The 115,343-nt window shown below is 39.0% G+C and carries 69 protein-coding genes and 3 pseudogenes (1 of these 72 only partly in view); 30 read left to right on the top strand and 42 right to left on the bottom strand.

Annotated elements, in window-relative coordinates; translation table 11 throughout:
- Positions 1-461: 461 nt before the first annotated feature.
- The 9 genes and pseudogenes from EJF25_RS00855 to EJF25_RS00820 form a co-directional block, all read left to right on the top strand.
- Positions 462-1,285 (top strand): annotated as a pseudogene (locus EJF25_RS00855) (RHS repeat domain-containing protein); the annotation flags it as partial.
- A 573-nt stretch (positions 1,286-1,858) separates the two neighbouring features.
- Entirely contained in the window at positions 1,859-3,901 is a 2,043-nt protein-coding gene (locus EJF25_RS00850) for a discoidin domain-containing protein (RefSeq protein ID WP_125039637.1), read from the top strand.
- A gap of 202 nt (positions 3,902-4,103) precedes the next feature.
- Positions 4,104-5,135 carry a Holliday junction branch migration DNA helicase RuvB gene (gene ruvB, locus EJF25_RS00845; RefSeq protein ID WP_125039636.1) on the top strand — a complete coding sequence of 344 codons (1,032 nt, stop codon included), beginning with the start codon at positions 4,104-4,106 and terminating at the stop codon, positions 5,133-5,135.
- Positions 5,136-5,170: 35 nt separating this feature from the next.
- Positions 5,171-5,953, top strand: a complete 783-nt coding sequence (locus tag EJF25_RS00840; RefSeq protein WP_125039635.1) for a carboxylesterase family protein — start codon at positions 5,171-5,173, stop codon at positions 5,951-5,953.
- A 32-nt stretch (positions 5,954-5,985) separates the two neighbouring features.
- A complete protein-coding gene (locus EJF25_RS00835; protein ID WP_125039634.1) occupies positions 5,986-7,431 on the top strand; it encodes a lipopolysaccharide biosynthesis protein in 1,446 nt (481 codons plus the stop codon).
- Between the two features lie 2 nt (positions 7,432-7,433).
- On the top strand, positions 7,434-8,789 hold the full coding sequence (locus EJF25_RS00830) for a TIGR00341 family protein (protein WP_125039633.1): 1,356 nt from the start codon (positions 7,434-7,436) through the stop codon (positions 8,787-8,789).
- Between the two features lie 108 nt (positions 8,790-8,897).
- Positions 8,898-9,023 (top strand): hypothetical protein, encoded by a 126-nt coding sequence (locus tag EJF25_RS26075; protein ID WP_262707183.1) that lies wholly within the window; start codon positions 8,898-8,900, stop codon positions 9,021-9,023.
- A complete protein-coding gene (locus EJF25_RS00825) occupies positions 9,020-11,161 on the top strand; it encodes a S46 family peptidase (RefSeq protein WP_125039632.1) in 2,142 nt (713 codons plus the stop codon). The genes EJF25_RS26075 and EJF25_RS00825 overlap by 4 nt, the downstream gene beginning before the upstream one ends.
- A 267-nt stretch (positions 11,162-11,428) precedes the next feature.
- Entirely contained in the window at positions 11,429-13,633 is a 2,205-nt protein-coding gene (locus EJF25_RS00820; RefSeq protein ID WP_200832845.1) for a S41 family peptidase, read from the top strand.
- Positions 13,634-13,731: 98 nt separating this feature from the next.
- Here the strand turns inward: EJF25_RS00820 and EJF25_RS00815 are convergent, their stop codons facing one another.
- Positions 13,732-15,498, bottom strand: a complete 1,767-nt coding sequence (locus EJF25_RS00815) for a glycoside hydrolase family 2 protein (RefSeq protein WP_125039630.1) — start codon at positions 15,496-15,498, stop codon at positions 13,732-13,734.
- 270 nt (positions 15,499-15,768) lie between these two features.
- Between EJF25_RS00815 and EJF25_RS00810 the strand changes: the two genes are divergently transcribed.
- Positions 15,769-20,028 (top strand): glycoside hydrolase family 2 TIM barrel-domain containing protein, encoded by a 4,260-nt coding sequence (locus EJF25_RS00810; protein WP_125039629.1) that lies wholly within the window; start codon positions 15,769-15,771, stop codon positions 20,026-20,028.
- Between the two features lie 432 nt (positions 20,029-20,460).
- Here the strand turns inward: EJF25_RS00810 and EJF25_RS00805 are convergent.
- From EJF25_RS00805 to EJF25_RS00760, 10 genes and pseudogenes are all read right to left on the bottom strand, one after another.
- A pseudogene (locus tag EJF25_RS00805) lies at positions 20,461-20,727 on the bottom strand (transposase); the annotation flags it as partial.
- Between the two features lies 1 nt (position 20,728).
- Entirely contained in the window at positions 20,729-22,420 is a 1,692-nt protein-coding gene (locus tag EJF25_RS00800; RefSeq protein WP_125039627.1) for a GxGYxYP domain-containing protein, read from the bottom strand.
- A 205-nt stretch (positions 22,421-22,625) separates the two neighbouring features.
- Complete coding sequence (locus tag EJF25_RS00795) at positions 22,626-25,793, bottom strand: alpha-mannosidase (protein WP_125039626.1); 3,168 nt, start codon at positions 25,791-25,793, stop codon at positions 22,626-22,628.
- Between the two features lie 35 nt (positions 25,794-25,828).
- On the bottom strand, positions 25,829-28,150 hold the full coding sequence (locus EJF25_RS00790; RefSeq protein WP_125039902.1) for a glycoside hydrolase family 3 N-terminal domain-containing protein: 2,322 nt from the start codon (positions 28,148-28,150) through the stop codon (positions 25,829-25,831).
- A gap of 81 nt (positions 28,151-28,231) precedes the next feature.
- Positions 28,232-29,179, bottom strand: a complete 948-nt coding sequence (locus EJF25_RS00785) for a BT_3987 domain-containing protein (protein ID WP_160119351.1) — start codon at positions 29,177-29,179, stop codon at positions 28,232-28,234.
- Between the two features lie 17 nt (positions 29,180-29,196).
- Positions 29,197-31,176 carry a RagB/SusD family nutrient uptake outer membrane protein gene (locus EJF25_RS00780; RefSeq protein ID WP_125039624.1) on the bottom strand — a complete coding sequence of 660 codons (1,980 nt, stop codon included), beginning with the start codon at positions 31,174-31,176 and terminating at the stop codon, positions 29,197-29,199.
- 13 nt (positions 31,177-31,189) lie between these two features.
- On the bottom strand, positions 31,190-34,315 hold the full coding sequence (locus EJF25_RS00775; RefSeq protein ID WP_125039623.1) for a SusC/RagA family TonB-linked outer membrane protein: 3,126 nt from the start codon (positions 34,313-34,315) through the stop codon (positions 31,190-31,192).
- A 24-nt stretch (positions 34,316-34,339) separates the two neighbouring features.
- Positions 34,340-35,713: an IPT/TIG domain-containing protein gene (locus EJF25_RS00770; protein WP_125039622.1), complete on the bottom strand. Its 1,374-nt coding sequence runs from the start codon at positions 35,711-35,713 to the stop codon at positions 34,340-34,342.
- A 298-nt stretch (positions 35,714-36,011) separates the two neighbouring features.
- Positions 36,012-37,847, bottom strand: a complete 1,836-nt coding sequence (locus EJF25_RS00765) for a GxGYxYP domain-containing protein (protein WP_125039621.1) — start codon at positions 37,845-37,847, stop codon at positions 36,012-36,014.
- Between the two features lie 24 nt (positions 37,848-37,871).
- The gene (locus tag EJF25_RS00760) at positions 37,872-40,034 is read right to left on the bottom strand and encodes a GH92 family glycosyl hydrolase (protein ID WP_125039620.1); all 2,163 of its coding nucleotides are present in this window, start codon (positions 40,032-40,034) and stop codon (positions 37,872-37,874) included.
- A gap of 230 nt (positions 40,035-40,264) precedes the next feature.
- Between EJF25_RS00760 and EJF25_RS00755 the strand changes: the two genes are divergently transcribed.
- Both EJF25_RS00755 and EJF25_RS26425 read left to right on the top strand, forming a co-directional pair.
- A complete protein-coding gene (locus EJF25_RS00755) occupies positions 40,265-42,796 on the top strand; it encodes a Kelch repeat-containing protein (protein ID WP_125039619.1) in 2,532 nt (843 codons plus the stop codon).
- Between the two features lie 79 nt (positions 42,797-42,875).
- Positions 42,876-43,090 (top strand): annotated as a pseudogene (locus EJF25_RS26425) (transposase); the annotation flags it as partial.
- A gap of 192 nt (positions 43,091-43,282) precedes the next feature.
- Here EJF25_RS26425 and EJF25_RS00745 read toward each other — a convergent pair.
- Positions 43,283-44,404 (bottom strand): glycoside hydrolase family 43 protein, encoded by a 1,122-nt coding sequence (locus EJF25_RS00745; protein WP_125039618.1) that lies wholly within the window; start codon positions 44,402-44,404, stop codon positions 43,283-43,285.
- A gap of 344 nt (positions 44,405-44,748) precedes the next feature.
- Here EJF25_RS00745 and EJF25_RS00740 point away from each other — a divergent pair, with 344 nt between their 5' ends.
- Positions 44,749-46,068 carry a Gfo/Idh/MocA family protein gene (locus EJF25_RS00740; protein ID WP_125039617.1) on the top strand — a complete coding sequence of 440 codons (1,320 nt, stop codon included), beginning with the start codon at positions 44,749-44,751 and terminating at the stop codon, positions 46,066-46,068.
- An 85-nt stretch (positions 46,069-46,153) separates the two neighbouring features.
- On the opposite strand, the gene EJF25_RS00735 is transcribed toward EJF25_RS00740, so the two are convergent.
- From EJF25_RS00735 to EJF25_RS00725, 3 genes are all read right to left on the bottom strand, one after another.
- Positions 46,154-48,106, bottom strand: coding sequence for a glycoside hydrolase family 97 protein (locus tag EJF25_RS00735; RefSeq protein WP_125039616.1), 1,953 nt, complete (start codon positions 48,104-48,106; stop codon positions 46,154-46,156).
- Positions 48,107-48,556: 450 nt separating this feature from the next.
- On the bottom strand, positions 48,557-50,596 hold the full coding sequence (locus EJF25_RS00730; protein WP_370685676.1) for a beta-L-arabinofuranosidase domain-containing protein: 2,040 nt from the start codon (positions 50,594-50,596) through the stop codon (positions 48,557-48,559).
- A gap of 130 nt (positions 50,597-50,726) precedes the next feature.
- A complete protein-coding gene (locus EJF25_RS00725; RefSeq protein ID WP_125039615.1) occupies positions 50,727-51,914 on the bottom strand; it encodes a glycoside hydrolase family 76 protein in 1,188 nt (395 codons plus the stop codon).
- Between the two features lie 278 nt (positions 51,915-52,192).
- On the opposite strand from EJF25_RS00725, the gene EJF25_RS00720 reads away from it, so the two are divergent.
- Positions 52,193-56,284, top strand: a complete 4,092-nt coding sequence (locus EJF25_RS00720) for a hybrid sensor histidine kinase/response regulator transcription factor (protein WP_125039614.1) — start codon at positions 52,193-52,195, stop codon at positions 56,282-56,284.
- Positions 56,285-56,547: 263 nt separating this feature from the next.
- Here the strand turns inward: EJF25_RS00720 and EJF25_RS00715 are convergent, their stop codons facing one another.
- Together EJF25_RS00715 and EJF25_RS00710 are read right to left on the bottom strand one after the other, a co-directional pair.
- Entirely contained in the window at positions 56,548-58,470 is a 1,923-nt protein-coding gene (locus tag EJF25_RS00715) for a DEAD/DEAH box helicase (protein ID WP_125039613.1), read from the bottom strand.
- 106 nt (positions 58,471-58,576) lie between these two features.
- Positions 58,577-59,650, bottom strand: a complete 1,074-nt coding sequence (locus EJF25_RS00710) for a tyrosine-protein phosphatase (RefSeq protein ID WP_125039612.1) — start codon at positions 59,648-59,650, stop codon at positions 58,577-58,579.
- A 341-nt stretch (positions 59,651-59,991) separates the two neighbouring features.
- On the opposite strand from EJF25_RS00710, the gene EJF25_RS00705 reads away from it, so the two are divergent.
- Complete coding sequence (locus tag EJF25_RS00705) at positions 59,992-60,576, top strand: hypothetical protein (protein ID WP_125039611.1); 585 nt, start codon at positions 59,992-59,994, stop codon at positions 60,574-60,576.
- 64 nt (positions 60,577-60,640) lie between these two features.
- On the top strand, positions 60,641-62,404 hold the full coding sequence (locus EJF25_RS00700) for a hypothetical protein (RefSeq protein ID WP_125039610.1): 1,764 nt from the start codon (positions 60,641-60,643) through the stop codon (positions 62,402-62,404).
- Between the two features lie 586 nt (positions 62,405-62,990).
- Here the strand turns inward: EJF25_RS00700 and EJF25_RS00695 are convergent.
- The 4 genes from EJF25_RS00695 to EJF25_RS00680 all read right to left on the bottom strand — a co-directional run bounded on the left by EJF25_RS00695 (position 62,991) and on the right by EJF25_RS00680 (position 69,234).
- Positions 62,991-67,004: a helix-turn-helix domain-containing protein gene (locus tag EJF25_RS00695; RefSeq protein ID WP_125039609.1), complete on the bottom strand. Its 4,014-nt coding sequence runs from the start codon at positions 67,002-67,004 to the stop codon at positions 62,991-62,993.
- Between the two features lie 138 nt (positions 67,005-67,142).
- Positions 67,143-68,063 carry a carbohydrate kinase family protein gene (locus EJF25_RS00690; protein WP_125039608.1) on the bottom strand — a complete coding sequence of 307 codons (921 nt, stop codon included), beginning with the start codon at positions 68,061-68,063 and terminating at the stop codon, positions 67,143-67,145.
- Positions 68,051-68,656, bottom strand: coding sequence for an SIS domain-containing protein (locus tag EJF25_RS00685; RefSeq protein ID WP_125039607.1), 606 nt, complete (start codon positions 68,654-68,656; stop codon positions 68,051-68,053). The genes EJF25_RS00690 and EJF25_RS00685 overlap by 13 nt, the downstream gene beginning before the upstream one ends.
- A 44-nt stretch (positions 68,657-68,700) precedes the next feature.
- Entirely contained in the window at positions 68,701-69,234 is a 534-nt protein-coding gene (locus tag EJF25_RS00680; RefSeq protein WP_125039606.1) for an LOG family protein, read from the bottom strand.
- A gap of 105 nt (positions 69,235-69,339) precedes the next feature.
- Here EJF25_RS00680 and EJF25_RS00675 point away from each other — a divergent pair, with 105 nt between their 5' ends.
- Both EJF25_RS00675 and EJF25_RS00670 read left to right on the top strand, forming a co-directional pair.
- The gene (locus tag EJF25_RS00675) at positions 69,340-70,560 is read left to right on the top strand and encodes a M16 family metallopeptidase (RefSeq protein WP_125039605.1); all 1,221 of its coding nucleotides are present in this window, start codon (positions 69,340-69,342) and stop codon (positions 70,558-70,560) included.
- 82 nt (positions 70,561-70,642) lie between these two features.
- Entirely contained in the window at positions 70,643-71,740 is a 1,098-nt protein-coding gene (locus EJF25_RS00670; protein WP_125039604.1) for an SGNH/GDSL hydrolase family protein, read from the top strand.
- A 274-nt stretch (positions 71,741-72,014) separates the two neighbouring features.
- On the opposite strand, the gene EJF25_RS00665 is transcribed toward EJF25_RS00670, so the two are convergent.
- The 5 genes from EJF25_RS00665 to dapB are packed head-to-tail and all read right to left on the bottom strand — an operon-like array spanning position 72,015 to position 78,006.
- Entirely contained in the window at positions 72,015-72,638 is a 624-nt protein-coding gene (locus tag EJF25_RS00665) for a WbqC family protein (protein ID WP_125039603.1), read from the bottom strand.
- Between the two features lies 1 nt (position 72,639).
- Positions 72,640-74,751, bottom strand: coding sequence for a C10 family peptidase (locus EJF25_RS00660; RefSeq protein WP_125039602.1), 2,112 nt, complete (start codon positions 74,749-74,751; stop codon positions 72,640-72,642).
- A gap of 35 nt (positions 74,752-74,786) precedes the next feature.
- The gene (gene lepB / locus EJF25_RS00655) at positions 74,787-75,728 is read right to left on the bottom strand and encodes a signal peptidase I (protein WP_125039601.1); all 942 of its coding nucleotides are present in this window, start codon (positions 75,726-75,728) and stop codon (positions 74,787-74,789) included.
- Complete coding sequence (gene lepB / locus EJF25_RS00650) at positions 75,716-77,206, bottom strand: signal peptidase I (RefSeq protein ID WP_125039600.1); 1,491 nt, start codon at positions 77,204-77,206, stop codon at positions 75,716-75,718. Before lepB (EJF25_RS00650) ends, lepB (EJF25_RS00655) begins: the two co-directional genes overlap by 13 nt.
- Positions 77,207-77,241: 35 nt before the next feature.
- A complete protein-coding gene (gene dapB, locus EJF25_RS00645; RefSeq protein ID WP_125039599.1) occupies positions 77,242-78,006 on the bottom strand; it encodes a 4-hydroxy-tetrahydrodipicolinate reductase in 765 nt (254 codons plus the stop codon).
- Positions 78,007-78,089: 83 nt separating this feature from the next.
- On the opposite strand from dapB, the gene EJF25_RS00640 reads away from it, so the two are divergent.
- Both EJF25_RS00640 and EJF25_RS00635 read left to right on the top strand, forming a co-directional pair.
- Positions 78,090-79,373, top strand: a complete 1,284-nt coding sequence (locus EJF25_RS00640) for a DUF2851 family protein (protein ID WP_125039598.1) — start codon at positions 78,090-78,092, stop codon at positions 79,371-79,373.
- 78 nt (positions 79,374-79,451) lie between these two features.
- Complete coding sequence (locus tag EJF25_RS00635; protein ID WP_125039597.1) at positions 79,452-80,015, top strand: DUF4348 domain-containing protein; 564 nt, start codon at positions 79,452-79,454, stop codon at positions 80,013-80,015.
- Positions 80,016-80,331: 316 nt separating this feature from the next.
- Here the strand turns inward: EJF25_RS00635 and EJF25_RS00630 are convergent, their stop codons facing one another.
- Positions 80,332-81,045 carry a LexA family transcriptional regulator gene (locus EJF25_RS00630; protein ID WP_125039596.1) on the bottom strand — a complete coding sequence of 238 codons (714 nt, stop codon included), beginning with the start codon at positions 81,043-81,045 and terminating at the stop codon, positions 80,332-80,334.
- Between the two features lie 370 nt (positions 81,046-81,415).
- Here EJF25_RS00630 and EJF25_RS00625 point away from each other — a divergent pair, with 370 nt between their 5' ends.
- From EJF25_RS00625 to EJF25_RS00610, 4 genes are all read left to right on the top strand, one after another.
- Positions 81,416-81,760, top strand: coding sequence for a hypothetical protein (locus EJF25_RS00625; RefSeq protein ID WP_125039595.1), 345 nt, complete (start codon positions 81,416-81,418; stop codon positions 81,758-81,760).
- Between the two features lie 99 nt (positions 81,761-81,859).
- Positions 81,860-82,042: a hypothetical protein gene (locus EJF25_RS00620; protein WP_125039594.1), complete on the top strand. Its 183-nt coding sequence runs from the start codon at positions 81,860-81,862 to the stop codon at positions 82,040-82,042.
- A gap of 393 nt (positions 82,043-82,435) precedes the next feature.
- Positions 82,436-82,648: a hypothetical protein gene (locus tag EJF25_RS24685; protein WP_148098080.1), complete on the top strand. Its 213-nt coding sequence runs from the start codon at positions 82,436-82,438 to the stop codon at positions 82,646-82,648.
- 135 nt (positions 82,649-82,783) lie between these two features.
- Positions 82,784-83,239, top strand: coding sequence for a hypothetical protein (locus EJF25_RS00610; RefSeq protein ID WP_125039592.1), 456 nt, complete (start codon positions 82,784-82,786; stop codon positions 83,237-83,239).
- Between the two features lie 854 nt (positions 83,240-84,093).
- On the opposite strand, the gene EJF25_RS00605 is transcribed toward EJF25_RS00610, so the two are convergent.
- Positions 84,094-86,100 (bottom strand): hypothetical protein, encoded by a 2,007-nt coding sequence (locus tag EJF25_RS00605; protein ID WP_125039591.1) that lies wholly within the window; start codon positions 86,098-86,100, stop codon positions 84,094-84,096.
- A gap of 107 nt (positions 86,101-86,207) precedes the next feature.
- Positions 86,208-87,434: a DcaP family trimeric outer membrane transporter gene (locus tag EJF25_RS00600; RefSeq protein WP_125039590.1), complete on the bottom strand. Its 1,227-nt coding sequence runs from the start codon at positions 87,432-87,434 to the stop codon at positions 86,208-86,210.
- Positions 87,435-87,537: 103 nt separating this feature from the next.
- Between EJF25_RS00600 and EJF25_RS00590 the strand changes: the two genes are divergently transcribed.
- The gene (locus EJF25_RS00590; protein ID WP_005807145.1) at positions 87,538-88,446 is read left to right on the top strand and encodes an IS1595-like element ISBbi1 family transposase; all 909 of its coding nucleotides are present in this window, start codon (positions 87,538-87,540) and stop codon (positions 88,444-88,446) included.
- A 223-nt stretch (positions 88,447-88,669) separates the two neighbouring features.
- On the opposite strand, the gene EJF25_RS00585 is transcribed toward EJF25_RS00590, so the two are convergent.
- On the bottom strand, positions 88,670-89,614 hold the full coding sequence (locus tag EJF25_RS00585) for a tRNA-dihydrouridine synthase family protein (protein ID WP_125039588.1): 945 nt from the start codon (positions 89,612-89,614) through the stop codon (positions 88,670-88,672).
- Between the two features lie 216 nt (positions 89,615-89,830).
- Here EJF25_RS00585 and EJF25_RS00580 point away from each other — a divergent pair, with 216 nt between their 5' ends.
- Complete coding sequence (locus EJF25_RS00580; protein ID WP_125039587.1) at positions 89,831-90,478, top strand: carbohydrate-binding family 9-like protein; 648 nt, start codon at positions 89,831-89,833, stop codon at positions 90,476-90,478.
- A 741-nt stretch (positions 90,479-91,219) separates the two neighbouring features.
- On the opposite strand, the gene lpxA is transcribed toward EJF25_RS00580, so the two are convergent.
- The 5 genes from lpxA to lacZ all read right to left on the bottom strand — a co-directional run bounded on the left by lpxA (position 91,220) and on the right by lacZ (position 101,111).
- Positions 91,220-91,990, bottom strand: a complete 771-nt coding sequence (lpxA, locus tag EJF25_RS00575) for an acyl-ACP--UDP-N-acetylglucosamine O-acyltransferase (protein WP_125039586.1) — start codon at positions 91,988-91,990, stop codon at positions 91,220-91,222.
- An 18-nt stretch (positions 91,991-92,008) separates the two neighbouring features.
- The gene (locus EJF25_RS00570; protein WP_125039585.1) at positions 92,009-93,400 is read right to left on the bottom strand and encodes a TolC family protein; all 1,392 of its coding nucleotides are present in this window, start codon (positions 93,398-93,400) and stop codon (positions 92,009-92,011) included.
- An 11-nt stretch (positions 93,401-93,411) separates the two neighbouring features.
- Positions 93,412-96,633: an efflux RND transporter permease subunit gene (locus EJF25_RS00565; protein ID WP_125039584.1), complete on the bottom strand. Its 3,222-nt coding sequence runs from the start codon at positions 96,631-96,633 to the stop codon at positions 93,412-93,414.
- A gap of 16 nt (positions 96,634-96,649) precedes the next feature.
- Positions 96,650-97,819, bottom strand: coding sequence for an efflux RND transporter periplasmic adaptor subunit (locus EJF25_RS00560; RefSeq protein ID WP_125039583.1), 1,170 nt, complete (start codon positions 97,817-97,819; stop codon positions 96,650-96,652).
- A gap of 184 nt (positions 97,820-98,003) precedes the next feature.
- On the bottom strand, positions 98,004-101,111 hold the full coding sequence (gene lacZ / locus EJF25_RS00555; protein ID WP_125039582.1) for a beta-galactosidase, LacZ type: 3,108 nt from the start codon (positions 101,109-101,111) through the stop codon (positions 98,004-98,006).
- A 362-nt stretch (positions 101,112-101,473) separates the two neighbouring features.
- Here lacZ and EJF25_RS00550 point away from each other — a divergent pair, with 362 nt between their 5' ends.
- Entirely contained in the window at positions 101,474-103,378 is a 1,905-nt protein-coding gene (locus EJF25_RS00550; protein WP_125039581.1) for an Ig-like domain-containing protein, read from the top strand.
- Positions 103,329-104,201, top strand: a complete 873-nt coding sequence (locus EJF25_RS00545) for a DUF3108 domain-containing protein (RefSeq protein WP_200832844.1) — start codon at positions 103,329-103,331, stop codon at positions 104,199-104,201. Before EJF25_RS00550 ends, EJF25_RS00545 begins: the two co-directional genes overlap by 50 nt.
- 7 nt (positions 104,202-104,208) lie before the next feature.
- Here EJF25_RS00545 and EJF25_RS00540 read toward each other — a convergent pair whose 3' ends face one another.
- Positions 104,209-104,613, bottom strand: coding sequence for a PaaI family thioesterase (locus EJF25_RS00540; protein WP_077152632.1), 405 nt, complete (start codon positions 104,611-104,613; stop codon positions 104,209-104,211).
- A gap of 200 nt (positions 104,614-104,813) precedes the next feature.
- On the opposite strand from EJF25_RS00540, the gene susR reads away from it, so the two are divergent.
- Entirely contained in the window at positions 104,814-106,472 is a 1,659-nt protein-coding gene (susR, locus tag EJF25_RS00535) for a SusR family glycan utilization regulator (protein WP_235016660.1), read from the top strand.
- A gap of 76 nt (positions 106,473-106,548) precedes the next feature.
- Here susR and EJF25_RS00530 read toward each other — a convergent pair whose 3' ends face one another.
- The 4 genes from EJF25_RS00530 to EJF25_RS00515 form a co-directional block, all read right to left on the bottom strand.
- Positions 106,549-107,310: a 3-keto-disaccharide hydrolase gene (locus EJF25_RS00530; RefSeq protein ID WP_125039580.1), complete on the bottom strand. Its 762-nt coding sequence runs from the start codon at positions 107,308-107,310 to the stop codon at positions 106,549-106,551.
- A 30-nt stretch (positions 107,311-107,340) separates the two neighbouring features.
- Positions 107,341-108,219, bottom strand: coding sequence for a 3-keto-disaccharide hydrolase (locus tag EJF25_RS00525; protein ID WP_125039579.1), 879 nt, complete (start codon positions 108,217-108,219; stop codon positions 107,341-107,343).
- A 110-nt stretch (positions 108,220-108,329) separates the two neighbouring features.
- Complete coding sequence (locus EJF25_RS00520; protein WP_025074661.1) at positions 108,330-109,808, bottom strand: glycoside 3-dehydrogenase; 1,479 nt, start codon at positions 109,806-109,808, stop codon at positions 108,330-108,332.
- A gap of 36 nt (positions 109,809-109,844) precedes the next feature.
- The gene (locus EJF25_RS00515; protein WP_125039578.1) at positions 109,845-110,924 is read right to left on the bottom strand and encodes a disaccharide 3-dehydrogenase; all 1,080 of its coding nucleotides are present in this window, start codon (positions 110,922-110,924) and stop codon (positions 109,845-109,847) included.
- A gap of 1,645 nt (positions 110,925-112,569) precedes the next feature.
- Here EJF25_RS00515 and EJF25_RS00510 point away from each other — a divergent pair.
- The gene (locus tag EJF25_RS00510) at positions 112,570-113,547 is read left to right on the top strand and encodes a family 43 glycosylhydrolase (protein ID WP_125039577.1); all 978 of its coding nucleotides are present in this window, start codon (positions 112,570-112,572) and stop codon (positions 113,545-113,547) included.
- Between the two features lie 141 nt (positions 113,548-113,688).
- Here EJF25_RS00510 and cysS read toward each other — a convergent pair whose 3' ends face one another.
- Together cysS and EJF25_RS00500 are read right to left on the bottom strand one after the other, a co-directional pair.
- Positions 113,689-115,170 (bottom strand): cysteine--tRNA ligase, encoded by a 1,482-nt coding sequence (gene cysS / locus EJF25_RS00505; RefSeq protein ID WP_125039576.1) that lies wholly within the window; start codon positions 115,168-115,170, stop codon positions 113,689-113,691.
- Positions 115,171-115,316: 146 nt separating this feature from the next.
- Positions 115,317-115,343, bottom strand: the final stretch of a protein-coding gene (locus tag EJF25_RS00500; RefSeq protein WP_125039575.1) for a Cof-type HAD-IIB family hydrolase. Its footprint extends 780 nt past the window's final position; the window shows 27 of its 807 coding nt (coding positions 781-807); its start codon lies beyond the right edge, outside the window; it ends in the stop codon at positions 115,317-115,319.

Here is a 115,343-nt window from a genome sequence, read left to right as displayed (position 1 = left end):
TGATATAGGTTTAATTTATATCAGGGTATTTTATATATTGGAATGTTTACCAACTCCTACCTGTTCAATACAGCGAGAATCCTGTGCCAACTTCTTTCCTTACTAACCAGAACCGACAAGGACTGGCGTATTACCTGACCTTCTACCCTAAATTGAGCACGTATCTATTCCCTTTCTGCAAACAGCCTTACCTACCGTCAGGACTATGCGACAGGTACTCTCGACTGTACGCAGACTACTGACGAGGACGGGCACATCACCCTGGAATTCAAGGAACGTGCTACAGGCAAAGTTCTCCTTTTACGTGCAATGGACGGGGAGATGATGCTAGATACCTATTACGTTTATGACAACTACGAGAATCTAGGGTTGGTATTGCCTCCGGCGGCTTCGGACTTGCTGGCTTCGACCACTACATCCGCTTCATAGACCGAGACCGCGGCGGCATCCAAAAGTATGCTTACCTCTACAAATATGACAGGCTTTCTAGGTTGAAGGATGCTCTCTACGGGGAAGATGCTACGCTTGCCTCTAATACGAATCGATTCAATGAGCAGATTACCGCTTATGACAAGATGGGAAATATTTGGGGTTTGAAGCGTTACGGGCAGACGGATGCAAACAGCTACGGGATGATTGATAATCTGACTTTGACGTATAATGGCAATCAGTTGCAGGCGGTAAAGGACATTGCCACAAGTTCGGTTTATGGTAATGGAACAGAATTCAAAGACAATTCCAATCAGACGGTGGAGTATACCTATGATAAGAATGGAAATCTGACTAAAGATTTAAACAAGAATATTAGTAGTATTGGGTATAATTTTTTAAATTTGCCTAATCAGGTAATCTTTACGGGTGGTAATATATTGAATATGAATATGCTGCTGACGGCACGAAGCTTCGTACGGTACATAAGACTGGTGTTACTACCTTAATGACGGATTATTGTGGAAATGCGATCTATGAGAACGGGGTGTTGAAGATGTTGCTCAATGATGCGGGTTATGCCAGTTTCCCGGATAGGAAAGTTCATTTTTATCTGAAGGATCATCAGGGTAATACTCGTGTGGTAGCAGATAAGGATGGCAATGTGAAGGAGACGAATGCTTATTATCCTTTTGGTGGTACTTTTACATCAACCAATAGTGTTCAGCCTTACAAGTATAATGGTAAGGAGTTGGATATGAAGAATGGACTCGGTTGGTATGATTATGGTGCTAGACATTATGATGCGGCGATAGGGAGGTGGCATGTAGTGGATTCTGTTAATGAATCAAATTATATCAATCTATAAATAATCCAATTCTATAAACTGATATAATGGGATGTAGTATAGTGTAAATAAGTGATGTATAATGGATCGATTTTAATTCATAATATGATGTTATACAGTTAGATAAAGTTATAGAAATTGTTAGGATATTATTGACCAGAGTGAGTATTCATATTGTTATAATTTTAGTATTGGAAACGTGGAGGAATTGTCTGTAAAAAAGGTTTAATAGAAGAGGATGAAGTTTTGCTTGGTATCGTCATTGCTAGTAGATTAGCTCAATTAAATATTATTGAAGTAGGAATGGTAAAAAGCAATTGGGAATTTTTCATTTGTTGAAAAAGGAGTAGAATTTATAATGAAACAGCCCTCTAGACTCAAGTATGTTCTTTATCAAGTTATTGGTGGCAAAAATGTAAAGGGCAGGAAAATATTATAAGATTAGTATTCTCACTTTTTTGAGTTTCGGTGTTTAAAACAATTTGTATTCTTTGGAGATTCTTGATATTTTCTTTATATTTGTAAAATATATGCATTAAATACGGATAAAACCGATTGTTAACTATTAATGGGAAAAAGAAAATGAAAATTACTATGAAGAGGGAAGGCTTTCGGAAAACCTTTCTGCAGCGATCGTTGAGAGTAATGGGGATAGGAGCGATATGCTTCTCGTTTGTTATGTCATTAGGAGCTTGTTCTGATGACGATGATGGCAAAAAGGAAGCGGAGCCTGAAGTAAACGGGGCAAGTGTACGCATAGGGAACACGAGTCGTAATATGCCAGCTTCGGGTACTGTTTATGCTCAGTATGGCGACTCGCCCACAGGATCGGACATCGCCAAACTTGTAGACAACAATGTGAATACCTGTTACCAGACAGATCATGCTAATTTCTACGTGATGTATAAAGCTGACAAGGATTTGCTCCTCAACTGCTACACGGTGTGTGCGAGCAGCGGTCCGTCTACCAACGATCCGAAGGCGTGGACGCTCAAAGGCTCTAACGATAATGCCAAATGGACCACACTTGACGAACAAACCGGACAGACATTCGGTGACAGAAAAGAGGTGAAAGAAATCTTGTTTGAGAATGAAGCAAAATACCGCTATTATAAACTAGAGGTAGCGGGAAACAATGGTGGTAGTGCCACACAAATTGCCGAATGGACTTTAAAATACAAAAATGTCTCTTTGCATCCAGACGAACCGCACTCGGTGGAAATTGATAAATTCTTCACCAATATGCCTACTGTCGGTACGCTTACTGCACAATATTCAGACTATCCGGAAGGCCAGTGGGTGCGTAATATAGCAGATGGAGATAACAGAACTCACTATACAACTTCACACACCCATTTCTATCTTTTGTGGGAAGGTGATAGAAGTACGGTTGTCAAATACTATTCGCTGACATCTTCGGAGGATGACCCCAAGAATACGCCTTCCGCATGGAAACTGTACGCTTCGAATGACAAAACCACCTGGAGCATGATTGACCAACGAATGGATCAGAATTTCGGTGACAGGCTCAAGGATAAAATCTACGTATTCAATAACAAAGAGGCTTACCAATATTACAAACTCGACATAGAAGCAAACAATGGAGGAGACTGTACGCAGATAGCCGAATGGACCTTAAAGGACGTGCCCGACATTGACGACCTGATGGGACTGGCGGATGGATATTCAGGAAGCGATCTGACCCCAATGGGTGGACACTATGCCAACCGACATGTGGCTACTGCTGAAGATCGCAAATGGTTACTCAATCCGGAAAACGAATCGGACGAGCTTTATGCATGGGACGGACATTGGAAAGAATTCCCCGTAACTCTTTATCCCTATGGAAAACCTCTCCCGGCCGATGCGAACCAACATGGTATTGGTAACTGCTCGCTCGTAGCTGCACTTGCTTCGATGGCTTATATCTATCCCGACTTCATAAAAAGTCTGATTCAAGACAATGGTGACAAAACATATACCGTATCCATGTTCGACCCGCAAGGTAAACCTATTAAAGTTTGTGTGTCCTCAAAATTCTTGGCAGGTCAAAGCGAAGAGATGTTCTGCTGTACTGGAAAGGACAACAAAGCCACATGGGCAACCGTACTTGAAAAAGCGATCATGAAGTGGAACTATATCTTTAATGTAAATAAAAACACAGGAGGAATAGGAAGCGAACACGTGCCACCGTTGTTTACGGGAGATGGTTACAGTTTCGGTTTTGCTCCTGGAAGACTTACTGCATGGCAGTTGCAACGTGCTGTGATGACTTCTTTGATGGAAGGAAAGCTTGTGATAGGTGGATTCAACAAGGGAGATTTGGTGGCTCCTGACGGAAGTGGAAAGACTGTCACCGCACACGCATGGACGCTGATGTTCTCTGCAGATCCTTCCGCGCTGTTCGGTATGCGTAATCCTTGGGGACTCTGCTATGATGCAAATGGCAAACGTGATGGTGTGCTGAATGTTTTTGAAGGTCAGATGCCATCCACTATTGACTTGCGCATCATCAACCCGGGTATTGCCGCAAATTCTAAGGAAGGTGGTGTATTTGAGCCTTATTACCCGCCCAATTATGCTCCTCAAGAGGTGAGAATAACTCCGGTTTCTCGGACAAAGTAATTTTCTTCTCGGGATAGGATCTGTCGGTATAATAAGAAAATATTCTCTCGTATATCTGCGGAACTTACTTAGCAAAGGTTACCTGACAAAACGAATTGGTGGATATTCCAATCTGTTTTGTCAGGTAACCTCTTTTTTCCTCTCTCTTGTGCGATATGTAAACGCAAATTTCTATCTTTGTCATCCATATTGAGACTTAGAAATGGAACAAGAAGATTTTGATATACGCAATCATCAGCTTACTTCGAAGGAACGTGACTTTGAGAATGCGCTTCGCCCGTTGAATTTCGAGGATTTTAGCGGTCAGGATAAGGTGGTGGAAAACCTTCGCATTTTTGTGAAGGCAGCACGTCTGCGTGGAGAGGCACTGGACCATGTTCTTTTGCATGGACCTCCCGGATTGGGAAAAACAACACTTTCAAACATTATTGCCAACGAGCTGAGAGTCGGTTTTAAAGTAACTTCCGGTCCGGTACTTGATAAACCGGGTGATTTGGCGGGAGTGCTGACCAGCCTTGAACCGAATGATGTGCTATTTATTGATGAAATCCATCGTCTTTCACCGGTGGTAGAGGAGTATTTATACTCTGCTATGGAAGATTACCGTATTGATATTATGATTGATAAGGGACCTTCGGCACGTAGCATTCAGATTGATTTAAGCCCTTTCACGTTGGTTGGAGCAACTACGCGTAGTGGATTGCTGACAGCACCACTTCGTGCCCGTTTTGGTATTAACCTGCATTTGGAATATTATGACGATGATATTTTGAGTAATATTATACGTCGTTCTGCTTCTATACTGGATGTACCTTGTTCGGTACCTGCTGCATCCGAAATTGCTTCCCGAAGTCGTGGAACGCCTCGTATTGCTAATGCTTTACTTCGTCGGGTACGTGACTTTGCACAAGTGAAAGGTTCCGGTTCTATCGATACGGAGATTGCTCAATATGCACTCGAAGCATTGAATATTGATAAATACGGATTGGACGAGATCGATAACAAGATACTTTGTACAATCATCGATAAATTCAATGGAGGACCTGTTGGATTGACTACTATTGCTACGGCTTTAGGAGAAGATGCGGGTACTATCGAAGAAGTATATGAACCATTCCTTATCAAAGAAGGTTTTATGAAACGGACTCCCCGTGGGCGTGAAGTAACAGAACTGGCTTATAAACATTTGGGAAGAAGTCTTTATAATAGCCAGAAGACGCTGTTTAATGATTGATATTGACTTTTTGAGAATATTTTAAATTGTATATTATGAAACAATGGACTGCTTTCATCGCTTTTTTCTTTTTGAGTATCTCTTTATCGGCTCAACAGAGATATGGAAAAGAACTATATGAAAAAGAAGTATTTGTCTCCACTCAGGGAGATTCTTTACTTTATCGGTTACTTCGTCCCGAAGCGGTGAAACCGGGCAAAAAATTTCCGTTGGTGCTGTTCCTTCATGGTGCAGGTGAAAGAGGAAATGATAATGAAAGACAATTGACTCATGGAGGACAGATGTTTTTAAATCCGGTGAATAGGGAAAAACATCCGGCTTTCGTACTAATTCCACAATGCCCGCAGGGTAAGTATTGGGGATATGTGGAACGTCCTAAATCTTTTACTCCTTCCAATATGCCTGTTGGACAAGAGATGAATCCGATATTTCGTGCGGTTAAAGAATTATTAGATTCTTATCTAAACATGCCGGAAATTGATAAAAAGAGAATTTATATCGTAGGTCTTTCGATGGGGGCAATGGGAACATTCGATATGATTTCCCGCTATCCGGAGATTTTTACTGCCGCTATTCCTATTTGTGGTACGGTGAATCCGGACCGTTTATCGGCAGCAAAGGATATCAAGTTCCGTATTTTCCATGGGGATGCTGATGATGTGGTGACGGTAGAAGGTTCTCGTGATGCATATAAAGCATTGAAAGCTGCCGGGGCAGATGTGGAATATATTGAGTTTCCCGGTTGTGGCCATAATAGCTGGGACTCAGCATTCAACTATCCCGGATTTATGGACTGGCTGTTCAAACAAAAGAAATAACGAACATTTATCGACACTAATCATTAGTAAACATGGCTGGACTTAAGTCATTGGTAAAGGATACTGCGTTGTATGGAATTAGTAGTATCATAGGCCGCTTTTTAAATTATTTGTTAGTACCTATCTATGCAGCAGCAATGTCTACTGCTTCAGGTGGATATGGGATAATAACAGAGGTATATGCTTGGACAGCCTTGTTAATGGTTATTCTCACGTATGGTATGGAGACTACATTCTTCCGTTTTGTGAATAAAGGGACGGAAGAACCGGAAAAAGTATATTCTACAGTGCTCATTATGGTGGGAAGTACATCGCTGCTTTTTGCTATATGTTGTATGCTGTTTCTTCATCCCATAGCAGTTGCATTGGGGTATGCCGATCACCCTTGGTATGTTGGTACGATGTTGTTGGTAGTTGCAATGGATGCCTTTCAATGTATTCCTTTCGCTTATCTTCGTTATAAGAAACGTCCGATTAAATTCGTTGCTTTGAAGATGTTCTTTATTGTGCTCAACATCGCATTAAATCTGATTTATTACTTGATAATAGGAGGTAGTAATGTATTTTATGCTTTTCTCTTCAATTTGATATGTACATCTATAGTAATGATATTGCTTATTCCCGATTTGAAATTTAGAGGAGGATTCGATAAAATCCTAGCAAAAAGAATGCTGAATTATTCTTATCCGATTCTTATTCTGGGAGTGGCAGGTATTTTGAATCAGGTGGCTGACAAGATTATGTTCCGGCATATCTATCCGGATCCGGTTGGGGCGAAAACACAATTATCTATCTATAGTGCATGTAGCAAGATTGCTATGATTATGGCAATGCTTACCCAAGCTTTCCGTTATGCTTATGAACCGTTTGTGTTCGGTGAAAGCAGAGATAAAGACAATAAAGTGATCTATGCAAAAGCCATGAAATATTTTATTATTTTTACGCTGTTGGCATTTCTAGCTGTGATGTTCTATTTGGATTTATTAAAATACATCTTAAAGCCTGATTATTGGGGTGGTTTGAAAGTCGTACCGATTGTGATGGCTGCCGAAATCTTTATGGGTGTTTTCTTTAATCTTTCTTTCTGGTACAAGCTGATTGACGAAACCAAGTGGGGAGCTTATTTCTCATTTACAGGATGTGCGGTATTAGTGCTAATCAATATTGTATTTATACCGAAATACGGTTTTATGGCTTGTGCGTGGGGTGGCTTTGCTGGTTATGCAGTAGCTATGCTTCTCTCTTATTTTGTAGGACAAAAGAAATATCCGATCGCTTATGATTTGCGTGGAATTGCTTTGTATGTAGGTCTGGCTTTAGTGTTGTATGCTGCCGGTGAATGGGTACCTATTTCCAATATTGTGTTACTTCTGGCTTTCCGTACATTGCTTCTTTTGTTGTTTGTAGCATATATTATCAAGACGGATTTGCCATTAAATCAAATACCTGTTATTAATCGATTTATAAAGAAGAAATAACTATGAAAACGGATGAACGTAATAAATTTGCAATTAAGTCGTTCTTAAAGAATTATTTAGACTTAAAGAAGGACAAGGATAATGAGTTGGAAACAGTGGATTCTATTCGTAAAGGAGTAGAGTTTAAAGGAGCTAACTTATGGATTCTTATTTTTGCCATATTTATGGCGTCTTTGGGATTGAACGTCAATTCTACTGCTGTGATTATTGGTGCCATGTTGATATCACCACTCATGGGACCTATCATGGGAGTCGGATTATCTGTCGGCTTGAATGATTTCGAGTTGATGAAGCGTTCTTTGAAAAGTTTCCTGATTACGACTGCGTTTAGTGTAACCACTGCTACTGTTTTCTTTATTCTGGCACCAATCGCCGGTTCACAGTCGGAGTTGCTTGCACGTACTTCACCTACGATATATGACGTATTTATCGCTCTTTTCGGTGGATTAGCGGGAGTTGTTGCTCTTTCTACCAAGGAAAAAGGGAATGTGATTCCGGGAGTTGCTATTGCTACTGCATTGATGCCGCCACTTTGTACAGCCGGATATGGACTGGCAACAGGTAATCTGATTTACTTTTTAGGAGCCTTTTATCTTTATTTTATTAACTCTGTTTTTATTAGTCTTGCTACATATATTGGCGTACGACTCATGCACTTTCAACGGAAAGAATTTGTTGATAAGACTCGTGAGAAAACAGTTCGTAAGTATATTGTTCTGATTGTTATTCTGACGATGTGCCCGGCTGTGTATTTGACGTTTGGTATAATCAAAAGTACTTTGTATGAGGCAGCAGCTAATCGCTTCATTAATGAGCAGTTGAATTTTGAAAACACACAAGTGCTTGATAAGAAAATCAATTATGAACATAAAGAGATTCGTGTTGTTTTAATTGGTCCTGAAATACCGGATGCTTCAATTGCTATTGCCCGTAATAAATTGGAGGCATATCAATTGAAGAATTCGAAACTGATAGTCTTGCAAGGTATGAATAATGAGGCGGTAGATGTTTCTTCTATTCGTGCCATGGTTATGGAAGACTTTTATAAGAATAGTGAAGAGCGCCTTCAAGAACAACAGAAGAAGATTGCTAAATTGGAGACGAGTCTTGAACAATATAAAGAGTATGATTCGATGAGCCGTACATTGGTTCCGGAATTGAAAGTTCTGTATCCTTCTATCACGTCGCTTTCTATCTCTCATTCACTTGAAACGCGGATTGATTCAATGAAAACAGATACAGTGACATTGGCTGTCTTGCAATTCTCGAAACATCCTTCGGAGACTGAGAAAGAGAAAATCAGTGCTTGGCTAAAGGCTAGGGTAAAAGCCAAGAAATTAAGGTTAATTACGGAGTAAAGGGCATGAACTCGAAAGGCTATAACTAGTTTGGTCAAAGGCTGATGTATCGAGATTGTGTGAGTGAATAAAATAATATAAAAGCATATCATCTAATTAATTTATAGTATGATAGCATCCGTCATTCTGAACGAAGTGAAGAATCTCTTCTCTCTGTATAATGCAAAGAAGGGATACCTCTCCGGACTCTCCATGACAGATAGTAATAAGATAATAAAGCATTGGTACTTATGAGACTTAAACTATTTGTAATTGTAATTCTTTCTATTTGTTTGCAGAGCGTATCTGCTGACGAAGGAATGTGGTTGCTTGGAAACCTTCAGAAAAACAAGCAGGCAAAACGGGTAATGAAAGAACTTGGTCTGAAAATGCCTGTAAGTAAATTATATGACCCCAAGAAACCTTGTTTGGCGGATGCAGTAGTCAGCTTTGGAGGCTTTTGCTCGGGAGTAGTAGTCTCTGAAGACGGGCTTGTGTTTACTAATCACCATTGCGGATTCAGTAGCATTCAGCAGCATTCTTCTGTTGAACACGATTACCTGAAAGATGGATTCGTGGCACATAATCTTCAGGAGGAATTACCCAATCCGGAGTTATATGTGCGTTTTCTGCTTCGTACGGAGGATGTCACCAAGCGGGTACTTGCTGCAACTAAAGATGCAAATACGGAGAGTGAACGCAAGGTGGCTGTCGATTCAATGATGGTTGTCATTAGTGATGAAGTCTCAAAGAATGATTCTACTCTGACGGGGGTTGTCGATGCATATTATGCAGGAAACGAGTTCTGGCTTTCTGTCTATCGTGATTTTAATGATGTTCGTTTAGTTTTTGCACCGCCATCTTCTGTAGGAAAGTTTGGTTGGGATACGGACAATTGGATGTGGCCACGTCATACAGGCGATTTCAGCGTTTTTCGTATCTATGCCAATAAAGAGAATGGTCCGGCAGATTATTCTCCGGAAAACGTTCCCTATCGTCCGGAATATGTGGCTCCGATTTCTTTGGATGGATACAAAGAAGGCTCTTTCTGTATGACACTTGGTTATCCGGGAAGTACGGAACGTTACCTTTCTTCCTATGGTATCGAAGAGATGATGAATGGAATGAATCAGGCAATGATTGATGTGCGTGGAGTAAAACAGGCTATTTGGAAACGGGAAATGGACCGTCGTCCGGATATTCGGATTAAATATGCTTCAAAGTACGATGAAAGCTCCAATTATTGGAAGAATAGCATTGGTACTAATAAAGCAATTCGGCATTTAAAAGTATTAGAGAAGAAACGGGAAGCGGAAGTGGCACTTCGGGATTGGATTCAGGCACATCCCGCAGAAAGGGAGAAGTTACTTCGCCTGTTTTCGAATCTGGAGTTAGGCTATAGTCAGCGTCGTGAAACGAATCGTGCTCTGGCTTTTTTCGGGGAGTCATTTATCAATGGTCCTGAACTGGTTCAGATTGCATTGGAAATTTTGAACTTCGACTTTGAAGGTGAAGAGAAGCAGGTACTTAGTCGGATGAAGAAATTATTGGAGAAATATGATAATCTCGATTTATCTATCGATAAAGAGGTCTTTGCCGCAATGTTAAAAGAATATCAAACTAAGGTCGATAAAAAGTACTTGCCAGCTATGTATGCGCAGATAGATACGCTGTATCATGGAAATATACAGACTTATGTAGATTCTCTGTATGCTACCTCGCAGGTAACTACTCCCAAAGGTTTGAAGCGTTTCTTAGAGAAGGATACTACTTATAATCTGATTGAAGATCCGGCTATTGCTTTGAGTATCGACTTAATCGTGAAATATTATGAGATGAATCAGAGTATTTCCGATGCTTCCGAACAGATAGAAGAAGGTGAACGTTTATTCAATGCTGCTATGCGTCGCATGTATGCTGACCGTAACTTCTATCCGGATGCAAATTCTACGATGAGACTTAGCTTTGGATCTGTTGCCGGTTATTCTCCTTTTGATGGTGCTACTTACGACTATTATACTACAGTGAAAGGTATTTTCGAGAAGGTAAGAGAGCATGCTGGAGATATAGATTTTGCTATTCAGCCAGAGTTACTGTCTTTGTTTTCTTCCGGGGATTTCGGCCGTTATGCCAATGAGAAAGGTGATATGAGTGTTTGCTTTATCTCCAATAATGATATAACAGGAGGAAATTCCGGTAGTGCTATGTTTAATGCCAAAGGAGAATTGCTCGGTTTGGCTTTTGATGGCAATTGGGAAGCAATGAGCAGTGATATTGTATTCGAACCTGAATTGCAACGTTGTATTGGTGTGGATATTCGTTATGTACTTTTCATTATAGAGAAATATGGAAAGGCTGCCAATCTCATTGGAGAACTCAAAATAGATCGATAAAAAGGCTGTTTTTTATAGATCTTATAGGGGGTATTTGAACGTTGTATCAGAATATTGATTAGCTTATCATTCTGTCATTCAGAATTGTTATTACTTTAGGAGAGTGAAAAAATCTATATAGTTGATAAATCATCTGGATTTCCTCATTTTGAGTTGCAATAGAATGAATATGCTATATTATGAACAGATATTGTCTTTGATTTTATTTCTTTTTTCTCATCTTTGTCATGTGTAGGTCTTTAAATTGATTACAAAACTATTATACATATGAAAACCAGATTATTTAGCCTATTGCTATTTGCGCTGATTGCTTTTAATCTATGCGCACAGTCTGATCAGGGTAAAAAGGGGCTCCTGACTTTTGAGAAGACACGTATCATCTCTTTCAATCCTATGCAGGGAATGCCCAACATGGCTTGGTATAGTGAGAATAAGAATGTTCGGGTGGATACTGATGTCCGTTTTAATAATGAATCGTCATTATTTCTTTCGTCTACCAACGAAAATATGGCGGATGTACTTTTCTACATGATAAATCGGGATATTATAGGAAAAACAATTGTTTTTAAAGGCAAATATAAATACCAGCAGGCGAATCAGGCAAAAGCCCGTTTTTCCATCAAACTGGATACTCATTATCGGAAAGTAGAGAAACAGACCGTTGATGTGGTATGTAACGGAGATCAGGAATGGACAGATTTCTGTGTGGAAATGCCATTCGAACGTTCTGATAAATTTTTCCTTCAGATACTTTGTGAAGGAGAGGTAAAATTTTGGGTAAATGATTGCCAGGTATTAGTAGACGGTCAATCCTTAGATATCATCAAAAATTCGGATAAAAAAGTGGATAAGGATCTGGAATTTGTAGGAAATTCTGGAATATTAATTGGTGAAGTTAATCAGCAGACTTTGGAAAATCTGGAAGTATTGGGTAAAGTCTGGGGATTTCTCAAGTATTTTCATCCGCAAGTAGTAATTGGTAAGTATAACTGGGATTTTGAACTTTTTAGAGTGATGCCTGAGATAGCTGCTGCAAAAAACCAAAAAGAAAGAAATTCACTTTTGAGCAAATGGTTGGATAAGTACGGTGAAATCAAGGAAACTGAGGACTACGCTGTGAAAGATTCCAGTTTGTATCATCGTTTTGCCCAATTGGCTTGGTTGGAAGACCCGGCTCTTTTTGATAAGGCACTGTCTAAGAAACTGGTGAAAATCAAGAATGCAAAACGTAATTGCGTACTCAACTATTATCTTCCCATATTGACCGGAAAAGAGGAGGTCGAGTTTGCTAGAGATAAACCCTATCCCGGAATCGGTTGGGAGGATCAGGGCTATCGCATTCTTACAGTTTACAGGCTTTGGAATGCGATCCAATATGGTTATCCTTACACGAATTTAACGGATCATAAATGGGATACACTTCTGGCACAGTATCTCCCTGAATTTATAAATGCCCCTTCAGAAAAAGACCTGGATTATTCCATACGGAAGTTGTCTGCCGAAATTAATGATTCGCATGGAAATCTCGAGTTTCCTAATAATGAGCTTCGTTTATATGGGCTTCCGGTAGAGCTGACTCAGACAAAGGATGGAAATCTCGTAGTGCAATCTACTATGGTGCAGGGACTTGACAGGGGAATGGTCATACTGGCTGTGAACGATAAACCTATTTCGGAAATTGTGGAGAGCTACCGTTCTACCATTCCTTCTTCCAATGAAAGAGGATTGTTGAGGAATACTTCCTTCCGATTATTGGCTACAACAGAGAGTGAGCTAAAAATCAAAGTAGGGTATCAAGGTCAGTCTCATGAATGTGTGATCCCAATGCAAGCCTTTATCCGAGTAGAACCTGAAGGCAGAAAGAGACCGGTAGATTATGGATTGAATGCAAAAGATATTCTTTATATCAATGCTGGAGAAACAAGCATGAAGGAGGTGGAACAGATGATGAAGACTCGCCTTAATGCCAAAGGGCTTATATTGGATATGCGTAAGTATCCAACTTGGGAGATAAAGGGAATGCTTGAGAAGTACCTTTATCCTAAGTTAACTCCCTATGTGTGGTTTACAATGAATTCGAAAAAGTATCCGGGTAATTTCTTTCTAGATATATATGGAGATGTTGGTACTACTCAAGGGAATCCCGATTATTTCAAGGGTAAAATTGCAATTCTGGTAAATGAAATGACTCAAAGTCAAGGAGAGCTAACATCGATTGCTTTTCGGAGAGCACCGCACAGTGCAGTTATAGGTACACAAACTGCCGGAGCAAACGGCCACATCGGTTATTTGTATCTGCCTCGCGGGATAAAGTTTAACTATACAATGGCTGGTGTATTCTATCCGGATTGGAAATTGAATCAGAGAGTTGGAGTGAGTATTGATATTCCGGTGGGGCAAACAGTGGAAGATGTGGAAGCTGGAGAGGATATGTGGATCAAGAAAGGGATTGAATACATTGAGAGTGAGTAAGTAGGAATCTGTTAATTTCTAAAATTATCAACTCGGCAACAAAGATCCGAATAGGATTATGTTGCCGGGTTCATTTGTATGCTAGGAATGAGTTAGGTTTATTTTTTCTTTGTCGGTCTACTTGGGATTTTTTCAAAGATAGATTTGACTCGTTCAACGTTTAGTTTGGGTTCACGATTATAGTTGTAGATACCATTCTTTTCCTGTTCGATATCAGTAAGCTGAGTGTAACAAAATCCGGTAATATTTCCAGAAGTCTGAATTGCATCGACTAGCTTTTCCAGACACTCATAGATATCATCTTCGTTGGTAAACATACCTCCATGCCCCCATGTACCTTTGGCGCTTTCTGATGTTTCCCAAACAAGACCACCAAATTCACCAATGAAAAGGGGCTGATTGGTATATTCTGCTTTATTTTTATCCGGTTTCAGTTTTAATGCGAAGCGCGTTACGTCTGACTCATAGTTCATGATACTCCAGATATCAGTAACGCAGTGGAAACTTGTAAGATCATTGAATGGTCGGCTAGGATCAATGGCTTTAGTTATCTTTTGTGTATCAAATATTAGTCGTATGAATGTAGGTGTAATTCTACTAAATAGAGTGAAGGGAGACCAGGTGATTATGGAAGGGTGATTCCGATCCCGTTCAAGGATTTCCGCCCATTCACTGAGGAAATTCCGTGATGCAACCTCGTTATTAGGATCCATTCCGCCGTTAGGAGATTCTACCCAAGTGATAAATCCAAGTTTGTCTGCCCAATAATGGAATCGTTCTTCGAAAATCTTTTGGTGTAGACGTGCACCATTAAAGCCGGCGGCTTTACCTAATAGAATATCATTTTTTAGGGCCTCGTCGGTGGGCGCAGTCCAAATTCCGTCGGGATAATATCCTTGATTCATAACCAAACGCTGGAAATAAGGCTCATTGTTTAAGTAAAATTGTCCGTTAGCTGTGTGAACTTTGCGCATGCCTACGTATGATTTTACTTCGTCGATAACCTGTCCTTTAGCATCTTTTATACGGTAGGTGATACCGTACAAATGAGGAGTTTCGGGACTCCAAAGTTTCATTTTTTTTATAGGTAGAGTCAGATCGCTACCATTAGCACATTGGGATATTTGTTGAGCGACTTTTCTCTGACCGTCATATAACGTAACTTCCAGTGTCTGACCATCGGATATTTGATAGAATTGTGGAGTGATTGTCAATTGTTTATTGTCGATGTTTGGAGAAGTGATTGCTGATTCCAATCCATAGGTAGAGACAGCTTCCATCCATACAGTCTGCCAGATACCGGTAACGCGGGTGTAAAAACATGCAAAAGAAGATTTTTCCAGAGATTGTTTGCCACATGCCTGAAGTCCTGACCTTGGATTGTCGGACGCAGCTACCACAAGATTATAGGTTTGTCCTGGTTTGGTTATCTGAGTTAAGTCTATTGAAAATGGGGTACTTCCACCATAATGGAAACCGACCATACGTCCATCCAGATAGATTTCTGCAACATAATCAACAGCACCGAAATGGAGTAAAATCTTCTTGTTCTCCCAATCTGTCGGTATGGTCAGAGATCGTTGATACCATATTCTTTTTATAAAATCCGTGTGGTTAACCCCCGATAGCTTACTTTCCGGGCAGAAAGGGACAGTAATTGTACCGCTGAGGCTCTTTGACGTTGGCAGGTTGCGCTTGTTCCCTGTATTGTCGGAATCGAGCTCATATGTCCAGGTTCCGTTTAAATTAACCCAAGTACTTCTTTCGAACTGTGGGCGCGGATATTCCGATCGGGGAATATCATTGGTTGCTTTAGCTACAAAAGAAAGTAGTAAGCCAACTAGAATAAGATGTGCTTTTCTCATGTTTAGTAAATTTTGTTTTTTGTAATATTTAAAGATGTTAGTTGATTACAAAGTTAAGAATTAATAAAGGAGAAAAAGAAATAAACTATTCAAATAAGGACATTATCTGTTCATTATAGCAATAAACCGGTTATATTTTAAAGCGTATATATCATAAATATTATAAATTCATTATTAAAGCCGAAAAAAAACACTACATTTGTAAGCGAATGAAACTCTGGAAAACATGAACCATGGAGAAACATTAAAACTAAATAACCAATCAATTTTATGAAACGACAAATCATGAACAGTGCATTGATTGCATTTCTGACTTTGCCTTTATCTGTTGTAGCACAGAATACCGATAAGCCGGAATGGAACAATGAGTATGTGTCGGGAGTGAATAAAGAGGTGGCTTGTCAGATAGCTATTCCTTTTGCTAACGAACAACAAGCGATGGATTTAACCATTGAAGAATCTCCTTATTACAAAACATTGAACGGCACATGGAAATTCCATTGGGTAGCCGATCCTAAAGACAGACCACAGGATTTTTACCGGTCGGAGTATGATGTTAGCGGGTGGGATGATATCAAAGTACCTGCCCCTTGGCAGATCGAAGCGATACGTCACAATAAAAAATGGGACAAACCGCTGTATTGTAATGTTATCTATCCTTTCTGTGATTGGCGTAAGGTAGAGTGGCCTAACGTTATTCAACCTCGTCCTTCTGATTATACATTTGCTACCATGCCTAATCCGGTTGGTAGTTATCGTCGGGAGTTTACCTTACCGGATTCTTGGAAGGGACGTGATATTTTCATCCGTTTTAATGGGGTAGAAGCTGGATTCTATATCTGGGTGAATGGCAAGAAAGTCGGCTATTCGGAAGACAGCTATCTGCCTGCAGAGTTTAATTTGACTCCTTATTTGAAGAATGGTAAAAATATACTTGCTGTTGAGGTTTATCGTTTTACAGATGGTAGTTTCTTGGAGTGTCAGGACTTCTGGCGTTTTAGTGGCATCTTTAGAGATGTCTTTTTGTGGTCAGCACCGAAGACCCAGATCAGAGACTTCTTTTTCACAACCGATCTGGACAAAGAATTTAAAAATGCCATTGTTAATCTGGACGTAGAAATTACTGGCAAGAAGAGTAATGATGAGATTCAGGTTAAACTGATGGATCTGAATGGAAAAGAAATTGCCAAGCAGACTACACGTGCTCAAATCGGAACCAATCATATTGAATTTGAGGTGATGAATCCGTTGAAATGGACGGCTGAAACTCCTAATCTGTATAACTTAGCTATCTCTTTGATCCGGAAAGGTAAAACAACGGATATTCGTAATGTGAAGGTAGGCTTCCGCAAAATAGAATTTACTAGTGATGGTCAGATGTTGATCAACGGTAAAACAACTTTGTTTAAGGGAGTTGATAGACATGACCATAGTTCTGAAAACGGACGTACTGTTTCTAAGGAAGAGATGGAGAAAGATGTGCAGTTAATGAAATCCTTCAATGTAAATGCCGTACGTACTTCTCATTATCCGAACAATCCTTATTTCTATGATTTGTGTGACAGATATGGTATTTATGTGCTTGCAGAAGCAAACGTGGAATGTCATGGTTTGATGGCTTTATCTCATGAACCTTCTTGGAAGAAGTCTTTTACAGAGCGTAGTGAGAATATGGTGAGACGTTACAGAAATCATCCTTCTGTTATGATGTGGTCTTTGGGAAATGAGTCCGGTAACGGTATCAACTTTAAGTCAGCAGAAGAAGCTGTTAAGAAGTTGGATAAAACACGTCCTACTCATTATGAAGGAAATAGTTCTTTCTGTGATGTGACCAGTAATATGTATCCCAGTGTAGAATGGCTGGAGAATGTAGGAAAAGAGCGTTTGGAAAAATCACAGAAGGGTGAGGCTGTGAAACCTCATGTAGTTTGTGAATATGCTCATGCAATGGGTAATTCGATGGGTAATTTCAGAGAGTATTGGGAGACATACGAACGTTATCCGGCTTTGATTGGTGGCTTTATCTGGGACTGGGTAGATCAGAGTATCAAAGTACCTACTCCTGATGGTACCGGTTATTATATGGCTGTTGGTGGCGATTTCGGTGACAAACCTAATGACGGTAATTTCTGTACGAACGGTGTTATATTCTCCGACCGTACTTATGCACCGAAAGCTTTGGAAGTTAAAAAGATACATCAACCGGTGAAAGTTGAGGCTTTGGGAGATGGTAAGTATAAAATTACCAATAAAAGATTCCATACAGGTCTGGATGATTTATATGGAAGGTATGAAATAATGGAAGATGGTAAAGTCCTTTCATCGGGAAATCTGGAAGAGTTGCAGTTAGATGCACAAGGAAGCAAAGTTATTACTATTGCTGATCCGGTCTTAACGAAAGTTCCCGGAGCCGAATACTTCATTAAGTTCAGTTTCTGTCAGAAGAAAGATACCGACTGGGAAAAAGCAGGATATGAAGTGGCGTCCGAACAAATAAAAATAGCGGATAGTGAGAAACCTGTTTTCAAGGCAGGAAATGGGGCAATCAGTTGTACGGAGACAGAAAAAGGTTATCTCGTAAAAGGTGAACGTTTCGAAGCTACTTTCTCAAAAGAAGAAGGAACCGTATCTTCTTATGTATTGGATGGGGTGCCTTTGATAAGCAAAGGGCTGGAACTGAACGTTTTCCGTGCACCTACGGATAATGATAAACAAGTAGATGGAGACTGGCAACGCAAAGGACTGTATAATATGTCTTTAGAGCCTGGTCAGTGGGAAATGCGTCAAGAAGACGGTAAGGTGATTCTGGCAATAAAGAATATCTATAAAGGTAAATCAGGCTTTGATTTCCAGACAACGATTGAGTATACTGTAGCTGCGGATGGTTCTATTCTGGTGAATAGTACGATTATTCCTGCCATGAATGGAGAAACCATTCCTCGTGTGGGTTATCGTTTGGAATTGCCGGAAGGCTTCGAACGGATGCGTTGGTTTGGTTGTGGCCCATTTGAAAATTATGTAGACCGTAAGGATGCTTCTTATGTAGGTATCTATGATGATCAGGTATCCAACAAGTGGTTGAATTATATCAGATCACAGGAAATGGGTAATCATGAAGATGTACGTTGGATTTCTATAACGAATCCGAATGGAGTAGGTTTTGTATTTGTTGCCGGAGATAAGATGTCGGCTACTGCTTTGCATGTAAGAGCGCAAGATATGGTTGATCCTAACGATCTTAGAAAGCTGTATCATCGGTATGAAGTGCCTGTAAGAAAAGAAACAATTCTTTGTTTGGATGCAGCAACCCGTCCGTTGGGTAATGCCAGTTGCGGTCCCGGCCCGATGAGAAAGTATGAACTTTTCTCTCAGCCAACTGTATTCAGCTTTATGATGTTGCCTTTGGAAAGAAGTTATTTAAAAGACGAATTGGCTAAAAAAGCACGTGTACGGATGCCGGTGTCTATGCCTGTTCTGATTGAGCGGGGCAATGATGGTTACCTGAATCTGAAGACAAGTACACCGGGAGCTAAGATTTATTATAGCCTGAACGGAGAAAAGTATAAGGAATATACAGGAGCTATCGAATTAATCTCCGGTGGTAAGGTACAAGCGTATGCCGTTTCAGAGAATCTGGGCAAAAGTATGGTTACATCTGCTGAATTTCCGATTTATGTGGATCGCTCTGGCTGGAAGATTGTTTCTGTCAGCAGTGAAAACAAGGGAGAAGAAGCGAAAAATGCAATTGATGGAGATCCGAATACGATCTGGCATACCCGTTGGAGTGAAAATGAAGCCAAGCATCCGCATGAGATCATTGTAGATATGGCTTCCTTGCTCGAGATAGATCAATTCATTTATCAGCCACGCAATTCAGAGAATGGTCGTATCAAGGACTATGAACTTTATTTCAGTACAGATGGTAAGACTTGGGAGAATAAGATCAAAGGTGCTTTTGAGAACTCTTCTTCGTCACAAATTGTACGATTGGAGAAGCCTATTGTTGCACGTTATTTCAAGTTGATTGCTTTATCCGAATTGTTTGGCAGAAACTGGGCTTCGGCTGCCGAATTAAATGTTAATGTTACTAAAAACCTGTCAGGAGTAACCGGAAGCAAGCAGCGGGTAATATATGTAGATAGCGATGCAGACGATAGTATGAAATTGGCTGCTGACGGCAATATCAATACTTATTGGCATACGGTCCACAACCAGTTCTATCTGGCTCCTTATCCTCATGAAATACAAATGCACCTGTCTAAGGAGATGAAGGTAAAAGGTATTAAATATACGCCTCGCCAGGATTCATCGGAAGGACGGATAGCCAAATATGAAATATATGTGAGTCGTGACGGAAAAGAGTGGGGGAAAGCAGTTGCTTCAGGTACTTTTACCGACTCTAAAGATACACAGAAAGTTGAGTTTACTCCGCGTTCTGTAAAGTACGTGAAACTTCAGGCTTTGTCAGCTTGCTCTAAAGACGATAAACGGGCTGCTGTAGCAGAATTAGAAATTCTGGTAGAAGAGTAACAACCTATTTATTAGTCGTGTCCATATATGCCCAGCGTGGTGAGTATATAGCTCCACCGTGCTGGGCATATATATTTGCCACGTTGATTATTAATACCTGAGAATCAGGATGCTAATACCTTATAATCTAGTTAAATACCTTTCATTTTTCTGATGCATAACAAATGAAAACTTGAGGTTTTCATCTTCTTAAAATAAACAACTGATTAACATGAATTTTATTTGATAGGTTAAGCTTGCGCTAGTTTCATTTTGTCAATGAAAAAATTAAATTCTATCAATTATGAGGAGAACAGTTTTTTTAGTTGTACATGCTGTTACTATAGTAAGTGCAGTTTGTGTGAAGAAAAGCATGAAGGGTATTCGCTTAACAGACTTGGGACTAAGTGAAATTTCGGTATTTGCTCTTAAAATATAAATCTCTTAAATAATTTAACGTGAGTTCGATATAAACTCAAAAAATAGTAGTTGCCCATCATTGGAAAAATTAAGTTCAATGGCGGGTTTCTTTTCAAAGAAACAATATGCCGATATACTCTCCAATAAATTGGAAATGAGGATATTGAGCGAATCCTGCCTGGAATACTCAATCTGTACAATATTCTTCAATTCGTTATTGACTGTCTTAATCGAGGCTCTTTTTCTAAGCAGTATTTTATGTGCTATACTCATCAGAGAATTCTTCACGTTATTTAGTTTTCTAGTGGCGGGCACGTATCCGCCACAGTAATTCATTCATAGACACATTTTTCACCTGAGGAGACAATAAATGATTGGAAGCCTTACTTGCATTATATCCTTTGATGGGTAAGTCAGTGGCATTTGCAGTATTACTAAAATCCGACCAAGCATGTATGATGGTCCATGATAATGGATTTTTTTTCTCTTTCTGCTTTGCTGCTTTTGCTGCATCCCGGTTGATTAGGGAAGCTACATAATCCGGACCTCCGCATAACGGATTATGGAATAACCCCGACCAGATAGAGAATTTGGCGGTTACTATCGGAATCTCGATGTTCTCTTTGTTCTTCACCCAAACGATGTCACCACCCATATTATAAGGATTGTATTGGATAGCTATCATTCCTGTCATCCCTTCTATCTCCCTGGCATAGATTTCATAGGCCTGACGTGCTTCTTTACTGAAAACGTCTTTGCAAATGAATCCGAATATTTTAATATTCAATTTTTGGAAGTGCCAGTTTATACGTCGGGCGAATTCGGTAAGAAGTTCTACACGATTGGGACGGTTCTTGGCAAATTCATCAGGATACTGATACCCACCGCCATATTCAATCACACTTGAGTTATCTTTCTTCATCGACACAAAGCGGTTCCAGGTAGAAATACTGATTATTGACAGATTCACCGGGCAGAGTGTCCATGATACAGGAGAACGGTTCTTATCTTTGTTTCCATAATATACAGGACTGTCGAGGAATTCTCCCATGGTCCATTGCATATTATCTCCATCGCTGATGACAAACGAATGAAAAGCAGAAGAATCTTTGAGGTTTATTTCATTAATACTTTTTTCATGTATGGGTAAAGGTTCCATTTTATCAGAAGCAGCCATGATTACAAGAAGATTGTGACACCAGTTGGAGGCTGTGTTGTAATGTCCCCAGCGAGTAATAGCTCCTGTATATTCATCTTCATTTCCACAATTCCAACCTAATATAGGTGACAATGGAGTTACCCATTCTAAGATTTGTTCTGAAAAATGTCCGGTGTCATAATACAGCATCAGTTTTTGGGCGATAGCAATGTCGCGGCAATTACTGACTTTAGGGTCGATACTTAGAGCGGAATTTCTGTTTAGCTGATCTTTGCATTGGGCGAAACATGTTTCCGGTGATTCGTTGCGTACGTCTTTCAGTTGTTTTAATCCGGTTTCCTTGATTCGTTCCTCTAAAGTTTCGTCTACGAGTATGCCTTGTAAAAGTCCCGCATATACAGTTGCTACATTGGAGGAGTAATTGATTCCTTCCCTTCGTGAATAGTTGTCCCCTTTCGAGGTGTCAGTTTTATAAAGTACATATCCTTTTACAATCTTTTTCTTCTTTAGATAGTGTAATAGTTCCCATACATTCATACGGGTAGGTTGAGTTATATTCAGGCTTGTTAGTGAACTTTTTAGAATTGCATCATATGAGGTATTATTAAATTCAATCCAAACCATTTCATTAAACCTGCCATTATTAACTGCTTGTCCGCATAAACCGGACAAAGATTCCAGAAGCATACTTTCTGCTTGGTTAAGATTTTGCCTATTACATATGATGATCTTTTGAGGTGCTTTCTGTATAGGCCAACCGTGTCTGCCATTGTAAGCAGATAGTGTAATAGAGAGAAGTAAACAAATGAATGTTAATGGTAGCTTGGTTTTCATGATTGAGAGGTTTGGAAAGTTATTTTCACTTTATAATTCAACTTTTGCAAGTGCTTTTCTGAGGCTTCGGAGGGCTATTGATTACTTGTTTGTAGGGTATTAATAGCTAATTAAGTAGACTATTAATAGCCTACAGATTGTTTATTAATACTCTGGAAGCAGGTCTGTTTATACCTAAAAAGCCACTTGCAAAAGTTTAGTTTCTTTATTTTTTAGTTTCTAATGGTAATGCGCGCATTTCATTGGCGGCACTAACATCATCCAAATAATTGTCAGACAATGTAATGGCAAATACAGCGATATTATCATCCTTTGGGAGTATGAGAGTTTGGGCTTCTTTTGGAAGTTCGATGCCAAACTTATACATATATGTATAGATGTAAGTATCATTGCCTTTCTCTGTATGACGGTGTGAACCAATGTATGCAGGTGTGGCATTGCGGATATAACCGTCGCTTATTCCCTTGTGCCCCCATTGTCCATAGAACCCTGAATAATAAGGGACCTCGAATTCATACGATTGGTCGCCGACAATGAATGTCGCCTGACGATCTTTGTCAGTCGAAGTAGCCAGAATATAGAGTTTCTTTCCTGCGGCCTCTTTAGGTAATTGAATAGTGTCTCCTTTACATTTGAGAACATTTTTAGTTTCGTGCTTACCAATATTGAAAGGAATATTGTCACAAGTCACTTGATTACCGATCAATTCAGCGGCAAAACTGTTTCCTTTCTTATCAAAAGAAACCGTATAGCCGAAGTTCTCAGGTGTGAAAGCCTTACTGTTAAATGCTAATTGGATAGGAATATTCTGTATAGGAGTTGCTTTCACATTTCCTTTCTTCAGGCGGACAGCGAATGTTCTTGGTTGGTAGGAAGCCATATTGAAACAGAGTTTATTGTCGTGGATGGTGGCTTTGCCTATCTTCTCCTCGATACCATTTGTTTCATAAGCTGATTCAATAGTGGCGGGGAAAGTTACTTCTACGTTTTGTGCCGTTTTCCCTTGCATTTCATAAAAGCGGATCATGTACATATCGCTTTCCTCACCTTTTTTTAGTGAACGGATTACTACTTGCGGTGTATTCACTTTTGCGAAAGAATATTCGCGTCCTAGTGCACCTTTGTGCTTCGGGGTATTAAATACAGCTAGGCGGCTGTTCAATGATTCTGCCAAATGGCTGATACCCGCTTGTAACGGTTCATTCTGATGGCCTACGATAGAATAAGTAAACGTATGGTGCCCGAAATCCTGCTGTTCCTGATATTTATATCTGTCTTTGCTGGTAGGAGCATGGAATAAAGTAAGACGTAATGTATTGTCATTCGGTTTGTCCCATCCATATTTACAGTCATTAAGGATGGCTACCCCATAACTGTTATCGGGAGCAGTAATATCTGCCCACTGCTGGGCATATACTTCATAAGCAGTATTGGTATTATTTTTACGTTTTACCGTTCCAATACCCAGATCGTAAACAGCTTCCTGATTTCTTATGTTCATAGGGAACTCTGCTTTCAACACAGCATCTTTTGTAGACCAATCTACTTCGTTGATGATATCAATACGTTCATCATTTGCTCCTTCGCTTATGCGAATGTATTGTACGAATTTGGAAGTGTTGTAGCTGCGTTCTACGCGAAGAGCTGCATATGATGGTCCTTGTTCTGCAATACTGATTTTCGCCTCTCCGGAAATTTCGGTTCCCGGTTTGTCAATGACTTTCTTTTGAATTTCCCACGCTGGCCATTCTGTTGATTCATTTTCCAAAAAGAGTGCCAGTCGGAATGCTTTACCCGGTTCAACTAATTGTTGATCAGTACGTTTATCTATAATCGAAGTAATGTCGCCATTAGCGTTCAGAGTCAGTTTGTAGACGCTGTTTTCCAATGTATTCTGAGTTGCTTTCAATGAAGAACGTTTGCTCTTCTTTCCAAAACGGACATCGTAAACAGAACAGCTGAGAGGGGCCAAGGAAGCACTGAAAGCAATGTGTGCTTTCCCGTCTTTCCAATCGACGAGTTGTGCAAGAACTTCTTTTCCGTTAGCGTCGAACACTTGTACTCCCGCAGGTTTCTTCGGGGAGTCAATATAGGCTTCTGCCAGCTCTTTTCGTTGTGCTGCCATTGCATTATAAACGATAATAGCGTTTCCTTTTACTCTTGTATCCATACACGAAGCTAGCGAGCCTACTCCCGTACGAATGATATCATTAAATTGTGTTTGTGAAATTAACTCGTCGTTCCATGAGTATGTATAAGCTTTCGGCAGACTGGTCCCTGTAAGATCATCGTGGAATTGATGCCAGATAAATCTGCGCCATGCGTCTGTTAACGTATTTGCGGGATATGTTATTCCGTCAATGTAGTCTGCCATTACAGATACTTTTTCTGCCGCGTCACCTAACTGTTCGTTACGGCGGTTATAGAGTTTCATAGCGGCTTGCGAGGTATAACATCCTGTGGCATGTATATCCATTAGCAATTCTCCGTCATATACGGGGAGTTCGGGATGCTTGTCGAAAGGTAGATAGTCCTTGTATAATTGGTCGGAAGTAGCGCTGATGATTTCAACTTCTCCTTCTCCTTTGACTCCTTTTTCAATGGAGATAGCCGAATTGATATTGGCGGAACCACCACGATCACCTGTGCCATAGTAACGGTAAATTGTATGGTTGGTACTACTTTTAGCCGTATTTTTCAGGTCATTATCTTTACTGATGTCTCCTCCATCCCATTCGTGGACATAATTCTTTCCGTTCAAGGCTGCCATGATGCGCGAACCGTCTACACCTTGCCATAATCCTATGTTAAATGGCATCTTAGACTTGCCGTGCATGTTATTGTGTCTCCATTGCAGTTTTTGCGTGGAGAAACCGATGAGACCGCAATGAGCTGCAACTGTTGGCAATGTATAACTGAATCCGAAACAGTCAGGTAAGAAGATATCGGTGGATTTGAGACCAAATTCTTTTTTATAGAATTGTTGTCCTAACAGGATATTGCGGAAGAATGATTCCGGTGACGGTATATTCGTGTCGTTTGCGTCCCACGAGCTGCCGGATACGTGCCAACGTCCTTCTTTAATATACTTTTTCACCAACTCATATTCCATAGGATAATATTCCTTGATCCAATTATACTTTACCCCTCCTTCGAAATTAAATACATAATTAGGGTAGTGTTTGAATAAATAGAAGTTGCGTACCAATGTGTGTCTGAGATATTCGTTGATGGTAGTCTGTACATCCCAGTTCCATTGAGTATCCAGATGGGCATTCGACACGATATACGCTTTATACTTCTTTTGAGCGTGCGCCGGATTAAGTCCGGTCACAGCCAGAAGTAAAGCTAAAAGAATGATTCTTTTCTTCATGTGTTTCAGATTGTTTCTTTGTTTATTATATTGATTTACCTATTGATTTTGAACTTACCTTCCAGTTTGATATCCTTTGAAGAGGCACCGACCATTACTTTAAACGTTCCGGGCTCTACCTGAAACTTCATGTTCTTATCCCAGATAGCGAGATCTTGCGGACGTAACGTGAATGTTATTTCTTTCTCCTCACCCGGTTGCAACGTTATACGCTCGAATCCTCTGAGTACTTTCACATACGTTGTCACACTGCTGACTTCGTCTCTTAGATAAAGTTGCACAACTTCGTCACCGGCTCTTTTTCCTGTATTCTTCACCGTACAACTCACTTTCACGTCTCCCAATACTCCCTGTTGTTCTGGGGATATCTTGAGGTTACTGTATCCGAAAGTCGTGTAGCTCAGCCCATGTCCGAATGGGAATAACGCACCGGTCACCGATGTTCCGCAACCGCTATCCGAACCCGGTTTGAAAGGGAAAGCAAAAGGTATTTGTCCCACTGATTTCGGAAAAGTTACGGATAACCTGCCTCCCGGATTGTTATCTCCAAAAATAGTTTCTGCAACTGCCTGACCACAAAATTCCCCCGGGAACCAGGCATGAAGGATAGCGGGTACATATTTCTTTGCATAATTAATGCTGGAAGCACGACCGTCGATCATGACCAATATAACCGGTTTGCCCAATTGGCATATGGCTTTCAACAGTTCTTCCTGTCTACCTGGCAAGTTAAGGCTGGTACGGGACCGTTCTTCACGTACCGTTACTTCGCTGCCTCCCAGTACCATGATCACCACTTCAGCTTTCTTTGCTGCGGCAATAGCCTCATCCATCATCTGTTGTTCTTTCGGTGTTATATCAAAAGGAAGAACTTCACTTTCCGGGAAATTCGGATCTACAATCTCACATCCTTTTTTATAGATGACCTTAGCTCCTGGCAAAGCTTCCTTAATTCCTTTATAAACAGTCTTGATAGGAGCATTGGCAGGTCCGTAACGGCAGATAAGCTCTTTCTGCTCATCTGCGTTGGGACCGATCACCGCAACAGATTTCAATGTTTTCTGAAGAGGCAATAAGTTATCCTGATTTTTTAAAAGTACAATAGATTGACGGGCCGCTTCGAGTGATACAGTCTGGTGTTCTTTACTATGTACTACCTTCTCCGCCAGTTTGCCGTCTCCTCGGTAAGGATTATCGAATAAACCTAACCAGAACTTGACATATAGAATTTCGCTTACACGTTGGTCGATGGTAGCCTGGGATACTTTACCCTTCCCGATAGCACTTCGCAAAGGTTTGATAAAGCCTGCAGGAGAACTGAAATTGGTGCGAACATTTAAACCCGCATTGACTGATTGCACAACGGCTTCTTCGGCATTCTCGGCTACATTATGTTTGCCGGAAATGAATTCCACCGCATCACTGTCGGAAACAACGTATCCTTTGAATCCCCATTCGTGACGTAATATCTCGGTAAGAAACCGGTGGCTGCCTGTGATTGGCTCACCGTCGTAATCATTGTAAGAACTCATCACTCCTAATGCTCCTGCCTCTTGAAAAGCTACCCGGAAAGGTTCGAGATAGAGTGTGCGCATTTCACGTGGGGCTACGTGCGGATCGGTACGAGTACCACCATCACGTCCCCCTACGGGGATACTGTATACGGCAAAGTGCTTGGGAGTAGCTACCAATCTATGTTTCTGCAAACTCTCAATCATCTGTTTACCTAACTGACCTACCAGATAAGGATCTTCCCCGTAGCATTCTACTGCTCGTCCCCAACGGGGATCTTGTGCTACGTCCAGAATGGGCGAATATATATTGGTATATCCCAGGACAGTAGCTTCCGTTGCTTCCACCTCACCAATACGAGCAATCAATTCTTTGTTCCAGGTGCTTCCCTGACCACATTGGGCAGGGAAGAAAGTGGCTTTTTCGTGACAAACTCCACGGATACCTTCATTTGTGAAGTCTACCGGTATTCCCAACCGGGTTTCCTCTACAAACCATCGTTGGATATCGTGTTTGGCTTTTACGTGTTTGGCATACGGAAATGCGTACTCTGAGCCGAATTTCCCCAATCCGTTATGTTCCTCATCTATATTACCAATACCGTCTTTCCATATTTCCGATTTCCATTTATCAGTAGGTAATGCATCGGCAAGTACACGCCCGGAGCCATAGAGAGTGGCCATCTGGCAAGTTTTCTCATCCATGTTCATTTGGCTTAGCAGGTCTTTGACGCGTGCTTCAATGGGTGCTGACGGATCTTCATATACATCCATCCGACCGTTCTTGTTGAAGTCAATCCAACCTTTGTGGTAGATGCCATCTTTTGAATCGGCCTGAGTAATCATTGGGACAGCCAGCAGACAACTTAGTAATGTTAGTTTCAGTTGTATTTTCATTCTTCTTTTTTTAATGATATTAGAATTAAATTATTCTTTATCTACTACAACGTTTGGATACTCACTTCTCAACACATTTCTTATCAGTGTGTGTGTGCCTTCAAAAACCAGTTTACGGTTGTCTAACGGGTTTTTATATTTATACTGCAGATCCAATATACTGGTCTCTATATAATAACGGGTATCTGTAGCGTGATTCTCATACTTTCTGGTAATGGTAGCTTTGACTGGTTCCAGTCCCAGTTTACCACTTGGATCTGTTATAGTGATCTTTTCATTTTCATTGAAGGATACATTCAAAATGTACTTTTTATAAGTTGCCGGATCGGTTTCGGAAGTTACATTTCCGGCATACATGAAGCAAGAATTTTGTGATATAGCATACAATATGGCGGCACCTGTAGCTGTGTTTTGCCCTGTTGCTTCGATTGTCATTTTGCCATTACCGGAGTATGTTCCGCTGAATTTGTTCGTAAACTTGATGTTGGCCAGGAGTTTACTGTACTTGCCCGGACCTATCAGCTCTCCTGTAGAAGAAGATATTTTGATAGGCAGTACATAATTCTCATAGATATTTTCAATTTGGTTTAAATCTATATGTATACGTGCTGTAGTCTTGAACTCTCCGGCAGGGATTGTGTAAGATTCTTTATCGAAAGTGTAACAGTTGGTTGGCAGTTCCGGGAAATACATTTCAGTCTGAAACTTATACCGGTCGAAATTATACGCTTCCAATGTGTCAGGATCATTAGTGAGAGAGATTACGATATCCTTATTATTAACCGAAGTCCCGTTTACACCCATATCAAGTAAAAGTACACCGGTGTTATCATCCTGGATTTTCACTTCACATTCTTTCCAGCCATTCTGATTCAGATAAGAATACTTTTGAAATAATTCATCCTTTAATTCGTCTTGGCAAGAGGTGCCTCCTATTGTGATAAGGAATAAGAGTGCTATATTGATTAACTTTTTCATATCTATTATTTTTAAGATTACCATTCAGGATTTTGAGTTAAGTTTACATTACGCTTCAATTCCGCTTGTGGGAAAGGGAACAGATACATCTTACGTAAGAATACCTTCTGAATATAGCTGACGGGAGTCGGGATATAATATTCCTGGCGAACATCATTCGCCATTGTTACGTCTATATCACATCCCATCAAAGGTCCGGTTTCTTCTACGTCCGCATCTTTCCATCTCCGAAGATCGAAGTAGCGGAAGCTGTTTTCAGTGAACAACTCGATGTGACGTTCTCTTTTCAAAGCAACTCTGAAATTAGCAGGATCATTATATGTAGCGTCGTCAAAATCAGGCAATCCTGCACGCATTCTGATTGGTTTCATCGAATTCCTTATTTTAGTCACGTCGCGAGTAATCTGTACTTCCTGATCATTATAAGTTGTGATGGTATATGTTTTTCCACTGGTCAATTCATTCAGGGCTTCTGCATGAATTAGCAAAATCTCAGCATAACGCATTGTAGGTTCAGTCTTAGAGGTACAGTAACCGCCTTCGGACCACGAATCTTCTTTATTCGTATATTTTTTCAATCCGATACCCGTTAGTGGAAGGTGTGTTTTATAGCCTTCTTTGCCATTAAACTCATCCTGGTAATACCAGCATTGATAATTTTTTTCTGCTATTTTTGAGGTGCTTTCACAATCCCAGATAGCTCCGTTAAAGGCTATGCTAGCATAAAAACGTGGTTCGCGTCTACCATACATTTTAGATACATTAGGTCCCATGAAAAGAGCACCGACTCCCATTTCCGGTTCTTTGGCAGTAACAGTAAATCCTTCTTTAATGTAATAATCGCCAGCTTCGTCTATTGTTTTTCCATTATCCATATAATAAGTGTCCACCATCTTTTGAGTCACGGCCAATCTATTATCTCCTCCGGAAGTTCTCGGCATACTTTTTTTGTTCCAACGCTCTTGTATTCCATAGCCACTATAAACTCCTGTTCTGGTAAAGATCAGTTCCGGATTTTTAGAACCACGGATTGTTCCGTCGAAGATATATTTATACGAAGAATAAGGATCTACATTTTGCCAGCCGTTGGGGAAATCGAGGTGTGAATACTCCGGATGTTCAGGAGGAGTAACGCTATATGGATTTTTTGCGTCAGGGGCTACCACATGTAATTCGTATTTATTCAAATTGATCACATCCTCAGCAGCAGCGGCAGCACGTGCCCATTTAGATTCGTCATATTCTTGATTGTACAGTACAGTACCATCCAAATTCCGAATATTATAGAAGTCCTTATTACCATTCGACATGGGACTAGCGGCAAATAATAAGACTCTTGCACGCAATGCTAAAGCTGCTCCTTTGGTGGGGCGTCCAAAATTATTCTGCGCGCGTGACGATAGTAAAGTGCGTGCAGCCATCGCCAGATCACGATCTATAAAGTCGATAACCTCATCAAATTTAGCACGAGGTAACGAAAGCTCTTCATAGGAAAGACTCACATCCAAACCTGATTCAGGTATTAATGGCACCGGACCATAGGTTTGAATTAAACTAAAATAAGCAAAAGAGCGCAAGAAACGGGCTTGCCCCTGCATGTCCGAAATTTCTTCGAGTGTTAGTTCTTTACATTCCGGTACTTTCTCTATAAAAGTAGATGCTTTACGGATACACTCATAACATCTTCTTAGATGTTTATCAAAATCTCCATGAGGAAAATTATTGGCAGAGTAATTACATTGCTGTAAACTCTTTCCATCAGGATGCACCAAATCATCGCTTGCCCATTGAAACATGGAGCCATAAGGGGATAGATCAGCTTCACATAAATAGTCATAGTTATTAGCCAACCATCCTTCTACATATACCTTTTTCGAAAAAGCGGAATCGACCGATAGCATGTCGTAGAAGTATTTATCTACATCAAGAAAATCTGCGCATGAGTGAAACGATAACGTTGCACAAGCAATGCTTATAAATAGTATTATTTTTCTCATAAAAACGTGTTTTTTAGAAATCAAATTTAACATAACATGTGAAGTTTCTATTGATCGGATAAGCGGAACCATTACGTTCTTGAGCTTTACTTTCTGTTTCTGGATCCCATAATTTAAATGGGCTCCATGTGTACAAGTTTTCACCGATAAAACCTACTTGCATATTACTTATAAAAAACTTACGTGTAAAAGCAGGAGGTACAGTATAACTGATCTCAATGTTCTTCAAACGAATATAACGTCCGTCCTGCAACCAGAATGTCGAGTTTTGTCTATTGTTTTCGTTTGCTCCAAAAGTCAAACGCGGCCAAGAGGCATTAGGGTTCTCTGTGGCGGGATCTCCTGAAACATCTCTGGATATCCAGCGGTTAGCATCTGCTACTAATTGTAAAACATTTCCTTTTGTACCATCATTGAATGGATGAATTCCATTACCTGTCATGTAGAAATCGGATTTACCGCTTCCTTGAAATAATATGCTTATGTCGAAATTCTTCCAATTAGCACTGATTCCTGCTCCATATTGAATGCCGGGATATGTTTTATACCCCAATGGAACTTTGTCGTCACCGTTAATTTTGCCATCACCATTTACATCTTTGTATTTGATATCACCAGGCAATACCTCTTTGCCTCCAAATTCTTGAACGGGACTACTACGAATATCTTCTACATCTTTGAAAAGTCCCAATGCTATATAGCCACGTGTTTGGTTGGACCTGAATCCTCTATCCATTTTATACCACAATTCATTTGCTGCTTCGTCTTTATCAATAATCTCTGTATTCTGGTAAGTCATATTACCACGTATGGTGAATTTCACCTGGCCAATTTTCTCTGTCAATGACGCGTTCCAGTCAAAACCTTTAGACTGCATTTTACCTACGTTGGCCATTGGAACTTTATCTGCTAAACCTGTGGTTTCCGGCATATGGTTACGTGTCATAAAGATATCGTCTCGTTTATCCTTGTAAAAATCAATCGATCCTTGGAATTTACCATTGAATAAATTCATATCAATTCCTAGATTGTATTTTTTGGCCACTTCCCAAGTTAGATTAGGCGTACCGATAGTACCATTACGATAGCCTGTTATGAAGTTTGTTCCAAATTCTCCGAAATTATAACCACCATTTACATTCACTAATCCTATATATGGAAAACGACGTCCACCAATTACATCATTACCTACTTCCCCATAGGAAGCCCGGATTTTTAGCATCTCTATCCAGGGAGCAATCTTTTTCACAAAAGGTTCTTCCGAAATAACCCATCCAGCAGAGAATGCCGGAAAGAAACCAAATTGTTTTCCCTTTTCAAAGTTCTCAGATCCGGTATATCCCCAGTTGGTTTCTACCAAATAACGATCCAGATAGGCATAGGTAAAGCGTCCTGAATAAGCCAAGTTACGTTTTGGAATAGAAGCAATAATATCTTCACCGAGATTCGTATCCGATAGTTCTTGCATATATACCATCGCAAATGCACCAAAACGGTGTTGCTCATTAAACAAACGAGAATAATTCAAATATGCTTCCGTGTAATAACGCTTATTCCCCGATGTCGAAGAGTTTTGTGTCATCAACGAAAGATCTCTTACTTTTCGTAGAACAAGATTCCCACTGGCATCACGCGTCCTGTCCGCCTCCCATAATTCAGGGGTTTTGACACGATTAACTTCATTTCCATTAAATGTATCAAATGCAAATGTTCCCTTAAATTTTAATCCTTTTGTAATAAAGTCCAGATCCTGTTCTAAGCTGATATTGGTCTCCATTTTATTCTGCCAGATAGTTTTATATCCGGTTTTTGTCATATAGTATTCCGGTGTCTGAGTACCACCTATAGATGGTTCTTGCCCGGTAGAATAGCGTCTGGGAATAGTAAGTGCGGATAAACTGGAAAAAGCTTCCCATATATTCTCACCTTTACTTCCCGGTTGCGTACGATTTATTAAATAGCCACCAATTCCAATTTTTACAAGTGTCGATTTTGTAACATTCATATTTACGTTGGCTCGGTAATTGAAGCGCTCGTACGTGGTGTTTGTATTATACTTATTCTCGGTGCTTTTACTTTTGTAGATACCTGCTTGATTAGTATATCCTAATGAAACGAAGTAGGTTACATTGGTACCACCACCACTCATATTAATATTGGCCATGTATCTGGGTGATGTTTTTTTCAGCATCAGATCTCTCCAGTTTACGTTCGGATATAGATCCGGGTCCATGTTATTGGCAATAATATCTAATTCCTCCCTTGTGTAACGAGGTAGTTCGTATCTTCCGACCGTTGCTTCATTTGCTAGGTTGGCATAAGTTAATGCGTCTACATAGTCGGGCATCTTTCCTCTGAAGTCTATACCGCCTTGTACTTTTGCACTGATTTTCACTTTACCGGCCATACCCTGCTTGGTAGTAACCAACACAACACCGTTTGCACCGCGCTGTCCGTAAATGGCGGTAGCCGAAGCATCTTTTAATACAGAAAAGGTTTCGATATCTTCTACTGGGATCTCATTAAAACTTCTTTCCACTCCATCTACCAGTACTAAAGCACCTTGATTGGCTCCGAACGTACTGATACCACGAATCCAGAACTCAGACATATCGGCTCCGGGTTCACCACTGCTTTGTACAGCGATAATACCCGGGACAACACCTGCCAGTGAGTTGGTGATATTGGAACCCGGTGATTTCAACTGTGACACATCAATGGTCGTATATGCACCTGTCAGTGTTTTCTTCTGCTGGCTACCACTTGCGGTAACTACTACTTCGTCGATGGTTTGATTATCTTCTTTCAGGATGACAATTACTTCTTTTTTATTTTTTATACGTGTAACGGGTAATTCTTGAGTTGTATAACCAATATAAGAAATAACCAATACATCATATTCCCCAACTTTGATTTTGAACTTTCCATCCAAGTTAGTAGTTATACCTAGTCCCGGTTGATTTTTAGCAACGATAGTAGCTCCGATAACCGGATTCCCTGTTTCATCCTTTACGATTCCTTCTATTTCTTGTGAAGAATTTTCTTTCTGTAATTGTTGTGCTTGTAGTTCTGTCGGTATGCTCCACAATGTGACCACAAGAAGAAACAACATACATAGTTGTTTTATATAATTGTTCATAATTCTTTGATTTTGAGTTTCATGTTATTCGATTACGACCTTTCTGATACAATGATTTCCGCGGTCGGCCACATATAAGGTATTTCTGTGGAATGTCAGAGCTTCCGGTTCGAAGAATTTGGCCTTATCCGGCAGTCCGTCAGCATGTCCGCTTTCACGGGGCTTCCCGGCATACAGGGACACAGTTCCTTTCGGAGTTATTTTGCGTATACAATGATTAAACTTATCGGGTATTAGCAGGTTACCTTCTGGGTCCAGACATGGACTACTTGGCGAATTGAAGCGGGCTGCCAGACCTTCACCATTTTCGTAGCCTGATGTAGACCATTCACCTGCGAAAGGTTCTGGAGTGCCGAATGTATGAGTAGCTGCGTCGTAAGATACTTTGTAGATACAATGTTTGCCACGTAACACTAAATAAAGGATATCTCCTTCCTTATTAAATAATAAGCGCATATCCATAGCGTTATAGCTACCTCTTACATTAAACATTTTTTCGTATCCGTTTGGAGCGTTTTTGTTGTACTTATAAACGGCTCCTTCATCGTTATGGTCAAAGAATAATTCTCCTGTTTTAGGATGTATAGCAACTGAAGCGGTACTAGATTTAGGAAAATTGATCAATGCTTTAACATTGACAAAGTTAGCTTCCCGGGTAGAATACATCACAGACACATCATTTCTTACATCAGCCGAATTCCAACGGTTCGCCATAAATAACGTATCTTGAGTGCTATTGAACGCAAAACCATTACAAGATTGGTAAGGACCGGAACTATTATATACGAGCGTTTCCACTTCTCCGTTAGATGCTTTTCGAAGCGCTCCGTTTTTACTTTGTCCACGACCTTCATCCGACCAATAAATCGTACCGTCTTTATCAGTAATTATTTGCCACGGGCGGCGTAAAAGGGCTACTGTGTACGCTCCATCAAGACGCTCGTCAGCTGCTTGTTTTCCGGGTGTACCAATCAATGTGGATACATTACTCTTGAACATATATTTGAATTCTCTATCGGAAGTGTATTCCACTTCTTCTTCTCCTTTTCTAATATATAAGCGAACATATCCCGTATCGGCCCGAGCAGGTACTACAGCATACAAAATATTATCATTGACTCTTACTACCTTTGCTTTTAATTGATTTACTGTCACTCGTACATAGTTGGTGTCCGTACCAAAATTGCTCCCTTTGATGATTAGCTTAGTTCCTAATCCTCCACTGTCTGGATAGAAAGTTTCAAAGGTTGATTCTACATCCGCTTTAGGCGGGTAAAAAAATTCTGAATTACTCTTTATCTCATTATTGTCACAGCAAATAACGAAGAAAGAGAACAGCACCATGTATATCGGAAGCACTGCTTTTACTTTACCACTGTTTAATTTAAAATTTTCCATAATTTTTAGATTGTGATTATTAGTAAGATTAATATCTCATTAACTAATAGCATCTATTTTAAAAATGCTATAATGCTTTTCTCGGAGGTGATTTAATATTGTTTTTCATATTTAAATACTAGAAGGTTTTATCGAATTTATTTCATTTAATTTAGTGACGAATTAAACTAAACTCTATTAATAGAATGATTAATCTTGGGTTAATTAATCGGATAAACTTATTAATCCTTTTACTTTTCAGCCCGATTAATCCAATTTTCTATTTTTTGTATACAATCTATTGTTCTCGTACACGAAGCTATTTATACATTCCCAACAATTTGCTTGTTTGCTCTTTATTATGTTTCATTCTCATTCTCCAAATAAATTCTTGCAGGCTGACACATTTAAAGTTGGCCGGCAATCTTCGTTGACACATGGCAGCTGCACCTGCACCTGAGACATTTCCTTTAGCAGTTTCTCCTACCTCATCATCCGAGTTACTTATATCTGCAAATGAGCTCCAGGCATGAATATCTATCAGACTGAAATCTGGTTGCTCTTTTTTGAGTAAATTCGCTACATAAGCTGGAGTTCCTTGTCCACCTGAGTTATTCTTTCCGAAATTCCAAATTGTATACCTGACTGTAATTACGGGAATCTCTATCCCATCATTATTGGTATACCAATAAGTTTCACCATGACCTCCATTATAAGGTACATACTGCACCACAATAATTCCTTCCAGCCAATTATTTGCTTTAATGAAAGTTTTATAAGCATTTTGAGCTTTTTCTGATTTTGCATCATTGGTGAATAATCCAAGTACTTTGACACGATGTTGGCGCATGTGTGCCGATACTTTATTTGCTAAAATATTCAGTTCTTTTTGAGTATCTTTTCCGTTGGCGCTGGCAAAGTCATCTATATAAATGTATCCGCCACCACAGTTTTCTACTAAAGTATTTTCAACACCTTGATGATCGACGATGTTTTTGTAAACGGGAGGAGCAATCATACTTAAGTTAGTTGAGGGTATTCCAAATGACAACTTTACATTTTTTGCCTGACTGTGCTTGAACCAATCGTTATACCAAATGTGGAAAACCCATTGTACATTATCCCCATCCGACAGATAATAACTAATATATTTGTTAGTATCATTTTCCGGATAAATTCTATTGGCAGGATTTATCACATTGACAAGCAGGTCTTTTTGATTTTGAGAATAATTGAGTGAGGTAAGGGACATATTCATGTAGTAATTGCAAGGTACCATTAAATGTCCTTTCTCGCTGATTTTCTGGACAAATGAGTGCTCATCCAAATCTTCCCAGCCATATATTGGCGAACAAGGTGCCAACCAATCTAATACATCGTCCAATAGCTCCCAATTATGGCCTTTGTCATTTCTGATGTTTAGGACGAACAGCCTGTTTACAATGGCAAAATCTTTCATGTCATTGGTTAAAGACCCCATCAGTACCAAAGATTTGTTGTTACACTTATCTTTAAATTCTTTCCAGGCATCTTTGGTTGTTTTCTTCCTTGCATCATAAACCATTCTTAATCCCAGCTCATCATACACAGCTTTATCACGAATATCCACTATGATAGCACTGTGTACATGGGAAGCAACAGCTGCAACGGGTGAACTTTCGGGATTCTTCGTTACGTCTGTCAATACATACCCTTTTATTAATTGGGAGAAAACACCGGATTTCAGCAAAGCAATCCCATCAAGTTTTGATATTTCTTTGGAGCCTTGTTTCTTTAAATCCTCTTTGCATAGGGTATAAGAATAGCGATTGTTAGGATCTTCAAGCCAAATAGCATCATCCACCTCTTTGTTTTCAACTGCTCGGTTCACAATGCCAGCTAAAGATTGGCACATATTTGTATAAGGCAGTCCTTTTCTTAGTTCCGGATAATTCTTATCGGTTTCTGTATTGCCCATTGGACAAACATAATACCCTTTTGGAATAACTTTAGATTCCAACGACCAGAATTGCCCGCAATTATTTGATTCATCTATTTTTGCAAAATAATCGGATTTGGATTTTGCGGAATCGCTTCCTGCATGTCCCTCTATTTTGGAGTCTTTACAACCGGAAGATACCATTAGAAGAATCAAATAAAATAAATACTTTTTCATTGGATTTGATTTTAAAGTTACTATTTATAATCCCCATTTTATATTCGCTTTTTCACTTGTTTTGTATTTGATGAATGCTCCATTTTGTATTTCAGTCCAGTCGATCCATGTCTTTTTTGCTTTCTTTCCATTGATTTCCATACTGTGGATATACGGTTTGGACATACTTCCTCCTTCTATTTTCAGTTTTCCTTTGGGAAGGTGTAAGGTGATATTCTTGAAATAAGGTGTACTGACACTGAACCCTGCCACTCCAGGTATCATCGGATATAGTCCGATAGAGGCGAATACATACCATGACCCCATTGATCCACAATCATCATTGCCGGGTAAACCATTTGGTAGTGAGGTGTACATTTCATTTAGGATTCTGTGTACCGTTTCGGATGTTTTGTAGGGACGCTCTGTCCAGTTATATATCCAGGGAACCTGGAAATCCGGTTCGTTGCCGGCTGCATAATAATGGTCGTCATAGCCGGCATCCAAACGTACAAACAAACTATCCAGACGCTGAGACGCTGCTTTCTTACCTCCAATTGTATCAATCAATGTTTCCAAATCATAAGGTACCATCCAAAAATAGTTCTCTTTGGTTGCTTCACGCCAATCGTGGTCGGGATTTTTCCAACTCAAGTCATGATTATGTCGTGAACGCAACCATTTGGTAGAAGGGTCGTATAGATTTTTCCAATTTAATGAACGTTTCATGAAAAAGGATGCGTCATGATCGTTTCTTATTGCTTGCAAAGCAAATTGGCCGATGGCATAATCTGCTGATGTATATTCAAGACATAAGGAAGCATTTTCTATTCCTTTAGTTAAGTAATTAGATAATCCCGGGCGTACTTCTACATTTTGTGAATAGGTACCGGGTATGCAGGCGCCACGTTTCATGTGTTTGAAAGCTGTTTGAGTATCGAAATTCTGTCCTCCGAAAGCATAGGTATTAGCAATGATGATAGGCATGGGGTCGCCGTGCATCACCCCGGTTTCTATATTGGCAGCAATCCATCGTCCATAACCTCCTGCTTGTTCAGCGAAATCTATGGCAGATTGCATCATGTCGGAGGTCTCTTTGGGATAAAACATAGCTAAAAGTTGGCATTGTGTACGATAGGTATCCCAACCGCTAAAAGTAGTGTAATATTCTCTTCCGGGTTGTACTTTATGAACTGCAAAATCGGCACCGATATATTCACCGTTCACATCATTGAATATATTGGGATGGATCAATGTATGATACCAATGTGTATAAAACTGGGTTAGTTTATCTTTATTGTCCGAATTCACTTCTATTTTGCTCAAATGTTTGTTCCATTCATTACGCGTATCTGACAATACCTGTTGGTAGTTGCGTTTATTATTATCTAACCGTAGGTTTTCTTTGGCATTTTCGATGGATACGTAAGAAATGGCTACTTTGTATTCTATTATATTCCCTTTTGTGGCGTCAAAAGTAAAATATCCTCCGGATTTAGCTCCACCGATCTGATCTCGGTCCTTTTTTAAATTATCTCCTTTCCAAGTCCCAAATTCTTTCGCTTCATGGTCAAATTCAGCGGCAAAAAATATACGATAATCAGTCTTGTATCCACAAAAATCACCTCCTTCGGCGTACCCTTCACAAGAAGAAGGGGATGTGATTTTTATAAAAGCGTTGGAAAGTTCTGTAGAACTGACTCCGGAGCCGACTAATACAGTACCTTCTTTATTGTCAGTAGGAAAAATGAATTGAGTGATTCCGCTGCGTTTGGAAGTAGTAATGTTACAGACGACTCCGTCTTTCATTAGAAGGGAAAGGCAACCTGCTGTGGATTCTTTGACGGATTTATAAGGTGGGTAGTCGTTCATATCTTTAGGAGATTTTGTTAATTGTCCACTGATGGGAAGTATAGGGAAATTACCCATATGTGCACATCCGGATCCGGACATTTGATTGACAACGATCCCTTTCTGGGGCGAAAAGAATGAAGGGGTGAGTTGTATCATTCCGAAGGGGTAACTGGCACCTATATAAGTGTATCCACAACTTAGTCCGTTGCCTTCACTTCCGATACGAGTGTCTACTAAATGTGCATAGTTTGTACTCTGTTGTTTCTGCTCTGTAGTTTGAGCATTGCTGTTTTCACAAATAAATATCAATAAGAAAAGTACTGGTAAGAAAATGAGTAAGTGGTTTCTTTTCATTGCAATGATTTTTTAGATTAATTCGTGGCAAAGAAACGTAACTGCTATTAATAGGGGGATTAAATTCGGGTTAATTAATTGCGGATTTTCTTTAATTCTATCATTATAAATTCTATCTTTGTCTCAAAGTAAGTCCTAATATTATGGCTGTCAACACAAAATATAAGTTTTTATTTATTCAACTGATAATACTACTAATTGCAATTCCTCATTTAAACGCTCAGGGTTTAATGTTCTATGGAAATAAATTACCTATTGAGCAACGGACTTCTTACACTCTTTTTGATAAGGATAAACTGCCAGTCTTTTCCGATTATGTTGATATTGAATTTGATCTGAAAATATCTCAAAGCGATACATTCGGTTATTTGCTTCATTTGATTGATCCTGAAAACCATGATGCTTATAGTTTGACCTATACTTCTGTGAATAATGAGACAAGTATTTTTAAGTTCAATACAGAGGGAAAAAAGAACCACATTGCTATTACCATGCCTAATGATTCGATTATATCGCACTGGCTGAGGGTGAAACTGCATATAGATTTTTTGTCAGGAAGAAGCAGAATGGCGATAGGCAGTCAGAGTACTAATGGCGATATCGGACTTGTGACGCAGTTGCAGCATGTACAACCTATGTTTATTTTCGGACGAAGAGAACATCTAGTAGATGTTCCGGCTTTTTCGATCAGGAAATTGAGAGTGTCGGATAAAGCGGAGGATTATAGTTTTCTGTTGAATGAAAGTAAAGGGAGTCTTGTGCATGACAGTAAAGGTAAAATAAGAGGAACGGTGATAAATCCCTATTGGTTAATTAATGATTCTTATCATTGGAAACGAGTGGCAACATTTAATTCGTCCATATCTATGGGAGCCAAATTTAATGTTGAAGCACAAGAAATACAGTTTATCACTCCAGACTCTTTCTTCACTTACCAGGTAGATACAAAGAGATCTTTGAAAAGACCTTATGCCAATGAAATGCCGGTAAAAATGCAGTTGGGTACGAACTATATCAATGGAGCAACCGGAAACATCTGTGCTTATGAAATCAATAACTTGCCGATAGGAAGTATTACGATGGCTTCTTTAGATCAATCAACTCTTATGTGGCAACCGTTAGGCAAAGCATTTACCAAGGTTCAGTTACATCATCATAATGGCTTTTGGGATAAACACAATAATCGTTATTTGGTATTCGGTGGGTTCGGTAACAGATTGTATAGCAATAGATTTCTAACGTATAATGCATCGGAGGACAGATGGGATACGCTTCACTTTGAAGGAGATAATATAGCACCGCGTTTTTACTCCTCAATGGTATCTTCCGGAAAAGGGAACTATCTGTATATTTATGGAGGAGTTGGTAATGAGTCCGGTGATCAGAGTATCGGTCATGATTATTATAATGATTTATATGGAGTAGATCTGGAGCGACGGACTATTGAGAAATATTGGAGTCATCCGATCGAAGAAAAAAGAGTGCCGTCCGAACAAATGATTTTATCAGAAGACGAGAAATCATTGTATACCATTCGTTATGCTGAATATATTAAATCTACTTATTTGGAGCTGTACCGGATATCAGTAGAAAATGGTGATATGGAACAATTGGGTGACTCTATCCCTTTCATTTCCGGTTCCATTAAGTCTACAGTTTCATTGTTTCATAATCCGGTACTAAATGAGTTCTATTGTGTGACTCAGGAAGTAGATGAATACGCTAAGCAGGTAAAAGCAGTAGTTTATACGTTGGCGGCTCCTCCTGTCGGTAGTGCCGAAATGGAATATTATTCTATGGAAAAGGGTAGTATAGGGTCTTTGAAATGGTTTCTCTCCTCTTTAGCATTGTTGGTACTACTTCTTGGGGGGATAGTATTTATATATGTTCTCCGAAAAAAGAAAGGAACTAGGGACAGTAATAATAAAACTATCACTGATGTTTCATCAGATATTTATTTCCCAAATAGCATAAAGAGAGATGAAGAAGATATTTCTGGTTCGGCAAGTATAAGTCCGCTAGTCAAGCGGCAAGCAGAATGTAATAAGATCTATGTGTATGGCCGATTCACGATTTATGGTAGGACCGGACGTGACATTACTTATCTATTTAGCAAGAAACTGAAATACATCTTTTTATATATCTTGTTAGATAGTACGGGAAAAGGAGAAGGTGTTAATTCTTCTTCGTTAAATGAGATTTTCTGGCCTGATAAGTCGGAAGACAAGGCAAAGAATCTGAAAGGTGTGACTATTAGTAATCTTCGTAAGGCATTGTCGGAGTTGGATGGTATCAAACTTGTCTATGAGAGAGGTATTTTCAAAATCTCAATAGATACAGATATCTGTTACTGTGATTACTTCAGTTTGCATAATCATTTAGCTACACATCCACAGTCTTGTGGGGCTTTCCTGAATATATGGGAAAGAGGGCGGTTGCTGGAAAACGAGGAGTATTCTTTGTATGACAAATACAAACAGTGTTCGGAAGATATAATTTTCTCTTTGTTGCCTAGGGATCTGCCTATATATTATCAACGGAATGAGTATTCTTATGTGTTGCGAATTTGTTTCATTATTTTGCGAAGAGATCCTCTCAATGAAACAGCTTTGTCATATTGCATACGTTCTTATAAGAAATTGAATGATTTTGCAAATCTTTCTAAGATCTATTCCATATTTATTATTGAATACCGTAAAAGTATGGGAGAAGATTATAAAAAAACTATAGAAGAATTGCTACAAGAAAAAAAGAAAGTATAGTTTATATCAGAGAAAAGACTTATAACTTCCAAACTTACAAATTCATTTCAATCGTCTCACAGAACCCTTCCACAGCCTTAAATTACTGCTTAGAGAAAGAGCCTTGATTGAGACGGTCAATGACGAGTTGAAGAATATTGCACAGATTGACATTTTAGACACTGTTCGTTCAATAACTTCATTGTCAATTAATTGGAGGCTATAGCAGCATATTGTTTCTTTGAAAAGAAATCCGCCATTGAACTTAATTTTGTCTATGACGGACGACTTACTGTTTTTTTGAGTTTATATTGAACTTACGTTATTTAAATGATTTTCCCGGAATTGCATCATAAAATATTATCTCCTTCAATATACGAGAGATGGTCTATCTCAATATTATGGAAGGATATTGCCATCAAAGAGTGATCTTCTCAAAATAAAGTTTGATGGAATTGGAGCAATTCCGGGGAATTCTATTGTTGGGTTAAAACAGGATTAAGTGTTTTATTCTGGTGCAGTGGTAGGACCCTCAACATACAGTCGTCCATTTTCATCCACACCCATTTTGTCGATAAAGACTACGCGCTCATTTCCTGTTTTTTCCGTACGGCCATGATAAACGCAATACATCTGTTTACCATCTTTCGACCAGGTAGCACTGTTGTGTCCGGTACCTGTCACAATACCGCCTTTTTCTATGTTCTTTTCCAACACCGGGTTATCAGGCGATTTGATAAATGGGCCGAGTGGGTTCTTGGAGGTAGCATAACCTACTGCATAATTCTTTCCCCCGAAATAATTAGCCGAATACATCATATAGTAAGTGTCCCCTTTCTTAAAGGTATAAGGACCTTCCGACCAACGCCGATTTACCTCTCCGGTAGTTACGGAACGGCTTTCCCATTCGGATTGCTTATCATCCAATTTTAGCGGTGGACGGAGCAACAGGATCGGTTCACCAATTACCTCTGTTAAATCAGGTTTTACCTCAATACCATAAATCCAGCTTTCTTCTATTTCATCAAATTTGCCTTCTTTTTTGGCCTGTTCTGCAATTTCACTTTCTACCGGGTTCTTATAGCAGCAACGGGAATAATACAGGAAGGTACGCCCATCTTCGGTATCTATCAGATTACCATCAATTGCAGGATAACCCGGGTCGAACAGAGGAGCTGAAGAAAGCTCTTTAAAGGGACCAGTTGGCTTGTCGGCTACAGCTACTCCAATACGGAAATTCTCCAATTCTTTTGTTGGGTTTACTTTCCAGTCTGCACTGAACAGCATATAAAACTTACCATTTCGTTCATATACTTCTGGTGCCCAAAAGTTGGCTACTGCCCATGAACCTTCGATGTTACCCCGGTAAACCTGTCCTTCATCCTTCCAGTTCACCAAATCAGGCGAGGAATATACACTAAAGCCATCTACAGCTCCACCGCCGGTTCCATACATATAATACATACCGTCTGAAGCCAATAATACATAAGGATCTCCAAACTTTACCGGTAGTGGATTTATGGATACTGTCGGTTGGGATTGATTTTCTTTTACCTTCGTCACGCAAGAAGAAAGCAGTAAGCTTGACAGAGCAAATGCCCAGATTGCGAATCTATTAACCTTTCTCATCTTTATTTCTCTAAGTTATATTGTTTATATTTAGTAAAGAGCTTTATTACTTTATAGTCGGAAAATGTTCAAAAGTAATAATTTAATCTCTTTTATGCTAATAATTCAACGAATTCTATCATCCGAAGGGTAGAACAGGTACACGTGTTTGGATTCTTGAATAGATGTACTGACAATCGTTTTGGATGAGTGCTAGACATAATCCAATAGCAGTGAAAACAATAAATTCTTTTCGGTTATTTCATAAAAAGAGATCTATTTATACGTATTCTAAAAAAAACATATAACTTTAGACCAATTTCTAATTATTCTTATTTTTAACCTTAAAAAAATTAGTAGGTAACATGAACTCTAAAATGACTCGAAAAGACTTCTTGCGATTATCAGCAATTGGACTTTCTTCTTTAATTGCACCTTGGTCGGCATCTGCTGCCCCAGTTCCGGTTCCGGGAAAATCTAAAAAAACTGAGGCTAACGATAAAATTAATATCGGTTTCATCGGTTTGGGACAACAGGCTATTCATCTCATGGCAGGTTTCATTACTATCCCTGAGGTACGTATTGTGGCTGGTTGTGATGTTTATGACATCAAACGTGACCGTTTCCAAAACCGCGTGACTAAGTATTATGCGGATAAAGGTATTAAGAACAAGCTGGACATGTATATCCACTATGAGGAACTGCTTGCCCGCAAGGACATTGACGCTGTAGTTATTGCAAGTCCCGACCACCAACATGCATTAATGGCAATTGCTGCTTGTCGTGCAGGGAAAGATATATATATCGAAAAACCGCTTACATTCACCATCTACGAAGGACAACAATTGGTTAAAGCTGTCCGTGAAAATGCCCGAATCTTGCAAGTGGGTAGTATGCAACGTTCCATGAACGAATTCATCCATGCCGCCAACGTTGCGCGCGAAGGACTGTTGGGTAAAATATCACTTATGAAAGCTCATGTGGGAGATGGACCTAAACCATACGATCTACCGAAGCAAGATGTTCCGCAAGGACTTGATTGGGACTTATGGCTTGGTCCTTTGGATACAAAATGGCATTACAACCATGAATTGAACCCATTGCTCAATGAAAATGGAGGTGATGAATGCTGGGGAGCATGGCGTTGGTATCAAGGAATGGGTGGTGGTTATACTACTGACTGGGGAGCACATATGTTTGATATCGGTCAATGGGCTATTGGAAAAGATGGCTCTGGTCCAGTGGAGATTCTTCCACCATCGGCAAGTCCTTATGACTGTCTTACTTTCCGTTATGACAACGGTATTGAGATGACACAACAAAAGTTTGACGGTGGTAAACAAGGAATCAAGATTATCGGTGAAAACGGTTGGATTCAAGTGTGTCGTGGTGAGTTCCTAGCTTCTTCTCCTGAATTCATGCCTAAAAAAGTCGATGAAAAGGCTGTTTATGAAACCAATGTACCGCATTATCAAATCTTCATCGATTGCATTCGTTCACGTCGTGATCCGAATGTTCCTGTTGAAGTGGGACATAGTTCTTGCACAGTATGTACATTGGGTAACATTGCCTATGAGCTCAATAGACCTCTACAATGGAATCCTATCGTACAGAAATTTGTAAACGATCCGGAAGCGACAAAGAAGCTTCATTACGACTATCGTAAACCATACACTTTGGAATAATACTTTCGAAGCAAAACAAAAAAACTACGGCAATACATATTACCGTAGTTTTTTTATCATCTATAGTGATCAAATACCAAATGATTTATTCCAAAACAGCTGCAAATCCTCCGTTTCTAGCCATTTTAACAGAAATTTTCTGTCCTTTCTTAACGTCTGAAGAATTAACCCGGTAATCCATTGCCTGACGTCCTGCATTGACACCGTCCTCAAATGAAGTAAGACGATAAGTCTTATTATCTTTCAGGAAATCAAGGTTAATTTCAAACTGTCTTTCATTTTCTTTATTATTGGTCATTCCACCGATGTACCATTTTTCTCCTTTACGTTTGGCTACAATTACGTATTCACCTACTTTAGCATCCAGCGCAACTGTTTCATCCCAAGTAACAGGAACTTGAGTAATGAAACGTGTACAATCTTCATTGCGATAGTATAAAGTAGGGTTATCTGCCAACATCTGCAATCCACTTTCGAAAATAACAAACAGAGCCATCTGGTAAGCACGTGTACCGATACTTGCTGAGTTTGGACGTTCGGAACGGTAAATATTTGGTTGCATACTGATCATAGCTCCCGGGGTGTAGTCCATGGGGCCTACTGCGTTTCTCATGAAAGGCAGATAAACACTATTATCCGGTACACAACCACCCATTTGTTCCATACCTCTCACTCCTTCGTAGGATAACACGTTCGGATATTTATATTCCAAACCGGCAGGTTTGAATGAGCCATGGAAATCAACAAATAAATGATGTTTGGCAGCCTCTTGAGCAACTCGTTCGTAAAAGTTCACCATCCACTGGTCGCTACGGTCCATAAAGTCAATTTTCACTCCTTTTACTCCCCATTCATTGAATGTTTTAAATAGATCGAAGTTCTTCTCTACTACCAACCATGTCAGCCATAGAACAATACCTACATTCTTTTCTTTTCCGTAACGAATCAATTCATGAAGGTCTACATCCGGATTAGGAGTATAAGGGTCACGAGTACTTTTTGCCCAACCCTCATCCATAATAATATAAGGAATACCGAATTTAGATGCAAAGTCAATAAAGTATTTGTATGTTTCCAGGTTACAACCTGCTTTAAATGTCACATCCTGTCCATAAGGAGTAGCTCCGTTCCACCATTCCCAGCTTACTTGTCCCGGTTTGATCCATGACACATCCTGCAACTGGTTTTTGGTAGCCAATTTATAGGTCATTGTATTTTCTAATATCTGCTTATCATCCTTTGTAATCACAAAATAACGCCATGGAAAATTTCTTTGACCTTTAGTCTTTGCGATATAATCTGCTTCTTTCAGGATTTTGAGACTACGGTCTCCATCGTCACCGAATTCAAGGGGTACTTTAGGGAAAGCAGAAGCTACACCGTTATTCCCTGTACTTTGCAAGAACATACAAGGATAATCCGATAAGTCGGATTCACTGATCAAAATCTTGTATGATTTCTTTGTATCAATGAGTATTGGAAGCACAGATCTTTTGTCTGAAGGTTGCCATGATGTGCTCGTAACGTGTGTGTAAGGCTCTTCATAAGCAGTCTTATATCCTCCCGGTTGTTGTAAGTGTAACAAATAATCTGCAGGGAATTGCAATGAAAAATCTTCTCCGAATACTTCGATATCTCCCTTCTGTCGAGTGATGAAACGATAAGCGATTCCATCGTTGAATGCGCGGAACTCTACGGAATAGTTGCCTTTGAAATTAAGCAAAAGTTGGTTGTATTCGTTGTTTACAGATGAATACTTTAACGGTACTATAGGAGTCAATTCTTCTTTAATACTAGCTCGTTTCTGTCCTGCTAGCTTAGGTTGCTCTCCTAAAGTTTGGTTTTTCAGCTTAAGCTTTAGTGAATTGTCTTTCAATAAAACCTCATTATTACAAGATACATCATAATAGATTTTATCGGCAAGACGAATGGATACTTTGATATCTCCATTGGGAGAATCCAGTTCCACGCTTTTTTGTGCCTGTGCACTTAATGATAAGTAACAAGCGAATAAGGATAAAAGGAAATACTTTTTCATTTTTGTTAGATTGTTATGGTGTAATATTCAATGTTTGATGTTTTGGGTTGCAACATTTGCAAATATAAGTATTTTAATTTTGCATATTATTCTCCATTTCTAAAAAATAACTCTTGAAGTAATAAAATTCATCACTTCGAATTTTTCAGCATTGCTCATTATATCCTATTTCTCAAAAAGAGCTTATCCTTTTACAAATGACATTCCTCCAAAGAATCCCTATACCAAAACCTCTTGCCATGATTGTTTTTACATTTTAATTGTTATGTGAGAATGCTCTCTATTTATGCGCAGGCAAAAAGATATCGGAAATATTTTGTAATAAGTTAATAGCTTTATCAGCGTTGCGGGCATAAAATTTTTCCACCTCTATTAATGAATAGAATAACAACTCAGAAAAGTTCCGGATGAGTTTTATTTTTCATCCGGGCCCACTCTTCTATATCTTTTTTATTTTCCTACGATAGGAAATTCTGAAATTCTAAGTGTTGTACATCCATAAGGAATCAATGTAATCTCCTTTTCAGTCCCTTCAGCACCACTACAGAAGGAGAATGGTTGAGGACCAGCCATTTCATTATAAAGTTGCCAGGTCGGTATAATTCTCGCTTTCATTTTAATTTCAATAGGTGCATTCTCTGTATTCCAGGGAAATTCTGATTTTTGTTTAGCCGGATCTATATTTATCTTGGCAACCTCATTTACTTTATTACGGTCAAAGCTAATAAGTCCATAATTCCACGGTTCTGATGAAGTTACCTGATAATAATAAGGACCGTACCAAGGCTCGTTAAATTCCTTTTTCTCCCATTTTTCTTCCATCTTAAGTGCATAAACCAATGGACCTCTTTCTATTGCTACAGCATTTTCATACCAAGTACTGGTTGAAATATCCATTGGGAGATGTAGGTCGATTCGGTCTTCTTTGGCCCACGTACGATTGATGATTACCATCTTTCCTCCTTCAGTAGATTGGTCCGGTTTTCCATTGATACATATCTCTGCTTTTTTACACCATTTGGGTATACGCAAATAGAGAGGAAAAGTAGTCTTTTTTTTCTTGTTTTTTATCTCTTGTATGGTAAAACTTATTTTATCATCCATTGGATAATAGGTATCTTCACTGATAGTCACTACACAATCATCACCCACTTTAGCGGTTACTTCAGAAGGAGAATAAGCCATCACTGCAAGTCCATTATCCGGAGTAGCATACCATAAGTTTTGTGTAAACTTGGGCCATCCTTGGTGCATATTAGAGGCGCAACATGGATATCCGGTCAATATTCCGAAAGTCAGGTCTGTCCCTCCATGTTCCTGATCGAAATTTCTTCGGTGGCGGCTTATCATTACTTGATTGGCTTGTTGGAAGTATTGCTTAGTCATGAAATCGTCTGATACCTGTGTTGGCAGAGCGTTAAAAGCAATCCTTTCCAGATGGTCCGCAAAGTCAATATCACCGGTAATTTCCATCATCTTCTCCAAAGAATACATCAACTCAACAGCAGAACATAATTCAGAACCCTGAGTAGGACAATTACCATGGAGTGCTTCATCTCCACCGTACATCCCTTGTGGTTGTCCATGGAATTGACGGATATCTTTAAAAGCTTCTTTTACAGTATTAATATATTTCTTGTCCGGTTCTTGCTGGTAGTAGATAATCGGTTCCTTGATTCCTTGAGCCAGATTCACACAATGAATAGTATTTATTCTTTTCAAGTCCCCCCGTTGCACCATATCTACAAAGCTGAAACTTTGGCTGTGGATTAACTTGCCTAAGTCTAATAAGAATGGTTCTCCTGTGAGATTGTATAACCAATATACAGCTTGTAGATTATCACAAGCACGAAATTCTGCCCAGAAACTCCAGTGCCCCAAACGTTTTTCTGGTAATGTCTTTAATTGATATTGGAAATAACGGCTCATAAATGAGAGTATCCGTTGGTCATTGGTAGCAGAATAATATTGTTGTAGAATCTTCAGAACTACCATTCTAGGCCACCAGTCGTGAGAATTGTCACGTTGGAGACCCGGTTCTCCGGGATAATCTTTCTCCGGTCCGAAAAATCCATTTTCACGTTGGCTTTTCAATGCCCATTCTACCCAAGGTTGTACTTTGTTTTTTAGTTCCTGATCATTCAGGATGTAGGCTAATGGGAGAAGTCCGTCAATCCAATAAGGCCCCCTTTCCCATTGGTCTCCGTCTCCTCCCAGCCATCCATTGCGACTTCCCATAACTTGTGGATAAAGTTCATCCATACGCCCTGTTGCCCCATTCTTTTGGCGTATTAGCATTTCTTGTAACCATCCTTTGGCTTTAATGCTTCCCAATGGAAGTTCAATAAAAGCCTTACGTTGTAGAGGGTAGCGATTATTTATGTAGTGATTGTGTTGTTGTCGAGGTTGAAGTTCACTACTCCATAAGTTGGAGTAGCAAACAACACTCATAAATAGGAAAAACAATCTTAATACCTTATCCGTAATCATAATCTATTCTTTTTAATTTGTTATCCTCTATTTTTTCTATATTAAGATAATCATATAAATTTATTTATTGATAATAGGCAATCATCCTAACCTACCTTATTCTCATAATTAAAGTCTATTGGCTCATTTCTTATTTAATAGCGGCAAGACGTCCGTACATTTCTACTATAGCTGCTTGTGTCAATAACCATTTTTTGTCATCTTTGTTATTACCGCTTAAGTCCGTGTTGAATAAGCCTTTCTCGTCCCGGGCATTCTCCCAAGCATAAGATAAGCTTTTGTTAAAATCATCGATATAGGTTTTATTATTATCTGTATTGTATAGTTCGATAAATCCTCTAAGCATAACAGCAGTAAACCATATATCTCCTTTCTTTATCATTTTAAAAGGCGCTCCTGTAGAAGGAATAAAGTCTGTGAAGAAATAGTTATGACATGCTTTAGCTATATTTTGAGCATCTTTTAAATAAGTGGGATTTTGTGTTAATTGATATAATAAGGCTGCTGATTGCATCATTTGACCGCTGTTGTAAGCAAATTTAGCTTTTCCTATTTTACCGTCAAGGCGTACATTATCATAATAAAGATAATCTGTTGAATCTTGCAGATTCTTTTGTGTCCATTCGTATAACTCTTTACCTTTCTTAAAATAGGCACTGTCATTAGTTGCTTTGAATAGTTTTAATGCATAAACAGATCCGGGTGCATTAGAGCAAGTATTTTTAGATCCCTTCTTTTGCTCACACCAATAGATACCTCCACCCAGTAAACTATCTGTTCCACTTTCAATGAATTCCCATATTAATTTGGCTTTATCCAGATATTTGGGATCTTTAGTAACTTGATAAGTATCAGTAAAATCAATGCCTAGCCAGATATTATCATCGTAAAAGCGATCTGAAGTAGGAGCAGTCCGTATATAAGATGCATATGCATTTGGAGTCCGTTCGGTATCAAAATATTCTTCTAATCCCGGTAATACCTGATTCTCCAATAACTTTAAGTATTTCTTATCTTGGGTGGTCTCCAATAAGGCATTAACTGCTGAAAACGTACCCGAGTAAGGCCATAAATAAGAATATTGATTAGGTATATTTGCTTGCTCTTCCGACGCTAAATAGGTCACTTTATGATTTTCGTTGAAAGGATAGTTTTCACGAAGTAAGCAAGTATTGGTTGCACTATAATTTTGATAAAGAGAATCCAGTGTTTGCTGAGCTCTCTCCAAATTTAAATTAGGCTCTGCTTGTTTTGTTGAGACGCAACTGGCGAGTGATGCTACACATACAACGTTTAATAAAAGACACAGTGATTTCATATTGTATTGATAATTATATTAAATTCAAAGTTTAATCTCAGACGACGGTGCAAAGTTATCGTAATTTGATAAAAAAGCATATACGAAGCTGTGACATTTATGTTTGTTGTTGCTTAAATGGCGTCAGAATATATATATATGTCCTAAATACGTACTCCTGTTGAGCCAAAAAGGAGACATTACAGGTGATTTTTCTGCATAGGCTTTGGAGTTTTTCCTTATTTTACATATCTTTCCGACAAATTGGACATCACGTTTTTAAATTAGGAAACCACTTCATGAAGAAACACAACTATAGGATAAAAAAGAGATTTTTTTTTAATACTACTTTGTTGCAAATTATTTCTCTCCTTTTGATCGCTCCGAAGGCAGATGCTTCATATACGTTACGACAATTCTCAAGTAAGAACGGATTGTCTAACAGTGCTATTCTTTCCATGTGCCAAGATAGTCATGGAGTGATATGGATCGGTTCTTGTGATGGATTGAACGTTTATGATGGTAATTATCTGGGATTATATAAATCTGCTAACTTAAATAATCGTCTTTCCGGCAATCTAATAGATAGAGTGATGGAAGGCGAAGAAGATGTAATGTGGATACAGACAAATTATGGTCTGGACCGTTTTGACACTCGTCATCAAACGATACAGAGTTTTAAACAGTTCAAGGACATAAACTTTATGGATAAAAGTCCGGATGGTGATTATTTTATTATTAAAGATGATGGCTATATATACTATTATTATCCGGGAGCCAAAGATTTTCAGAGACTTAATGTTGAGAAGATCAATTTTGAGAAAGTTCAACAGTTGAAAATTGATAGCTCTGGCATTCTTTGGGTGTTCTCTTCGGGCAATGATAACCGGAGTTATATGATAGAGAAAAATGGAGATCAGGTTTCTTTAATACCTTGCAACTATTTTAATCATCCTGAGCCCATATTATGGGCTTTTGTGGAAGATGGGATGCTTTATTTTATAGATAATACTTATTCGCTTTATGAATGTGAATTGCGTAACCGCAGGATATATTATGTGGCAGACTTAGAAGAAGAAATACATCGCCGGGGAGAAGTCTCCTCTATCATTAAACAAAAAAATGATTTCTTCATCGGCTTTAAAAATAGCGGATTGATTCGATTGGAGTATTTATCGAATTCGAAGTCAAAGTATGCGATACATCCTATCAATATTCAGTCAGGTATTTTTTGTCTGATGAAGGATCGGTTTCAGGATATTATCTGGGTAGGAACCGACGGACAAGGGATTTATATGTGTTTCACTAATGAATTTTCCATTCAAAATGTACTTCTGAATGCGCCTGAATATCGGGTAAATAATCCGGTACGCTCTTTGTTTCTGGATCAGGAGAAATCTTTATGGGTTGGAACAAAAGGTGATGGAATTTTAAAAATGATGAATTTTAATCAGGATGGAAAAACAACATCGCAAGTAGAGAGGTTTTCAACTGCTAATAGCTCTTTAGCGCATAATTCTATTTATAGTTTTGCTTCAAGCCGGTGGAATCGTTTGTGGATTGGTACGGAGAACGGGCTTAATTATTACTCGTATCCCGAAAAAAAAATAAAAGAATTCCCGGTGTGGGCAGATGATAGGACTGTGAAATATGTCCATTCCATTCTGGAGACCAATGATAGTACATTGTGGATTGCTACAGTTGGGGAAGGGATTGTTAAAATAATACTGGATACTTCCAGCTACGGATTTAAGGTGAAATCTGCCAAGCGTTTTGTTTTGGATGGTGGGAAAAGAGCTTCGAACTATTTTTTTGTTTCTTTCCAGGAAAACGATTCGACTATTTGGTTTGGTAACCGGGGATATGGTGCTTATAAAATGAATACGCATACCTGTCAATTGACACCTTGCCGCATTGACGATGTAGTGAAGAACCAGATGGTAAATGATATTTTTGCTATTTATAAAAATGATGAAGGATATTGGTTCGGTACGAGTTTTGGTCTAGCGAGGTTACATCAGGGGGAATATCGGGTGTATAATCAAATGGATGGTTTTCCGAATAATACGATTCATGGTATTTTGGAGGGTAGAGAAAATAATCTTTGGTTGAGTACCAATCAAGGGATGGCGAGGTTCAATGTACGAGATAATACTGTACAGACATATCGTCGGCAAAGTGGTTTGGAAGTGACAGAATTTAGCGACGGGGCTTTCTTCAAAGATCAATATACAGGCACCTTATTTTTTGGTGGAACCAATGGATTTATTACAATTACTGAGAACGAGCGTACTTCTGAAGAATATATGCCTGCATTATATTTCAACCGCTTGTCTATTTTTGGTAAAGAATATAACATATACGACTTCTTGAAAGGAGATAAACAGGAGACATTGGTACTGGACTATAGCCAGAACTTCTTTAATCTTTCCTTCCTTGCTGTCGATCATATTAATGGAAATAACTATACATATTCCTATAAAATAGATGAGTTAAGTGATAGCTGGATTGATAATGGACTTTCAACTAGGGCTGTTTTCTCTAATTTATCTCCGGGAGAATATACTTTGTTGGTGAAATATCGGAGCAATATTACAGGAAAAGAGAGTCAGCCATATTCACTGATTATTCGGATTATTCCTCCTTGGTATATGACTATCTATGCTTATATTGTTTATTTCATTCTTTTTAGTGCACTTGCGACCGGTTGTATTTGGCTTGTAGTAAATCGCTATCGCATGAAGCGTAATGTGATGATTGAACAAATGAACCAGCAACAACGTGAAGAGCTGTATGAGTCGAAATTACGATTCTTTACTAATATCACTCACGAGTTCTGTACTCCACTGACATTGATTAGCGGACCTTGTGAGAAAATCCTTTCTTATAGTAAAGTAGACGGTTACATTCATAAATATGCTTCCATGATTCAGCAAAATGCATTGAAGTTGAATGCACTGATATTGGAATTGATCGAGTTCCGGCGTTTGGAGACGGGTAATAAGCAACTTAATATTAAGCATATTCCCGTTACGGAACAGGTGCGTACCATTGCTGGATCGTTTGGGGAATTGGTTGAAAGTCGGAGTATAAACTATCGTTTACAACTAGAAGAAGGTGTAAATTGGAATACTGATATTAGTTGCTTGAGTAAGATTGTGAGTAATCTGATTTCTAATGCATTCAAATATACTCCGGAGCGTGGTTCTATCGCGGTTGAACTATTTGTAAGCGAAGAACAACTTTATTTTCGTATTTCCAATACTGGGAAAGGTATAGAAAAGGCTGATCTTACTAAGATTTTCGACCGTTATAAGATTCTGGATAACTTTGAGGAGCAAAATAAGAATGGCATTTCTCCGAGAAATGGGTTAGGATTGGCAATCTGTCATAGTATGGTGACTTTGCTGAACGGACAGATCCATGTATCCAGTATACCGAATGAAGTAACAACTTTTGAGGTAATATTACCTATGTTGGAAGTAACTGCCGAAGTTGAGGAAGAGAATTTGGCAGAAGAACCGGTTCTTCCTTCTGACGAACAGATAATAGAGCTTCAGAATACTTCATCTGAATATGATAAGAACAAACAAACCATTATGATTATAGATGATGATCCTTCTATGTTGTGGTTTGTAACAGAGATTTTCGTCAGAAAATACAATGTTGTTCCTTTGTATAATGCAGATGAGGCCTTGAAACAATTGACTCTCCAGTTGCCGGACTTGATTATCTCCGATGTAATGATGCCTGGAATGGATGGAATGTCGTTTGCTAAGAAATTAAAATCGGATAAACAGCTAAATCGTATTCCTTTGATTCTCTTGTCGGCACTTAATAATATCGACGAGCAGACGCGAGGTATCGAATCAGGTGCTGAGGCTTATATTACAAAACCTTTTAATGTAGAATACCTAGAAAAGGTAGTGAAAAGGCTTATGCAGCGTGAAGAAGATCTGAAAGAATATTATAGTTCAGTATTAAGTGCTTTTGAATTGAATGATGGTCATTTCTTGCATAAAGAAGATAAGGCTTTCTTTGAAAAGATGATGCAGAATATCGACAGCCATGTCCAAGATTCAGAATTATCGGTAGAACTACTTAGTAACTCTTTGGGATATAGTACGCGGCAATTCTATCGGCGATTAAAGAATATCACTGACAAGACTCCTGCTGATATTATCCGGGAATACCGTCTGACTATTGTAGAGCGTCTGTTGCTTACTACACAGCTTTCTATTGAAGAATTTATGGATAAAACCGGATTTACAAATAGAGGAACATTTTATAAGGTGTTTGCTCAGAAGTTTGAGATGACTCCTAAGCAGTATAGAAATCAGAAGAGGAAAGATATTCAGGCTATTTCAGAAGAAGAGTCGATGAATACGTAAAATATCTAAATTGGAGATTGTAAATTTGTAGTGTGGTGGTAGCCAATTTTGTTAGATAAAATAAATCTTATCAGTGAAAAGGACTTCTAAGGTTTGTTAGAGACAAAAGCATAGTTTATGTATCAAGATTTAGATTTCTTTCAGTAGGACATAAAAAAAGAACTTTCTGTAGCTTTACTTAGTTATATTCATTGATAAACGATAAAGACAGAAAGTTCTTTCTATTTTTCTAATACCGGATTCCTCAGTTGTTCACCGATATTTTATTTTTTAGGTTTTCTACGTGCCCATCCCTCTTCACTGAAATCGGGCTCTTCATCTTTGAAGAACTGTTTCCAGTCATCCTTCTTTTGGGGTCCGCGTGCATCGGAATAACCACGAACTTCTCGACTTGGCTTTTCTTTCTTTGCACCACCTCTGGCCGGTGAGGAATCTTTGGCTTTTCTATCTTTATTCTCGTTGCGTGAAGAAGTACGTTCCTCACCTTTACCGTATCGTTTACCTCCCTTATAATCGCTGGAACGACCGTTACTTTCCCGCCCTTTTCCATTCTCATCACCTGCTACTTCTACGACAACTTTACGTCCGTTTCGTTTCACACCATTCAGTGCTTTTAAAACGTTGTTTGCTTCTTTTTCCGGGACTTCAAAGAAAGAAAAGTTCTGCATCAAGTCAATACGTCCTAGTTCGATACGTCCGCGTGTGTTGCTGTTTAGCAGGCTGATAAGTTCATTAGGGAAGAAATTATCAGTTTTACCCATGTTGATGAATAAACGAGTGAAACCGGGAGCTCCTTTTCGGTTTCTCTTCTCAGCATTACCTTCTCTGCCATTCCTATCTCTGCGTTCACGACTGTCAGAAGGTTGTTCTATTTCTGCACGTCCGCGATAATACTCAGAGAAGCGGTTAAACTCATGTGATACCATTCGTTTGATCAAATCCTCTTTGCTCAACCATTCCAGTTTACGGTAAATTTCCGGCATGAAATCCGCAATATCATCTTCGTTTACCTTCACCTTTTCCAAGTCATCGATTACTTTAATCAATTGTTTCTGGCAAATTTCCGAAGCAGTCGGCATTTCTCCAGTGATGAATTTTTTGCCGATGATACGTTCTATTTCACGCATTTTCCCTTTCTCGCGAAGGTTGATGATAGCGATGGAAGTTCCTGTTTTACCGGCACGTCCTGTACGTCCGCTACGGTGAGTATAACTTTCCGTATCATCTGGTAGACCATAGTTGATGACGTGCGTTAGATCATCTACATCCAATCCACGGGCAGCTACATCGGTAGCAACCAATAATTGCAAGTTACGAATACGGAATTTCTGCATTACTGCATCCCGTTGCGCTTGTGACAGTTCTCCATGCAGTGAATCGGCATTATACCCTTCCTGCATCAATTTATCTGCAATCTCCTGCGTTTCCTTGCGGGTACGACAAAAGATGATGCCATAAATTTGCGGATAATAATCGACGATGCGTTTCAGTGCTTCGTATTTATCTTTAGCATGTACGGTATAAACGACATGTTTGACGTTACTGGTACTTTCATTCTTGCGTCCGATAGTGATCTCTTTTGCATTACGTAGATAATTCTTCGAGATGCGAGCGATCTCCGGACTCATGGTAGCCGAGAATAACAATGTGTTACGTTCTTGAGGAACGTCCGCAAGAATCGCGTTGATGCTGTCTGTGAATCCCATGTTCAGCATTTCGTCCGCTTCGTCCATCACTACGTTACGAATGGTAGACAGTGAAACTGTCTTCCGTTCCATAAGGTCAAGCAAACGTCCGGGAGTGGCAACAATAATATGTACGCCACGTTTCAAACTGCGTATCTGGCTATCGATAGAAGAGCCACCATATACAGGCAGCACTTTCAATCCGTCAATGTATTTGGAATAATCGTTCAGGTCGCCCGCTATCTGGAGGCAAAGCTCTCGGGTAGGGCAAAGGATAAGCGATTGTGGAATTCTTTTATTTACGTCAACTTGTTGGAGCAAGGGCAAACCGAATGCGGCTGTTTTACCTGTCCCCGTTTGTGCGAGAGCTACTACATCGTTATTATCTCCTAAAAGGTACGGAATCACTTCTTCTTGTACCGGCATGGGATTCTCATATCCCATTTCTTCAATTGCTCTACGTATCTCCGGAGAAACGCCAAGCTCTTCAAATGTCTTCATTAAATCTCTGTATATCTTTTATTTCGGTTGCAAAGATAGTTAATTTAATGGATATTAGATATAGGATAACGGATAATTGTGCGTGGCGACTTCATATTATTATTAGTTAATATCTAATATTAGTTAATAAAATGCTTCGTAGTTGTTTTATTTCTTCATTAGAAAGTCCTATTCCTTTCTTGAGGTAAGTTTGTACGTTGCCATATTCCATTTCAATTTGTTCTTTAGCAGCATTCAGAAAGTCTTCTTTGGCGGAATAAATAGTCGTGATAGCTTCTTGTGAATTGGTGGGTAAATTGTAGGCAAATTTAGAGGCTTTCACGATGTTAAAATAATAATTGCTCAGACGATAGTCTTTCATAATATCCTCTTCATTGACTCCTAAAGATGCTAATAACAGTGCGGAAACAACACCTGTACGTCCCTTACCTGATGTGCAGTGAATTACCACCGGATAATGATCAGGATTAAGCAAGTAGGTGAATATTTGTTTGAACTGTGACTTGTAATTGGTTACTAATTCTCGGTTGATTTGTTGTATTAACCGATTAATAGTATCAGTTTTTATTTTTTTCTGTTGAATTCCTATAAGAATGTTTTCTATATTACCGGTGAAGATAGGGATATGTAGAATCTTAAATCTCTTATCATTTAATGGTGGATTATTACGATATTCCCTTTCGGAACGAAGATCTATGATAGTACGGATTCCTATGTTAGCCAGTTCTTGGCGTGCACAAGGCGGGATACTGTCAATTTGTGCAGATCGGTAAATCATGCCCCAACGTGTTTCTTTTCTTGTTTCGGAGGATTTATATCCTCCCAGATCACGAAAGTTTTGAATACCGGTAATATTAATGTTGCGGGGTGCTACCTCAGTTCTGTATTTGTTATTGAATGCCATTAAGTAATAATAACGCTGTGCCGGATTTTCGGTAATGATAGTCATCATACCATCGGAAATATTGGCCATAGCTACAGGAGAACTTTCCGGAATCAGGTCGGGTGAGGTGGAAGCGTATACTTTTACCTGTCCATCGATTGCTGGATTTGTTTCCCACTTAATAATACAGTTTCCTATATTGTTTTCTTCACATGCTACTAATATATTGGGACGGCTATCAGTGCATGAAGGAAACACCAACAGAATTGTGAGCCAGCTTAACAGGTTTTTATACATAGTTTTTTTGTCTTAGATCTATTATGCAAAGATAGAAATTACCCGTAAATATGGTAATTCCTTTGTGATAATTAGTCAAAGTTAATAGTAATTTAAGAGAAGTTTATACAACTGTATAACATTATTAGACAGTATGTGGATTTTACTCTTTGAATTGTTCACCTTATAATTAGTCCTATATTGTGCCAAATATGTCCCTATTTGGGATGTTGTCATTAAATTAAGACTGCTTTCTCAAACGGTTATCATCTCTTTTATTCATTTTTGCATTGCTTCAACAGAGCGACAGGCTTGATAATCTTATGAATCTATTATAAACTAAAAACACAAACTTAGAAACCATGAAGAAAGCATTTTTAATCTGTTTTTGTACGCTAGAGTTGGCTGGTTGTAACATCGAATACAGTGAAGCGTCTTTAGATGGACCGGAATTCGGCGAGGAAGCTGAGCAGTTGTTGGAAGAAACAGATACTCGTATCTGTAAAGGGACTCGATATACGAAATCCGATTGGTTGTTATTGGATACATTCGGAATAGAAAAGTGCCTGTACATTAGTACTTCCGGTGCTGTTATTCATCGAATCAGTATTGAAAGAGAAACTGTTTCTACAATCATTGCAAGCGGACGGACTTCGCTAATGAATAAACGACCTATTATATCTGGAGTATCAGAAAAAAAGAACAGGGAGCAAGACGTTTTTCCTTCCTATAAGAATGAGCATGCTTATGTTTACATACACCCAAGTGGTGATTATATGTATATTATTGGGTCAAACTGTATTTATAAATCTATTTATAATAGAGAGAAAGAAGAATTTCAGACCCCTAATGTATTTGCCGGTTCATTAGAACAAAGGGGATCTGCTTTTCGGATACCGGAATGTGCAAATCTGCTTTTATCATGGTGTGAAAGATGGAAGAATTGATAAAGCAGGAAGCGTTTTATTAAAAGAGAGATATTATATAAGAATAAGTAGTTAATATTTTATTATGCGAAAATTAAATCATTTATTGAAAGTAGGTTGTGCCGTATTTGTCTTTTTAATAGGGATAATCGGTAATAGTTGGGGGCAGAACGAGAAGGCATATTGGAATTCACATACTCAGTTAATACCAATGCGACTTCCGTCTCCTCCCGCAGGTTTCAAACCGGAGTATATTGATTTGAATGGAGATGGGAAACCGGATGCAATTAAATCGATGACACATAATAATACTCCGATTCTATGGCTGGATGATGATGGTAATATGAAAGAAGGGGATCTGGAAGGAGATATGGTGAACGATTGTTTGCTGATTGACCGGAATAAAGATGGAATTTATGGTGGTCAGGGAGATTTAATCATTGACTGGGTAGATGAAGACGGAGATGGGAAAGCAGATATGCAGATTGTTATAGAATATCCGAAAGAACATAATGCCGGCGGACATTTTATGATTGTGATGGATATGGATCATGATAATATTTTCAACTATATCAACTGGAATAACTTTACTCTGCAGTGTTGGGACTTTAGTGGATTATCTGATTTTTATCAGGATTATAGCGGGCGCACTGCGTTTTTGAAAATACATACTGCGACGTATGCCATGAGAGACTTACGTTTAAACTGGGAGAATCCATTTTTATTCTACGATCCTGATAATGATGGTCTGTCCGAAATGGCTATTCGTTTGTTGGATTCTCCGAAAGTAAAGGATTCAAATTATGAGAACCGTCAGTTGGGAGGAACTATCGACTGGGTGTCGATAGCAGTAGACCTGGATAATGATAATACGACAAACAATGAATTTGATTTTGACTTTACTTTAGGATTCCAGGGAGAAGGGTTTGACTATCGTGATCAAGTCCATCCGATTAAGAATATGCGTGGATTGCCTGAAGCCGACCAATTCTTTATTGATCCTCGTTACAGGCAATTGACAGAGCTTGTTTATCCGGATCATGACAGTGCATGGGATTTGATCTTTCAACGGGGTAAATGGGACCGTATCAATTTTGTGTATGACGAAGATGATGATTGTGGACGGTGGGAGCGCGTAGAATTCTACGACCCTAAAGATCCGTTTAAGATTGGTACGCGTAAAGGTGGCATTGATAATAATAGTCAAAGTGATGCTGCGGGAGATCGTGGCGAATGGGACATGGATAATTCGGGTAAAGCTCGTCTTTATCTCAGCCGTTTTGATGGGAGGTTACATCTTTATGGGGCTGAAACGGGAGTTTGGCGTATTGACCAGAATGCTAAATATTTTCAGGGATTTGATCGTTCGTGGAGAAATCGTGATCCGCAGAAATTTGCCACTGTACTTTATAGTGATCTTGATAACAATGGCTTCTTTGATCATATAGAGTATGATTTGGATGGAGATTCGATTATGGAGACGGTGATTGACTTTAAAGAACTTGGCATTGATGATAAATGTGAGTTAATTGATGTTTCTAAGTTTACTTATAAAGACTTTACAGCTATGGCTAAACGAATGTCTGAAGGAATTTGGAAACGTGCTAATCAGGCCGTAGAAGTGGCTCGACAATATGGAATAAATCCTTTGTGGTATGCCAAATGGATGCAGGCTTCAACGATTCGCGAGAAATATAATCGAGGATATTGGTTGCAGTTTTATTTGTATAAAGATATGGAGAATTTGTTTATTCGCCAGGGAGATGCTGACAAACTTCGTCAGTTAAATCAAGCTTATTATTCAGGGGATTGGTCAATCATAGAAAAAAAGACAAAAAGATCCAGCTAATTGATTTATATTAGGTCATAGCTGATTCACTAATAGATGTGCTGTTGGCCATTAATAGAAAACTTCTTCTCTATTAATAGAAAACTTGCTCTCTATTAGGAGAAAACTTTCTTTTCTTTCATACAAAACTATAACCGCAAGCTTCGGTTATATAACCGGAACTTGCGATTACATAATCAAAAGTTGCGGTTTCATAATCAGAGCTTGCGGTTATAGATTCTTTGCTATAGAAAAATATTTTATTTCTTGAAAGGAGAAACTTCCTTCCAGTCCAAAGGAAGTTATAGCATACAAAGATAATAAAAAAAGCCCTTATTTAGGCTATCAGTATGCCTTTTCTGCGTTCCATTATTAGCGAATAGTTCAACTTATGAAAGGGTACATTTGCTATTCTATTTTCAGCGACCATTTAGGCTATTATACTACAAAAGTATATTATCACAATTAATTGATCGTATAATAACATTTATTATTCAGAGTCATTATTACTTTAGAAAAGTGAAATAAACCGATAATGATGAGCAGAAGTATCAGGTCATTCAGAGCTTATCGAAAGATCTCTTCTTGTGCTAATTAAAGAAGAAACTTATTGTTGTTGTTTACGAAATTCTTTAGGCGTGATGTGGAACTTCTCAGTAAAGCTTCTGAAGAACGTGCTTCGTGCAGTGAATCCGGATTTATAGGCTATTTCATCTATAGAATATTTGGTATTTATCAAAAGCTTCTTTGCCATTTGTAGTCTGCAATCTTTGATGAGATTGTTTATAGACTGTACCTCTATTTCGCTTAGTTTGCGATAAAGATGACGCAAGCTTATGTGAAGTTCGTTAGCAATAAAGGCAGCAGACAGTTCTTTATTATCCAGATTGGTATTAATGATATTCAGAATCTCTTCGATGAATTTCTTGTCTTCTTTGTGCACTAACTTTGCGTTAGACAAATCATAAGCACTCTTAGGAGAGCTGAAATAAGTTTTTAAAGTCTCTTTTCTATTCAATATTTTGTTTACCGAGATCTTTAGATAATCGCTGTAAAACGGTTTGAAGATGTACATTTCCGCTCCGGCATTTATCCCTTTTATTTGTTCTTCTGCATTTCGCTCGCTGGATAATAAGATAATCGGAATATGTGTATACTCTTTGTTGTTTTTTACTTGCTCGGTAAATTCAATACCTTCAGCTATATTTCCGGTAATATCATAAATAATTAAATCCGGCTGGAAAGCTTTTAATTCTTCCAACGTTTGGGTATAATCCCGGATAGGAATAATGTTGAAATCTTCATGGAAAGTGTCTATGAGTGACCACAACAATTCTGTATTCGGCTCAATCAGGAAAAGAGTCTGACGGACTATGTTAAACTCTAATTCAGTTTCTTTTAGATCCAACTCACTGTTCATTTTAAGATGAGCGGAATGTATAGGGTCAATATCGGAGAACTTTATTTGTAGGGTATCCGGTGTAAGTTGTGGTAGTTTTACGATGAAGCATACATTAGGTCCGGTTGTATTTACTTGTAATTCTCCTTGGAGTAACTCCACCATATTATGAGACATCGCTAATCCTAGTTCATTGCGCAAAGTTTTGACATCATTGGTGTCTTTGATATTCTGGAGAATATGATGTTTGGCTGTGAGCGTCTGAACCTCTTCCTCTGTGATTTCACCGATATATGAGATGACAATTGATAAATGTTCTTCCTGAATATCAATTTGTACGGATATCCTTCCTTCTTTGTCCGTATGTTGGAAAGCATTCGATAATAAATTGATGATGATTGTTCTTAGGAAAAAGCGATCGCTATTCCATGTTAGTGCAGAGTCGATTTCTTTTTCAAAAGTAATTTGGTTTGAGTATGCCTGATCAATGAAGGTGATCAGGTCTTTGGATACAATTTTCCCTATCGGTAATTGTTCTATATGCGGCTTTCGTTCTTTGGATTCTATGCTGCGGAAAGTAACTATCTCCTGTGTCAGGTCATTTAAGATTTCGGCATTACGTTGGATTACTTTGGCATACTTTACACTGTTTTTGTCCGGACATTGGTTGATGATACGGTTGCAAGGACCAAAGATGAGTGTTAGCGGTGTGGAAAACTCATATGCTACGTTTGTAAAGAAATCCAGTTTAGATTCGTATATTTCTTTTTGATGAACCTGTTCGAGCTCTTTCAATTCACGTTCTTTCTTTAATCGGTTTCTGCGGAGAATGGCATATATCATTAGATATATGGAAATTAAAACAAGTAATCCATAAACGATGTATGCTGGGGTAGAAGCATACCATGGAGGAGTAATGTGAATGAATATAGGATAAATCTCACTTTCTTTATTTAATGCCTGATTGATGTATTTGATTTCAAGTGTATATTTTCCCGGGTGAATGTTGTTGAAGTTCAACGTATTATTAGCGATCTTAGTCCAGTTCTGATCTGTTTCTTTGAATCGGTAGTATAATAGGGTACTACTATTATAGATATAATCTGCAACTGAAAACTTTAATGTGAACGAATATTGCCGATAATTCAATGATAGCTTTCTACCTTCTTTTTCTTCCGAAAGGAAATCGGATAACATTACTTTCTCTCCTAACACATTCAGACTGGATATTACAATCGGAAACATGAAGTCTTGACTTTTACTCTTTTCTTTGTGAATGGTAATGAATCCATTAGTGCCACCAAAGTACAATGTTTGATTCTTTGGATCAATGAAAGAGGCTGCATCACAGTATTCTATTACTTTGACTCCTTCTTCTTGCCCGTAACGTTGATAGGTTTTATTCTTGGGATTGTACCTGATGATTCCCCTGTTAGTACTTAACCATAAGTTTCCGTCATCATCTGCTAATATTCCATGGATAGTACTGTTGATAAATTCATTGAGTTCTTTGAATGTTCGTATTTCTTTATCTTTGGTACATTCTACAAGGCCTACACTAGTGCCTAACCATAGGTTATTTCCTCTGTCCTGCCAGATGCCGAAGATGTCATTGGCAGCCTGTTCCATAGGATTTTCATTAAAGTAGATATTCGACAAGGAATCTTGTTCGGTAGAAAATGAGAAGACCCCATAGCCTCTATTTCCGAATAGGAGAGAGTTCTGATGATGAAAAGAAGAGAAAAAGTAGTTATACATAAACTCCGTTCCCTTATTTCTATATATTTTTATGTCTTTTACAGTAGGATGTTTCTTTGTCGGATCAAGTATAATCTTAAAAATACCCTTTCCTCCTGTTGCGGCCCATAATGTGGTATCATTCGCTTCATGTATTGAATGGATAAGATTTATTCTGGTTTGAGACAGATTATCTAATTGCCGGATCTGTTTATCTTCATACGAATAATAATTGATTCCTCCATCATTTCCTATCCATAGGATATTTCTTCTGCTTGGTGCAAATGTATATACAGAGTTCTCATTTAATGGACTATTGTTGGAAACAAAATGAATCGGTTCTTCTTCCAGATTAGGGAAAGCCGGTAGTAATGTAACGCCATCACCTCTGGTGCCTATCCATAAATTGCCGTATTCATCCTTAAAAATAGCTCTGACAGATTTCTGGATTTCCGGTGATATTTCTGAAAACAAATAAGAGCTTAGAGTATATTCTTCTTCGGTATATCTGTAAACTCCTTGACCGTCTGTCCCCATCCAGATAATATTCTGTAATTTATCTCTCATAATGCAAAGCACGCCACAACGAATGTTTAGGTCAGTGACTGTATAAGCCTCTTCTTGGTCCGGAGTATAAGTCAGCTTTACGGCTCCTCCGGTTCGGAAGCCGATGAAAAGGTCTTGTTTGTACTGGACGATAGAACTTATTGCTCCTTTAAAGTGCGTGAGATCACTTACGTTTCTGATGAATTTTGTTTGGGAATGCTCGTTACTGATAACATATAAATTCTGATCTTGATCTATCACACATTCATCATCTCCGTCAGAAAAGGAACGGGTTATGTTCATCTTTAATTGCTGTTTTTCAAGTAGAGTGATGTAAGGAGTAGTTGTGTTTTCATTGTGCAGAGAGAAACAATAGTAATAGCCTTGCTTAGCGTAAATCCATAATCTGTTTTTTGAATCGAATTTAATGCTGAGTATATCTTGATAAGGAATGGGATTTGATTGGCGGAAGAGGACAGATTGGAATTGTTCAGTCTGCTCATTGAAAATATGTAAATACCCGATTTTATCGTATACAAACAGATTGTTCTGTTGATTTGTAAAGATGAAATTCTCTCCGGCAAACTCAGGGAACAGTAAGACCTTTCCTTTTTGATAGTTTAGTTTGTTCAGTCCGGAGTTTGTTCGGATCCAATATGTGCCGGGTTGGGTAACGTAGATTCTTTCAATGATGTTTCCTACGATCGTTTGTTCTGAGGAGCTGGCTCTGATGATTTGAATATCTTTTCCGTCAAAAATATTTAGTCCGTCACAGGTGCCAAATAACATTAAGTGATTGATGTCTTGTCCTAGTGAGAGGATAGCACTATTTGACAGACCGTCTTTATTATTTATCTGACGTAGGTTGTATGCACTGCCAACGGTCGTATGGCAGAGCAAACAGATTAATAGGGTGAACTTACAGATAAATGCTTTCATTAGTACGGAGTGTAAGATAGTAGTTTAGTCGTAATGATAAAAGCAGTTCCTATCAAATTGAAGTTTCTATGATAATTTGATAGGAACTTTTATAAAGCTTTGATCCGTAGGAATATCAGTGAGAATTAATTCTCTGTCTTATTTGTAATTCTCTGCGAATTCTACAGATATCGAGTTATTGAAACTGCGGCAAACTTCTGCGGCAAAGTCTTTTCCACATTGAATCACTTTGTTCCAAGTTTCCTCATTCAAATTGTTCAGGTCACGATATCGTACATCGTATTTAAGTAATCCATAGATTAATCCAGCATTGAAATTATCTCCCGCTCCGATGGTGCTGACAGCCTCCAATGGTTCTATTGCATAATCTTTACTAACAGTTCCTGTACGCAAAGCCACTTTCTCGGCTCCTGCGGTGCAAATAAACCGAGGGCAATAGAATTTTATTTTATCTTTGTATATCTTGTCTACATCTTGCATGCCGTACATATAGAAGAAATCTTCCGTTGAACCGCGTACAATATCTGCATATTCCAGATTCTCGATAATAGTAGGAGCCAACTTCATCGCTTCATTCTTGTGTGAAGAGCGGAAGTTGGGATCGTAATAGATAATTGCTTTCTTTTCACGTGCCTGGTCGAGTAGTTCCAGAATCTTATCCCGTAATACGGGGTTTAACGCATAATAAGAGCCGACTACTACGATATCATCCTCTTGTAATTTGGGAAATAATACATCCAGACGTTGTTTGGGATAATCTTTGTAGAAGATATATTCAGCGTCTCTTTGCTCGTTGAGAAAAGCAAGGGACACCGGTGATTTTCCATCCGGAAACACATTGATATAATCCGTTGGTATATGGTTTTCGCGCATGAATTGCAGGATGATATTGCCTACATGGTCATTGCCCGTCTCGCTAATGAAAGAAACATTGACTCCCATTCGCCCTAAGGATACGATGCCGTTAAATACAGAGCCTCCTGGTACGGCTGCAGAAGGCTGTTCACCCCGAAAGATGATATCGAGGATCGTTTCTCCGATACCGACTACTTTTCGCATAATGACCTTGATTTTTCTCCCAAATAGCCACCATGGTGACGTTTAGAATATTCTTCAATGGTGAATTTGGTCGTTTTCATGGTCTGTACTACCAATATATCACCGATAACAGTCATAGCTGTGGTCGATGTAGTAGGCGTCATCCCAAGTGTACAAACTTCTGACGGATGCCCTGTACTCAAACAAACATCGGATTCATCTGCAAGTGGACTATCGGGGTTTCCTGTGATGACGATAAACTTTAAATCAGGATTCAGATTGTGAGCCAAACGAGTCAGTTCGACAATCTCTCTTGTCTTACCCGAATTGGAGATCAACAGTAGCAAATCGTTCTCTTGTAAAATGCCTAGATCACCGTGTTGTGCTTCACTAGGATGCAGAAAGACAGAAGGAATCCCTGTCGAACAAAAAGTAGTAGCGATATTCATCGCAATCTGACCGGCTTTCCCCATACCGGAAGTGACTAACTTTCCCTTTTTTTGGTGGATCTGTTCAACTATTAGGTTTACAGCTTTTTCATAAGCGTCCGTAACTGGGATATTTAGTACGGCTTGTGCTTCCTGCTGCAAAAGTTGTTTTATAGAATCTATCATAATTTGTTGGGTGCTTGATTGTGTCCGTCTGTTGTTTGGGCACGTTATTTTATTTTTTCTTTTAATTCGTCTAATGTCTCGGCAACTTCATAATAGGTTGAAAAGGGTTGCCGGGCAAAACCTTTCTCTTCTAATGTGCTAAGTGTTTTCAATAGCTCATTATAAAATCCATATTCATTGTAGAAGATTACTTTTTTCTGATGGTATCCGATAGAAGCTGCGGCAATTACATGAAAAACCTCGTCGAGTGTTCCCACTCCTCCGGGTAAGGCAACCAAGATATCCGATTCTTCCGTTATGATGTCTTTGCGGTCACTTAAGTTTTGTGTATGGATTATCTGATCCGGGTGTTTGCTTACCTTTCCATTCTCTTCCAATTTAGAAGGGACGACGGCAATCACCGTTCCTCCGTATTTTTTTACCGTACCGGCAATACATTCCATCAGCCCGAGGTTCGCTCCTCCATAAATCAACGTTTTATTAGATTCTCCCATCCATTTCCCTATTTGGCGGGCGCTTTCGAAATACATTTTGTCAATGTTTTCGGAGGCTGAGCAGAAAATTCCTATCTTTTTCATACACGTTGTTACTATTATAGTCTACAAATATCTGCAATTTTCTATAAACGACAATAAGTTTTATTGTATTTTTGCGGTATTAATTCAATAAGGAAGTAGAAAACAATGCAATATAACGAATATACGTTGCAAAATGGCCTGCGCATTATACATGAACCAACCCTTTCAAAAGTATCTTATTGTGGTTTTGCTATCGATGCGGGAACACGTGATGAGGCTGAGAATGAGCAAGGAATGGCGCATTTTGTGGAACATCTGATTTTTAAGGGGACTGAGAAACGGAAAGCATGGCATATCCTAAACCGTATGGAGAATGTGGGAGGTGATTTAAATGCTTATACCAATAAGGAAGAAACGGTGGTTTACACTGCTTTCCTGACCGAACATCTGGAGCGGGCACTTGAGTTGCTGGGAGATATTGTGTTTCATTCTACTTTCCCGCAGCATGAAATTGAGAAAGAAACGGAAGTGATCATTGACGAGATTCAGTCGTATGAAGACAATCCGTCGGAGCTCATTTTTGATGATTTCGAGGATATGATTTTCCGTAATCATCCTTTGGGAAGGAATATTTTGGGTAAGCCGGATTTGCTTCGCAGTTTTCGAACCGAGGATGTTCTTTCATTTACCCGTCGGTTTTATCGCCCCGGTAATATGGTCTTTTTTGTGCAGGGGCAATATGATTTCAAGAAAATCATTCGTCTGGCAGAAAAATATTTGTCTGATATTCCTGGAATACCAATGGATAATCAACGGATTGCTCCCCCTCTTTATGTACCGGAGCATTTGGTGGTTTCAAAGGATACGCATCAGGCACATGTGATGATTGGAAGTCGTGGATATAATGCCTATGACGATAAGAGGTCGGCTTTATATCTGCTGAATAATATTCTGGGAGGTCCCGGGATGAACAGTCGATTGAATGTGTCTCTTCGTGAACGTCGGGGGCTGGTGTATAATGTGGAGTCAAACCTAACTTCTTATACTGATACAGGTGCTTTTTGCATTTATTTCGGAACAGATATTGAAGATATGGATACTTGTCTGAAACTAACCTATAAAGAATTGAAACGAATGCGTGATGTGAAGATGACCTCTTCACAATTGGCAGCTGCCAAAAAGCAACTGATTGGACAGATCGGTGTGGCTTCGGACAATTTTGAAAACAATGCGTTGGGAATGGCGAAGACTTTCTTACATTATCATAAATATGAATCTTCGGAGCTTGTTTTCAAACGTATTGAATCACTGACTTCGGAACAATTACTAGAAGTTGCTAATGAAATGTTTGCAGAAGAGTATTTATCTACATTAATTTATCGGTAACTTTATAGTATTATTATCGGATGATAAATTCTGTGAGTTATTAAAACTGATTTTATTAATTACCTAATTTTATATACCCCCCATGAAAAACTTAACACGAAATTTCTGTCTTTATTTATTCTTGTTGCTTCCCTTTTCGATATTTGGGCAACAACAAAAGTCTGACTTTAATTATACCTCTGCAAAAGAACTTTTATTAGTAGGTAAGGCAATGCCGGGAGGTGAATATTTCCATCGGGTAGATACTGCGAAATATAATCAGATGCCTCCTGTAGTGAAAAGACTGTTCACAAATTCGGCGGGACTAGCTATTTGCTTTACAACGAACAGCCCGGTGATCAAAGCAAAATGGACAGTAACTAATAGCGGTCGGATGGGCAATATGACAGGAATTGCTCAAAAAGGATTGGACTTATATATTAAGCGCGATGGAAAATGGCAATTTGCAGGTGTAGGCTCTCCCAGTGGTGTTAGTTCGGAAGGTACGCTAGTCGATAACATGGGGACTGAAGAAAAAGAATGTCTGTTATACCTTCCTCTATATGATGAACTGAAAAACTTGGAGATAGGAACAACCTCTGATTCGTACATTCGTGCAGGACAAAATCCGTTTAAAAATAAAATCGTGATTTATGGGTCCAGTATTTTGCAAGGAGCGTCTGCTAGCCGTCCGGGTATGGCTTATTCATCGCGATTGTCTCGTAGCAGTGGGTATAATTTTATTAATTTGGGTTTGAGCGGTAACGGTAAAATGGAGAAAGAGGTAGCTGATATGGTTGCCGATATTGATGCGGATGCTTTTATTCTGGATTGTATTCCTAATCCTTCGCCAACTGAGATAACTGAGAGGGCAGCAGAGTTTGTGATGACATTACGCAGTAAACATCCGGATACACCCATTATTGTAATACAAACTTTGATACGGGAAAAAGGAAACTTTGACCGGAAAGTAAAAAAGTGGGTGAAACAACAGAATGAAGCTATTGCCAAGCAAATAGAAATATTGCGAAAGAATAATGTGAAGAATCTGTATTTTATAAAAGAAGACCATTTCTTGGGAACAGATCATGAAGGAAGTACCGACGGAGTTCATCCAAATGATCTGGGATTTGACAGAATGTTACAGAAGTATAAGCCTCATCTTAGTAAGATTCTAAAGGTTAAGTTCGATAAAGAGTGATAAATTTATGATTCATTTGTAATTATCTATTCGCTTAGTAACTCAAGCTGTAAATGTACACAACTTGAATTCGGATGGTTAGGTTTAACCGGATAACTAAAATCAGGACGATATAATGTGTGCAAGATAAAGTATCTTACACACATCTGCAACATACATCTTGCACACCACTTTCTTTCTGTTAGTCAGTCTATTGGAGGTATTGGAGTGCAAGATGTAAGATAATTGCCATTAATAAACTCTATTGTAGAGTGTTGCTTGAGCGGACCATTTTCTATTGTAGTATCAACAGACCCTCCGGACCCATGTTGAAGAGCAAATCTATGACACTTAGATTAGGTAGGAAACCTAGTTTAGCTTCAAATACCTGATAATAAGGATGCGGGATAAACTCAGGGTCCAAAGCTCGAAAGTCTTTTTTGGGATGAATAAGTTCACGAAAATCAGTTTCTTCAGGACAGAAATCCATTTTATACTCCGAAGTACGTTCTATATTCGGATGAATATCTATCAATTTACAGATCAAATTGCACAATTCTTCGTTGAAATCGATTAGAAACTCATATTTCTTTTCGTAAAAAGGATGGAAATCATCTTTGTAATATTCAAAAAAGGGAGTGTTATTATAGGCCGACTCAATAGCATTCCAATGAAGATGTCTCCAGTTACCATGATCGGAGATACGGATATCTTTCATTGGACATTTCAATGTATCAGGCTTAACGGTAGGGATGGAGAGAGCCAATTCACCATCAGGACCGGAAATGGTACAACGATTACGATAAGTCTGTTTCATATAGTGGTCATACTGTTCTATATAGATTTTATCGTAGGTTGCTAATTTTGTGTAATATTCTACTGGAGCCAAATAGGCGGATGATAAATAAGCTGTTTTCATTCTATTTTAACTGGTTACATTGGACAAATATTGATCCTTTTGCATTCTGAAACTTTGCCGGAAGATTGACTTCAGATAGCTTTGAACACCTGAAAAAAGCGTTAGGCTCAATTTGTTCTACCCCTTCTGGGAGTTTGACCGAGTGGAGCAAGGGACAGAATGAAAAGGTATATGGAAGGATTCTCTTGATTCCTTTCGATAAACTTATTTTCCGTAAGAATTGGTTCTCATTGAAAGCATAAGTATATAATCTTTGTACACTTTGTGGTAATATATAAGTAGAATCTTTTTTATGAGGTGGATAATATAACAATGTTATGAAGTCCTTGCAATATAAAACTCCGTCCTTAGATGAAAAATAAGGATTAGCAGGGTCTACTGAGATAGATTCCAAGGAAACACAGTTCATCCATACTTTTGAACTTATATCTTCTGTTTGAGATGGAATTCGTATCGATTGTAGGGAAATACAGTTATCGAATGCGAATGGCTTAATACTGATAATTTGTTTAGGCAATAGGACTTTTTGCAAGTTAGTACAATCTTTGAATATGTTTTCACTAATAATATTTGAAACGGTATGATATTGCAAAAAGTAATCGTTTCCTTCTTTTACAAACTTCCAGAATCCTCCCTTGTCGATATTCCCTCCAAGTTGGCAAAAGAGTTCCCATTCTTTTTCATCCATGGTTGCAAACTTAAATTCTTTGGGATTTCCATCAGGAGTGTCTTTGCCGTTAAACCATCTTGTCCAGTTTGCTTTCCGGAGATCTTTCCTAAAATAATAGTTCTCATAATCGGTTACTATTTCTGCTTTTGACAGATCTAATATGCGTAACTCTCCAGGGCTTTCCCAGACGGAGTCGCTTCCTCCTGCCATCTTTCGTAGTAGTCGGAAGTCCTTCGCATTTAGTTTGCCAGTTATGGTGAGCGAAGTTAGAGTTTGTACTTCGTTATCTGAGATAAGTTGGTTTAGGGTTCCCGGTTGGACCAAATTAACAGCTTTATGATGTTCTTCAAAGTTCCTCGGACGTATCTTTACAGTGAGATGAGTCATCATTTGGAAATTCTCTGTGTTCGGATTTAAAGCGGAAAGCTTGAAATAGCCATTCATTGATCCTTTCCATCCCCAGTCGAAGTGGAAAAAGTCATCGATGAACCCGTCACAGACAAAAAAATGCTGGTGTCCGCAACACAGCACCGGGCGTCCGGCTTCCATTTCCCGGTAGAGGAGCTGTTGAAGTTGACTGTCAGTTAATGTGTGCTTAGCTAAATGATATGTTCCGGGATGATAGTTGAAATATCTGACAAAAGCATTAGAAGCCGGTACACTGAAACCTGTCGAAGCTTCTGACCCGAAAATCATTTCTGCCCCAACGGCACAATGGTAAAGTAGGGGACAGATAGTGGTGGAGGCAGCTACGGAGTCTTCAGGATTATAGTTATCTGCTATAGCTTTCCAGTTGATAGACAACGAATCATAACAGACGGTTGCCGAGAATGCTTTTCCTTTTTTTGTAGGTTTTGTATGAGTGAAAGTCCCTGTTCCATGACTCGGATACTCGTAATATTTCATGATTTGCGCCATAGAAATAGCCGTACATCCTACAAGTGATCTTTTTCCATCGGCATCTCTTGGCATCAGCAGGTTGTAAGGAAAGTTCTGATTCCAGAGAACACTACTTTTCAGCAGGGGTGGGCAAGAAGAATTTTTCTTTTGATAATAAATAGTCTCTTCTTTTGCAGATTGAGTTTTCCCTTTTCTCCATTCTGATATCTCTTTGCTATATTGTTTCAGGATGGATTGCATGATACTATTATTAGGATTTATTCTGCCTTCTTTGGAGAATGCCAATACAGGCGAGGGCATACTATCCTCATTGGCTACAACGATGAATCCCTTCGGCTCGCCTTTTAGCGAGTAATTGATTACATAAAGCTGACTGGAAGTGAGAATATGATGTTCATAATCACGAAGAGCCTTTTTATTATTGTCAAACAGAAATTTGTTTGCTATTTCGAGAGCTGTCTTATCATCAATCGGAGCCGCGAAAAGTGACTGTGAGAACAGCAATACCTGTATGAATAACAGAATAGTATTTACCTTTTTCATAATCTTTATGTGTTTTGTATTAGAGTCGATTTGTATTATTTTACCGTTCTAAAAAAACGATTCCATCGATATCCGTCTGTTATACCTGTCCCTTTTTCTTTAGAAAACCAGATAAGTGATGCTTTTCCAATGATATGATCTTGTGGAACGAATCCGAATAGACGTGAATCAGAGAGATTGACAGAGTTATTAGCTCCCATCCAGTAATAGTCTTTGGTAAAATAGCAATGTTGTGTAGGCTTTTCGTCTACGTAGAGTGTGTCGTTTTTGATTTCTGCTTGTTTTCCTTCATGCAGTACAAGGGTGTTCCGTAATAAAGTGATATTCCAGGGATATACTCGTAGCACTTTTCCTTTACCGGGAATGATAAGTGGCTTCGGATCATTATCTTTATTTTCAGTTAGAGGCTGAAGCCAGTTTTGATTGTTGATGGCTTGTTCGAGCAAATAAAACTCGTAACGGCTGAAACTGCGTACATGCGTACTGTCATTGTTACCCATTAGTCCGTCGTCAGTGATGGAAAGGGTATTCATAAGTGAAGTCATCAGATTCTCTTTATTGGCAGGATATGAGTAGAGTCTTTTTTTGTCCGGATTGAATTGAGCTTCAGGAGAGACTACAGTAAAAAGAGAATCTATCAGTAATGTATCGCCGGGTGTACCGATACAACGGCTGATATAGATTTCCCGGCGGTCGATAATCGGTTGTTGGATAGCTGCGGGATTATTGAAAACTACAATATCCTGTTTTTTCACAGGACGTTTGCACCAACGATGATAAGAGAACACAGACATTAAGGGGATCCGCAAGCCATAACTCCATTGATTGACGATGATGCGTTCGCCTTCAAAAAGGGAATTCTCCATGCCGGTGGAGGGAATGAGACAGGACGTAAAAGCAAATCCCCGGAGCAGAAGCACGATAACTATTGCTCCGGCGAGTGCCAATATCCATGTGAAATGTTTTAGTCTACCCATTTAAAAATACGATTCCAACGAATTTTACCGTCAAACCATCCGCGATCTTTGTCGAGTGATAACCAGACAACAATTGGTTTACCTACCACATGATCTTCGGGAACGAAGCCCCAATAACGTGAATCGGCAGAGTTGTGACGGTTGTCGCCCATCATCCAGTAGTAGTCCATCTTGAAGGTATATTGGTTAGTCTTTTCACCATTAATGTAGATACCATCCGGCTTCACTTCCAGTTTGTTACCTTCATATGCTACGATACAACGCTCGTAGATAGGTAAATTTTCTTCTGTTAATGTGATAGTAGCACCTTTGGCAGGTATCCAGATCGGACCGTAATTATTACGATTCCATTTGGTATACAGATTCAACGGATACATTTGACCGGCAAACATTTCATCTTCCGGTTCCATGATAATTTTGCTTATAAGCTTTTTGTTACCGGACAGCGTGTCGTACATCTTTTTAGTTAGAGGAAGATGATAGACAGGATTTAATGCTCCTTGTTCGTTGCGTCCATCCAGTCCCATATTCAATAGTGTACCTTCATAATTGCTATCTTCCAACAACCATTTGTCGTCATTGCTGATACCCAGTTCGCGGAACATTTTGTCAGTAATGAGAGGTCCCGTTGTCTGAACGAAATAATTGAATTGAAGATTTTCCGGATTTTCAATAGCTTTGCCATCAATCATTACTTGTCCGTTCACAATTTGAAGGGTATCTCCCGGTAAGCCAACACAACGTTTTACGTAATTCTCGCGACGGTCTACGGGGCGGGCTATTACATCTCCGTAAACACGTGGATTTGCCAGTATCTGTTTACGTCCGCCTGCATAATATAAATCATAGATAGATCGTTGTTGCTCACGATTCAGGCTATCCATATTTATTGGCTTGGAATAGATACCTTTTCCTACTCTGTAAGCCAACGAATAGAAATCCTCTGTTTGCTGAAAGTTCGTTGCCACAGTATCTCCTGCGGGGAAGTTGAATACAACGATATCGTTCAGTTTAACTTTTCCAAAGCCGGGGACACGTTTATATTTCCATTGTGGCCATTCGATATAAGATTTGGTGTTGAAAATAGGTAATGTATGCTGCGCCAATGGCATAGAGAGCGGAGTGTTCGGTACACGTGGCCCGTAGCTCATTTTGCTGACATATAGAAAGTCTCCTACTAACAGTGATTTCTCTAAAGAAGAAGAGGGAATCTGATAATTTTGGAAGATATAGATATTCACAAAATAAACGGCAACCAATGCGAATACAATGGCATCTACCCAGCTCATAATACCACGTACTGTCGGATTCTTAGACTTTTTCCAGAATGACCAAGGTACCTTTTTAGTGATGTAAATATCGAAAATGAAAGGAACAACAATTAATCCCCACCAGCTTCGTACCCAGATGAGGAAGGCGAGATAAAGAATGATAGCAATGGCACATTTGATCCATTGTGCGCGTGTGGCTTGTCTCATAACTAACTAGTTTATATAGAACTTGAATAGAAAGCTTAATCGTTTAAAAATGGAAATAAATCACTCATACCCAGATAACCTTCGTGTTGGGCCGTATATTCTGCTGCGAGAACTGCGCCTAAAACAAAACCACCGCGGTTTTTGGCATCGTGAGTGATAGTTATACTGTCTATATCCGATTCATAGCGGATTGTATGGATACCGAACACTTCTCCTTCACGAATAGAACTGATAGGAAGTTCGTTAGAAGCACAGGCGTTAGTGCCGCTAACAGTACCATCCGGTGCTAAAAATGTACCTTTTGTCCATTCGCTTTTACGGTCTAAGTTTTCCAGAATACCTTCAGCCAATGTGATAGCAGTACCACTTGGAGCATCCAGTTTATGGATATGGTGAGTTTCACTCATCGTGACATCATAAGCCGGGAATTGGTTCATGATTTTCGCCAAATACTTGTTTACTGCAGAGAAGATAGTGACTCCCAAACTGAAATTGGACGACCAGAAGAGAGTTTTCCCTTCTTCCATGCAAAGTTTCTTAATCTCTTCACCATGTTCAGCCATCCACCCGGTGCTGCCCGATACTAATTTTACTCCGGCTTTGAAAGTACGTATATAATTATTGTAAGCAACCATCGGATTAGTAAACTCAATGGCTACATCAGCAGATTTGAATGCTTCCGATTCAAAGTCTTCCTGATTGTTGATATCGATAATGCAGACAATCTCATGTCCGCGACTGAGGGCAACTTTTTCGATCTCTTTGCCCATTTTTCCGTAACCGATTAATGCTATTTTCATCGTTTTCTGACTTATATTCAAAATAATAGTCGCAAATATAAGGTTTTTATTACATTTGTGCTCTATATTAACGTCTTCTTAACATGGAACATCTTCTCCACTATGTGTGGAAACACAAATTATTTCCTCTCAAAGTACTGCAAACGACCACAGGCTTGCCAGTCGAAGTCATTGATTCGGGACTGCATAATTCTAATTCAGGACCAGACTTTTTTAACGTAAAGCTAAAAATAAATGGCACATTATGGGCCGGCAACGTCGAAATTCATACACACTCTTCCGATTGGTATCGTCATGGACACGACCACGATAAAGCTTATGATTCTGTCATTTTGCATATAGCTTCTAATATCGATACGGAGGTAATCCGTTTGAATGGTGAATCAATTCCTCAGTTACAGTTAGAGTGTCCCGAATATGTACGTGTTCATTATCAGGAACTCTGTGAGGCTGAACAATATCCGGCTTGTCTTTCCATTCTCGGTTCATTGCCGAAGCTGATTGTCCATTCCTGGCTAACCGCTTTGCAAACAGAACGTTTAGAACAAAAAGCAGAGTTGATTACTCATCGTTTAAAACTTTGCAATAATCATTGGGAAGATGCATTTTTCATTACCCTTGCTCGTAATTACGGTTTTGGTTTGAATGGTGATGCTTTTGAAACCTGGGCGTGTATGCTTCCGTTTCGTGCAATAGATAAACATCGGGATGACCTATTTCAGGTGGAGGCTTTTTTCTTTGGACAGGCAGGGTTATTGGAAGAGACTTTTTTGAAAAAAGAACAGGAAGATGAGTATAGTCTTCGTTTACGAAAAGAGTTCCGTTACATGCAACATAAGTTTGAGCTTACAAAGGTGATGAATGTCACTTTATGGCGTTTCTTACGCCTGCGTCCGGAGAACTTTCCATATATTCGTTTGGCTCAGTTGGGGTATCTTTATCATAAAGCAGACAAACTTTTTTCTCGGCTTCTGGAGGCTGAAACCTTGGATGAAGTCCGTACATTATTGGCTACCCGTACTTCCTCTTATTGGGAAGATCATTTTGTTTTCGGGCGTACTTCTTCCCATAAAGAAAAATCAATGGGAGAGCGTTCTTTGGATTTGATTGTCATAAATACAGTCGTTCCTTTTTTGTATACTTATGGCTTACATAAAGCTGAAGAGGGAATGTGTAACCGTGCCGGACGTTTTCTTGAAGAACTGAAACCTGAAAACAATCATATAATCCGATCGTGGAGTGATGCGGGCCTTCCTGTTACTACTGCTGCAGATAGTCAAGCGTTAATCCAACTCCAAAAAGAATATTGCGATAAAAGGAAATGCTTATATTGTCGTTTCGGCTATGAGTATTTACGCAAGAAATGATTGAAATATTGAACTTGTCATTATCTTTGTGTCGTGAATTGAAATACCACTGATATTTATTCATTTATCTATTATTATATGAGTACTAAAAGGTTTGTATTTTGTCTGTTTATCACAGTGTTACTGACAGGTGTGTCACTGTATTCTTATGGTATTTGTTCCAATTTGAAGGCTGGCGGGACAACCGTCATGACACAAGAAGGAGAGGATTTCAACTCATTCCTGAATAAGTTTACTTCCAGTGCTGTTTTTCAGTATACGCGTATCAAGTTTCCATTGAAAACTCCGATTACTTTGTTGGCAGATGACGGGGAAACGGAGAAAACTTTTCCTTTTACCAAAGAAAAATGGCCGTTGTTGGATAGCGAAATGTTGAAAGAAGAACGCATTACGCAAGATGAAGGTGGAGTATATGTTTCGAAATTCACATTAAACGAACCTAAGTATAAAGTTTTCGAAGCCGGTTATGAAGAATCGGAGGTAGACTTACGTGTTGAGTTTGAATTGAAAACAGATGGAAAGTGGTATGTGGTAGATTGCTATACGGGTTGGTATGGTTATGATTTGCCTATCGATGAGTTGAAACAGACTATTCAGCATGTTCAGGAAGAGAATGCAGCTTTTAAAGAGTTGCATCCTTAAAGGAGGTTGAATCTTTAAAATGAGCCTTCTTATTAACAATTAATTTTTAGGGGCATATCCATGCTGAAGGTTTTCATGTCAGAGTCAGTCTGGTAAGTTTTCTTTTCTTCTGTCTGTTGTGTTGATAATATGAATTACACAGGTTTCACCGTTCTTTTGTCACTAAAATCGTGAAACTTGCGAAATACGAGCCTAAATGTATTATTATGATAGTCCGATTTTACTTCTGATGTCTCCACTGTCAATCAGAAATGTTTCGGCTAAATATATTCCGGATTCAAGCTACTAATAATAAACTATTTATTAAGTTTATTTCTTACATCATCATGTGTCTCCTGATGGAGAATTTCACTATCGCCATCGCGTTGATAGAAGTAAACGGAATATCCATTGGCTCATGATGAGTATTATAGCTAACTAATTTTAGGTATCCCTCCTTGTCCGAACGGTTTACGTACTTTACCGACAGATATTCATCCCCCTCGATATTAAACGAAACCAAATATATCTCTCCATAAATCAGATTACTGAAACTATTTATTTCCTTGTATCCCACAATATCACCCGATTTAAGAATCGGGTACATACTATCTCCACTCACATAAATCGCTCCGTCGCAGAAAGGAATACTCGGAATTTGTATCTTGACTACCGCATATTGTTGCTTGTCCGTGAAGAGAGTCTTCAGATTGGCTGCCGCCGTGATATCATACAGCGTTACACTGCGGTCATTGATTGCTTCTTTTGTTTTGGGATTGTGAATAATATCCACTTCTCTCTGTGTCAGTTCACTGTTACAAAAGATCGGATGATGTTTAGGATCGCTCTTTCCTACGAGTAACCAGTTATAATCTATGTCCTTTCCCATCTTATCTAGTAATAAAGGAAAATCGATTCGGTTCCGGGCACACCAGTTTGATACTGTAGCTCTGGAAACTCCTAGATATTCAGCTAGTTCACTATCTCTTTTAAGATTCAGGGCTTGTTTGGCACGCTTCACAATAGCTGTAACGTCTAAAAGTGTATCCATTTTCGGGTGTTTAAAATGATGTAAATAATTGAGAAGTTATTACTCTCTCATTGATAGCTTGTTATAAAATAATTGAGAATTAGTTTTTAAAACAATTGGTTTCTTAAGTTAAAATCGTATTGTCTTTGTAATACGATAATTACTAATTTGTTTCAAAAGCATAAATTAAAAATAGAATAACCATGAAAAAGCAAAGAAAGTTTACGGTCAGTTGCCAAAGAACTTGTTCACGCTCTCCTTGATGAGCGTATTTACTATCTGTAGTAGGTATATAGGTCACCAAGCTGTATATATATCCACCAATTCAGATCCATACGGATATCACTCTTTAAAATAACCCAATTTATTTATTGAATTAATAATTAATGATATGAAAATGAAAATTTCAACACAAAACTTATCTATTTCTTCTGTCTGCAAGCAATGTGGACGTGAACTCTCACAGGAATTTTTCTACGTGAATAGACAAACACAGTGTCTGGACATTTATTGTAAGGGATGTCGGAAGAAAATTGGCCGTTGCCCGTATAATAGCGGAAGTTGGATCAGAAAAGAACAACGGAATAAATACTCTTATCTCGTCATTACACAAGTAGAAGATCCATTAGTACGAATGGAACTCATTTTGCATGTATTAAAAGTGGTGCGCCAGAGTGTTGAGCATAAGAGAATAAAAATTCTCGAAGACGAAGCCGACCGGACGGATTACGTTTAAACAATAGCGTGTTTATTTATAGCGAATGACATTCTTATAAAAAATCAATAACGATATAGCATCAAAATAGAGTAATCATTATACTAAAGCAAATTAATCATGGTAAGAATAAAAAAACAGGGATTAGATTATTTCTTCATCAGTGAGGATCTTATCTACGACTGCGTGGTTCATTGGCTGATGAAGCGTGAAGGCGATGCAGTGCTAGGCATTCCACTTCGCAAGCCTCACTCACAATCCGCTTCCTTTCTGCATGTACAAAGTATTTTGATGCTACCATAGCGGCTCGTTCAATGATGGCGGGAGTGCGATATGTCCGCTTTGATCGTGTCGAAAATATAGTCTCTGGTGGTGGAGAAATAAATAAGCCGTATGAAGGAGAAGGCAATGGAGAATCATAGGATCCGCCGTAACTTCCAACGACTAAAAGCACAGAACGCAATAGCTGTAATGGCTTAACTGAATACTGGAATATAGGACTTAGCGGACCCCATTCGTGAAATGATCTTACCGTCGGAGACCTCATCAATTATACTTCCACCTTCTCCTATACTTCCGGGGATATCTCTGTCACACAGTTGCAAGATGTCTCTTTCAAAGGAAACAAGTTGTCGGTGTCCTATAAAAGCGTAGGTATGAGTCCGAACAACACTGACGTGTTCGACAAAATAAGAGGTGAAAGATGAGAATAACGTTCTGGTACGTACCATCAAATTCTTTATCACTCCTTACAACAAAGGAACCTCACTGACGAAGTTGGACTCTGTGCGCATCTCTACCCCTGGAGTGGACAACCACATCTATAAGTTTCAATTATACAGATATCGACAATGTACCTTCGATTTACACGACAGCTTTAGATCATTGGGGATTCTGCAACGGTGGTGACAGAGGAACGGTGCAAACCACTGTACCAAGCATACGTGAGGACGTTCTTCTCGGTCTGGATAGTGGTATCAGCTATACGCTCTATTATCAGGAGTCAACCGTGAACCGAGTGCCTTATGGACTCAGAAAGGAGTCTTGGACAGGATGACCAATCCTGACGGACTACGGACCAGCTTCTTTTACGAGGGAAATTACGGAGCTTTTCGTGACAACAGCAAGGAAGACGGAGCCTGTGATTACCTTCATCCGGTAGGTGGACTGCGCATTGCCCTCATCGAAGCTTACGATCAGCAGATCGATAAAAAGATAAAGAAGGAATACCGATATGGCCTTACCAATCCCAAACAGCCGACTTTCAAACCGGTTTGGGTTGGCGGTGCTATTAAGCATATCGTGACGCAACGAGATTATTATTCGAGTACCATTTTGGCAGCTCAAGGTGCGTCAGGTTATTGGTATGAACATCTCACGTTTTACAACTCCATGCCCGTATCCAACATTGCTTTTGATAACGGCAGTCCCGTGATGTATAATGTGGTCAGTGAGAAAGTGTCCGGTCAGGATGAGAATTTTCAGCGTACAATGTACTAACCAATGGAACTCACGATGGATAATTCGAGTTCAGGCCAGGAACCTGCATCCAACTATTTTCATTCCACATTGATGTCCTCACCGACCACCGGAAACGGGATACGGCAAGAAATACTCCGGTGGCTGCCGAGGACAACAGACCGGAGCCAGGATAGCACGTCTATCCAAGACCGGAGTAACCGGTACCCCATTATACACTGTGATGTACTATGATGAGCGTTACCGTGTTATCCAGCAGAAAGGCAATAACGAACTCAATGAAGGAAATAGTAAAGCTGCTAATCGCACGATAAAATAGCAGAAGTTGCTATATCAGGGTCTTTTCTGCCTAATAATTTTTTTTACTGAGTATGGTAGTGAAATAGTAATATTCAGTAAACTGTCTCCCAATAGCAGCGATAGTCACTTTTTATGAAACACTTGACAAACGACTTTTTTGTTGTATCTTTGGGAAAAGAAAAAAATAAAAACATGCATAGAATAAGAAAAATGGAAACATAATAATCTTGTAGTTCAGTACTCCTTTTGTGTTGGAATAGATATGAAATAAGGCATTGATCATTCGATCAATGCCTTATTTCGTTTATATTTCATCGTGAATCACTTGATTATTTGCCGATATTTCTGCGAAATGGTTTATAATAAATTTGAATATCGTTTATAATAAACGTGGACAGAATTTATTATAAACTCGAATTACATTTATTATAAATTAAATCCTTAATGTAAATAATGAGGAACGGATATTTTAGGCGATTCGAAAGTTTCATATCTTACTAAAGATTATTGGTAATATGAAAATACATAACGTCCGTTCAGATAATCGCTGATTTTCGAATCTCTTTATCTGATATCTATTTGGGCAGATGAATTTGAATGGTCTTTCCGTTTTTGACCGTCTGTTTGAATATCGGTTTTCCGGCTATAAGGACAGATACCTCATTCTTTCCATTTTTCGACCGCTTCACTTCCACGTCGAATTCCTTTTCAAAGGCTCGTACGCTTCTTAAATTCATGTGATCCCAGCTTTCCGGCAGATGAGGCGTCAGTGTAAATGAACGGAGTCCTGTAGGACGGATACCAAACATACCTTCCGTTATAATACGTGCATACAATCCACTTTCAGCGGATAAATGACGTTGATTGCCTTCGGGCCACGCTTCGATAGCATAAGGAACATGATCACCCAGCAAACGCTCATTGGAATAAAATTTTAAGTATTCAGTCGCTTTCTCTGCCTCTCCACAGGCATAGACACCACGCAAAGCATATAAAGTAGAACGGTCCCAGAATGTTTTACTTCCTGATTCGGTCAGTAAACCGTCTTTAGTCCATAGGTTAGGGGAGAACAATGCTTTAATTGTTTCGTCTTTGCGATCATGGATTCCTACTGTCAATGGAATACAAATCCATGAACGGAGTTTATCGTTCCCTTTGTAGTAGCGGTAAGTATCGAAACCTTCCACTTCACCTCCGAAGTAGCGGTCCATGTTTTCTTTCAATTGTCCTGCTTGTTTCTTATATTGAGCCAATTGTGTAGAACTAACACCGATTTCTTTTCCTAAATAACAGGCAGATAAAAGTGCGTCATAATACAAAGAAGAAGTACACAGATTTGCTTTTCCTGCTGGAAAACGTCCTTCCAATTCATCGGCGTCTGACGCTACTACTCCTTCCGGAGTCAATTGTCTTTTATTGTATTCAAGACACCACTCGATAAGTGGCCATAGCTTTTCAGCTTCCTCTTGATTTCCTCTAGCCAATGCATACCGGGCAGCTCCATACGCTACCATGGCAGCGTCGCCACGATCACCCGCTCCGCCCCAGGTGCTTAACCCCTCGGCAATGATCGAACTTGGAATCTTGTTATATTCCGGGTTCATGAAACGTGCGAAATGTTGGAATGAACAGAATGCAGACTGATTTCCTGTCTCATAACCCAGATAAGGGAAGAAAGGGTTGATGTACTCAGCCTGATCGTTTGCCCAAATAGCCGCATAGTAAGACTCTCCGCCGGGACCGTGCATCAAGCCACCTTTCGTATCATAGATACTTTCCGCACCACGGATTTTGGCAAAAGCAAACATCGTGTTAATAACAGGATCCGGTGTATCCAATATCAGGCGGTTCCATAAAGTGGCAACCAATGCTTCGCGTGCTTTCAGTTCTTTATCCACATCCATCACCAGTTCATTCTCGTTTGGTTTATATCCGGTGAAGAAGACGCTGAAGGTAACCTCTTCATTAGGTTTTAGTACTACCGTCTTTCCTCCTTGGATTTCTGCTACTAAGCGATAACTACCATCTACTCCCTGTTCCGGCTGAGTCTGAATGACAGAACGTGATTGAGGTATTTCTACTTTGATTTCCTGATCATTGCAATTACGCAACACATATTTCTCGCAGAAAGCAGGTTTATCAGTGGATGGAAATAAGATTCGTGTAAGTGCAACGTTCCCTCTATTGGCTTTGAACACACTGTTTACTGTGATCATACCATTCAAAGTAACATTTTCTACCTTTTCACTTTGCAGGCTCTGTCCGTTTACAGAAATCATATCAGGTATATTCCAAGCAAATCTACGAGTGAGAGAAGCGTGTGTATTGTTAGGAATAGTACGCAGCATAGGCCAAACAATACTTCTATTTACCGTAAATGCTCCTTTTTCATCAACTCCATAACGGATAACGGAGGAAACCTTCAAACCACTCATTTCAATATGATCTTGATGAGTTTCTCCTTTTTGGGGATTCCATGTGATACTTCCGTTTGGATTGATCCTCCAGCGATTTTCTGCCTGAACTACTTGAGTGAACAGGCAAGAGAGGCATAGAAGTAAAAGACAAAAAATGTGTTTCATAGGTTTTAATGTTTAAAAGTTGATATGATTCGTTTATATTCTTTTTCACTAATATGTATCATGGTTCCATGACGTGAATCGGGAATGGTAAACGGTTTGGGGAACGTCTAGAACTGAAACATAGCGACAGCTACAATACGATTATTACAAACAGCATGTGTATCTACAATCTTTCCGTTTGAATGTTCTACAGAGCCATACCAAGCAGTGCTGAGTGTATATTCTAATCCGAATTTCCAATTCGATACATTATAAGACAATTCGGCTCCTGCCGTAACGAGTTGATCAAGATTAGTACCTGTGCCATAAAGTTTACTACCGGCTTGCAGTTTATTACTTGTTCCGAGGTTCTTGGCATAACCGACAAATATACCCGGTTTCCACTTCTGACCGTAGACAGCATTCACCCAAGTACTTGATACTGTTATCGGAGTATATTTCTGTTCTCCCGTACGTTCATCGGTCGATTTAATTCCAAAACCTCCCAATCCGGAAGCCTGAGTCAGATTGGAACCTAAAACGGTTTTAGCACCTAAAAACCAGTCTTTATTAGTGTATTTTACATGAGCTTCATAAGACAGAGTTGTGATTCGTTCATTTACTTTATAAGTATGGCCGTTTTCTCCGGTAGCTTGTGTACGTGGCTTTAACGAGAGCAGTTCAATACCTGCACCTGCCAACAAACCTTCTGATTTATAATCTGCACCTACATAGACTTCAGGTATACAACTATTTTTTATATATGCCTGACTTTTACCCGCAGGACCTTGTGACAGATATTGAGATTGCCAAAGCAATGCTCCTGTCAATTGTAAGTTCCTATCTGTATAACGGTAACGAATCTGAGGTGAACGATTAAAAGGTTGGAAAGGAGCTCCTGTGGCTAGATTGAGTATTTGTGGGGAAACATCACCAAACAAAGGATGCCAAGTTTGTCCGACTAATAAAGCTGAAGTACCCCAATCCAGATTCAGATAGGCATGGCGGATACGGACAGTTGAGTATGAACTACCTGAACCGCGTAAATCTACTTCCACTTTAGCAGAAGTTTTTGCTGTTCCTAATTTCGGTCCGGCAACATCAATTCCTAAACGGGAGTAAAGAATATAGAAACTACCATTTGCTGTTCCATTCAAATCATTACCGTCATCATCGCGTACTTTATCCTTCGGGTACATATAGAATAATCCGTCCACAGTCTCTTCGTTTGCGCGGCTGTTATAGAAAAGATCAGTGCGGATTTGTCCGTAGAATTTGTAACTAAAGTTTTTCTTTTGTGCGAAGACACCTGAGGTAATCAGGATACTTAATGCGATAAAACAGAATCTCTTCATAATGTGCTTGTTTATAAACGAGCGCAAAATTACAAAAATCTATCTGATTCTCCGCAAACACACCTAATATTTTTAGTATATTAGCGCTCAAAAAGCAGGGATTATGAACATATTCAGTTTTACGGCTCATTTCGGTTCGGAGGAAGATTGTCGTTTGCATTTCAAGGAGCAGCGTGATAAGGAAGGGGTTGTCTGCAAGCGATGCGGGGGCACTTCCCATTATTGGTTACAGGGTAAATGGAGTTATGAATGCAAAGGTTGCCGTTTCCGCACCTCGTTGCGCAGCGGTACGATCATGGAGAGCTCCAAGCTGCCGTTTCTGGTGTGGTACAAAACGATGTTCCTGATGAGTTGCACAAAAAAGGGATTCTCCACCAACGAACTCCAGAAGCAATTAGGATTGAAGCGTTACGAACCGGTATGGGCGATGGTACACAAACTCCGCAGGGCGATGGGCAACCGGGATGCAAGGTATACACTGGAAGGGATGATAGAACTGGATGAGGGTTACTTTTCGGTGGCCAGTAAGGAAATCGAGCGAGGCAAGGGTACACGTGGCCGGGGAGCCGAGGGAAAGCAGAACGTTGCGGTGATGGCCGAAAGCACCCCGTTGGAAGATATCGAAACGGGCAAAAAGGAGAAGCATGTGCGTTATTTCAAGGCCAGGGTACTGGATAGCCATCAAAGTGAAGGAATCAACGGCGTGGTCAGGGACTGCATGGAGGATGATGCCATCGTATTTTCGGACAAAAGCACTTCTTACGTTGACATCTCCGATCTGGTGGAATTGCACGTCACCGAGAAATCAGACGCCAAAACCACCAAGGAAACACTCAAATGGGTGCATATCGCAATCAGTAATGCAAAACGGACATTGCTGGGCAACTACCATAAAATCAAAAGGAAATACTTACAGTTGTATCTCAACGAGTTTATTTACAAATTAAACAGACGGTATTTTGGAGACAAACTCTTTGACAGACTAGTAATTGCGAATATAACAGGTGCATAAACGGATAATCAGAAAAATCTATTTGCTTTTCAGAATTTAATCCTAGAAAACTATAAATGTAATGGTCTTATTGTAAATGATAAAGTCGTTTATAAGGAGAAATTAGACTCATATAAACGACTTTATCATTATTTATTGTAATTACATATGCTTGTAAGTCCCCCTTTTGTGTATTAAAGAATATTCTTGATTGCTTTTTTGCTACAGAAGGAAGACTTTAAGACTATAACTTACTAAAAAGACTATTAACTGCCTGCTGATATTTATCAATACAATTACTCTTATGTATAGCCTTTAATGACTTCTTATCTGCTTCAGGAAGAAGATATTCCCAGAAAGACTTCATTTTATTCACAAGCTGTGTGTCTCCACCGTTGAGTTGTTGTTTGTATTGTTGGTAAACGATAGCATGCATTTCCTGTATCTTCTTAGCCATTTCGTCAGAAGATAACTTTTTTCCTGATTTGTATTCCAAAGCCAATGCAGGGTTAGCCAATAATCCGCGACCTATCATAATTCCGGCTAATGTAGGAAATTGTTCTTTGATGGCTTGAATTTCCTCTACATTGTTGATATCACCATTATAGATTAGCGGGTGTTTGCATACATTCTGGAATGTAGCAAAACCTTTAAGGTTTACCTCTCCTTTATATTGTTGTTTACCTAATCGGGGATGCATAGTTATCTTACGTAAAGGCAATTCATTCAGTAAAGGTGCTAGTTGAATGCATTCGTCCGGATTCTCCCATCCCAATCTCATCTTAATAGAGAAACTGATTTGAGGATATTTCGTGACTATACTTAGTAACGCTTTTACTTCTTCCGGATAAGGAAGAATGCCGGAACCATTATGTCGTTTAGTCAATAGTGGAAACGGACAGCCTAAATTAATATCTGCCTCCTTATAACCTTTCTCGATGAAAAGGGATAAAATTGTTTCTGCCTTTTCTGGTAATGAAGCTAACAGTTGAGGAACTAAGTGAGGTACATGATTGTTTTCTGCATCTATTTCCCGTTTATCTTTATTACGAAAATTACCTTTCTCCAACCGGACAAATGGAGTATAGTAGGTATCTACACCTCCAAAACAGGTGGCATGTGCATTACGGTAAATGGCTTCAGTATAGCCTTGTAATGGAGCGAAATGGATGGGAAGAATCTCTTGCATTGCTTTATTTTTGTCGCAAAGATACTGAAAGTAAAAGATAGGGACCTCACAGTTTCTCTTTTTCTGGTGTTAAATTGATTAAAGTCTGATTGTTACTCTGTATTTGAATGTTCATTATCTATTCGGATATTTGGATATATATAGTTTTTATTCCATTTTCGATAGGCTTATTGATAGAAAATAACTACATTTGTATACATTTCAAATGAAATAAATATGAAGGTAAAGAAAATTAGTGCTGCTAATGTTGAGGCTTTTGCACTTCCTAAATTATTCGATGAAGAAAAAATCGATTTTCAACCAATTCAATGCGTTAATTGGGCTGCATATCCTTACAAACCTAAAGTGAGTTTTCGGATTGCTCATACAAAAGATGCTGTTTTATTGCATTTTAAGGTAAAAGAGGCGAGTGTTCGCGCAAAATATGGAGAAGATAACGGTGCTGTATGGACCGATTCTTGTGTTGAGTTCTTCTCTATTCCGGCGGGAGACGGAGTATATTATAATATAGAGTGCAACTGTATCGGAACAATATTGATTGGTGCCGGAGCTACCCGTAACGGACGTGAACATGCTCCGGAGGAAATAACATCCCTTGTACAGCGTTGGGCTAGTTTAGGAAAAGAACCGTTTGAAGAACGCATAGGAGATGGAGATATTACTTGGGAAGTTGCATTGATCATTCCTTATGCAGTCTTTTTTAAACATCAGATACATTCATTGGACGGAAGAGAGATTAAAGCTAATTTTTATAAATGTGGTGATGATTTACAAACGCCTCATTTCCTTTCATGGAATCCGATTGTGATAGAACAACCGGATTTTCATCGTCCGGATTTCTTTGGTATGTTGGAATTTGAATAATTCTCTTCATAAATAAAAAGATGCACTGAAATTGGGAAAAACAAGTATATCTTTCACTTCAATCAACCGCATGATTCGACAGAGTCATGCGGTTGATTGAAGTGAAAGAAGCGGTTAGTTTACATAAAAGAAGTACTTGACTGTATCCGATTAACCGTATGTTTTTTGTTCCACAAATACTGGGAAGTTTGTTTGCAAACTCTTCAGTCTTTTTTTTAAAGATAAGGAAGATTGGAAACAAATATAGCAGTCTTTTTCTGAAATTCTATAGTGTTTTCGCGGTGTTTTATTAATGCAAACCATCTTTCCTTCATCTTCATATTTTGGACTATTCTTCTGTAAATCAGATAATTGTATTGCGTCATCTTTTTTATCCCATTTGTATCGAGATAGTTATATATATCCATTATACTAAATCTATAATTCTACTGAATGGTAAGTGCTTTTTAGTTTTGCCTCGTGATAAGTAAAGGGGGGAAACGTTTATATAAGTAAATTGTTGAACTACATTAGTATGAAGTTTAGACTAAGAGACGATTACACTGATTGCTTCATCTTAGGAATGGATGACGCAATGCAATTGCCAGATTTACAGAAGAATAGTCCAAAATATGAAGATGAAGGAAAGATGAATTAAAATGGAAATAGTAGCCGGAAATGTTGAAATAAACTATAATCAAATAAAAAGGTGGTGCCTTTTGTAGAACACCACCTTTGCTTTTATTGAAAAGTAACTATCTGTTATTTTACAATTCCTCGTTCCGAGCTCTTGACAAAGTTTACAATGTTTTCAATCTCTTCACTCATTGGTACCTGATCAACGATTTTCTGCACTGCATCTTGTACGCTGAAGTTACCTTGGTAAATCAGACGATAGGCATTTGCAATGTGGCGGAGAATTCTCTCTGACGTATTGTGATGTTGTGACAAGACTACGGCATTTACTCCGTGATAAGCAACCGGATTTCCGGACATAATTACGTATGGAGGTACGTCTTTCGAAATACGGCAACCACTTTGTACGAGCGTCCAGCTTCCTATATGGCAATATTGATGGAGGGTAACGTTTCCGCTCAGGATGACACAATCATCCAATACACATTCTCCGGCAATGGTTGTTCCAATGCCGACTACACAATTATTGCCTATTTGAACATCATGACAAAGGTGTACTTTATCCATCAGGTAATTACCGTTTCCGATCTTTGTAGCATTTCCGGCAAAAGTGGCACGACTAATGACTACATTTTCGCGGATATCGTTGTTATCTCCGATGATCAAACTGCTTTCTTCTCCGGTATAGTGAAAGTCTTGTGGTTCCGCTCCCAGGACAGCATTCTGATGTATTTTATTTCCTTTTCCTATTTTTGTTCCTTTCAGGATACTAGCATAAGACATGATGATACAATCATCTCCTATTTCCACTCCTTTTTCGATATAAGCAAAAGGCTGAATGGTTACATTCTTTCCTACTTTTGCTTCAGGGTCTACATAAGCTAACGGACTAATCATAATAGTATATGTTTAAAGTTAATCTTCTCTTCCACCACCTAATGCCTGATAGAGGTTTACTACTGCTTGCATTCGGTCAAATGTATCGGAAACCTGAGAAATTTGTGCACTCAGGTGAGATTGTTGAGCTGACAGAACTTCTAGGTAAGTGGAGGTCCCTAAGTTAAACAATTCCTTGGTATCGTTAGCAGCTTTTTGTGCAGCTTCTACCTGTATTTTTCTGGATTCTGCCTTTTCACTGGTTGTTTGATATAAACTCAATGCATTGCTGACTTCACTTCCGGCATTCAATAATGCTTGTTGGAAGGCCAGTTTAGCTTCTGCTTCCTGTGCTTTGGCAATCTTCAGTTTGGCAATGTTGGAACCATTATAGAACAATGGTTGAGTTAAAGAACCGATAGCAGTTGCCAGAAACTTACCCGGATTGATAATTGTCGAACCTGCACTATTGGTCCATCCTGCCGAACCACTTAATGTAATCTTAGGATAGAAATTGGAACGCGCTACATTAGTATTGTAGTAAGAAGCTGCTAAAGCCATTTCTGCAGCTTTGATATCCGGACGGTTTGAAAGCAACTGTAAGGGAACGCCTACAGAGAATTCGCTTGGCAACGATTGTGCATCTAATGTGCTGCGTTTGATACTTTGCGGAGCCTGGCCAAGTAAGACTGATAAAGAGTTTTCTACTTCACGAATACTCTGTTCGATATCTGGCAATGAAGCAAGTACCTGAGCATAAGCAGCTCTGCTTTGTTCTACACCTGCGCTGTTAATGTTATACATTGCACCCTCTTTCATCGCTTCCATCGCTTCTGTATTCCGTTTCAGAATGTCTGCTGTTTCACGACTGATCTCCAGCTGTTTGTCCAACATCATCAACGTATAATACATATTGGCAACATTGGCTATGATTTGAGTTTGAACAGCTTGGCGGTAAGCTTGCATTTGTTTAACATTAACTTCGGCACCTCTTTTGGTATTCAATATTCCACCGAACAAACTTATTTCCCAACTGGCTGCTACCGGAAGAGAGTAGGTCTTTGAGGCTGCTTTATGATTAAAGCTGCTGATAGTACCTTGCGGTGATAAAGCCAGTGAAGGAGCATAGGCCAATTTAGCAGCCAGTAAAGGAGCTTGCGCTTCTTTTACTTTTAAAATAGCGGATTGTAAATCTGTATTTTGTTTCAGTCCCAGTTCAATGAGTGATTGAAGTTGTGGGTCAGTAAATACAGTCTTCCATGGCAGATTGCCGAAGTTGGTTGTATCCGAAACCAGTGTATCATTTTCCGCTACCGGGTCACGATACAGGCCGGCGGTATTAATGTCTTCGGGTCTGTCGTATGACTTATAGATGTGGCAGCTGCTCAGTAGAGCAGTTGCACACAACATATATATAATCTGTTTCTTCATATCGAATTTCATTATTTAGCGTATTGTTCAATCTCAGTTTCAGCATCTGCATTGTCGATATCTTCCCATTCCATCGGTTTAATTTTCTCTTGCAGATATTGGAAGACAACGAATAAAGCAGGAACAATGAAGATCTGGCAAATCATACCGATTAACATACCACCGATGGAAGCTGTACCCAATGTACGGTTACCATGAGCACCTACACCGAATGCAAACATCAGCGGAAGTAAACCTACGACCATAGCAAGTGATGTCATCAAAATAGGACGGAGACGAGCACCGGCTCCCAGAACGGCTGCCCAAGTAATACTCATACCCATCTTACGACGGTCGAGGGCGAACTCTACAATTAGGATGGCGTTTTTCGCCAACAGACCCATCAACATGATTAATGCAATCTGCATATAAATGTTGTTGGACATCGTTCCCAGAATCATCTTCAATGACGATATACTACCGATAGCACTCATTCCATTAACAAATAAGAAACTACCCAGCAAACCGAATGGAATGGAGAGCAATACAGCCAACGGAAGAATGTAACTCTCGTATTGTGCACTTAACAATAGGTAAACGAAGACGAAACAGAGAACAAAAATCAAACCTGTTGTACTGCCGCTACTCTGTGCCTCCTCACGTGCCATACCTCCTAATTCGTAAGTATATCCTGTCGGAAGATTCTGTTGTGCTACTTCAGAAAGTGCCTGCAAAGCCTGACCGGAAGTATAACCGGGAGCAGGAGCAACCATTACTTTCATTGAAGTGTACATATTGAAACGGCTGATAATATCCGGTCCGTATACTTTCTCCACAGATATAAACTGACTGATCGGTGCCATCTCACCACTGTTGTTTCGAACCTTGATATTCTTCAGAGATTCCAAGTTCTTACGTGATAATGGATCCGACTGGATCATCACACGATACATCTTACCGAAACGGTTGAAGTTGGATGCATACAAACCTCCGTAATATCCTTGCATGGTAGTAAGGATGTCGTTCGGGCTGATACCTGCCTTCTTACAAACTGCTGCGTCAATATCGATCATATATTGCGGGAAGTTCGGGTTGAAAGAGGTCTTTGCCGAGTTGATTTCCGGACGTTTTTCCAATGCTGCCGTATAATCATTGACTACATCAAAGAATTTATTTAATTCACCACCGGTTTTATCCTGCATATTTACTTCAATATCTGTAGATGCTGAATAACCCGGGATCATCGGAGGTGCGAAGAATAATACCTGTGCTTCCTTAATAATCTTCTGTGCACGCATATATAAAGTGGCAACAATCAGATCGGAGTTTTGTGTTACAGAACGATCATCCCAGTCTTTCAATTTGATAATGAAAGAACCATAGGAAGGTCCCTGACCACCGATAAAGCTGAATCCTGAAATCAATGTACGTGATGCTACGGCAGGGTCGGAAGCGATCAAGCTATCAACACGTGCCAATATTTGTTCAGAACGGTCCTGTGATGTACCCGGAGGCAATGTTACTGCACCCATCAATGTACCGGTATCTTCATTAGGCACCATACCTGTCGGCGTAATTCCCATAAAGAATATTAGCAATACGATAGAAATAGCAACCAATCCTAAAGATAACCATTTCTTCTGAATGAAGAACAGGACACGTTTCTTATATCGTTTCAAGATAGAATCGTATGCTGCATTGAAAGAGGCATGGAAACGATCTACGAACGACTTTTTCTTGTTTTCATGTCCATCACCGGTATGTGGTTTCAGGAATATAGCACAAAGGGCAGGACTCAAAGTCAAAGCGTTCAATGCGGACAAACCAATAGCGATTGCCATGGTCAAACCGAACTGACGGTAGAACGTACCTGCTGTACCACCCATGAAACTTACGGGGATAAACACCGCCATCATAACTAATGTAATAGATACGATAGCTCCTCCCAGTTCACGCATTGCATCGATAGAGGCTTGACGGGCGGATGTGTAGCCCTGGTCTAGCTTGGCATGCACACCCTCGACGACCACAATCGCATCATCGACCACAATGGCAATGGCGAGAACTAGAGCACATAAGGTCAGCAAGTTCAAACTAAATCCGATCAACGACAGGATAAAGAAGGTACCGATCAAAGCTACCGGAATAGCAATAGTCGGGATTAATGTAGAGCGTAAATCCTGCAAGAAGATATATACTACGATAAACACCAATATAAATGCTTCGATCAAAGTCTTCAATACTTCATGGATAGAAGCAAATAAGAAGTCGTTTGCATTCATGGATACGTTTAACTTCAATCCTGTAGGCAGAGTCTTAGACGCTTCATCCAAAAGTTTTTCTATATCGGTAATAGTCTGGGTTGCGTTAGTACCTGCCATCTGGTAAACGATACAAGTAACAGCCTTATGTCCGTTTACGCGGTTGGTAAAGTTATATCCCAAACGGTCTAATTCTATCTCTGCAATATCTTTCAGACGAAGAACTTCGCCACCCGGCTGTGACTTGATAACGATATTTTCGAACTCTTCCGGTTGTTGTAAACGTCCTTTGTAACGGATGGTGTATTGAAAAGTCTGGTTACTACGTTCACCAAACTGACCGGGAGCTGCTTCGATATTCTGTTCTGCCAATGCGGCAGCTACATCACTCGGAATTAATTTATACTGGGCCATTACGTCCGGACGCAACCAAATACGCATAGAGTAGTCCTGACCCATTACATTCGCATCACCTACACCTTGTACACGCTGAACCTGTGGAATTAAGTTGATCTTGGCATAGTTCTCAATAAATGCGTTGGAATAAGTGTCGCTTTCATCGTAAAGTGAAAATACGACCAGCATAGAAGTCTGGCGTTTTTGAGTGGTTACACCGACTTTGGTAACTTCGGCTGGTAATAATCCCTGTGCCATAGCAACACGATTCTGTACATTGACAGCCGCCATGTCTGGATCCGTTCCTTGTTTGAAATATATAGAAATGTCACCGGAACCTGTGTTAGATGCGCTGGAAGTCATATACATCATGTTTTCTACACCGTTGATCTGCTCTTCCAGCGGAGCGATTACGGAGTTTAATACGGTTGATGCACTTGCACCCGTATAAGTAGCTCTTACCGATACGGTAGGAGGAGCAATATCCGGATATTGGGTGATAGGTAATGTTACCAATCCAATAGCACCCAAGATTACTATCAAAATAGAAATAACTGTTGATAGTACCGGACGGTTAATAAAATTATCTAATTTCATACGGTTATCTGAATTATTAATTGAAAGCAGTGGCTAAGTTGCCATCGTGTTGATCTTTCAAAGCTTGTTGATAGTTCGCTTCTTTTTGTGCCGGAGTGATAGGTTGTATTTTCATTCCGTCTTTCAGTGTTTGTACGCCTTCTATAACGATCTTGTCTCCGGAATTCAAACCGGAAGTTACTAAGTAATCTTTTCCGTTATCCAGATTGAAAATTGTGATTTCTGTGTATTTTACAGTGTTATCCGGTTGTAATGTATAAACAAATTTCTTGTCTTGGATTTCAACTGTTGCTGATTGAGGGATGTTAATCGCATTTTCCATATTATAAGGAATGAGAATATTAGCACTACCACCACTATGCAGAATGTGATTGTCATTAGGGAACTTAGCACGCATAAGCACAGAACCGTTTTCAATGACTCCGGTTACTATTTCAATTTTACCTTCTGCATCATACATTGTTCCATCTATCAGTTGTAGTTTTACAGCCGGCATTTTGTTGAGTTCTTCTTTAATGTCACCGCTTTTTGCCATAGCCAACAGCTCTTTCTCAGTCATGTTGAAATATACATTAACCTCTCCTAATTCAGATACTGTAGTCATTGGTGTTGCCATTGAAGGACTTACCAACGCTCCTAAACGATAAGGAATCTTGCTAATGATACCGTCTGTCGGGCTTTTTACTTGAGTGAAAGATAAGTTTTGTTTGGCAGTAGTCAGTTGCGCTTGTGCTTGTGCCAATTGTGCCTGGGCTTGCGCCAAAGAATTTTCTGCCATTGACAAATCATAGTCACTGATTATCTGCTTCTTGTTTAGTTCACGCTTATTGTCAACAGTTATTTGTTGAGTATTTACAGCAGCTTCTGCTGTTTTAATGGCAGCTTCCGCAGTACGTACCGCAGCTGCATATTGAACGGGATCAATGATGAACAGTACTTGTCCTTTGCGAACAGTAGCTCCTTCGTCTACACATAATTTCGTGATAAATCCCGATACTTGCGGACGGATTTCTACATCTTGTTTTCCTTCAATTGTAGCAGCAGGATGCGAAGACATTAAAGATACGGTGCTCTTTTGTACTTCTTGTACTGCAAATTCAGGGACTTTTCCCGTATCGTTTCCCTTATTGCCGCAACTAGACAATAGGGCTACGCAAAATGCAAATAAAACAATTCTACTTTTCATACTTAACTATTTATCTGTTTTTTTAATGATTATGCGTTTGTTGCTGGCGTGTTGTTCAATGAGTAAGATAGGTGATTTAAAGAAAACAGCCGGAAACTGATTGAGCGAAATCAGTTTCCGGCTGCAAAAGTACTTTAAATTCGCTATTCTTGTACTCTGATACCTTGTTTTTTAACTATGTTTTTTACTTTAGTTGATGAAATACTGGAGTCATTATAAAACTAAACTCATAGTCTTGGTATAGAAGACGATATTTATCCAATGGTATTGCCCCCCAACTATTAACACATGCTAATCCTGTTTGTACCTTATCGATGCAGAAATTTGTAAAGTTGGCTTTCTCTATCTCGGGTGAATGACGTTGGTCTTTGTTGCTGCCATCATCCAATGATTCGATAGTATAGTTTAATGCAGATGCAGAGAATGGAGCCTCAGCAATAAATTGTAAACCATTGCCATCGATATTCAGCAGATTCCACCAGCGGATATCTGTTTTTGTACCGGTTTCCTGCGGACGGATATAAGGATAAAATTGTTCTTCTACAGTTTGACGGTATTTACCAAGTCTTGCAGCATGGTTACGGTCAGAATAATTTTCTATCGGTCCTCTACCATAATACTCTATCTTATTAAAGGCAAGTGGCATACGCAGTTGCATACCAAAGCGGAACATTTCAGAGACCTTCTGACTTTGGTCTGCAGCCATTTTCTGTGTCACTTTTACTGCTCCTTCATTATTGATAATATAAGTAAGGAATAACTTGCCACCTACTGACTTCATGTCATACTCTGCGCGAACAACTGCCTGATCATTTTCGATAGCATGTTTCAATGAAGTTAGTTTGATCTCCGGATTCTTCCAGATTGCATATCTATGTTGTAAGCCAGCTCCAAAATCATTGTCGGTAGGGGCATGCCAGAAGTTAGGAGTCAAAGCACTGCCTTTTTTTATCAGTTGCATTCCGCCCACGTCATAACGGCAAAGATAACCGTCGTGTTTGTTGAATTCTAAAGAAAAGTCCTGCCCGGTAACGATTAGGTAGTTTTGATCATTATCCCGGATACTTGGAACAGTGACTGCAATATTAGAAGTTTGTTTGTTTTCTAATTTAAGCTCTGGTGCTTTGTAATCACAAATACTTAATTGATCGTAAGCAATAACTTCCCCAGCCGGAAGTAAAGTCTCTGCTTTTTTAAGTTTGTAATTTACATTAAGAAGCAGTTCTTTACAAGGAGATATTTTTTCTGTGTTGAACGGCAATTGTATCTTGGCTGTTTGTTGAGGTGCTACCTTTAAGTCGTTTACAATACCGGTCTGAACTATTTCGCCATTTGCTAATAAGCTCCATTCCATATAGCAGTCAGACAAGTCACGGAAGAAATTCTCATTATAAACGTTGATTTCACCTTTTGCAAGATCAGCCGGAGTTGTCCAGATGTTCTGATAGAAATAACCCACTTCATAAGCATGTGGGTTGGGCACACGGTCAGGACTGATCAAACCATTGTCGCAGAAGTTATTGTCGGAAGCATCGTATTTGTTGAAATCACCTCCATAACCATAAATATCTATGCCATCTTTGTTTCTCCAATGGCAGGATTGATCAACGAAGTCCCAAATGAATCCACCCTGATATTTTGGATATTTACGAATAATATCCCAGTATTCTTTGAATCCGCCTTCAGAATTACCCATAGCGTGTGCATATTCACATTGAATCAGTGGTTTCTGTATGTCTCCTTCAGAATATTTGATGCAATTATTATAGTCTAAATACATCGGGCAATAAATATCTGTAAATTCACTGGTATTAGCTTGCTCATATTGTACGGCACGAGTTTTGTCTTCATTCTTAATCCAGGTATAACATGCTTCAAAATTCGGTCCCATACCTGCCTCATTACCTAATGACCAGAAAATGATAGAAGGATGGTTGTATCCACGTTGAATGTTGCGTTGGTTGCGTTCCATGTGTGCTTTTGCATAAGCAGGATTCTTTGCAAGGGTCTTGTCTCCGTATCCCATTCCGTGAGATTCGATGTTGGCTTCGGCTACTACATATAATCCATATTGGTCGCAAAGGTCATACCAACGGTTGTCGTCCGGATAATGGCAAGTACGTACAGCGTTGATATTGAGCTTCTTCATTATCTGGATATCTTGCAGCATACGTTCAAGAGAAACGACATAACCACCGTCGGGATCCATTTCATGACGGTCGGCTCCTTTAAAGAGTACCGGCTGACCATTAATAAGAATTTGTCCCTCTTTCAATTCAATTTTGCGGAAACCAATTTTTATAGGAATAACTTCAGTCACTTTGTTCCCATTTTTTAAGGTGGCAGTCAATGTGTAAAGATTCGGAGTTTCGGCAGTCCATTTCGCCGGGTTTAAAATGGAAAGGGTCGTATTAAGTTTGCCGGAACCTTTCAGATCTGCTGTCGCTACACTATTTCCCTGTGCATCTGATAAGTTAATGGCAACTGTTCCGCTACCTTTTAAGTCGATAGCTACGTCTAAAGTACCATCTTTATACTGGCTATCCAGGTCAGGAGTTAAACGAATATCTTGAATATGTTTTTTATCACGTGCATACAAATAACAATCACGTCCTACACCGGAATAACGGAAAAAGTCCTGATCTTCCAGATAGCTGCCATCACACCAGCGGAATACTTGAAACGCTATCAGGTTTTTACCGGGTTTGAGATATTTGGTAAGGTTGAATTCTGCTTCCAGTTTACTATCCTCACTATAACCTACGTAACGTCCGTTTACCCAAAGATACATATTGGAAGTGACAGAACCGAAATGAGCAAGTATTTCTTTCCCTTTCCAATCGTCTGGAAGGATGATTTCTTTGCGGTAAGATCCTACGTGGTTATTGGTGGTAGGAACTTCGGGAGGATTATTTTTAAATTGACTTCTCCAGGCATATCCGACGTTTACATAAATCGGATCACCATATCCGTTTAGTTCCCAAACACCGGGCACTTTCAGTTCATCCCAGCCTTTATCATTGAAATTTGTCTGATAAAAATCTGTCGGGCGTGCTTCTGCATCTTTTACCCAGTTGAATTTCCAAAGACCGTTGAGTGTCATAAAATTCTTTGAGTTTTCTTTGATGCCGGCTTGTGCTTCATCGGCTGATGCGTAGGCAAAGTAATTAGTATGCATGGCAGAGCGGTTCACGGCATTTATTTCCGGATCTTTCCACTCGTTGAAGTTTTGTGCTTGAATAGCTGTCAGTCCCAGTGCAGCCAAAAAGCAGGAAAGTAGTTGTTTCTTCATGGGTTTTTGTATTAGGTTTGATTTTACGGGATCAAAGATAAGCAATTATTGAAAAGTAAAAGACAAATAATTATTCAATTAAGATCACAATTGAATAAATTAGTTGAAAAATAGAATAAACGGCCAATCTGAAATAGTTTATAATAGATTTTAAGTAACGAGAGAAGAAACATACTTTCTCTCTGTTTTGTTATCTATCAAAGTCTATTTAATCTAACCAGAAATTGAATACACTTTGAATAGCTTATAGAATGAGGGATAGTACTTCCGTTATAGGTAGCTAGTTCCTACAGAATCTGAGATTTTTAATAAATTAGCTAGAAAGTTAGTGTTTATTGATGAAGAACCTTTATTTTTGCAACATGTTACAATTTGAGAATCAAAAGATAAAGTATATAGTTCGCAGAGTTTTACCGGTGTTGACACTGGTAGCTGTGATATATTCCTGTGCAAGTATCGGACAACCGAGGGGTGGAGATAAAGATACGACTCCTCCTCGTTTTGTCGGTAGTACACCGGTAGCGGGTGCTACAAACGCTAAAAAGAATAAGATATCTCTTGTTTTTGATGAATTCATCAAGATAGAGAAAGCAACAGAAAAAGTGGTTGTTTCACCTCCTCAGATACAACAACCTGAGATTAAGGCTGCCGGAAAGAGAATACAGGTGAACCTGCTTGACTCTTTGAAAGAGAATACTACTTATACAATCGATTTCTCCGATGCTATTGTGGATAATAATGAGGGTAATCCGCTGGGTAACTTTGCATTTACTTTTTCCACAGGTGCACAGATTGATACAATGGAAGTAGCCGGAACATTGCTTGATGCTTCTAACCTCGAACCTATTAAAGGGATGTTAGTCGGATTACATTCCAATCTCAATGATTCAGCTTTCACTAAATTACCTTTTGACCGCGTGGCACGTACTGACAGTCGCGGGCATTTCTCAATTCGTGGAATTGCTCCTGGTAAATATCGTATCTATGGATTGATGGATGCCGACCAGAACTTTACTTTTAATCAGAAGAGCGAAATGATCGCTTTCAATGATTCTTTGGTTATACCTACGATGGAAGAGCGTGTGCGTATGGATACAGCATGGGTGGATTCATTGACTTATGACACAATCATTGAAAAGAAGTATACTCATTATTTGCCGGATAATCTCATACTTCGTGCTTTTAAGGAGATCAATAACTCTCAGTACCTGGTAAAATCGGAGCGTCTTGTTCCGCAAAAGTTTACTCTTTACTTTGCAAATAAAGCGGATACTTTACCTGTGTTGAAAGGATTAAATTTCGATGATAAGGAGGCTTTTGTTATAGAAAAGACTCTGCGTAATGATACTATTCACTATTGGGTGAAAGATTCTGTTTTGTATAAACAGGATACGCTTGCTCTTAGCCTGACTTATCTTTATACGGATACATTGAATCAGTTAGTTCCTCGTACAGATACGTTGAGACTTGTGTCGAAGCAGAAACTTGTGAAAGAAGAACCTGAAAAGAAGAAAAAGAAGAAAAAGAAAGACGATGAGGAAGAAGTAGAACCAACAAAGTTCTTATCTGTAAAAGTGGATGCTCCTTCATCAATGGATGTATATGGTTCTATTTCTTTGATTTTTGAGGAGCCAATAGCCTATTTTGACAGTACTGCTATTCACCTTCGACAGAAAGTAGATACTCTTTGGAAAGACGTGCCTTTTGAATTTGAACATGATTCGATTAATATAAAGAAATTTAATCTGTTCTATGATTGGGAACCGACGATTGAATATGAATTTACAGTCGATTCTACAGCATTTCATGGGATCTATGGCTTGTTTACTGATAAAATAAAACAAGGCTTTAAGGTACGTAGTGAAGATGAATATGCCAGCATTACATTCAATATAACAGGGGCGGACCCTTTGGCTTTTGTCGAACTATTAGACGCGCAAGATAAAGTGGTACGTCGGCGGAGAGTAGTGAATGGAATTGCTGATTTCTATTTCCTAAATCCGGGGAAATACTCCGCTCGTTTGATTAACGACAGGAATGGAAACGGCGAATGGGATACAGGAAATTTTGAAAAGGGATTGCAACCTGAGGAGGTTTATTATTATAATATGATTCTGGAACCAAAAGCAAACTGGGATCTGAACAATCAGTCGTGGGATATTCATGCTGTTCCTCTTGATAAACAAAAACTCGACGAACTTAAAAAACAAAAACCAGATGAAGACAAAAGGAAAAATAATAATAGTGATGAGCGGCGGCGTCGATAATTTGCGGCGTGCATTCACCATCGGACTTATTTTGTTATTGTTAGGAAGTATAGCGCTTCCTGCTAATGCTCAATGTGAAGCGAAGAATGATGCATTCCAGTCAGGAGAACATGTGATGTATGACTTGTACTTTAATTGGAAATTTGTTTGGGTAAAGGCCGGAATTGCCAGCTTAACAACCAATGCAACTACTTATCATTCGAAACCTGCCTTTCGTATTAACCTGTTAGCCTTAGGCAGTAAACGTGCCGACTTCTTTTTTAAGATGCGTGACACTTTGACTTGTGTAATGGGAGAGAAGTTGGAACCCCGTTATTTCCGCAAAGGGGCTGAAGAAGGTAAACGTTATACCGTCGATGAAGCTTGGTTTTCTTATAAAGACGGACTTTGCTTTGCGAATCAGAAACGTTCTTTTCCGCGTACAGGAGAAGTTTATGAAGACGAGACTAGTGATAGCCGTTGTATTTATGATATGCTGACTATTTTGGCCCAGGCTCGCTCCTATGATCCTGCTGATTATAAAGTTGGTGATAAGATTAAATTCCCGATGGCTACAGGTCGTAAGGTGGAGGAACAAACACTTATCTACCGTGGAAAAGAAAATGTGAAAGCAGAGAATGGTATTACATATCGTTGTCTGATCTTTTCATTGGTGGAATATGATAAGAAGGGAAAAGAGAAGGAGGTGATTACTTTCTTTGTATCAGATGATAAGAACCACCTTCCTGTTCGTTTAGACTTGTTTTTGAATTTTGGATCAGCAAAAGCATTCTTGAATGATGTTACCGGTAATCGTTATCCGATGACTTCGATCGTTAAATAAACCGGATTCAGACTTCGAAGGGAACTTTTTGATCTTTTCGGAATACGCTTGATTCAAAAGTTGCAATCAGCTCTCCATGTTGGTTAGTGACATCTACTTGATAGCAACCCGTACTTCGACCGATATAGCGTTCGCGGGCTTCGGCATAAAGGGTATCGCCCGGACCGCTGGCACGCAGGAATGTTATGTTTGACGAGAGGGAGAAAGCAAGTGTCCCGTGTGAATTGGCCGCAGCTGCAAGTGCCAGATCTGCCAGAGTAAAAATGGCGCCTCCTTGTGTACGTGCACCTGCGTTGAGGTGTTCTGCTTTTATTTCCATTTTGGTTTTACTATATCCTTCGCGGACTTCAAGCAATACTACGCCCGCATTTTTTGCGAATAAATCATTCCTGAAGAACTCTTGTGGTGTCATGATTAATTTAATAATTTGATGAATTGGTTTTGAGTTATGGATATTCAAATGATCCAATAAATATTGTTTTTGATAAATAGCAAAGATAACCTAACTTACAATAAATACCTAATAAAATGACGCAAATAAAAGAAATAATGTGTATATTCGGCAGATTATTTGCTATTATGGCTCTGTTTTTCTGTCAAAACTAAATGGATATGAATACAAATATAAACATTCTGAGAGGTCTCTTGCTATTATTATTTTGCAGTTTTAGTTTATTGAGTTACAGCGAAAATGAACTAAAAATATTATCTGATTCACTGAATAATCTAATTGATCATGAGCAAGAATTTATAAATCGAAAAGAAGAGAAGATTAAAAAAATTAAACGGAAATTGAAGGATGTCAGTCTATTGGAAGAATATAAAATTAACTTGCAATTGCACGATGAATACAGGAAATTTAATATTGACTCTGCTGTCCATTATATCAAACGTAACATTAGTATTGCTATCACATTGGGAGAACAAGAGTGGGGAATTGATTCTAGTTTGAAATTGTCTTTGTTATATTCTATGGGTGGTATGTATCGGGAAGCAGAGCTCCTTTTGAAAGATATCGATCCTACTCAATTGTCCAAAGATTTGTTATCTGCCTATTATGACGCTTATTATCGTTTCTGGGAGTACTATGCTATTTCGACAACACGTAGTAATCAATATCGCTATCAGAGGGAAATGTACCGCAACCTGTTTCTGAGCAATGCAGACCAGTCTTCTATCAATTATAAGGTTGGGATTATCAATCGTTCTGTCAAAGATCCGAAAGAGGCGGAAAAACGGCTGTTGGAACTCTTGGCAGCGGAAGAGGAGGGCAGTCCTGATTATGCTATTATTACTTGCGCACTTGCTACTTTGAGTGGGCAAAATAACCGTCCGGACTTGGAAAAGAAGTATTATATGCAATCTGCCATAGCCGATATAATGAATGTTACTCGTGAGAATTTCTCGTTGCAGCATTTAGCTGTCATTTATTATAATGACAATGATTTTGCAAAAGCTTTCAAATATACACAAGCTGCTATTGATCAGGCAAGAGCTTCCGGCATACAGTTCCGTGCTACACAAATTAACGAATTCTATTCTGTTATTAGTGCGGCCTATCAGGAAAAAGAGGCTAAGGCTAAGTCAAACCTTATCATATTTCTTACACTTATTACCGCTCTTTTTGTCTTTTTAGTTGCATTGGTTGTTTATACATATCGTCAGATTAAAAAGATGAGACAAATAAAAGAAGCACTTTCTATCAGTAATACAAAATTGAAGGAACTTAATAATACATTGAATAAAGTGAATGATCAACTTTATTGTAAGAACCATGAACTGTTGGAAACAAACAATGTGAAAGAACAGTTTATCGCTCAATTCTTTGATCTATGTTCTAATTATATTACTAGAATGGAAGGATACCAGAATTCATTATATAAACTGGCAATTAACCGAAATTATGAGATGCTGATCAAAAAACTGAAGTCAACCACAAATATTGATGAAGAATTGAATGCTTTATACAGTCATTTTGATAGTATTTTCCTAAATCTATATCCTACGTTTGTTACAGATTTTAATGCTTTGTTGAAGGAAGATGAACGAATTGTACCGAAAGCCGGAACATTATTAAATAAAGAACTACGTATTTATGCTTTAATTCGTATTGGTATTAACGACGGAGCAAAAATATCCAACTTTTTGCGTTGTTCAACGAGTACAGTTTATAACTACCGTACTAAAATGAGGAATAAAGCGATTGGTGATAAAGAAAACTTTGAGAACGAAATCTTGAAGATAGGATCTGAAGCTTATATGCCATCCTAACCTTTAATTTTAATCTAGTTCTTAAAAGGAAAACTCCTCTTAAGAACTAGATCTATAGATCTTTTATTGTAGCATTTTACATTTTACGAATCCATATATTGCGGAAACTGATAGGTTCGCTAGGGTCACCATGGCTCTGCAACAGGATCGGACCGTCTCCATGTTTCACAACTTTCGGAAATCCAATATACTCTGTTGTGCCTAAAATGGTTGTATTGTTTTGCAATACTACACCATTCTGTATAATAGTAACCTGAGGACGTACTCTGTACGAACCATCTTCTTTAAATACAGGAGCAGTATAAATGATATCATACACATTCCATTCACCCGGTTTACGCATTGCATTTGCCAACGGAGCTGTCTGTTTATAAATACTTCCAGCTTGTCCGTTTACGTATGTCGGATTATTGTAGTTGTCCAATATCTGTACTTCATACATTCCCTGAAGATAAACGCCACTATTTCCACGCCCTTGGCCTTCTCCTTGGATTGTTTTAGGAACTCTCCACTCCAGATGCAACTGGAAACTTCCAAACTTTTCTTTAGTCCGAATATCCCCTTTGCTTTTATCTACAGTGATGACTCCATTTTTCACTTTCCATTCTGCAGGTCCGCCTTTAGAGTTTTCCCAAGCAGACAGGTCTTTACCATCAAATAATATAATAGCATCTGATGGTGCAGTGAAACCACCTCCACGCATTTCTTCTCCCGGAGTGACAACCGGAGGAACTGGTGAGTAAAACTCAGACATTCCCGGTTTCATTCCTTCTTGAGCAGAAGCATAGTTACATCCAAGAACTGCTAAACCAATTATGGCAACAATTTTATTTTTCATAACGGATTTTTGTTTTGTAATATTGGTCTCTTAGTCCAGAACTTTTACGCGGATGTTACGATACCAAACATCGTCTCCGTGATCTTGAAGAGCAATAAAACCTTCTCTGTTTTGACCACCGCAATTGTTCAACAGATCGAAAGCCAAAGGCCATTTTTCTTTGCTGAATTTACTGTTCTGAAGCATTTCAGTCCATTGTGGAGTCCATAAGTGGTATTCCACTACATTTTCACCATTCTGTCCATGAATCACAGTACCTTTATAAACCATGATTTTAGCTGTGTTCCATTCTCCGTAAGGTTTAGAGTTTTGAGGAACTGCCGGAATCATATCGTACAAAGATGCTGATTGACGATTGTTGTCTTTTCCCAATTTTGCGTCCGGATGATTGGCATTGTCTAATACCTGATATTCAGGAGCAGAGATATAAATCGGTTCGAGTACATCGTTACCGTTTTCATCTTTTGAAGTAATTTCCTGTGCCATATAAAGGATACCGGAATTTCCTCCTTTAGAAATCTTCCATTCAAGCTCCAATTCAAAGTTTTTAAACTTATGAGCAAACATTAGATCACCACCGTCAGTATCTTGGGCTTCACCGCCACCAGTACCATTGAATTTGATGCATCCATCTTCAATCACCCATTTTCCTGGAACTTTATCTTTACCATATCCACGCCATCCATTGAATGTCTTTCCATCAAAGATTGTTATGTAACCATCTTTGTCAATAGGAAGAGTCAATGTGTCTGTTTCAGCAGCTTGCAAAGCTTTTGAATAAGAAACAGGCACAGTTGTTGCAGATTCTTCAGTTTGTGTAGCATCGGCTGTCTTTTTATTACCGCCTCCACATGCTGCGAATGTTCCTGCAAGTGCCAGGCAAGCTACAGTATAAAAATACTTTTTCATAATATAATTATATCTTGAATTAATACTATTTTGTAACTACTCAGATGGACAGAATGACAATCGTTTACCTGAGTAGTTACATTGTTTCGTTATACTCTAATAGTTATCAATTAAATTTTAGGCATATCAGGCAATTTCCAGCCATCACGATATGTATGCTTGATCAGTTCAGCAGCAAGCTGTTGTGCGTTCATTGGTTCAGTCCAGCTCTTGTTAAATGAAGGATGACCGTCATGAATAGTGAAGCCATCTTTTGTACAAGTCTTGATTGTTTCATTTTCACCGATGTTAGTGAAGCGCATATTTTCTCCATCCCATTCCAATGTTTTGTTCAGGGCTTGCAAACGGATAGCCAATACACCCATAGCAATCATTTCATTGAACGGACCAGCTTCAGAGAAGTCTGATTTAGTCATTACGCGGTTAGCTGGACTTTCTTTACAAGCACGTACCCAGTCCATTTCGTGAGATGTCGTAACACGACGGCAAACTTCCGGAGCTTTAGGTACACGTCCTGAGAGTAAGAACGGTTTTTGACCATAGCAACCGCAAATTAATGTATCTTTAGTTCCGTGGAAGATAGTTAAGCCACCGCCAGGACCCATCAATTCTTTTCCTTGAGGGAAACCTTTCGGACGATCAGGCATCATACCACCATCATACCAATGAACTTCTACTTCCGGCATTGCTACTTTAGCCATGTTGTCACGTGCAGGGAAAATCATTTTTACGTGTTGTGCTTGTGGTGCACATGCATTCAACAATAAAGTAGATGAACCTTCAACACGAGTCGGATAATTAAGTTTCAAAGCTTTGAATGGTTGATGTAAAATGTGACAAGCCATATCACCTAATGCACCTGTTCCATAATCCCACCATCCACGCCAGTTCCATGGGTGATAAACTGCATTATACGGATTCAGTTTAGCAGGTCCGGTAAACAGATCCCAGTTCAATGTGCTAGGAATTTTGTCTTCTTTTTCAGGAGCATTTAATCCTTGAGGCCAAATAGGACGGTCAGTAGCACATTCTACTTTTGTAACGTCACCAATTTCACCATTCCAGATCCATTCGCACACAAGGTCAGTATCTTTAGAAGATGAACCTTGGTTACCCATCTGAGTAACTACACCTGTAGAAGCAGCCAGCTTAGTAAGCAAACGAGATTCATATACAGAGTGTGTCAACGGTTTCTGGCAATATACATGTTTGCCCATTGTCATTGCGTCAGCTGTAATGATAGCATGAGTATGGTCAGCAGTAGCGATGATAACACCATCGATAGATTTGCCCATTTCATCGTACATTTTACGATAATCATAGTACTTTTTAGCTTTTGGGAACTCATCAAATACGCCTTTAGCATATTTCCAGTCTACGTCACAGAGTCCAATAATGTTTTCTGTACCTTTTACTGCATTAATGTTAGCGTGTCCCATACCACCGATACCAACGGCAACAAGATTCATTTTGTCGGATGGGGAAGTGTATCCATGACTCTTACCCAAAATAGTACTTGGAGCAATTGTTATACCTGCAAGTGCAGCAGCTCCTGTCTTCAGAAAGTCTCTTCTTGAAATGTTTGACATGATTTTCTACATTTAAAGTTGTTTATAAAATATAAATTAACGATTGTTTCTTAGTAGTCCATAACCGTTTTTCATCGTGCGTCTTCTTTCGCGAATCTGCTCCAGTGTATCCAAAGTACCGATAGCGGGTAATTCGTGTGATTTGGCATCCCATAAGAATTTCCATGCATACTCGGATGCGATGGCAGAATCGCGTAATGTAGGGAGTTGAGGTGATAGTTTACCTTGCTCGATACTGTCAGCGAACAAGTCACACATCACATCTATATTTTTTCCACCGAATGGTTTTTCTATCCGGAGTGTTTTATTAACTCCATGTAAATCAACGACAGCCGTTTTAAAATCGTGAGTCATTCGAACGATACCTTTCGTTCCAATAAGATCGACATAAGAATTGTGTGTCTGATCTTTTGAGAGCTGACCATATACGAAACCTTGTGTAATATCGAAAACGATTCCATTCTCAAAGGTTCCGTGGCATTGTACCCACCATGGCTCTTTGTAGCTCCACATATTAATGGCTTGTGCATGCCAGGTTTTGTAATTACTGCCGGCATACCAATGTGCTATATCAACATAATGCATTCCACAATCATGGAATGAAGGACCTTCATATTCATGTCCTTCTCCCGGTGCTAGTCCTGGAGTCATGTGGCAGATTCTGATAATTGCCAATTCACCCAGTTCACCTTCTTCTATGAACTGTTTCATCTGGTGGTGATACCATGAATTATGAAGATATAAATTAACGGTAGAAAGTACATTGGACTGTTCAGTCATTCTTACGACGTCCCATTCTCTTTCTACAGTATCAGCAATTGGCTTTTCAGATATGATATGTTTTCCATATTGAATAGCTTTTTCTATCTGTTCTTTTCGGAAGTTTGCCAACGTGCAAAGTGCTACTACTTGTACACTCTCATCTTTAAATACTAATAATTCGTCAGCTACTACTTGTGATTCAGGAGAAAGTTTCTTTGCAAGCTTTCTTGCTTCTGGATCTACGTCACAGATGTAAGCTACATCCCATCTTCCACTCTTCTGCATTTCTTGCAGGTAGAAGCCTCCCATTCTGCCAAAGCCTATAAGCCCAACTCTAATCCGTGTAGTTCCCATAATTTTGATATTTTTCTATGATATGATTTTAAGTATCTTATTATATTTGCTCCGAAAGCCTTAATGACTTTTAAAGGTTTGCAATACAAAAATAATGGAAACATAGACACTTTATTTTTTGTGAATGGGATTATGTAGATGGTGTAATTATGCAAATAGTTTATAATCAGTATTATAATAAAAATAAATAGCTAAAAAATGTAGATTGTTTATAATCGAAAAAATGCCATTTTATCTACTTTTTTGGGATTTACTTTGTTGCCTGCGCTAAATATTAAGCTTTAAAATATGTTTTTTTAGAAAAGAGAGAGAGAAATTATATAATAGATATTCCCTAATTAAAAGTTTGTTTTTTAAGTAGAGAATATACTTTGGTGTGCTACTTATAGAGCAAATGAAACATCTTTGGCAATAAATCTCTGTCACTCTTTAAAGTTATGTACTTTTTGCTTGCTGCTGTTTGGTAATACCCGATATAGGAAATTGGCTGCGTCTGGTCTTATCTATGTTTGAGATAAATAGAGAATATCTCATTTTTCGATATAGGTTTATACATCTCCATAAAATCATATTATTGTCGTTGTATTTTTCGTAGCTTCTGCATATAAAGTAAGAAATAAAAAGCGAATAAGTAGTCTTAGAATTATATTCTTGAAATACTTAATTGAGAAATATCCAAAAAAGGCTCATTCCATCGGTGCTTTTTTATAAATGAATAGTTGGCCAGAAATAGTCAGCTATTCTCTTTGGTTAAATATGATTCATTCCTTATGTTTGTTTATGTAGATAGTATGAATAATAAAGTTATGCTTAAATGAACTAGGTTTTGATAGATATAAAAGGATTCCATCGCTTGTATATTGTGTGGAACAGAAGTGAGTATGAAAAATATATGTCTGATATAAGATAGTATTTTGTTAGTTTTTGGAGCAATTGAAGAGTCTGTTGTTATTGAGTTGATAAAACTATATCGTATTTCTTATCCGTATGTTATAGATAAAAAACGGAGTTTACTAAAAGAAAATGAGTCCCTTTCGAATAAAAATATCATACGTTTATTGTGAATTCCGATAGAGAAATTCTTGGTTAAGTTCCCCTATCTATTCGGAGAGAACATGGAAATTGTTTACACAAATGTTAGATAGCTCTTATGACAAATAATTTTAAATTTATTTATTGTAAAAACAAGTATTAAATTAGGTGTATTAAACAGGTTATCGGTTAAAAGACTCGTATGATTTTGATTATTTTGCTATTCATTTTGCAGAAGATTATAAGGCGTTTTTTGAATCCCTTTGTGTTGATCAACAATAGATCTATGCTGCATGTATAAATATAAAAATTACTGCTAGAGAGGATGACGGATCGTATATCCGTGCCAAAAAGATTTTAGTTTTCGATTGGGAAGAGAATCCTATTATTACTCTTAATCTTGATCACAATATTATGAATGTGTCTTTCGATCCTGTTCGTCGAATGATGTATGTTTGGGATAATGAAGATGAACTTTATAGATGTGATATGAATTTTCTGTATGAATGATTCACAGATACAAAAATGCTTTACTTTATCTATCTTTCCGTTTTCTGATTTGCAAGTCCTATATTTTTGTTATATCTTTCCACCTGTTTTAAATATTTCTAATATGAAAAGAAAACTCGTGGTTATATTGCTTTTGGGAATGACAATGATGATACAGGCACAAGTCGGTCGTATGATGTATGGTGATACTTCGCGAATTGGCATTCCTCATTCTAAAGATCCTCATGTAGTAAATTTTAAAGGAAGATACTTGATGTATTATTCGATTCCTCCTTTAAAGAACGAACCTCAATCTGGTTGGAATATCGGTATCGCTGAGAGTCATGATCTTATAAATTGGACGAAAGTAGGGGAGATTACTCCGGTTGCTGGTGCCGAATATGAAAAGAAAGGCCTGTGTGCTCCTGGCGCATTGGTTAGAGATGGAGTAGTGCATTTGTTCTATCAGACCTATGGTAATAGAGAAAAGGATGCAATTTGCCATGCCACTTCTGAAGATGGTATCAACTTCAAGAGGAATCCTACCAATCCTATTTTTCGTCCAACTGGTGATTGGAATTGTGGGCGTGCAATTGATGCTGAAGTATGTGAATTCAAAGGGAAATATTATCTGTATTTTGCATCACGTGATAAAGATTTTAAGATACAGCTTCAAGGAGTTGCTGTGGCTCCGAAAAATTCCAGTTTTAATCGTGAGGATTGGAAACAGGCGTGTGATGCTCCTATCCTTTATCCGGAGTTGGGTTGGGAAAAGGATTGTATCGAGGGTGCTTCTATTGTAAAAAAAGGAAAGAAACTGTTTATGTTTTATGCCGGAGCGTATAATAATGCACCTCAACAGATTGGTGTTGCCGAGAGCAAAGATGGAATTCATTGGAAACGAGTGTTTACTGAACCTTTCGTTGCTAACGGAAAGCCTGGAGAGTGGAACTCAAGTGAATCTGGACATCCCCATTTATTTCACGATTTGGATGGACGGACTTATTTGTTTTATCAAGGTAACAATGATAATGGCAAGACATGGTATATCACCAATGAGGAAGTATTCTGGAAGAAAGGTAAACCATATTTAAAGAGGTAATTGCTTTTTCATTCAGTTTTGATGTAAAGCTGAGACAAATAAAGCCTGTGATATCTGAATTACTAAATAAAACTCCCTTCATTCTACTCTGCTACCAGAAGTGAAATGAAGGGAATTTTTATGTTATAAGTATTAAGTCTCTTATTTATTCAGTCTCCATTCGAAGCCGTCCTTTGTATCTTTCACTTCAAAACCAAGTGCGGTTAAGGTATTACGGATTTCGTCAGAAGTGGCCCAGTCTTTATTTGCTTTTGCTTTCATACGTTGTTCCAGTAACATATCCACTACTTTTCCATAAGCAGCTTCACGACCGTCAGAAGAACCTTTCTCTTCTTTCAATCCCATAATGTCGAAGCAGAATAAGTGGAAAGTATCTTTTAGCTCTTTCAGGTCTTCGGCAGAGATCGTTGCATTTCCTGCGATAATGTTATTGATGATGCGTGCCCCTTCAAACAGTTGTGCGATAACGATAGGAGTATTTAAGTCATCATTCATGGCTTCATAACATTTCTCACGAATGTCTTTTACGTTAATACCTTCTGAGGTACTTGCAGCAGGAGTTATTTTTTTCAATCCTTCTATTGCTTCCATCAAACGTAATAAACCTTTTTCCGAAGCTTGTAATGCTTCGTTGCTGAAATCGACCGTACTACGATAGTGAGCTTGCAGAATGAAGAAACGAATGGTCATTGGCGTATAAGCCTGTGCCAATAACTTATGAGTACCGTTGAAGAATTCATCCAGCGTAATAAAGTTACCAAGGGATTTGCCCATCTTCGTTCCGTTGATGGTAATCATATTGTTATGCATCCAATAGTGAACCATGTCATCTCCTTGTGAAGCTACAGACTGTGCAATTTCACATTCATGGTGTGGAAAGATCAGGTCCATACCTCCTCCGTGGATATCGAAATGTTCGCCCAGATACTTACGTCCCATAGCCGTACATTCGGCATGCCATCCGGGAAAGCCGTCACTCCATGGAGAAGGCCAGCGCATGATATGTTCCGGTTGTGCTTTCTTCCAAAGGGCGAAGTCGGCAGGATTATGTTTTTCACTTTGTCCGTCAAGGTCGCGGGTAGTATTCAGTACATCATCCAGATTACGTCCGGATAATTTTCCGTAATGATAATCTTTGTTGTATTTGGCTACGTCGAAGTAAACAGAACCTTCACTTTCATAAGCGTAACCTGCATCCAGAATTTTTTGTACAAGCTGAATCTGTTCGATGATATGACCCGAAGCGTGTGGCTCAATGCTTGGAGAAAGTACGTTAAGTTCTTCCATTGCTTTATGGTAGCGGTTCAGGTAATACTGAACAACTTCCATCGGTTCCAATTCTTCCAGACGCGCTTTCTTAGCGATTTTATCTTCTCCCTCATCCGCGTCATGTTCCAGGTGACCTACATCAGTAATATTGCGTACATAGCGAACTTTATATCCTATATGGGTCAGGTAACGGAAGAGTACATCGAATGTAATAGCAGGGCGTGCATGTCCCAAATGGGCATCCCCATAAACTGTCGGTCCGCATACATACATTCCAACGTGTGGAGCATGAAGAGGTACAAACAGTTCTTTTTTTCTATCTAACGTGTTGTAAATGGTTAATTGATGTTCCATAACATTTTGATATTTATTCAATTGGATTTGCAAAGTTAGAATAAAATCTGGATATGTAACGTATCTTAAAGATGATTGTTTATCGTTCTTTTATCGTTTATTTATCAGAAGTTGTTTTTTCTTTTATTGAAACAAACTATTTTCTCTTATTGAATGAAGTGATCTATGGCTTC

The sequence above is a fragment of the Bacteroides faecalis genome (assembly GCF_003865075.1).
In the GTDB taxonomy this organism is placed as follows: Bacteria; Bacteroidota; Bacteroidia; order Bacteroidales; family Bacteroidaceae; genus Bacteroides; species Bacteroides faecalis.
The sequence above is the reverse complement of the archived record's forward strand: the minus strand, read 5'-3'. Positions and strand labels throughout refer to the sequence as shown.

What these genes read in the sequence shown, in the direction of transcription:
- EJF25_RS00850 (WP_125039637.1), top strand. Translation starts at nt 1,859, where the DNA reads ATGAAAATTACTATGAAGAGGGAAGGCTTTCGGAAAACCTTTCTGCAG.
- ruvB (WP_125039636.1), top strand. Translation starts at nt 4,104, where the DNA reads ATGGAACAAGAAGATTTTGATATACGCAATCATCAGCTTACTTCGAAG.
- EJF25_RS00840 (WP_125039635.1), top strand. Translation starts at nt 5,171, where the DNA reads ATGAAACAATGGACTGCTTTCATCGCTTTTTTCTTTTTGAGTATCTCT.
- EJF25_RS00835 (WP_125039634.1), top strand. Translation starts at nt 5,986, where the DNA reads ATGGCTGGACTTAAGTCATTGGTAAAGGATACTGCGTTGTATGGAATT.
- EJF25_RS00830 (WP_125039633.1), top strand. Translation starts at nt 7,434, where the DNA reads ATGAAAACGGATGAACGTAATAAATTTGCAATTAAGTCGTTCTTAAAG.
- EJF25_RS26075 (WP_262707183.1), top strand. Translation starts at nt 8,898, where the DNA reads ATGATAGCATCCGTCATTCTGAACGAAGTGAAGAATCTCTTCTCTCTG.
- EJF25_RS00825 (WP_125039632.1), top strand. Translation starts at nt 9,020, where the DNA reads ATGAGACTTAAACTATTTGTAATTGTAATTCTTTCTATTTGTTTGCAG.
- EJF25_RS00820 (WP_200832845.1), top strand. Translation starts at nt 11,429, where the DNA reads ATGAAAACCAGATTATTTAGCCTATTGCTATTTGCGCTGATTGCTTTT.
- EJF25_RS00815 (WP_125039630.1), bottom strand. Translation starts at nt 15,498, where the DNA reads ATGAGAAAAGCACATCTTATTCTAGTTGGCTTACTACTTTCTTTTGTA.
- EJF25_RS00810 (WP_125039629.1), top strand. Translation starts at nt 15,769, where the DNA reads ATGAAACGACAAATCATGAACAGTGCATTGATTGCATTTCTGACTTTG.
- EJF25_RS00800 (WP_125039627.1), bottom strand. Translation starts at nt 22,420, where the DNA reads ATGAAAACCAAGCTACCATTAACATTCATTTGTTTACTTCTCTCTATT.
- EJF25_RS00795 (WP_125039626.1), bottom strand. Translation starts at nt 25,793, where the DNA reads ATGAAGAAAAGAATCATTCTTTTAGCTTTACTTCTGGCTGTGACCGGA.
- EJF25_RS00790 (WP_125039902.1), bottom strand. Translation starts at nt 28,150, where the DNA reads ATGATTACTCAGGCCGATTCAAAAGATGGCATCTACCACAAAGGTTGG.
- EJF25_RS00785 (WP_160119351.1), bottom strand. Translation starts at nt 29,179, where the DNA reads ATGAAAAAGTTAATCAATATAGCACTCTTATTCCTTATCACAATAGGA.
- EJF25_RS00780 (WP_125039624.1), bottom strand. Translation starts at nt 31,176, where the DNA reads ATGAGAAAAATAATACTATTTATAAGCATTGCTTGTGCAACGTTATCG.
- EJF25_RS00775 (WP_125039623.1), bottom strand. Translation starts at nt 34,315, where the DNA reads ATGAACAATTATATAAAACAACTATGTATGTTGTTTCTTCTTGTGGTC.
- EJF25_RS00770 (WP_125039622.1), bottom strand. Translation starts at nt 35,713, where the DNA reads ATGGAAAATTTTAAATTAAACAGTGGTAAAGTAAAAGCAGTGCTTCCG.
- EJF25_RS00765 (WP_125039621.1), bottom strand. Translation starts at nt 37,847, where the DNA reads ATGAAAAAGTATTTATTTTATTTGATTCTTCTAATGGTATCTTCCGGT.
- EJF25_RS00760 (WP_125039620.1), bottom strand. Translation starts at nt 40,034, where the DNA reads ATGAAAAGAAACCACTTACTCATTTTCTTACCAGTACTTTTCTTATTG.
- EJF25_RS00755 (WP_125039619.1), top strand. Translation starts at nt 40,265, where the DNA reads ATGTTCTATGGAAATAAATTACCTATTGAGCAACGGACTTCTTACACT.
- EJF25_RS00745 (WP_125039618.1), bottom strand. Translation starts at nt 44,404, where the DNA reads ATGAGAAAGGTTAATAGATTCGCAATCTGGGCATTTGCTCTGTCAAGC.
- EJF25_RS00740 (WP_125039617.1), top strand. Translation starts at nt 44,749, where the DNA reads ATGAACTCTAAAATGACTCGAAAAGACTTCTTGCGATTATCAGCAATT.
- EJF25_RS00735 (WP_125039616.1), bottom strand. Translation starts at nt 48,106, where the DNA reads ATGAAAAAGTATTTCCTTTTATCCTTATTCGCTTGTTACTTATCATTA.
- EJF25_RS00730 (WP_370685676.1), bottom strand. Translation starts at nt 50,596, where the DNA reads ATGATTACGGATAAGGTATTAAGATTGTTTTTCCTATTTATGAGTGTT.
- EJF25_RS00725 (WP_125039615.1), bottom strand. Translation starts at nt 51,914, where the DNA reads ATGAAATCACTGTGTCTTTTATTAAACGTTGTATGTGTAGCATCACTC.
- EJF25_RS00720 (WP_125039614.1), top strand. Translation starts at nt 52,193, where the DNA reads ATGAAGAAACACAACTATAGGATAAAAAAGAGATTTTTTTTTAATACT.
- EJF25_RS00715 (WP_125039613.1), bottom strand. Translation starts at nt 58,470, where the DNA reads ATGAAGACATTTGAAGAGCTTGGCGTTTCTCCGGAGATACGTAGAGCA.
- EJF25_RS00710 (WP_125039612.1), bottom strand. Translation starts at nt 59,650, where the DNA reads ATGTATAAAAACCTGTTAAGCTGGCTCACAATTCTGTTGGTGTTTCCT.
- EJF25_RS00705 (WP_125039611.1), top strand. Translation starts at nt 59,992, where the DNA reads ATGAAGAAAGCATTTTTAATCTGTTTTTGTACGCTAGAGTTGGCTGGT.
- EJF25_RS00700 (WP_125039610.1), top strand. Translation starts at nt 60,641, where the DNA reads ATGCGAAAATTAAATCATTTATTGAAAGTAGGTTGTGCCGTATTTGTC.
- EJF25_RS00695 (WP_125039609.1), bottom strand. Translation starts at nt 67,004, where the DNA reads ATGAAAGCATTTATCTGTAAGTTCACCCTATTAATCTGTTTGCTCTGC.
- EJF25_RS00690 (WP_125039608.1), bottom strand. Translation starts at nt 68,063, where the DNA reads ATGCGAAAAGTAGTCGGTATCGGAGAAACGATCCTCGATATCATCTTT.
- EJF25_RS00685 (WP_125039607.1), bottom strand. Translation starts at nt 68,656, where the DNA reads ATGATAGATTCTATAAAACAACTTTTGCAGCAGGAAGCACAAGCCGTA.
- EJF25_RS00680 (WP_125039606.1), bottom strand. Translation starts at nt 69,234, where the DNA reads ATGAAAAAGATAGGAATTTTCTGCTCAGCCTCCGAAAACATTGACAAA.
- EJF25_RS00675 (WP_125039605.1), top strand. Translation starts at nt 69,340, where the DNA reads ATGCAATATAACGAATATACGTTGCAAAATGGCCTGCGCATTATACAT.
- EJF25_RS00670 (WP_125039604.1), top strand. Translation starts at nt 70,643, where the DNA reads ATGAAAAACTTAACACGAAATTTCTGTCTTTATTTATTCTTGTTGCTT.
- EJF25_RS00665 (WP_125039603.1), bottom strand. Translation starts at nt 72,638, where the DNA reads ATGAAAACAGCTTATTTATCATCCGCCTATTTGGCTCCAGTAGAATAT.
- EJF25_RS00660 (WP_125039602.1), bottom strand. Translation starts at nt 74,751, where the DNA reads ATGAAAAAGGTAAATACTATTCTGTTATTCATACAGGTATTGCTGTTC.
- lepB (WP_125039601.1), bottom strand. Translation starts at nt 75,728, where the DNA reads ATGGGTAGACTAAAACATTTCACATGGATATTGGCACTCGCCGGAGCA.
- lepB (WP_125039600.1), bottom strand. Translation starts at nt 77,206, where the DNA reads ATGAGACAAGCCACACGCGCACAATGGATCAAATGTGCCATTGCTATC.
- dapB (WP_125039599.1), bottom strand. Translation starts at nt 78,006, where the DNA reads ATGAAAATAGCATTAATCGGTTACGGAAAAATGGGCAAAGAGATCGAA.
- EJF25_RS00640 (WP_125039598.1), top strand. Translation starts at nt 78,090, where the DNA reads ATGGAACATCTTCTCCACTATGTGTGGAAACACAAATTATTTCCTCTC.
- EJF25_RS00635 (WP_125039597.1), top strand. Translation starts at nt 79,452, where the DNA reads ATGAGTACTAAAAGGTTTGTATTTTGTCTGTTTATCACAGTGTTACTG.
- EJF25_RS00630 (WP_125039596.1), bottom strand. Translation starts at nt 81,045, where the DNA reads ATGGATACACTTTTAGACGTTACAGCTATTGTGAAGCGTGCCAAACAA.
- EJF25_RS00625 (WP_125039595.1), top strand. Translation starts at nt 81,416, where the DNA reads ATGAAAATGAAAATTTCAACACAAAACTTATCTATTTCTTCTGTCTGC.
- EJF25_RS00620 (WP_125039594.1), top strand. Translation starts at nt 81,860, where the DNA reads ATGGTAAGAATAAAAAAACAGGGATTAGATTATTTCTTCATCAGTGAG.
- EJF25_RS00605 (WP_125039591.1), bottom strand. Translation starts at nt 86,100, where the DNA reads ATGAAACACATTTTTTGTCTTTTACTTCTATGCCTCTCTTGCCTGTTC.
- EJF25_RS00600 (WP_125039590.1), bottom strand. Translation starts at nt 87,434, where the DNA reads ATGAAGAGATTCTGTTTTATCGCATTAAGTATCCTGATTACCTCAGGT.
- EJF25_RS00590 (WP_005807145.1), top strand. Translation starts at nt 87,538, where the DNA reads ATGAACATATTCAGTTTTACGGCTCATTTCGGTTCGGAGGAAGATTGT.
- EJF25_RS00585 (WP_125039588.1), bottom strand. Translation starts at nt 89,614, where the DNA reads ATGCAAGAGATTCTTCCCATCCATTTCGCTCCATTACAAGGCTATACT.
- EJF25_RS00580 (WP_125039587.1), top strand. Translation starts at nt 89,831, where the DNA reads ATGAAGGTAAAGAAAATTAGTGCTGCTAATGTTGAGGCTTTTGCACTT.
- lpxA (WP_125039586.1), bottom strand. Translation starts at nt 91,990, where the DNA reads ATGATTAGTCCGTTAGCTTATGTAGACCCTGAAGCAAAAGTAGGAAAG.
- EJF25_RS00570 (WP_125039585.1), bottom strand. Translation starts at nt 93,400, where the DNA reads ATGAAGAAACAGATTATATATATGTTGTGTGCAACTGCTCTACTGAGC.
- EJF25_RS00565 (WP_125039584.1), bottom strand. Translation starts at nt 96,633, where the DNA reads ATGAAATTAGATAATTTTATTAACCGTCCGGTACTATCAACAGTTATT.
- EJF25_RS00560 (WP_125039583.1), bottom strand. Translation starts at nt 97,819, where the DNA reads ATGAAAAGTAGAATTGTTTTATTTGCATTTTGCGTAGCCCTATTGTCT.
- lacZ (WP_125039582.1), bottom strand. Translation starts at nt 101,111, where the DNA reads ATGAAGAAACAACTACTTTCCTGCTTTTTGGCTGCACTGGGACTGACA.
- EJF25_RS00550 (WP_125039581.1), top strand. Translation starts at nt 101,474, where the DNA reads ATGTTACAATTTGAGAATCAAAAGATAAAGTATATAGTTCGCAGAGTT.
- EJF25_RS00545 (WP_200832844.1), top strand. Translation starts at nt 103,329, where the DNA reads ATGAAGACAAAAGGAAAAATAATAATAGTGATGAGCGGCGGCGTCGAT.
- EJF25_RS00540 (WP_077152632.1), bottom strand. Translation starts at nt 104,613, where the DNA reads ATGACACCACAAGAGTTCTTCAGGAATGATTTATTCGCAAAAAATGCG.
- susR (WP_235016660.1), top strand. Translation starts at nt 104,814, where the DNA reads ATGAATACAAATATAAACATTCTGAGAGGTCTCTTGCTATTATTATTT.
- EJF25_RS00530 (WP_125039580.1), bottom strand. Translation starts at nt 107,310, where the DNA reads ATGAAAAATAAAATTGTTGCCATAATTGGTTTAGCAGTTCTTGGATGT.
- EJF25_RS00525 (WP_125039579.1), bottom strand. Translation starts at nt 108,219, where the DNA reads ATGAAAAAGTATTTTTATACTGTAGCTTGCCTGGCACTTGCAGGAACA.
- EJF25_RS00520 (WP_025074661.1), bottom strand. Translation starts at nt 109,808, where the DNA reads ATGTCAAACATTTCAAGAAGAGACTTTCTGAAGACAGGAGCTGCTGCA.
- EJF25_RS00515 (WP_125039578.1), bottom strand. Translation starts at nt 110,924, where the DNA reads ATGGGAACTACACGGATTAGAGTTGGGCTTATAGGCTTTGGCAGAATG.
- EJF25_RS00510 (WP_125039577.1), top strand. Translation starts at nt 112,570, where the DNA reads ATGAAAAGAAAACTCGTGGTTATATTGCTTTTGGGAATGACAATGATG.
- cysS (WP_125039576.1), bottom strand. Translation starts at nt 115,170, where the DNA reads ATGGAACATCAATTAACCATTTACAACACGTTAGATAGAAAAAAAGAA.